General features: G+C 68.1%; 115 protein-coding genes and 1 rRNA gene. 46 read left to right on the top strand and 70 right to left on the bottom strand.

Annotation, left to right across the window (positions count from 1 at the left end):
• Positions 1-21 precede the first annotated feature (21 nt).
• The 3 genes from EVS83_RS07665 to EVS83_RS07655 all read right to left on the bottom strand — a co-directional run bounded on the left by EVS83_RS07665 (position 22) and on the right by EVS83_RS07655 (position 2561).
• On the bottom strand, positions 22-1629 hold the full coding sequence (locus tag EVS83_RS07665; protein WP_133500453.1) for an MFS transporter: 1608 nt from the start codon (positions 1627-1629) through the stop codon (positions 22-24).
• 174 nt (positions 1630-1803) lie between these two features.
• Positions 1804-2229, bottom strand: a complete 426-nt coding sequence (locus EVS83_RS07660; protein ID WP_133500452.1) for a hypothetical protein — start codon at positions 2227-2229, stop codon at positions 1804-1806.
• Positions 2230-2297: 68 nt separating this feature from the next.
• Positions 2298-2561: a hypothetical protein gene (locus EVS83_RS07655; protein ID WP_133500451.1), complete on the bottom strand. Its 264-nt coding sequence runs from the start codon at positions 2559-2561 to the stop codon at positions 2298-2300.
• Between the two features lie 244 nt (positions 2562-2805).
• Between EVS83_RS07655 and EVS83_RS07650 the strand changes: the two genes are divergently transcribed.
• Positions 2806-3447, top strand: coding sequence for a CPBP family intramembrane glutamic endopeptidase (locus EVS83_RS07650; protein WP_166636832.1), 642 nt, complete (start codon positions 2806-2808; stop codon positions 3445-3447).
• Here the strand turns inward: EVS83_RS07650 and EVS83_RS07645 are convergent.
• From EVS83_RS07645 to EVS83_RS07625, 5 genes are all read right to left on the bottom strand, one after another.
• Positions 3444-3815 (bottom strand): response regulator transcription factor, encoded by a 372-nt coding sequence (locus tag EVS83_RS07645; RefSeq protein ID WP_133500449.1) that lies wholly within the window; start codon positions 3813-3815, stop codon positions 3444-3446. The genes EVS83_RS07650 and EVS83_RS07645 overlap by 4 nt on opposite strands.
• 138 nt (positions 3816-3953) lie before the next feature.
• A complete protein-coding gene (locus EVS83_RS15640; protein WP_166636831.1) occupies positions 3954-5132 on the bottom strand; it encodes a GGDEF domain-containing protein in 1179 nt (392 codons plus the stop codon).
• A 155-nt stretch (positions 5133-5287) separates the two neighbouring features.
• Entirely contained in the window at positions 5288-5821 is a 534-nt protein-coding gene (locus tag EVS83_RS15635; RefSeq protein ID WP_208108714.1) for a tetratricopeptide repeat protein, read from the bottom strand.
• Positions 5822-5959: 138 nt separating this feature from the next.
• Positions 5960-6379 (bottom strand): LysM peptidoglycan-binding domain-containing protein, encoded by a 420-nt coding sequence (locus EVS83_RS15875; RefSeq protein WP_208108713.1) that lies wholly within the window; start codon positions 6377-6379, stop codon positions 5960-5962.
• 139 nt (positions 6380-6518) lie between these two features.
• The gene (locus EVS83_RS07625; RefSeq protein ID WP_133500445.1) at positions 6519-6722 is read right to left on the bottom strand and encodes a hypothetical protein; all 204 of its coding nucleotides are present in this window, start codon (positions 6720-6722) and stop codon (positions 6519-6521) included.
• Positions 6723-6793: 71 nt separating this feature from the next.
• On the opposite strand from EVS83_RS07625, the gene EVS83_RS07620 reads away from it, so the two are divergent.
• Together EVS83_RS07620 and EVS83_RS07615 are read left to right on the top strand one after the other, a co-directional pair.
• Positions 6794-7900: a cation diffusion facilitator family transporter gene (locus EVS83_RS07620; RefSeq protein WP_425456076.1), complete on the top strand. Its 1107-nt coding sequence runs from the start codon at positions 6794-6796 to the stop codon at positions 7898-7900.
• Positions 7901-7926: 26 nt separating this feature from the next.
• Positions 7927-8370, top strand: a complete 444-nt coding sequence (locus tag EVS83_RS07615) for an EamA family transporter (RefSeq protein ID WP_133500443.1) — start codon at positions 7927-7929, stop codon at positions 8368-8370.
• A 1-nt stretch (position 8371) separates the two neighbouring features.
• On the opposite strand, the gene EVS83_RS07610 is transcribed toward EVS83_RS07615, so the two are convergent.
• Both EVS83_RS07610 and EVS83_RS15630 read right to left on the bottom strand, forming a co-directional pair.
• Positions 8372-10009, bottom strand: coding sequence for an isovaleryl-CoA dehydrogenase (locus EVS83_RS07610; protein WP_133500442.1), 1638 nt, complete (start codon positions 10007-10009; stop codon positions 8372-8374).
• Between the two features lie 59 nt (positions 10010-10068).
• Entirely contained in the window at positions 10069-10221 is a 153-nt protein-coding gene (locus EVS83_RS15630) for a hypothetical protein (RefSeq protein WP_166636829.1), read from the bottom strand.
• A 159-nt stretch (positions 10222-10380) separates the two neighbouring features.
• Between EVS83_RS15630 and EVS83_RS07605 the strand changes: the two genes are divergently transcribed.
• The 6 genes from EVS83_RS07605 to EVS83_RS07580 all read left to right on the top strand — a co-directional run bounded on the left by EVS83_RS07605 (position 10381) and on the right by EVS83_RS07580 (position 15815).
• Entirely contained in the window at positions 10381-11895 is a 1515-nt protein-coding gene (locus tag EVS83_RS07605) for an MFS transporter (protein WP_133500441.1), read from the top strand.
• Positions 11896-12022: 127 nt separating this feature from the next.
• Positions 12023-12250, top strand: a complete 228-nt coding sequence (locus tag EVS83_RS07600) for a hypothetical protein (RefSeq protein ID WP_133500440.1) — start codon at positions 12023-12025, stop codon at positions 12248-12250.
• A gap of 63 nt (positions 12251-12313) precedes the next feature.
• Complete coding sequence (locus tag EVS83_RS07595; RefSeq protein WP_133500439.1) at positions 12314-12712, top strand: DUF488 domain-containing protein; 399 nt, start codon at positions 12314-12316, stop codon at positions 12710-12712.
• A 69-nt stretch (positions 12713-12781) separates the two neighbouring features.
• Entirely contained in the window at positions 12782-13999 is a 1218-nt protein-coding gene (locus EVS83_RS07590; RefSeq protein WP_133500438.1) for a cation:proton antiporter, read from the top strand.
• An 84-nt stretch (positions 14000-14083) separates the two neighbouring features.
• Positions 14084-15334 carry a threonine synthase gene (locus EVS83_RS07585; RefSeq protein WP_133500437.1) on the top strand — a complete coding sequence of 417 codons (1251 nt, stop codon included), beginning with the start codon at positions 14084-14086 and terminating at the stop codon, positions 15332-15334.
• A 37-nt stretch (positions 15335-15371) separates the two neighbouring features.
• On the top strand, positions 15372-15815 hold the full coding sequence (locus EVS83_RS07580; protein ID WP_133500436.1) for a hypothetical protein: 444 nt from the start codon (positions 15372-15374) through the stop codon (positions 15813-15815).
• A 3-nt stretch (positions 15816-15818) separates the two neighbouring features.
• Here EVS83_RS07580 and EVS83_RS07575 read toward each other — a convergent pair whose 3' ends face one another.
• Both EVS83_RS07575 and EVS83_RS16160 read right to left on the bottom strand, forming a co-directional pair.
• Positions 15819-16145, bottom strand: coding sequence for a hypothetical protein (locus tag EVS83_RS07575; RefSeq protein ID WP_133500435.1), 327 nt, complete (start codon positions 16143-16145; stop codon positions 15819-15821).
• Between the two features lie 104 nt (positions 16146-16249).
• Entirely contained in the window at positions 16250-16558 is a 309-nt protein-coding gene (locus EVS83_RS16160; RefSeq protein ID WP_133500434.1) for a glycine zipper 2TM domain-containing protein, read from the bottom strand.
• A gap of 163 nt (positions 16559-16721) precedes the next feature.
• Between EVS83_RS16160 and EVS83_RS07565 the strand changes: the two genes are divergently transcribed.
• Entirely contained in the window at positions 16722-16961 is a 240-nt protein-coding gene (locus EVS83_RS07565) for a DUF2798 domain-containing protein (protein WP_166636828.1), read from the top strand.
• On the opposite strand, the gene EVS83_RS07560 is transcribed toward EVS83_RS07565, so the two are convergent.
• Genes EVS83_RS07560 through EVS83_RS07545 form a run of 4 tightly spaced genes read right to left on the bottom strand, consistent with a single transcriptional unit; the run spans position 16958 to position 18557 of the window.
• Complete coding sequence (locus tag EVS83_RS07560) at positions 16958-17824, bottom strand: phytanoyl-CoA dioxygenase family protein (RefSeq protein ID WP_208108711.1); 867 nt, start codon at positions 17822-17824, stop codon at positions 16958-16960. The genes EVS83_RS07565 and EVS83_RS07560 overlap by 4 nt on opposite strands.
• Positions 17821-18144, bottom strand: a complete 324-nt coding sequence (locus EVS83_RS07555; protein ID WP_281275106.1) for a thioredoxin family protein — start codon at positions 18142-18144, stop codon at positions 17821-17823. The genes EVS83_RS07560 and EVS83_RS07555 overlap by 4 nt, the downstream gene beginning before the upstream one ends.
• A gap of 3 nt (positions 18145-18147) precedes the next feature.
• Positions 18148-18336, bottom strand: a complete 189-nt coding sequence (locus tag EVS83_RS07550) for a hypothetical protein (protein ID WP_133500432.1) — start codon at positions 18334-18336, stop codon at positions 18148-18150.
• Between the two features lie 11 nt (positions 18337-18347).
• Positions 18348-18557, bottom strand: a complete 210-nt coding sequence (locus tag EVS83_RS07545; protein WP_133500431.1) for a hypothetical protein — start codon at positions 18555-18557, stop codon at positions 18348-18350.
• 178 nt (positions 18558-18735) lie between these two features.
• Between EVS83_RS07545 and EVS83_RS07540 the strand changes: the two genes are divergently transcribed.
• Positions 18736-19233, top strand: coding sequence for a hypothetical protein (locus EVS83_RS07540; protein WP_133500430.1), 498 nt, complete (start codon positions 18736-18738; stop codon positions 19231-19233).
• Here EVS83_RS07540 and EVS83_RS07535 read toward each other — a convergent pair.
• The 3 genes from EVS83_RS07535 to EVS83_RS07525 form a co-directional block, all read right to left on the bottom strand.
• The gene (locus tag EVS83_RS07535) at positions 19176-22112 is read right to left on the bottom strand and encodes a bifunctional diguanylate cyclase/phosphodiesterase (RefSeq protein ID WP_208108710.1); all 2937 of its coding nucleotides are present in this window, start codon (positions 22110-22112) and stop codon (positions 19176-19178) included. The genes EVS83_RS07540 and EVS83_RS07535 overlap by 58 nt on opposite strands.
• Positions 22113-22220: 108 nt before the next feature.
• A complete protein-coding gene (locus tag EVS83_RS07530; protein ID WP_246022816.1) occupies positions 22221-22826 on the bottom strand; it encodes a DNA-3-methyladenine glycosylase in 606 nt (201 codons plus the stop codon).
• A gap of 147 nt (positions 22827-22973) precedes the next feature.
• On the bottom strand, positions 22974-23474 hold the full coding sequence (locus EVS83_RS07525; RefSeq protein ID WP_133500427.1) for a hypothetical protein: 501 nt from the start codon (positions 23472-23474) through the stop codon (positions 22974-22976).
• Between the two features lie 69 nt (positions 23475-23543).
• On the opposite strand from EVS83_RS07525, the gene EVS83_RS07520 reads away from it, so the two are divergent.
• The 3 genes from EVS83_RS07520 (at position 23544) to EVS83_RS07510 (ending at position 25502) form a co-directional block, all read left to right on the top strand.
• Positions 23544-24329, top strand: a complete 786-nt coding sequence (locus EVS83_RS07520; protein WP_425456075.1) for an HAD family hydrolase — start codon at positions 23544-23546, stop codon at positions 24327-24329.
• 71 nt (positions 24330-24400) lie between these two features.
• A complete protein-coding gene (locus EVS83_RS07515; protein ID WP_133500425.1) occupies positions 24401-24853 on the top strand; it encodes a hypothetical protein in 453 nt (150 codons plus the stop codon).
• A gap of 121 nt (positions 24854-24974) precedes the next feature.
• Complete coding sequence (locus EVS83_RS07510; RefSeq protein WP_133500424.1) at positions 24975-25502, top strand: hypothetical protein; 528 nt, start codon at positions 24975-24977, stop codon at positions 25500-25502.
• A 245-nt stretch (positions 25503-25747) separates the two neighbouring features.
• Here EVS83_RS07510 and rpsU read toward each other — a convergent pair whose 3' ends face one another.
• Positions 25748-25963, bottom strand: coding sequence for a 30S ribosomal protein S21 (gene rpsU / locus EVS83_RS07505; protein ID WP_133500423.1), 216 nt, complete (start codon positions 25961-25963; stop codon positions 25748-25750).
• 153 nt (positions 25964-26116) lie between these two features.
• Between rpsU and tsaD the strand changes: the two genes are divergently transcribed.
• Genes tsaD through folK form a run of 3 tightly spaced genes read left to right on the top strand, consistent with a single transcriptional unit; the run spans position 26117 to position 28068 of the window.
• A complete protein-coding gene (gene tsaD / locus EVS83_RS07500; protein WP_133500422.1) occupies positions 26117-27172 on the top strand; it encodes a tRNA (adenosine(37)-N6)-threonylcarbamoyltransferase complex transferase subunit TsaD in 1056 nt (351 codons plus the stop codon).
• 54 nt (positions 27173-27226) lie between these two features.
• Entirely contained in the window at positions 27227-27583 is a 357-nt protein-coding gene (folB, locus tag EVS83_RS07495) for a dihydroneopterin aldolase (protein ID WP_133500421.1), read from the top strand.
• On the top strand, positions 27580-28068 hold the full coding sequence (folK, locus tag EVS83_RS07490; protein WP_133500420.1) for a 2-amino-4-hydroxy-6-hydroxymethyldihydropteridine diphosphokinase: 489 nt from the start codon (positions 27580-27582) through the stop codon (positions 28066-28068). Before folB ends, folK begins: the two co-directional genes overlap by 4 nt.
• A gap of 9 nt (positions 28069-28077) precedes the next feature.
• On the opposite strand, the gene EVS83_RS07485 is transcribed toward folK, so the two are convergent.
• A complete protein-coding gene (locus tag EVS83_RS07485) occupies positions 28078-28476 on the bottom strand; it encodes a hypothetical protein (RefSeq protein WP_133500419.1) in 399 nt (132 codons plus the stop codon).
• 57 nt (positions 28477-28533) lie between these two features.
• Positions 28534-29289, bottom strand: a complete 756-nt coding sequence (locus tag EVS83_RS07480; protein ID WP_133500418.1) for a pteridine reductase — start codon at positions 29287-29289, stop codon at positions 28534-28536.
• A gap of 60 nt (positions 29290-29349) precedes the next feature.
• Here EVS83_RS07480 and EVS83_RS07475 point away from each other — a divergent pair, with 60 nt between their 5' ends.
• From EVS83_RS07475 to EVS83_RS07425, 11 genes are all read left to right on the top strand, one after another.
• Positions 29350-30555: a class I SAM-dependent methyltransferase gene (locus EVS83_RS07475; protein WP_133500417.1), complete on the top strand. Its 1206-nt coding sequence runs from the start codon at positions 29350-29352 to the stop codon at positions 30553-30555.
• A complete protein-coding gene (locus EVS83_RS07470; RefSeq protein WP_133500416.1) occupies positions 30552-30905 on the top strand; it encodes a VanZ family protein in 354 nt (117 codons plus the stop codon). The genes EVS83_RS07475 and EVS83_RS07470 overlap by 4 nt, the downstream gene beginning before the upstream one ends.
• A gap of 51 nt (positions 30906-30956) precedes the next feature.
• Positions 30957-32093 (top strand): lytic murein transglycosylase B, encoded by a 1137-nt coding sequence (gene mltB / locus EVS83_RS07465; RefSeq protein WP_133500415.1) that lies wholly within the window; start codon positions 30957-30959, stop codon positions 32091-32093.
• Complete coding sequence (locus EVS83_RS07460; RefSeq protein ID WP_133500414.1) at positions 32090-33355, top strand: septal ring lytic transglycosylase RlpA family protein; 1266 nt, start codon at positions 32090-32092, stop codon at positions 33353-33355. Before mltB ends, EVS83_RS07460 begins: the two co-directional genes overlap by 4 nt.
• A 132-nt stretch (positions 33356-33487) precedes the next feature.
• A complete protein-coding gene (locus tag EVS83_RS07455; protein WP_133500413.1) occupies positions 33488-34696 on the top strand; it encodes a D-alanyl-D-alanine carboxypeptidase family protein in 1209 nt (402 codons plus the stop codon).
• A 159-nt stretch (positions 34697-34855) separates the two neighbouring features.
• Positions 34856-35794: a CsgG/HfaB family protein gene (locus tag EVS83_RS07450; protein ID WP_246022815.1), complete on the top strand. Its 939-nt coding sequence runs from the start codon at positions 34856-34858 to the stop codon at positions 35792-35794.
• Between the two features lie 97 nt (positions 35795-35891).
• The gene (locus EVS83_RS07445; RefSeq protein ID WP_133500411.1) at positions 35892-36170 is read left to right on the top strand and encodes a DUF493 family protein; all 279 of its coding nucleotides are present in this window, start codon (positions 35892-35894) and stop codon (positions 36168-36170) included.
• Positions 36158-36871 (top strand): lipoyl(octanoyl) transferase LipB, encoded by a 714-nt coding sequence (lipB, locus tag EVS83_RS07440; protein WP_133500410.1) that lies wholly within the window; start codon positions 36158-36160, stop codon positions 36869-36871. The genes EVS83_RS07445 and lipB overlap by 13 nt, the downstream gene beginning before the upstream one ends.
• Positions 36872-36991: 120 nt before the next feature.
• Complete coding sequence (gene lipA / locus EVS83_RS07435) at positions 36992-37993, top strand: lipoyl synthase (RefSeq protein ID WP_133500409.1); 1002 nt, start codon at positions 36992-36994, stop codon at positions 37991-37993.
• Positions 37994-38287: 294 nt separating this feature from the next.
• Positions 38288-40465, top strand: coding sequence for a carboxy terminal-processing peptidase (locus EVS83_RS07430; RefSeq protein WP_133500408.1), 2178 nt, complete (start codon positions 38288-38290; stop codon positions 40463-40465).
• Positions 40466-40529: 64 nt separating this feature from the next.
• Positions 40530-41348 carry a methylated-DNA--[protein]-cysteine S-methyltransferase gene (locus tag EVS83_RS07425; RefSeq protein WP_133500407.1) on the top strand — a complete coding sequence of 273 codons (819 nt, stop codon included), beginning with the start codon at positions 40530-40532 and terminating at the stop codon, positions 41346-41348.
• Between the two features lie 6 nt (positions 41349-41354).
• Here the strand turns inward: EVS83_RS07425 and EVS83_RS07420 are convergent, their stop codons facing one another.
• Positions 41355-41591 (bottom strand): hypothetical protein, encoded by a 237-nt coding sequence (locus EVS83_RS07420; RefSeq protein ID WP_208108709.1) that lies wholly within the window; start codon positions 41589-41591, stop codon positions 41355-41357.
• Positions 41592-41982: 391 nt separating this feature from the next.
• Here EVS83_RS07420 and EVS83_RS07415 point away from each other — a divergent pair, with 391 nt between their 5' ends.
• Positions 41983-43299 carry a tyrosine/phenylalanine carboxypeptidase domain-containing protein gene (locus EVS83_RS07415; protein WP_166636826.1) on the top strand — a complete coding sequence of 439 codons (1317 nt, stop codon included), beginning with the start codon at positions 41983-41985 and terminating at the stop codon, positions 43297-43299.
• A 104-nt stretch (positions 43300-43403) separates the two neighbouring features.
• Positions 43404-44324, top strand: a complete 921-nt coding sequence (gene yedA / locus EVS83_RS07410; protein ID WP_133500404.1) for a drug/metabolite exporter YedA — start codon at positions 43404-43406, stop codon at positions 44322-44324.
• Between the two features lie 21 nt (positions 44325-44345).
• Here the strand turns inward: yedA and EVS83_RS07405 are convergent, their stop codons facing one another.
• From EVS83_RS07405 to EVS83_RS07380, 6 genes are all read right to left on the bottom strand, one after another.
• A complete protein-coding gene (locus EVS83_RS07405) occupies positions 44346-45002 on the bottom strand; it encodes a hypothetical protein (protein WP_133500403.1) in 657 nt (218 codons plus the stop codon).
• A complete protein-coding gene (locus EVS83_RS07400; RefSeq protein ID WP_133500402.1) occupies positions 45002-46336 on the bottom strand; it encodes an ABC transporter permease in 1335 nt (444 codons plus the stop codon). The genes EVS83_RS07405 and EVS83_RS07400 overlap by 1 nt, the downstream gene beginning before the upstream one ends.
• Positions 46337-46348: 12 nt before the next feature.
• Positions 46349-47509: an ABC transporter permease gene (locus EVS83_RS07395; RefSeq protein WP_133500401.1), complete on the bottom strand. Its 1161-nt coding sequence runs from the start codon at positions 47507-47509 to the stop codon at positions 46349-46351.
• A 69-nt stretch (positions 47510-47578) separates the two neighbouring features.
• Positions 47579-48271 carry an ABC transporter ATP-binding protein gene (locus EVS83_RS07390; RefSeq protein WP_133500400.1) on the bottom strand — a complete coding sequence of 231 codons (693 nt, stop codon included), beginning with the start codon at positions 48269-48271 and terminating at the stop codon, positions 47579-47581.
• 26 nt (positions 48272-48297) lie between these two features.
• Complete coding sequence (locus tag EVS83_RS07385) at positions 48298-48852, bottom strand: DUF7010 family protein (protein ID WP_133500399.1); 555 nt, start codon at positions 48850-48852, stop codon at positions 48298-48300.
• Between the two features lie 30 nt (positions 48853-48882).
• On the bottom strand, positions 48883-50151 hold the full coding sequence (locus EVS83_RS07380; protein ID WP_133500398.1) for an efflux RND transporter periplasmic adaptor subunit: 1269 nt from the start codon (positions 50149-50151) through the stop codon (positions 48883-48885).
• 200 nt (positions 50152-50351) lie between these two features.
• Between EVS83_RS07380 and EVS83_RS07375 the strand changes: the two genes are divergently transcribed.
• From EVS83_RS07375 to EVS83_RS07360, 4 genes are read left to right on the top strand one after another with little or no spacing between them, the layout of a single operon-like run.
• Entirely contained in the window at positions 50352-51254 is a 903-nt protein-coding gene (locus tag EVS83_RS07375) for an ABC transporter ATP-binding protein (RefSeq protein WP_133500397.1), read from the top strand.
• On the top strand, positions 51251-52015 hold the full coding sequence (locus EVS83_RS07370) for an ABC transporter permease (RefSeq protein WP_133500396.1): 765 nt from the start codon (positions 51251-51253) through the stop codon (positions 52013-52015). Before EVS83_RS07375 ends, EVS83_RS07370 begins: the two co-directional genes overlap by 4 nt.
• Before the next feature lie 42 nt (positions 52016-52057).
• Positions 52058-53212, top strand: a complete 1155-nt coding sequence (locus tag EVS83_RS07365) for a sensor histidine kinase (protein ID WP_133500395.1) — start codon at positions 52058-52060, stop codon at positions 53210-53212.
• 46 nt (positions 53213-53258) lie between these two features.
• On the top strand, positions 53259-53861 hold the full coding sequence (locus tag EVS83_RS07360) for a response regulator transcription factor (RefSeq protein ID WP_133500394.1): 603 nt from the start codon (positions 53259-53261) through the stop codon (positions 53859-53861).
• A 7-nt stretch (positions 53862-53868) separates the two neighbouring features.
• Here the strand turns inward: EVS83_RS07360 and EVS83_RS07355 are convergent, their stop codons facing one another.
• Genes EVS83_RS07355 through EVS83_RS07345 form a run of 3 tightly spaced genes read right to left on the bottom strand, consistent with a single transcriptional unit; the run spans position 53869 to position 57394 of the window.
• Positions 53869-55242, bottom strand: a complete 1374-nt coding sequence (locus tag EVS83_RS07355) for a leucyl aminopeptidase family protein (protein ID WP_133500393.1) — start codon at positions 55240-55242, stop codon at positions 53869-53871.
• Positions 55239-55955 (bottom strand): HAD family hydrolase, encoded by a 717-nt coding sequence (locus tag EVS83_RS07350; RefSeq protein WP_133500392.1) that lies wholly within the window; start codon positions 55953-55955, stop codon positions 55239-55241. The genes EVS83_RS07355 and EVS83_RS07350 overlap by 4 nt, the downstream gene beginning before the upstream one ends.
• A gap of 35 nt (positions 55956-55990) precedes the next feature.
• Positions 55991-57394, bottom strand: a complete 1404-nt coding sequence (locus EVS83_RS07345) for an ATP-binding protein (protein WP_133500391.1) — start codon at positions 57392-57394, stop codon at positions 55991-55993.
• Between the two features lie 6 nt (positions 57395-57400).
• Here EVS83_RS07345 and EVS83_RS15870 point away from each other — a divergent pair, with 6 nt between their 5' ends.
• On the top strand, positions 57401-57580 hold the full coding sequence (locus EVS83_RS15870) for a hypothetical protein (RefSeq protein WP_208108708.1): 180 nt from the start codon (positions 57401-57403) through the stop codon (positions 57578-57580).
• Positions 57581-57601: 21 nt separating this feature from the next.
• Here the strand turns inward: EVS83_RS15870 and EVS83_RS07340 are convergent, their stop codons facing one another.
• The 18 genes from EVS83_RS07340 to EVS83_RS07255 all read right to left on the bottom strand — a co-directional run bounded on the left by EVS83_RS07340 (position 57602) and on the right by EVS83_RS07255 (position 74168).
• Positions 57602-58285, bottom strand: a complete 684-nt coding sequence (locus tag EVS83_RS07340; protein WP_133500390.1) for a response regulator transcription factor — start codon at positions 58283-58285, stop codon at positions 57602-57604.
• 124 nt (positions 58286-58409) lie between these two features.
• Positions 58410-58733 carry a hypothetical protein gene (locus tag EVS83_RS07335; RefSeq protein WP_133500389.1) on the bottom strand — a complete coding sequence of 108 codons (324 nt, stop codon included), beginning with the start codon at positions 58731-58733 and terminating at the stop codon, positions 58410-58412.
• 110 nt (positions 58734-58843) lie between these two features.
• The gene (locus EVS83_RS07330) at positions 58844-59767 is read right to left on the bottom strand and encodes an arginine deiminase-related protein (protein ID WP_133500388.1); all 924 of its coding nucleotides are present in this window, start codon (positions 59765-59767) and stop codon (positions 58844-58846) included.
• Entirely contained in the window at positions 59764-60798 is a 1035-nt protein-coding gene (dusA, locus tag EVS83_RS07325) for a tRNA dihydrouridine(20/20a) synthase DusA (RefSeq protein WP_133500387.1), read from the bottom strand. The genes EVS83_RS07330 and dusA overlap by 4 nt, the downstream gene beginning before the upstream one ends.
• Before the next feature lie 163 nt (positions 60799-60961).
• Positions 60962-61477, bottom strand: a complete 516-nt coding sequence (locus EVS83_RS07320) for a DUF4189 domain-containing protein (RefSeq protein ID WP_133500386.1) — start codon at positions 61475-61477, stop codon at positions 60962-60964.
• 8 nt (positions 61478-61485) lie between these two features.
• Positions 61486-62562 carry a TrbL/VirB6 family protein gene (locus tag EVS83_RS07315; RefSeq protein ID WP_246022814.1) on the bottom strand — a complete coding sequence of 359 codons (1077 nt, stop codon included), beginning with the start codon at positions 62560-62562 and terminating at the stop codon, positions 61486-61488.
• A gap of 62 nt (positions 62563-62624) precedes the next feature.
• On the bottom strand, positions 62625-63422 hold the full coding sequence (locus tag EVS83_RS07310; RefSeq protein WP_133500384.1) for a hypothetical protein: 798 nt from the start codon (positions 63420-63422) through the stop codon (positions 62625-62627).
• 10 nt (positions 63423-63432) lie between these two features.
• A complete protein-coding gene (locus tag EVS83_RS07305) occupies positions 63433-65952 on the bottom strand; it encodes a VirB4 family type IV secretion/conjugal transfer ATPase (RefSeq protein ID WP_246022813.1) in 2520 nt (839 codons plus the stop codon).
• A 31-nt stretch (positions 65953-65983) separates the two neighbouring features.
• Entirely contained in the window at positions 65984-66298 is a 315-nt protein-coding gene (locus EVS83_RS07300; RefSeq protein WP_133500383.1) for a VirB3 family type IV secretion system protein, read from the bottom strand.
• 11 nt (positions 66299-66309) lie between these two features.
• A complete protein-coding gene (locus tag EVS83_RS07295) occupies positions 66310-66633 on the bottom strand; it encodes a TrbC/VirB2 family protein (protein ID WP_133500382.1) in 324 nt (107 codons plus the stop codon).
• Between the two features lie 43 nt (positions 66634-66676).
• A complete protein-coding gene (locus tag EVS83_RS16245) occupies positions 66677-67432 on the bottom strand; it encodes a lytic transglycosylase domain-containing protein (RefSeq protein WP_166636833.1) in 756 nt (251 codons plus the stop codon).
• A 187-nt stretch (positions 67433-67619) separates the two neighbouring features.
• The gene (gene virB11 / locus EVS83_RS07285) at positions 67620-68654 is read right to left on the bottom strand and encodes a P-type DNA transfer ATPase VirB11 (RefSeq protein WP_133500380.1); all 1035 of its coding nucleotides are present in this window, start codon (positions 68652-68654) and stop codon (positions 67620-67622) included.
• A gap of 10 nt (positions 68655-68664) precedes the next feature.
• Positions 68665-69906 (bottom strand): TrbI/VirB10 family protein, encoded by a 1242-nt coding sequence (locus tag EVS83_RS07280; protein ID WP_246022812.1) that lies wholly within the window; start codon positions 69904-69906, stop codon positions 68665-68667.
• Positions 69903-70661, bottom strand: a complete 759-nt coding sequence (locus EVS83_RS07275) for a TrbG/VirB9 family P-type conjugative transfer protein (RefSeq protein WP_133500379.1) — start codon at positions 70659-70661, stop codon at positions 69903-69905. The genes EVS83_RS07280 and EVS83_RS07275 overlap by 4 nt, the downstream gene beginning before the upstream one ends.
• Positions 70661-71566, bottom strand: coding sequence for a VirB8 family type IV secretion system protein (locus EVS83_RS07270; RefSeq protein WP_133500378.1), 906 nt, complete (start codon positions 71564-71566; stop codon positions 70661-70663). Before EVS83_RS07270 ends, EVS83_RS07275 begins: the two co-directional genes overlap by 1 nt.
• Before the next feature lie 13 nt (positions 71567-71579).
• The gene (locus tag EVS83_RS07265) at positions 71580-72026 is read right to left on the bottom strand and encodes a hypothetical protein (RefSeq protein ID WP_133500377.1); all 447 of its coding nucleotides are present in this window, start codon (positions 72024-72026) and stop codon (positions 71580-71582) included.
• Between the two features lie 220 nt (positions 72027-72246).
• Positions 72247-73959, bottom strand: coding sequence for a type IV secretory system conjugative DNA transfer family protein (locus tag EVS83_RS07260; RefSeq protein WP_133500376.1), 1713 nt, complete (start codon positions 73957-73959; stop codon positions 72247-72249).
• The gene (locus EVS83_RS07255) at positions 73956-74168 is read right to left on the bottom strand and encodes a hypothetical protein (RefSeq protein ID WP_133500375.1); all 213 of its coding nucleotides are present in this window, start codon (positions 74166-74168) and stop codon (positions 73956-73958) included. The genes EVS83_RS07260 and EVS83_RS07255 overlap by 4 nt, the downstream gene beginning before the upstream one ends.
• 140 nt (positions 74169-74308) lie before the next feature.
• On the opposite strand from EVS83_RS07255, the gene EVS83_RS07250 reads away from it, so the two are divergent.
• The 4 genes from EVS83_RS07250 (at position 74309) to dnaG (ending at position 79940) form a co-directional block, all read left to right on the top strand.
• The gene (locus tag EVS83_RS07250) at positions 74309-76444 is read left to right on the top strand and encodes an ATP-binding protein (RefSeq protein WP_133500374.1); all 2136 of its coding nucleotides are present in this window, start codon (positions 74309-74311) and stop codon (positions 76442-76444) included.
• Positions 76445-76471: 27 nt separating this feature from the next.
• Positions 76472-76915, top strand: a complete 444-nt coding sequence (locus EVS83_RS07245) for a GatB/YqeY domain-containing protein (protein WP_133500373.1) — start codon at positions 76472-76474, stop codon at positions 76913-76915.
• A gap of 82 nt (positions 76916-76997) precedes the next feature.
• On the top strand, positions 76998-78020 hold the full coding sequence (locus EVS83_RS07240) for a YihY/virulence factor BrkB family protein (RefSeq protein WP_133500372.1): 1023 nt from the start codon (positions 76998-77000) through the stop codon (positions 78018-78020).
• 180 nt (positions 78021-78200) lie between these two features.
• Positions 78201-79940, top strand: coding sequence for a DNA primase (dnaG, locus tag EVS83_RS07235; protein WP_133500371.1), 1740 nt, complete (start codon positions 78201-78203; stop codon positions 79938-79940).
• Positions 79941-80016: 76 nt separating this feature from the next.
• Here the strand turns inward: dnaG and EVS83_RS07230 are convergent, their stop codons facing one another.
• The 8 genes from EVS83_RS07230 to EVS83_RS07195 form a co-directional block, all read right to left on the bottom strand.
• Positions 80017-81177, bottom strand: a complete 1161-nt coding sequence (locus EVS83_RS07230) for a GGDEF domain-containing protein (RefSeq protein WP_133500370.1) — start codon at positions 81175-81177, stop codon at positions 80017-80019.
• A 35-nt stretch (positions 81178-81212) separates the two neighbouring features.
• The gene (locus tag EVS83_RS07225) at positions 81213-81998 is read right to left on the bottom strand and encodes a DODA-type extradiol aromatic ring-opening family dioxygenase (RefSeq protein WP_133500369.1); all 786 of its coding nucleotides are present in this window, start codon (positions 81996-81998) and stop codon (positions 81213-81215) included.
• A gap of 328 nt (positions 81999-82326) precedes the next feature.
• Positions 82327-83598, bottom strand: a complete 1272-nt coding sequence (locus EVS83_RS07220; RefSeq protein WP_133500368.1) for a Xaa-Pro dipeptidase — start codon at positions 83596-83598, stop codon at positions 82327-82329.
• 77 nt (positions 83599-83675) lie between these two features.
• Positions 83676-84500, bottom strand: a complete 825-nt coding sequence (locus tag EVS83_RS07215) for a calcium-binding protein (RefSeq protein WP_133500367.1) — start codon at positions 84498-84500, stop codon at positions 83676-83678.
• 53 nt (positions 84501-84553) lie between these two features.
• The gene (locus EVS83_RS07210) at positions 84554-85474 is read right to left on the bottom strand and encodes a heme o synthase (protein ID WP_133500366.1); all 921 of its coding nucleotides are present in this window, start codon (positions 85472-85474) and stop codon (positions 84554-84556) included.
• A gap of 22 nt (positions 85475-85496) precedes the next feature.
• Positions 85497-86657 carry a COX15/CtaA family protein gene (locus EVS83_RS07205; protein ID WP_133500365.1) on the bottom strand — a complete coding sequence of 387 codons (1161 nt, stop codon included), beginning with the start codon at positions 86655-86657 and terminating at the stop codon, positions 85497-85499.
• 5 nt (positions 86658-86662) lie between these two features.
• On the bottom strand, positions 86663-87247 hold the full coding sequence (locus EVS83_RS07200) for a hypothetical protein (protein WP_133500364.1): 585 nt from the start codon (positions 87245-87247) through the stop codon (positions 86663-86665).
• A complete protein-coding gene (locus EVS83_RS07195) occupies positions 87244-87960 on the bottom strand; it encodes an SURF1 family protein (RefSeq protein ID WP_133500363.1) in 717 nt (238 codons plus the stop codon). Before EVS83_RS07195 ends, EVS83_RS07200 begins: the two co-directional genes overlap by 4 nt.
• 69 nt (positions 87961-88029) lie before the next feature.
• On the opposite strand from EVS83_RS07195, the gene EVS83_RS07190 reads away from it, so the two are divergent.
• Positions 88030-88260: a twin transmembrane helix small protein gene (locus EVS83_RS07190; protein ID WP_133500456.1), complete on the top strand. Its 231-nt coding sequence runs from the start codon at positions 88030-88032 to the stop codon at positions 88258-88260.
• A gap of 72 nt (positions 88261-88332) precedes the next feature.
• Here EVS83_RS07190 and EVS83_RS07185 read toward each other — a convergent pair whose 3' ends face one another.
• The 5 genes from EVS83_RS07185 to coxB are packed head-to-tail and all read right to left on the bottom strand — an operon-like array spanning position 88333 to position 92560.
• The gene (locus tag EVS83_RS07185; protein ID WP_133500362.1) at positions 88333-89211 is read right to left on the bottom strand and encodes a cytochrome c oxidase subunit 3; all 879 of its coding nucleotides are present in this window, start codon (positions 89209-89211) and stop codon (positions 88333-88335) included.
• Between the two features lie 34 nt (positions 89212-89245).
• Positions 89246-89812, bottom strand: a complete 567-nt coding sequence (locus tag EVS83_RS07180; RefSeq protein ID WP_133500361.1) for a cytochrome c oxidase assembly protein — start codon at positions 89810-89812, stop codon at positions 89246-89248.
• Positions 89809-89943 (bottom strand): hypothetical protein, encoded by a 135-nt coding sequence (locus EVS83_RS16155; protein ID WP_281275105.1) that lies wholly within the window; start codon positions 89941-89943, stop codon positions 89809-89811. Before EVS83_RS16155 ends, EVS83_RS07180 begins: the two co-directional genes overlap by 4 nt.
• A gap of 19 nt (positions 89944-89962) precedes the next feature.
• The gene (gene ctaD / locus EVS83_RS07175; protein WP_133500360.1) at positions 89963-91582 is read right to left on the bottom strand and encodes a cytochrome c oxidase subunit I; all 1620 of its coding nucleotides are present in this window, start codon (positions 91580-91582) and stop codon (positions 89963-89965) included.
• 27 nt (positions 91583-91609) lie between these two features.
• Positions 91610-92560, bottom strand: coding sequence for a cytochrome c oxidase subunit II (gene coxB, locus EVS83_RS07170; RefSeq protein ID WP_133500359.1), 951 nt, complete (start codon positions 92558-92560; stop codon positions 91610-91612).
• Positions 92561-92855: 295 nt separating this feature from the next.
• Between coxB and putA the strand changes: the two genes are divergently transcribed.
• Both putA and EVS83_RS07160 read left to right on the top strand, forming a co-directional pair.
• A complete protein-coding gene (gene putA, locus EVS83_RS07165) occupies positions 92856-96083 on the top strand; it encodes a bifunctional proline dehydrogenase/L-glutamate gamma-semialdehyde dehydrogenase PutA (RefSeq protein WP_133500358.1) in 3228 nt (1075 codons plus the stop codon).
• A gap of 2 nt (positions 96084-96085) precedes the next feature.
• Positions 96086-96280: a hypothetical protein gene (locus EVS83_RS07160; protein WP_208108707.1), complete on the top strand. Its 195-nt coding sequence runs from the start codon at positions 96086-96088 to the stop codon at positions 96278-96280.
• Positions 96281-96349: 69 nt separating this feature from the next.
• Here the strand turns inward: EVS83_RS07160 and EVS83_RS07155 are convergent, their stop codons facing one another.
• Positions 96350-97975, bottom strand: coding sequence for an OmpP1/FadL family transporter (locus tag EVS83_RS07155; protein ID WP_133500357.1), 1626 nt, complete (start codon positions 97973-97975; stop codon positions 96350-96352).
• Between EVS83_RS07155 and EVS83_RS07150 the strand changes: the two genes are divergently transcribed.
• The gene (locus EVS83_RS07150) at positions 97926-98618 is read left to right on the top strand and encodes a rhomboid family intramembrane serine protease (protein WP_133500356.1); all 693 of its coding nucleotides are present in this window, start codon (positions 97926-97928) and stop codon (positions 98616-98618) included. The two genes, EVS83_RS07155 and EVS83_RS07150, sit on opposite strands and share 50 nt — an antisense overlap.
• 83 nt (positions 98619-98701) lie before the next feature.
• Positions 98702-99022: a DUF1820 family protein gene (locus EVS83_RS07145; RefSeq protein ID WP_133500355.1), complete on the top strand. Its 321-nt coding sequence runs from the start codon at positions 98702-98704 to the stop codon at positions 99020-99022.
• Between the two features lie 3 nt (positions 99023-99025).
• Here the strand turns inward: EVS83_RS07145 and EVS83_RS07140 are convergent, their stop codons facing one another.
• The 3 genes from EVS83_RS07140 to gpmI all read right to left on the bottom strand — a co-directional run bounded on the left by EVS83_RS07140 (position 99026) and on the right by gpmI (position 103362).
• Positions 99026-100456 carry a S41 family peptidase gene (locus EVS83_RS07140; protein ID WP_133500354.1) on the bottom strand — a complete coding sequence of 477 codons (1431 nt, stop codon included), beginning with the start codon at positions 100454-100456 and terminating at the stop codon, positions 99026-99028.
• Positions 100457-100557: 101 nt separating this feature from the next.
• Positions 100558-101826, bottom strand: coding sequence for a murein hydrolase activator EnvC family protein (locus EVS83_RS07135; RefSeq protein ID WP_133500353.1), 1269 nt, complete (start codon positions 101824-101826; stop codon positions 100558-100560).
• Positions 101827-101829: 3 nt separating this feature from the next.
• The gene (gpmI, locus tag EVS83_RS07130) at positions 101830-103362 is read right to left on the bottom strand and encodes a 2,3-bisphosphoglycerate-independent phosphoglycerate mutase (RefSeq protein ID WP_246022811.1); all 1533 of its coding nucleotides are present in this window, start codon (positions 103360-103362) and stop codon (positions 101830-101832) included.
• A gap of 144 nt (positions 103363-103506) precedes the next feature.
• Here gpmI and EVS83_RS07125 point away from each other — a divergent pair, with 144 nt between their 5' ends.
• Entirely contained in the window at positions 103507-104181 is a 675-nt protein-coding gene (locus tag EVS83_RS07125) for a DUF4097 family beta strand repeat-containing protein (protein ID WP_133500351.1), read from the top strand.
• A 503-nt stretch (positions 104182-104684) separates the two neighbouring features.
• Here the strand turns inward: EVS83_RS07125 and EVS83_RS07120 are convergent.
• Positions 104685-106100, bottom strand: coding sequence for a M16 family metallopeptidase (locus EVS83_RS07120; protein ID WP_133500350.1), 1416 nt, complete (start codon positions 106098-106100; stop codon positions 104685-104687).
• 11 nt (positions 106101-106111) lie between these two features.
• Positions 106112-107497 (bottom strand): M16 family metallopeptidase, encoded by a 1386-nt coding sequence (locus EVS83_RS07115; RefSeq protein ID WP_133500349.1) that lies wholly within the window; start codon positions 107495-107497, stop codon positions 106112-106114.
• A gap of 127 nt (positions 107498-107624) precedes the next feature.
• Between EVS83_RS07115 and EVS83_RS07110 the strand changes: the two genes are divergently transcribed.
• Entirely contained in the window at positions 107625-108020 is a 396-nt protein-coding gene (locus EVS83_RS07110) for an MAPEG family protein (RefSeq protein WP_208108706.1), read from the top strand.
• A 396-nt stretch (positions 108021-108416) separates the two neighbouring features.
• Here EVS83_RS07110 and rrf read toward each other — a convergent pair.
• Positions 108417-108493, bottom strand: a 5S ribosomal RNA gene (gene rrf, locus EVS83_RS16240); the annotation flags it as partial.

The following is a 108493-nucleotide window of genomic DNA, read 5'->3' as shown; positions in this document are numbered from 1 at the left end:
CGCCGTCGACTCGCGACGCGATCAGGTTTCCAGCGACGTCTGGATATCCTCGAGGCGCACGCCGCGCGTCTCGATGCCGCTGATCAGCAGCATCACCATCGACACCACCATCGGGATCGCGATCAGGAACGCGGACATCGCGAAGTTCTGGAAGAAGCCGTACACGCCCAGCCCCGCACCGATGATGCCGCCGAGCTTCGAACTCGCCGCGACCGCACCCGATCCGGTGCCGCGCAGGTGCACCGGATAGATCTCGGCCGCGTACGGGATCAGCATCGCGATCACGCCGCTCACGCTCACCAGCAGCGCGACGACCACTGCGATCACCACCGCCTGCGAACGCAGGCCGAGCGAACCGATCGCCCCGAGCGCGAGCAGCGACAGCGCAGTGAGGCCGATGAACAGCACGAGCGCGCGATAGCTGCTCCAGCGGTGATACAGCCATACGACGACGGCGATGCCGGGCAACGCATAGACCGCCGACTTCGCGAGCAGCGCGCTCGTCGCCTTCGCGTCGACACCGAGCGCGGTGAGGTTCACCGGCAGCCACAGCAGCACGCCGAAGTTCACCAGCCCCCACGCGATGCCGCAGACGACGAGGCCCGCGGTGATGCGCGCATGGCGACCGTGCATCAGCATGCGGATGCCCGACGCCGCATGCTGTTCGTCGATCACCGGCGGACCGGGATGCGCGGCGTCCTCGCGCTCCAGGCCGTCGCGTGCGGGGCCGACGAATTTGCGCAGCACGGCACGCGCGACGTGCTCGAGGCCCATGCTCGAAAGGAAACGCGGCGACTCGGGAATGAAGCGGTTGAGCAGGATGATGATCGCGCCGGTCGGCAGGCCGAGCAGCCACAGCACGCGCCAGCTGAACATCGGTTCGAGCGTCGCCGCGGCGCCGGCGGCGAGCAGGTAACCCGCCGACGTGCCGATGCCGCCGAGCGCGACCAGCAGCCAGCCGCGATGCGCGGCGGGAATGGTCTCGGCCATCAGCGTGAAGGTGATCGGCAGCAGGCCGCCGGCCGACGCGCCCATCAGGAAGCACATCGCGAGGTTCCAGCCGAACGCCGGCATCGCACCGCAGATCGCGGTGCCGATGAACATCAGGGCGGACAGCAGGATCGCGGCGCGACGGCCCGCGAGATCCGCGATGCGACCCCATACCACCGAACCCACCGTCGTGCCGGTGAGCGCGCACAGCGCGAGCAGGCTCGCGGTCGGCTTGGCGATCTTGTATTCCGCGCTCATGCCGGGGACGACGAAACCGAGTGTCGCCGGCTTCATGACGTCGATCGCGAGCGTCACGGTCAGCACCAGCACGAGCTTCCAGTGCTCGATGTTGAGCGGCACGCCGTCGGCGATGTGGAACTGCGCTGCGGGCGTCCCGTGCGCGCCGCGGCGCATGCCGTCGAAGCGCGGCATCAGTCCGTAGCAGGCGAAGGCGAGGCCGAGCGGAATGGCGGCCATGCCGAACAGCATGTCGGTGGTCATCGGCATGCCGACCATCTGCCAATGCGTGTAGCGGCCCATCATGAACATGGGCATGTGGGCGAAGACGCCGGCGGTGATGAGCGCGCAGCCGAGCCAGAACGCCCAGGCGTGGTGGAAGGAAATGCCGCTGGCTTTCATGTCGACCCCTGAAGGAGCGAGCGAGTGTAGTGCGGCGGTGGCGCAGGCGGGTGGGCGACGCATAACCTCGCAGCGATCAGGGCCGCGCGTTCCGAAAGCGCCCACTCATGCGTAGCGGGGGCGCGAGGTCCTGGAGCCGCGGTCACCTGCCAGCTTCCGCGGATCAATACCGCGTCAGCCCTGCTGCGCCTCGGCCAGAGTCGCGACGGTTTCGACGCGCTGCGCGTTGAACAGGCGCTGCTTGCGCAGCCACGCGATTGCCTCGTCGCGGCAACTGAAGGCGTGCGCGTTCAAGCCCAGCTGCGACGCCACGATCATGCCGATGCGGTCCTCGTCGAGGAACGCGTGGTGGGCGACGAAGGCGAGCGACAGGCCCGGCACGGCGATCGCGGCCCACTCGCGCACGGTGTCGATGCGCTGCATCACGCCGGGGTGGCCGAGGCCGGTGGCCTCGCTCATGTCGACGACGATGCGGCGCCGTCCCGCGAGCTGCACGTCCACCATCGCGTCGCGCACCGCGCCGCGCATGGCGCCGATCGACGCATCGCCGCGTCCGGCCAGCACGGCGATGCCGCCGTCGACCATCGAAATGTCGAGCATGGATCCCTCCCTCGTCGCATCTTACGGACGGACGAGGTCGGCATTGTGACCGTTCGCACGCGGCGCGGTCAGGGCTTGCAGCGGGCCTCGACGATGCGCACCTGCGCGTCGGCCACCGTGGCCGGGCGGCCTTCGCGGTCGACCAGGTCGTAGCCGCGCGGACGGCAGAGGTCGCTCGCGCGCTCGAAGCAGGAGAGGTCGCCGCCGGGCCCGCAGACCACGGCGGTGGTGCGCGGCGCGGGCGCCGCGTTGGTGGACGCCGCGGGCGGCGCGGTCGTCGTGCAACCGGCGAGCGCGGCCAGCAGCACGGGCATCACACGGGTCGGGAACATGGCGGCCTCCGTCGGATGCGGGACATGCGCGAAAGGTACGCCTTGCGTGGCGACGATGCCGGCATGGGTTCGAGGCCGCCGGCGTGACGCGCGGTCATCGATGACGGGCGTTCGCGATGTGCCGGTGTCGCTCGCATCGAACGGCTCGGGCGCGCAAGCGCGTCGGTATCCATCGCACGCCGTGCGCGTATGTCGCACCGCGCCGGTATGCTTCGCACCGCGCGATCCGGGGAGGGGTAGCCGCATGCGGTCCATGTCGCAACGCACCGAATGCGTGCTCGTTCTGCTCATCGCATTCGCGTTGCCGGTGGTGTCGAGCATCGCGTCCTTGGCGGCGCCGCCGACCGCGCCTGCGATTACCGAAGACGGGCTGCGTTCGCTGATCATCTACGAAGCGGTCGTCCTGCTCGCGCTGTTGCCGTTGCTGCGGCTGCGCGGCTGGGAACGCGCGCATCTCGGCGTGGTGTGGAACGGCTGGGACCTGCCCGCCGCGGTGCTGCTCGTCGGTGTGACGCTCGCGGCCTGCAGCATGGTCGACGTTGGCCTGCGCATGTTCGCGCACGCGGCGACGCCCTCACCCGATGCGCTGGTCGCGCGCGGCATTCCACTGGCGACGGTCGCGCTCGCGTCGATGGTGAACCCGCTGTTCGAGGAACTGTTCCTCTGCGGGTATCTCGTCGGCGTGCTCAAGCCCGCGCGCGGCACAGCGTTCGCCGTCAACGCGAGCACGGCCTTGCGCCTGTCGTACCACCTCTACCAGGGCGCGCCGTCGCTCATGATCATTCCCGTCGGCCTGCTGTTCGCGGCGTGGTATGCGCGCACCGGGCGGCTCTGGCCCGTGGTCCTCGCACACGCCACGTTCGATGCAATGGCGCTGGCGCGCTAGGACTCCCGGCCGCCGAGCGCGCGCAGCGCATCGAGCAACGGCTCGATCGGCCCGGTCTTCGACAGCACGCGGCAATTGATGTCCTCGGCGAGGTTGTCGAGGTCGACCTGGTCGCCCACCGCGGTCATCACCAGGATCGGGATGTCCGCGTGCACGGTGGCGCGGATCGTCTTCAGGAAACGCAGGCCGTCCATCACCGGCATGACGAGGTCGAGCACGATCACGTCCGGTCGCAGCCCCGCGCGCAGCAGGTTCAGCGATACCAGCCCGTTCTCCGCGCGGCTGACGCTGAAGCCTTCGAGCTCCAGCAGGTCGGCCAGCCCGTTGCGGGTGGTGGCGTCGTCTTCGACGATCAGGACGTGCGTCATCTCGCAGGCCGGGGACGGGATAACGGCATTAACGGCGGGCCGCGAACCGTCTTGAGGGCGATCGCAACGGGCCGCGCACGCCGCGGACGGCGATGGGACCCCATGCCAGGTCAAGCGTGCATCAAGGCCATCCGTGCCTCAGGCCGGCAGCGCGACGCCCGCATCGATGTGCACGCCGTTGCGGCCGGCCTGCTTGGCGGCGTAGAGCGCGGCGTCCGCGGCTTCCATCAGGCGCTGCGGGCCGTGCGTCGGGGTCGGCACGACGCAGGCGATGCCGACGCTCGCGGTCAGCACGCCGCCCTCGCCCTCCGCATGCGGTATGCGCAGCGCTTCGATCGCCGCGCGCACCTGCTCACCCAGCGTCGCGAGTTCGGCGTCGAGCGGGCGATACCAGACCAGCATGAATTCCTCGCCGCCGTAACGCGCCGCGAGGTCGAGCGGACGTCGCGCCTGCGCGCCCACCGCAGCGGCGACGGCCTGCAGCGCGACGTCGCCTTCCGCGTGACCGTAGCGATCGTTGTATCGCTTGAAGTGGTCGACATCGACCATCGCGATCGCCACGGCGGCACGCTCGCGCAGCGCCTGTCGCCAGATGCGCGCGAGGTGTTCGTCGAGCGCCGCGCGATTCGCGAGCCCGGTGAGGCCGTCGTGCGACGCGCGCTCGTTGAGCAGGCGCTGCACGAGGAACACCGCGCGCGTGGAGTGCTCGAGGAAGTACGCGCCGGTCGCGCCGACGATGTTCGCCGCAAGCATGAACACGATCTGGTACAGCCGCGCCTGCGGATCGATCTGCCACGCGAGTTCGGCGCCGATCAACGCGACGAGCGTCGCCAGGTTCACCGCGAGTGCGCGCCACCAGCCCAGGCTCGCGAGCAGGTAGATGAACATCGCGACGAGCAGGATCCCCTCGTACGGCAGCGGATGCCGCGCGCGCAGGCCGATCGCGATCAGCAGCACGGTGCCGAGGCCCGCCATCGTCGCGGCGAGCGTGATCGGGCCCTGCATGCGCGGCTGCCAGGCGTCGCGATACGTCGCCGCGATCACCCACAGGAACGCCGGCATGATCGCGAACGCGCGGATGGGCGCCGTCCAGTGGTGCACGTCGGGCGGCAGCGTCAGGATGTCGATCGCCACGAACACGCCGTACAGCACGAACGCGAGCCACGCCGACCAGCGCACGCGCGCGAGGTTCACGCGGCTGTGGAAGCGCTGGAACTCGCGCTCGAGCAACGGCTCGAAGCGCAGCGTGCTGAAGCCGCGATCGAGGGCGTGCTGATAGGGCGAAGCGGCGGCGGCAGCCACCGGCAGGGCAGTCATGGACGATCCGACCATCGCCGGACGCGGCGACTCGCAGCGGTTATCGGCCGGCACCGGAGCGTTCTTGATCGACGGATCGCCACGTCGCGCATTCATTTTCGACCGCACATGAAAAAGGCCGGCACGGGGCCGGCCTTCTCCGGGACGACGGCCGCTTACGGCTGCGGCTGCACGCCCATGTACGCGCCGGCCATGCGCATCGACGCCCACGTGCTCTTGGGATCGCGCGCAATGGCCTGGCGGAAGTAGTTCTCCGCGGTCGCGCGGTCGCCGTTGAGCAGGTAGTACGCGCCGATCTCCGACAGTTCCTTCTCGTCGAAATCGCCCATGGCGAGGAACTGGTCGAACAGCGGCTTGGCCTTCGCCCAGTCGTGCGCCTCGGCGTACACGCGTGCGATGCGATAGACATCGCCCGCGTCGTGCTTGCCCGCAAGGATCTGGTCGAAGATCGCCTGCGCGTCGGCCTTCCGGCCGCCGAGATACAGCACGCGGGCCACGCCGATGCGTTCCCAGCTGCCGCCTTCGGTCTGCGACATCGCGGCATCGAGCAACGCCTTCGCGGCAACGTCGGGCGACTTGCCGTCGTACATCGAGCTGTCGGTCTTCGTGACCGCACCCTTCGCGTGCGCGCTTCCCATGGCGAGCACCAGCGCGGCCGCGACGGCCACGCATCCGGTCTTCATCTTCATCCTGTCCCCTGGAATGACGGGGCCGCGGCGCGGCCCTGCGGCCGGCCCCCTCGACCGGCGCCCGGATGCTAGCAGCCGCGCCACGCGCCATGAAACGAGCGCGTGGCGCGGCCTGGGCCGTGCATCAACCGACGTGGATCAGTGCAGCGACTGGTCCGGCACCGTCAGCACCTGACCGGGGTAGATGCGATCGGGGTCGCTGATCGTCGCGCGGTTGGCTTCGTAGAGCTGATGCCAGCGGTTGGCATCGCCGTAGAGATGCTGCGCGATCTTCGACAGTGAATCGCCCGTCTGCACGGTGTAGGTGCGGTGTTGCGCGGTTGGCGTCGGCGCCACCGCGGCCGACGGCGTGGCCGGCGTTGCAGACGGTGTGTTCGCGACGGTGGTCGGTGTCGGCGTCGCCTGCCGCGCCGTGGGCTGCGTCGGCTGCGGCGCGCTCACTACGCGCGGCGTGACCTGCTGCGGCGTGTGCGTCGCCGCCTGCTGCGGCTCGTCGCGATGGAAGATTTTCGAGAACACGCGCGAGATCGGGTTGGAATGGGTGTCGTTGGAACTCATCGGATCACCTCCCGTGGTGAAAGCTCGACCGTCGCATCGCGTGCGTTAGCCGCGCATCGCGGCGGCGTCAAACGCAGGCGACGGTTCATGCGCAGCGCACACCGGCGTCGTGGCGCGACGCCGGTGTGCGCGCGATGCGTCAATGCATGTTGCGGCTGAATCCGGCGCCCTTGCCGTGCATCGCGGTCGGCTGGCCTTCCGCTTTCGCGCCTTCCGACTGATCGGACTGCGGATCGTTGTGCGGACGCTGCGCCTTGCGCTGGGTCTGCGTATCGACCTGCCCCTGGTTGGCGGCGCGGATCATGTGCGGCGTTTCCGACGCGGGCTTCTTCGACGAACTCATGGCCTCTCCTCGTGCGGCCGCGCTGGCGGCGTTGCATGCAGCCTGTCGATTCGCGCGTGAGCGCCGCGCCGATGAACGGGCGCGCAAGCTGTCCCGCGACTGACCGCAGTGCCGCTGCGGTCCGTCCGCACGGTTCGACAGCCGGTTCACGGCCGGGCGTCGAGCATCGGGCCTCTTCGATCGCAGGTGGAACGATGGCGGCGTCCGGCCACAAGGTCGTGCTCGTGGCACTGGCCGGCAATGTCGCGGTGGCGATCACCAAGTTCGTCGCGGCCGGCATCACCGGCAGTTCGGCGATGCTGAGCGAAGGCGTGCATTCGCTGGTCGACTGCACCAACGAGTTGCTGATGCTGTATGGCATGCGCCGCTCGCAGCGCGCGCCAGACGAGGCGCATCCGTTCGGTCACGGCCGCGAGCTGTACTTCTGGGCGTTCATCGTCGCGCTGCTGGTGTTCGCGCTCGGCGCCGGCGTCTCGGTGTACGAGGGCGTGCATCACCTGCGGCATCCCGAACCGATGGTGCGGCCGAGCGTGAACTACCTCGTGCTCGGTGCGTCGATCGTGTTCGAGGGCTGGTCGTGGATCGTCGCGATCCGCCAGTTCCGACGCGACAAGGGCGCGCTCGGCTGGTTCCAGGCGTTCCGCCAGAGCAAGGATCCCACCACGTTCACCGTGCTGTTCGAGGACACCGCCGCGCTCGCCGGCCTGGTCGTCGCACTCGTCGGCGTCGCGCTCGCGCAGCTCACCGGCAATCCGACCTACGACGGCGCGGCGTCGATCGTGATCGGCCTGATCCTCGCCGTGACCGCCGGCCTGCTCGCACGCGAGACCAAGGCACTGCTGGTCGGCGAAAGCGCGGGCCGCCTCGTGCGTGAGGACATCCTGCGCATCGCCGGCGCCGACCCCGACGTGCGCTGCGCGAACGGCGTGATCACGCAGCAGTTCGGCCCCGACACCGTGGTCGCTGCACTGAGCGCCGACTTCCACGATCACCTCGACACGCCGCGCATCGAGCAGTGCATCGGCCGCATCGAGACGGGCGTGCAGGCCGCGCATCCCGAGGTGGTCGCCTTGTTCATCAAGCCGCAGACGGCCGAGACGTGGCGTCGCCGCATCTCGCGGCTTCGCGATGGCGTCGCAGTGACGCGCGCGGACGCCGCGCCACCGCCGCTGCACTAGGCTCGCGCCATCACCGGAGACACGACATGCCGACCACGACCGGATGGCTCACCTGGGCCCTGCTCTCCGCGACGTTCGCCGCGCTCACCGCGATCTTCGCCAAGATCGGCCTGCAGGGCGTCGACTCGGATTTCGCAACGCTGCTGCGCACGGTGGTGATCGTGGCCGTGCTCGCCGCGTTTGTCGGCTTCACCGGCAAGTGGAGCGACCCGCGCGCGCTGTCGCCGCGCACGCTGTTGTTCCTCACGTTGTCGGCGCTGGCGACGGGTGCGTCGTGGGTCTGCTATTTCCGCGCGCTGCAGCTCGGGCACGCCTCGCAGGTGGCGCCGGTCGACAAGCTCAGCGTGGTGCTCGTCGCGCTGTTCGCCGTCGCAGCACTGGGCGAGCGACCGAGCGCACGCGAATGGCTGGCGATCGCGATGATCGCGGGTGGCGCGGTGCTGATGGCGTGGGCGCCGCGCAGCGCGTGAGTCAGGCCGGCAGCACGCGATCGAGCGCGACGCCGACGTCGACGCGCGCGTCGTCCAGCGTGCCGAATGCGAGCCGGTGCGCATCGGCAAGACGGCTGGCGACGAACGCGGCGGCGACCGGCGACCCGGCACGCAACAACACGCTGCCCTGCAGCGCGAGCGCCAGCGCTTCGACGACACGACGTGCCTGCGACTCCGACGGCAACGACTGCTCGAGCTCGTAGAGCAGCGTTTCGACCGCGGCGTCGTACGAGGCATCGCGACCGCGCGCACCGTCGAGCTCAGCGACCAGCGCGTCGCGCGCGGCGGCTTCGCGCGACAACGCGCGCAACACGTCGAGGCACTGGATGTTGCCGCTGCCTTCCCAGATCGAATTGAGCGGCGCCTGCCGGTACAGGCGCGGCAGGATCGTCTCCTCGATGTAGCCGATGCCGCCGAAGCATTCCTGCGCTTCGTTCACGGCGACGGGTGCGCGCTTGCACAGCCAGAACTTGCCGATCGCGGTGGCGATGCGCGCGAACGCGGCTTCGCGCGGGTCACGGGGTGCGGCGTCCACTGCACGCGCAACGCGCATCGACAACGCGACCGCCCCTTCGACCTCCAGCGCGAGATCCGCGAGCACGTTGCGCATCAAAGGCTGCTCGACCAGCCGCGCACCGAACGCGACGCGATGCCGTGCGTGGTGCATCGCCTGCGCGAGCGCCATGCGCATCTCGGCGGCGGCGCCGAGCATGCAGTCGAGCCGCGTGAGCATCACCATTTCGAGGATGGTCGCCACGCCGCGACCTTCATCGCCGATGCGCCATGCATGCGCGCCCGTGAACTCGACTTCCGACGAGGCGTTGCTCCAGTCGCCGAGTTTGTCCTTCAGTCGCATCAGCCGGAACGCATTCTTGTGGCCGTCGTCGAGCCGGCGTGGCATGAGGAAACAGCTCAGCCCGCCCGGCGCCTGCGCGAGCACGAGGAAGCCGTCGGACATCGGCGCGGAGAAGAACCATTTGTGGCCGACGAGTGCGTACGAACCGTCGGCCTGCGGTGTGGCCGTGGTCGCGTTGCTGCGCACGTCGCTGCCGCCCTGCTTCTCGGTCATGCCCATGCCGAGCGTGACGCCGCGCTTGTCGGCGATCGGCACCTCGCGCGCGTCGTAATGCGGCGCGGCGGCCTTGTCCGCCCATTCGCGCAGCGTGGGTTCGCGACGCAGGACCGGCACGGCCGCGTGCGTCATCGTCAGCGGACAGCTGGTGCCGGCGTCGGCCTGGTGATGCAGGTAGCTCAACGCGGCGCGGGCCACGTGCGCACCCGGGCGCGCGTCGTGCCAGGAGAGTCCGGCGACACCGTGCCCGACCGCCACGTCCATCAACGCGTGATAGCTCGGATGGAAGTCGACCCGGTCGATGCGGTGACCTCGCGAGTCGTGCGTGCGCAGGCGCGGGCGATCGCGGTTGGCCTCGAAGCCGTGCGCGTACAGCGTGTCGCCGGCGAGTGCGCCATAGCCCGCGAGATGCGCGTCGAACGCTGCGCCGCCCTCGCGCGCCACCGCCTCCCGCAGCGCGACATCGTCGTGCCACAGGTTGCGCGGCGCGAAGTCGGGCGACTGGTTGGTAACGACGTGGGTTTCGAAGTCGGGCGGAGTCGACATCGCGGCAACCGGCGGGGCGATGCGCCGATGCTAGTCGCTCGCCGCGCGCCCGGCGCGGCTCAGCGGATCACGCAGGCGCCGGTGACCAGCACGATCCCCATCAGCACCACGAGCCGGTAGAAGCGCGTGCGCATGCGCCCGAGCTGGCGGGCGGTGAGGTGGCGCGAGGGGCTGCCATCGGGGCGTCGTGCGGCGATATAGCGCGGCGTCATGGCTCCCAGTAGACCGGTCCAGCGTCGCTTGCGGATGAAGGCCGGTCACGGTTTTCGACGGGGCGTCGACGCGATCGGCGACCGCACGTCGGCAAGCGGCCCATCGCATCGTCACGTTCGGTCTGCTGCCCTGTGGCCCCGCCTGCAGACCGCTCGACGATGCCCGCGCTGTCCGCCACCACCGACACTCAGGAAATCTCCCGCGAGCAACTGCGCGAAGGCGGCCGACGCCTGATGCTCGACGCCGCGTTCGCCACGGTGGTCGGCACGCTCAACAGCGGTGTGGTGCTCGTCGCCTACGCATTGATGCTGGGTGCGTCGTCGACGGTGATCGGCGTGCTCGCGGCAATTCCGTTCCTCACGCAGTTGCTGCAGGCGCCGGCCGTCGCGTTGCTCGAACGCGTGCGATCGCGGCGTCGCGTCGCCATCGCCGGCCTGTTCGTCGCGCGGCTCGCTCTGCCGATGATGGCGATGCTCGGCTATCTGCACGACCACACGCTCGCGCTCGTCCTGCTCGTGATCGGCGAAACCGTGCATTGCGCGCTCAATGCGGTCGCCGGTTGCGCATGGAATTCGTGGATCCGCGACCTGATACCCGACGCCAAGCTCGGCCTGTTCTTCGCGCGACGCACGATCTGGGCGACGCTGCTCGGCATCGCGGGCACGGCCGCGGCCGCGGCGGCGCTGCAGTTTGGCGATCCGACCGGTCGTGGCGGCGGAAGCCCGGTCGCGTTCGCCGCGCTGTACGGCCTCGGCTTCCTGTCGAGCCTGGTCAGCACGTGGCACCTCGCGCGCGTGCCCGAACCTGCGATGCCCACGCCGGTGCCGGGCCGTCGACTTGGACGCATGCTGATCGAGCCGCTGCGCGATCCGGGCTTCCGTGCGCTGATCCGCTTCTTCGCGTCGTGGCAATTCGCGGTGAACCTCGCGGCGCCGTTCTTCAGCGTCTACATGATCCGGCAGCTCGGCCTGTCGGCGGGTTTCGTGCTGCTGATGAGCATCGTCAGCCAGCTGGCGAACATCGTGGTGCTGCGCGGCTGGGGCCGGTTGTCCGACCGCTTCGCGAACAAGACGGTGCTCGGCGTCGCCGCGCCCGCGTTCATCGCCTGCATCGCGGCGATGGCGCTGGCCGGCCAGTTCGATCGACCGTCCTGGACGATCGCCTACCTCACCGTATTGCACGTGCTGATGGGCATGACGTCGGCGGGCGTCGCACTCGCCTCGAGCGCGATCGGGCTCAAGCTTGCGCCGCGCGGACGCTCGACGGCCTACGTCGCTACGAATGCGCTCGTCACCGCGGTCGCCGCGGGGGTCGCGCCGTTGCTCGGCGGTGCATTCGCGACCTTCTTCGAGAAGCGGCAACTGCGGTTCTCCGTCGACTGGCGCTCGCCGACCGGCGCGCTCGACCTCGTCACGCTGTCGATCGGCTGGTGGCAGTTCTTCTTCGTCATCTCGGCCCTGATCGGCCTGTACTCGCTGCATCGCCTGTCGCTGGTGCGCGAGTCCGGCGAGGTGCGTCGACGCGAAATGCTGCAGCACGTGCTCAACGTCGCGCGTCGCGGCGTGCGTAATGCGTCGACCGTCGCCGGCCTGCGGGCAGCCGTCGCGTTCCCGGCCGGTCGCGTCGTGCAGGAGCGCCGGCAACAACGTACGACGCCGCGACGTGCGGCCTGACCAGCGCCGCTTGCATGACGTCAGTGACCATGACTGACGACCTGGTGCGCGATTTCATTGCAACTTTCCCTGCCCGGCGCGCATCCGAATAGTCGTGCCACCCCGGCACGCGTCCGTCTTCACCGCCATGTCCGCCTTCATGCTGTTCGGCACCGCGCTGACGATCGCGCTGGTGCTCGCTCTCTCCCTCCTGGTCGGCGATGCGCTGCATCGCGAACACGTCGACGACGATGCGCGCATGCGTCGCCGCGCGCGTGTCTTCCGTCTCCCCACCGTGATCAGTCGCAACTACGTCGGCATCGAACGCCGTCGCGTGCCGCGCGCCGCGAACGACGACGTCCGCCACGCCGCCTGAGTCCGCTCGCTGGCGCTCCGGAGCGCGACGCGCGAGCATCGCGCGACCGTTCCGGAGCCCCCCATGGCCGTTCGCATCGTTCGTCTCGGCACGCCGCGTCATCCCGGCGAGGGCACGCGCCTCGGCACCGTGCGACGTCCGCCACGTGGCGTTCGCAAGCAGGAGTTCGCCTCGCGCGACTTCTACGACGTCTGGCTGCCGACGCTCGCCCCGCAGCCCGAAACCGTGGCGGCCGGACTGTCGGCGACGACACCACGCGAAATCGCCGCGTTCGCCAAGCGCTATCGCAGCGAAATGGCCAAGGGCGAGGCGCGCCACGTGCTCGACACGCTCGCCGCGCTGTCGCATACGACGGATTTCTCGGTCGGGTGCTACTGCGCGGACCCGTCGCGCTGCCACCGGACGATCCTGCGCGACCTCTTGGCCGAACGCGGTGCGGCGATCGTCGACGAGCCGCTGTAACCCACGCCGCGTCGACCGCGGGCATACTCCGCCCCTCCTTGGGGAAGGACCGCCGCGATGCCGCATGCGATGAGCACCACCGAAGTCTTCCTGATCGCGATGGCGATCATCTTCGCCGTGCCCTACATCATCTGGCGCCTGGGGCGCACCGACTACTTCGCGCCGCTCGTGGTCGTGCAGATCGTCATGGGCATCGTGCTCGGCCCCGGCGTGCTCGGTAAGGCGTACCCGGACTACTACCAGCTGGTGTTCGCGCCCGACGTCGTGAAGTCGCTCAACGGCCTCGCGTGGTGGGCGGTGATGCTGTTCGTGATGATCGCGGGCATCGAACTCGACCTGCGCAAGGCGTGGGAGAAACGTCGCGAGAGCGCGATCACCGCGGGCCTCGCGCTGGCGGTGCCGATGCTGTTCGGTTCCGTCGTCGCACTGGCGATGCTCGGGCTGCCGGGATGGATCGGCGAGAAGGGCCTGCCGTGGCAGTTCGTCGTCGGCGTCGGCATGGCCGGCGCGGTCACCGCATTGCCGATCCTGATCCTGCTGATGGAGAAGCTCGAGATCCTTCGCGCGCCCATCGGGCAGCGGATCCTGCGCTACGCGAGCTTGGACGACGTCGCGATCTGGGGCGTCCTCGCCGTCGTGCTGATGGACTGGCAGCGCATCGGTCGACAGGTCGCGTTCCTCGCGGTGTTCGCCGTCGCCTGTGCGTTGTACCGCCGCCTCATGCCGAAGCTGCCGGCGCGCGATCGCTGGTTCGTCGCATTGATCTGGCTCGCGCTATGCGCATTCGGCGCCGACTGGTCGGGCCTGCACTTCATGGTCGGCGCGTTCCTCGCGGGCGTGGTCATGGACGCCGAGTGGTTCGAGCAGAAGCAGATGGACCAGCTGCGCCACCACGTGCTGATGGTGATGATGCCGGTGTTCTTCCTGAGTACCGGGCTCAAGACCGCGTGGTCGGTTGGCGGCGCGACCGTGTTCCTCGCCGCGGGCGCGCTGCTCGTCGCGTCCGTGACCGGCAAGCTCGTCGGCGTGCGACTCGCCGGACGCATCCTCGGCTGGAAGCGCGGAGAGGCCTCGATGATCGGCTGGCTGCTGCAGACCAAGGCGCTGATCATGATCATCTTCGTCAACGTCCTGCTCGACAAACAGCTCATCACCGCGGCGACGTTCACCGCGCTGCTGCTGATGGCGATCGGCAGCACGATGCTGACGGTGCCGATGGTCGCGCCCAAGCTGCGCCGCCTTGCGGGCGCTGCCGACACCCGCGAGGAGCTCGTTGCCAGCACCTGAGGCATGAGCTCAGAACCTGCGCGCGGTTGAAATCCGCGCGCGGGGCTGCGATACGGACGGTCGACTCCTTCGAGCCTCTGTCCCATGGGTTACATGCGTTGTGTCCGCGGCCTCGCGTCCGGCGTCGAATATTCCGCCGACGTGCCGATGAACCTCGATCCGGTCGACGGCCGACCGGTCGAGATGGTGCTCGACCTCGAGCGTCTCGCCGCCGAGCAACCGCATGCGGCGTGGTACCGACCGCAGCGTCGCGACATGTGGCGCTTCGGCGCGTTGATGGCGCTCGATGCGAACGATCCGCGCGACGCCGCGCACCTCGTCCCGCTCGGCGAAGGCGCAACGCCGCTGCTCGACTACTCGACGCATCCCGTGGCGGCGCGTGCGGGGTTGCAGCTGCGGCTGAAGGACGAAGGCAAGGCGCATCCCGGTTTCGGCGCGAATCCGACGCAGAGCTTCAAGGACCGCGGCATGTCGATGGTCGCCGCGCAGGCGCGTCGGCTCGGGCTGTCGAAGCTCGCGGTGCCGACGCAGGGCAACGCGGGAGACTCACTCGTGCGGTACGCGCTCGAAGGCGGGCTCAGCGTCGTCGTGGCGATGCCCGAGGACACGCCGATGCCGATCCTCGGCAGTGTCGCCGCGGCGGCGAAGCGGTTTCCCGACCGTGTGACGCTGGAACTCGTCGGCCCGACGATCCGCGAGGCGGGCGCGTTCCTCAAGGAGCGCTACATCCCGAATGGGTGGTTCTCCGTTGCGACCTTCCAGGAGCCGGGCTGGCGTATCGAAGGCAAGAAGTCGCTGGGGCTCGAGCTTGCAGAACCCGCTCCGGGTGAGACGCGCTGGTCGCTGCCCGATGCGGTGATCTACCCCACCGGCGGCGGCACCGGCGTCCTCGGCATGTGGAAGGCGTGGGACGAACTCGAAACGCTCGGCCTGATCGATTCGCGTCGCCCGCGCATGCTCTGCGTGCAGAGCAGCGTCACCGCGCCGCTGGTGCGCGCGTTCGATGCCGGCGCGGACGACACCACCGTCGTCGATGCAGGCCACACGCTCGCGACCGGGTTGAACGTGCCCGGCGGCGTGGGTCATTTCCGCGTGCTGCAGATCATCCGTGCGAGCGGCGGCGCGGCGGTTGCCGTCGACGAAGCGGACATCGCGAGCGAACTGGCGTCGACGTGGACGCAGACGCATGACTGGCTTTCGCCCGAGGGTGTCGCCTGCCTTGCGGCGATACCTCAGCTCCTCGACCGCGGGCTGCTGCGTCGCGGCGAGCGCGTCGTCGCGGTCAACACCGGGTCGAGCGAGAAGTACCTGCCGGCGTTGCGGCACTTGCTCTGACATCGCAGCGGTCATACCGCCGGTGCACACTCGCGCCATGACCTGGCACAACCGAATCGCGACGTTCGTGTGGGGCATGGCCGCCGCGTGGAACGGCATGCTCATGGTTATGACGGGCGTCCTGCTGCGCGACGGCGTGCGTTCGCCGTGGACGATCGCCGCGGTGATGGCGCTGTTCTGGGTCGCTGGCGTTGCGTTCGCGGTGTTCGCATCACGGCAGGCCTGCACGCGTACCACGCTGTTCCACGACGGCGGCCTGCATGTGCGCCAGCGCTTTCCATTGCGCGTGGCCGAGCAACGCTTCGACGCACGCGATCGCCCGCAGGCTTCGGTCGTCGAAGGCAGCGACAGCGATGGCGACGCCTATTTCAGTTGCGAGCTTCCACTCGGCCCGCCGTTCCGCATGCCGTATCGCGTCGTCGAAGGCCGCCGCGAACGCTGCGAGGACGCCTGCGCGAGCCTCAACACCGCGCGCCGCTGAACCTCAGTCGCGCCCGCCCGCGCGCAGCTCCTTCGCGTTCCACAGCTCGAACCGGCGCTGCCCGCGCGCAGTGTCAACGAGGAATTCGATGATGCCGTCGGGGATGTGCACGAAGACGTTGGTCACGCGCGACGTCGCGGTCTTGATCGCCTTGAAGAACGCGCGATCGGCAACGGGATCGATGTGCGAGACGGCCAGCACGCGGATCGCGTGCACGTGCTCGTCGACCGCGGCATCGAACGCAGCCGCGTCGAGCCGGCGCGCATCCAGCCGCGCGATCGATTCGGCGTGGTCGACGATGGCGTCGGCGATCTCGGAATAGGCGCTCACACCGGTCTCCGCAAAAACGGGTGCGCAGTGTACGCAGGCGATGTCGATACTGCGGAAACGACGACGGCCGGACCCGAGGGCCCGGCCGTCGTATCGATCAGGGATCAGCGGTCGCAGACGCGCACGACTTCCCGGTAAACGCGGTCCTGGCGGTGACGCTGGATCTTGTGACCCGCGACGCCGCCGGCAACTGCGCCGCCGACCGTCGCGAGATCCTTGCCGGTGCCGCCGCCGACCTGATGGCCGAGCAGGCCACCCAGTGCGGCGCCGACCACGGTGCCGGTCACGCGATGCGGATCCTTCACCGGCTTCTTGTGGTAGACGACCTTGTCGTGGCACGCCGCCTGCGCGGTCGGGGCGATGACCGCGGTCGAGAGCAATGCAGCGATGAGAAGCGAGCGGACGTTCTTCATGACGACCTCGGGGTTCGGGGATGGGCCCACCGTAGTGCGCGCTCCCCCGCTGTTCGCTGACTGGCGGCCGTTGCGAGTCAGGCGGCGGTAATGGATGTCGCAGCGACGCGAGCGTCGTCACGTTCGCGTGCCGCGGCGACGTCATCCGCGCAACAATGGCTGCATGACCGACGCCGCTGTTCTCGAACGCCGCGCAGTCCGTCTGCTTCCCGGCGTTCTCGCGATCGGCATGTCCGCGTTCGTCGCCCTGGTGGTGACCGCGCTCAACACCGGTGTCGACGCGGGTCTCGCGGTGCGCTGGCTACGCGCATGGGGACCGGCCTGCCCCGCGGCCATCGTCGCCGCGTATGCATGGCGCCCGCTTGCCTGGCGCATCGCACTCGCCCTTGCACGCGTCGTCTAGGTGCGCCCCATCCGCAGCCCTTCGATCTGGTGCAACTGGATGATCGGCTCGAGTCGATCGACGAGCCGGCACGCGAGGTGATCGAGCACGCTGGGCGGCAACGTGCGCGCGTAGTCGTGGGTGAGCTGCAGGTCGTGGCGCGCGGCATTGCACGCATCGGGCGCATCGACGCCGAGCACCAGCACCGGGCGGGCACGCGTCGAATGGTTCGCGGTGCCGCGATGCACGGTCAACGCCGATCGCGCGGAGATGTCGCCCATGCGCGGCAGCTTGCGCTCGGCGCGTTCGACATAGCGCGGCCAGTGGTGCTCGGGCGGGAACATGCCGTCGACGAAATCCTCGCCGGCCTCCCACTGCGTGCCGGGTGCGATCTCGAACGGACCCATGTCGGGTTCGACATCGACCAGCGTGAGGTTGAACGCGAGCGAATCGAGGCGTCGCCCGATGCGTGTCGCTTCGGGCGACGGGAAATCGCGATGCCACGGTTGATCCATCGCACCGGGGCCCGGCACGTCGAAGCCGACTTCGACGATGCGCCACTGCGGCCCGAGCACCGCTTCGCTCACGGCGACGATCCACGCATGCGTCGCGAGATCGACGAACCCGCGCAGGCGCTGCGGATGGATCTCGACATACCAGCGCTGCGGTCCACGCGGCACCGCGCCGCCGGGAATCGCGCGCGCTTCGTCGAACAGCAGGTCGACGTCCTCGCGCAGGCGCTGCGCCCAGTCGCGGTCGAACGCGCCCTTGAGTCCGATGATGCCGGGCCCGTACAGGCCGCCCATGATCTGCGCGACGTCGTGATTCGATGTCGCGATCTGCTGCGGCACGGCGTCACTGGACGTTGCGGGCTGCACGTTCACGAGGCGTCGTCGAACAGCGCTTCGACCTCACGCGACGCGCGCGGGCGCACCACGCGCGCATATTCGACGCCGTCGCGCATGAGGACGAACGTCGGCCACAGCTTCACGCGAAACGACCGGCCGAGCGGTTTGCCGCGGCCGTCCTCGATGCGCAGATGCTGGACGTCGTCGTGCAAGCCGAGCACGTGCTCGACCAGCGGCTCGGCCGCGAGGCAGTGCGGGCACCACGGCGCGCCGAATTCCAACAGCACGTCGCCGCGCATGGCGTCGACGGCCGCGCGGGCCGGTTCCTGGGCGACGTAGGCGCGACTCGCCGCCACGCCTCAGTGGTGCCCGCGGCCGAAGCCGGGGTCGCGCGAACGGGTGCGGTCGATCGCGGCCGCGTCGTCTTCGGCCTGCGCTTCAGGCCGGTTCGCGGGCGAGACCTTCTGGCCGTGCCGATCGAGGTCGCGGGCGTCGTCTTTCTTGCCCGATTCCTGCGTCGCGCGGCGGTCGGCGGGGTCGGTGCGCATGGCGTGCCTCCTCAGTTCCGGTTGCTGTCGCTGCCGTCCCGGCGGTCGTCACGACCGGCGTCGCGGGTCGGCGCCTCGTGCGGCTGCACGGACTTGCGCTGGGTCGGGCCGTCCTTGCCGGCGCGCAGCGCATGGGTGCGGCCGCCGAGATCATCGGGACCGGGCGGCGGGTTCTGGCGACCGGCGTCGCGCAGGTGCTTTTCGTGGGTGTTCTTGGTCATGGGGTTCTCCAACCGACGTCAACGATCCTGTCGGCCGGGGCGTTAGACATGGAGCACGGCGTGGTGAGGGGCGCGTAACACCGCCGGTCGGAAACCGCGCCGCCATGCACGCGCTCCGCACAGCCGGGCGGTAGCTTGGCGCGTCTAAATGAGACACACGTCACATTGCCGCCGCCGCTTGTCCCGCCTCGCCCCGATCGCGGGGGCGCTGGTTGTGGCGTGGACGGTCGCCACCGCGGGCACCGTGGTGGCGGACGACACCCGCTGGCGGGCCCGGGGCGACGGCATAGGCGCCCAGGCCGCGTGGCGGGGCGCGGCCGGGGTCGGCGCGACCGTGCAGTGCGAGCAGGGCGATGCCCGGCTGCTGCTACGCATCGACCCCGCGGTACTCCCAGCGGGGCTGGAGAAGATCACGCTGATCGCCGATGGCACCGGCATGGACTATCCGGTCGAGCGCGCAAGCGCCGGCGGCTACGTCTCCAAGATCGCGCTCGACGCCCCGATCCTCGACCGCATGCTGCTCGCCCGCGCCTTCACCCTTCAGGGCGGCGGGCGCTCACTGCAGACCGGCATTCCCGGCGAGGCGCTGGCCCGCGTGGTGCGGGCCTGCCGCGCGCATCACTGGCCGCGAGAGGCGAGGATCGATCCCAGCGACGCCGGCTTCGCGAAGAAGTAGCCCTGGCCGAGTTCGCAACCGAGCGTCATCAGCGCGCGGCGCTGCGCTTCGGTCTCGATGCCTTCGGCCACCACTTCCATGCGTTGCGCGCGCGACAGGGCGAGGATCGCGCGGACCACCGCGGTGCTGCCGCCCTCTTCCTCGATCTGCAGGTCGTTGATGAACGAGCGATCGATCTTCACCGTGTGCAGCTTGAAGCGGTGCAGATAGCTCAGCGACGAATAGCCGGTACCGAAGTCGTCGAGCGCGATCAGCACACCGTTCTCGCGCAGGCGATTGAACACGCGGCCGACCTGTTCCGGATTCTCGAGCAGCGCGCCCTCGGTCACTTCGATGCGCACCTGCGAGGCCGACACACCCTTGTCGTCGATCAGCTGCAGGAAGCGCTCGTCCAGATCCTGCGAACGGAAATGGCGCGGCGAGAAGTTGAGGTTGACGTACTGACCCGGCTTGAGCAGGTCATGGATGCAGTCGAGCGTGCGGTCGAATACCTGCCAGTCGATCGCCTCCATGCTGCCGCTCGCGTCGGCGACGTGCAGGAACGCGCCCGGCGCGAGCACGCCGCGGTCCGGATGGTTCCAGCGCATCAGCGCTTCGTAACCGACGATCGCACCGTCGACCAGGCGCACGATCGGCTGGAAATACGGCTCGAATTCCTGGCGCGTGATCGCGCGACGCAGGTCGCTCTCGACTTCCAGCAACTGCAGCGCCTGCTCGTGCAGCTGTTCGTCGAACACTTCGATGCGATGGCGGCCCGCCGCCTTCGCGCGGTACATCGCGATGTCGGCGTCGCGCAGCAGGTCTTCCGGCGACGTGTAATGCGGGCTGCTGAGCGTGATGCCGACGCTGACGCCGGAGAAAAGCTCCTTGCCCTCGACGCGCACCGGTTCCTTCAGCGCATCGATCACGCGCTGGCCCATGCGCATCGCCGATTCGGGTGAATCGACTTCCATCAGGATCGCGAACTCGTCGCCACCCAGGCGCGCGACCATGTCACGGCCGCCGCGCACGCAATGACTGAACCGACGCGCCACTTCCTTGAGCAGCGCGTCGCCGACGAGATGGCCGACCGAGTCGTTGATGACCTTGAAGCGGTCGAGATCCATGAACAGCACGGCGAAGCGATACGACGGATCGCGTTCGCGGTGCGCGAGCGCGCGCACCAGCTGGTCGCGCAGGTAGGCGCGGTTCGGCAGACCGGTCAGCGAGTCGTGCAGCACTTCATGCTTGAGGCGCTGCTCGATCTGTTCGCGAACTTCGATCTGCTCGGAAAGCTCGACGGTGCGCTCGGCGACGCGACGCTCGAGGTCCGAGTACGCGTTCTTGAGCTCGGCAGCCGCGCGTTGGCGCTCCAGGCCGTTGGCGATCTGGTAGCTGATGAAGGTGAGCAGTTCGCGATCGCGCGCGGTGTAGCCCACGCCCGGCGTATAGCTCTGCACGGCGAGCAGGCCCATGACGCGGTCGCCCAGCACGAGCGGCACGCCCAGCCACGCCACCGATTCCTTGCCGATCACGTTGAGCTCGCCGCAGCGCTGCAGCTCGCGGATGTGCTCGATCGTCTCCGGCTCGGTCATGTCGAGCAGCAACGGCTTGCCGTAACGCATCGCATATTCGGACACGCCGCGGCCGACCGGGCGGCTCTCGGCGCGGTTGCCGTACTGGTCGACGAAATACGGGAAGTGCAGCGTGTTGCCGTCGTCCGACAACAGCGCGATGTAGAAGTTACGCGCGTCGAGGAATTCGCCGACGATGCGATGCACCGCCGCGTGGAACTCGTCGAGGTTGGTCGCAGTGTGCGACAGCTCGGCGATGCGGTAGAGCGTTTCCTGGATGCGTACGCTGCGCTGGCGCTCCTGCACCTCGAGCGTGAGCGCCTGGGTGCGCTCCTCGACGCGGCGTTCGAGTTCTTCCTGCTGCAGCTTGCGATCGAGCGCCGTCAGGATGTGGCTACCGACATAGGCGAGCAGCGCCTGGTCGGCCGGCGTGTAGCGCGGGCGTTCGATGTAGCTCTGCACGACGAGCACGCCGCGCACGCTGTTGCCGACGAGGATGGGCACGCCGAGCCAGTCGTACGCGTCCATGCCGATATCGCGCATGGGCCCGGAGATCTGCGAGCGCATCGCGTCCATCGAGCCCATCAGCGGGTGCTTCTCGCGGATCACGTACCAGGTGAGGCCACGCTCGAGCACTTCCATCGAGATGAACTCGTTGGGCGGGCGCGTGATCGTGTCTTCGGTGTCGACGAGGTAGATGAAGCGGATCGCGTCCTTCTGCTCGTCGTAGAGCGCGATGTAGAAGTTCTCGGCGTACATGAACCGGGCGACGATCGCATGCAGCTCGCGCAGCATGTCGTTGAGGTCCATTTCCGAGCTCGCCATGTCGGCGATCTGGAACAGCGCCGACTGCAGCTGCTCGGAACGCTCGAGCGCACGCATCGATTCGGTGAGGCGGTTCTTCTCGAACACCGCGCGCGCCACGGGCGCGAGCAGCAGGCACTGCTCGCGCACCAGCGCGCGCATGTGGGCCTGGCCGTCCAGCACGACGCCGATGGCGTCGCCCGTGTCCTGCACTTCGATGCAGGCCGCGACGCGGCGTCGTGCCGGGTCGACGGACCAGTCGTCATTGCCGCGCGCGGAGCGGGCGAGCGTGAGGTCGGCATCGTCCAGCGTCGCGGACGGATGCGTGCGCAGGTCGCTGCCGGCATTGCGCCAGACCACCGCCACGTTCTCGAAACCTTCGCCGGTCAGGTACGCGGCGACGCGTTCGGCGAAGTCCGTGATGTCGACCGCATCGAGCAGCCCGCCGAGCGCGCGCCCGATGCGCTGGCGCTCGGCTGCGGGTGCCCGTTCGATCCTCATCGCGTTCAATGCCGTCCCCATGGAATCCATCTCCGGCCGCCTTCTCCGGCCACGCCTGCGGGAGGGCAATCCTCCCTGCCGTCATATCGGCCGACGCGTTCGACGCTTGAACGGACGGTCGTGACGGTTTCAGGTTTTCGAAACGAATGGGCTGCAAGGAACGTACCACCGCCAGGGTGAATCGACGGCGTGACGAATGCCGATTCGGCCGCCGGTTACGGGGCGTTCCGGAGGAAGCGTGCCGTCGTCCACGATTCGCAGTCCGCCGCTGCCCGTGACGAGGTCGACGCCATCCTGCGCGCCGGTGATGCCGAAGGCCTGGCACAGGCGCGCGGGGCCACGGCAGAGGTCGCGATCGCTCCGAGCGCTCGGACGCGCTTCGCGCATCAGCGGCAGGCCATCGAGCGGCTGCAGCGCGCGCAGCAGCACGGCCACGCCCTCGCCCGCTTCGCCGCACACCGGGTTGCAGCACCAGTGCATGCCGTAGGTGAAGTAGACATACAGCCGGCCGGGCGGGCCGAACATGGTGGCGTTACGCGGCGTCTGTCCGCGGTAGCTATGCGCGGCCGGATCCTCGGCGCCGCAGTAGGCCTCGGTCTCGACGATGCGGCCGCGGCGGCCGTCGTCGCGCACCAGCACCTTGTTGAGCAGTTCGACCGCGACGATGCGCGGATCGCGGCGATAGAACGCCCGTGGAAGCGTGCGGCCCCGGCGGCGGGGCGACGATGCGTTCACCGCGCGATGGCCAGCATCGCCGGCCCATCGCGCCTTACGCATCGAATGCCTCCACGCGTCCGTCTTGTCGGCTGCCTGCCGAGCCTGATCATCTCCATCGTGCTGACCGTCGTGGTCAACGTGCTGCTACGCGCCTGCAGCGGCTGATCAGCGCAGCGTGCCGGTCGCGTGCTCGAACGGCAGCGGCTTGGCGCCGGTGGCTTCGATCGCCGGGCCGGCGACGCGCTGCGTCGCGTCGTCGCAGTCGGTGACCAGCAGGATTCGGCCGGCGGCGATTTCGTCGTGGAATTTCTGTCGCACCGGGTCCGGTAGCGCGGAGCCGAACAGTGCGGACGCGAAACCGCCGATGCCCGCACCCGCCAGCGCGGCGATGCCCGCGCCCGCGAGCGTGATGCCCAACGGCGTGAAGACGACCGCGATCAGGCCGAGGAGTAGGCCGGTGCCTGCACCCGCGGCCATGCCCTTGATGGCGCCGGGAATCGCATCGCTGTCGGCTTCCTTGTGCTCGTTCGGGATCGCATCGAGTTCGATGTCCGAACGCGCGACGAGCATCAGGCACTCCTCGCCGATGCCGGCGTGACGCGCGGCGTTCATCGCGGCGCGGGCCATGTCGAGGTCGGTGGTGCTGTAGACGTGGCGGATCTTCATCGCGGCTCCCTGCTCTGCGCGCCCGGCGCGCCGTTCGCCGCAGCGTGGCCCGCAGCCGGTACAGGTCGCGTGAGGGCTGTCTGCGATACTTCGCACATGACGCTCAAGATGATCGGCTTCGACGGCGACGACACGCTGTGGCGGAGCGAAGACTATTTCGCGCAGGCGCAGACGACGTTCGAATCGATCGTCGCGCCCTACGTCGACCTGCGCGGCGATGCGCTGCACCAGCGCCTCTACGCGGTGGAGAAGCGCAACATCGCGGTGTTCGGCTACGGCGTGAAAGGCATGGCGCTTTCGATGATCGAAACCGCCATCGAGATCACCGACGCGCGCATCGCCGCGACCGACATCCATCGCATCGTGCAGCTCGCGCAGTCGATGCTGCAGCATCCGGTCGAACTGCTTCCCGGCATCCGCGAGGCGGTCGAACGCGTGGCGTCGCGGTGGCCCGTCGTGCTCATCACCAAGGGCGACCTGTTCCATCAGGAAGCGAAGGTGCGCGACTCCGGTCTGGCCGATCTCTTCCATCGCATCGAGATCGTCAGCGAGAAGGACGTCGGCACGTATTCGCGGCTGCTCGAGGAATTCGGCATCGACGCGTCGCAGTTCGCGATGGTCGGCAATGCACTGCGTTCGGATATCGCGCCGGTCGTGCGGCTCGGCGGTTACGGCGTGCATATCCCGTATCACCTCACCTGGGTGCACGAGCGCGAGGCGGACGTCGCCGAACCGTCGCGCATGCGCACGCTCGCCCACGCGAACGGCCTGTACGATGTGCTTGACGAGATCGAACGCGGCATGACCGGAACGGGAACGCGACCTGAGCCGGATCCGGCGCATCGCGGAAATTAAATAGGGATTCATTCCGGGGAGCGCATGGTCGATCCCAGGTCCCGCACGGTGCGGGACGAGTGGAGGATTCCATGGCTCTTACCCGTTGGGTCGCACCTGCCGTGCTTGCCGCGACGCTCGGCGTCGCCTCGCTGACGCCCGCGCCTGCGAAGGCGCAGTCGATGAACGACCTCACGCAGGCCATCGTCAACATCGCGGACGTGGTGTTCCAGGGCAACCAGCCGTACTACCGCTACGGCGACTACAGCGCCGACGACCGCCTCGTGATGCGTCGTGACCAGTACGGCCGTCCGGTGTACTACCGCGTGGTCAACAATGGCTACAACGCTTACAACGGCTACAACACCCAGTACCGCACCTCGCCGCCTTACGGCCGCGCCTACGGCTACTACAACCAGTCGCAGGGCCAGCAGCGGATGAAGTGCAACAAGAACGGCAAGTGCAAGGTCGAGTACTACGATGCGCGTTACGACCGTCGCGGCTACGGCTATGACGACCGCCGCTGGCGTGGTCGCGACGACTGAGTCGTTCGCACGATCGAAGTGTCCACGCGCCACGGCCTTCGGGCCGTGGCGTTTTTCGTGCGCGACTGGCAGACCCGCCAGCGCGCGCGCATGATCGGCCCGCGCCATGTCGAGAACCCCGATGAAGAGTCCCGCCGCCCTGCTGCTCGCCTGCCTGCTGCTGCCCGGCATCGCAGGTGCACAGGCCACTCCCGATCGCCACACGGGCGACGCCTGGGTCGACGCGCGCCTCGCCGACATCGACGCCTATGCCGCGACCTACCGGGATGCGTTCGTCGACGAGATGACGCGCTACCACCGCGCTCCGCGCGAGCTCGTGCAGGAGCTGCTCGCCCGCCCCGGCTGGTCGGCCGGCGACGTCTACTTCGCCTGCAGCCTCGCCCAGCAGGCCGGCCGGCCCTGCCGCGACATCGCGGACCTGCGCTCGGCAATGCCTGCACCCGGTTGGGGCGATCTGGGTCGCGACCTGGGCGTCGCCCCGGGCACGCCGGGCTTCCATGCACTCAAGCGCGACGTCGTGGCGACCTACGACCGCTGGGCGCGTCCCGTCCGGGTAGACGCGGAGCTGGCGCCCGATTTTCCGAAACGCCCGCGTGATCCGGCCAAGGCGGCCGCGCCGCCGGTGAAACCCGCGGCGCACGATCACTAGTGGAGTGCCTGCCGCGTTGCCGATGCCCGATCGCTAGCGGCCGGCCGGCTGCTTACCCGTGAGCGCGCGGCTAACGAGCACTCGCTCGACGGTGCTCTCACGGGCGGTGATCTCAACAGCAGGAGCCGGGCCGACCGAGAGATTCGCGCTCTTTCCCGGCACCCGAACGCAGAAAAGCCGGCCACGCGGTGCGTGGTCGGCTTTTCGTGCTGCATCGACGCGCGCCGGCGAACCGGCGTCGCGGATCAGTACATGCGCTGGCGCTTGGTCACGTCGCGCGAGGCACGGCGGGCCTGACGCTTCACGGCCGCAGCGGCCTTGCGCTTGCGCTCCTGCGTCGGCTTTTCGTAGAACTCACGCTTGCGGGTCTCGGCGAGCACGCCGGCCTTCTCGCAGGTGCGCTTGAAACGGCGCAGGGCAAACTCGAAAGGCTCGTTTTCGCGGACTTTGACGCTCGGCATACGGAATCTCGGTGATAGGGACCGCCGGGCACGAGCCAGGCGAGCCGCCTATGATATCGGCCTGCCCCGCGGCGCCGCAAGCCGCCGCTCTCACTTTTTCGTGACGCCGTCCGCCGAGCGGTCGGCCGCGACCGGCATTCCGAGGCCAAGTCGTTGAAAGTTCTGGGAATCGAGACCAGCTGTGACGAAACGGGCGTCGCCGTCTACGACACCGTCGACGGCCTGGGCGCCCATGCCGTCTACAGCCAGATCGCGCTGCATGCGCAGTATGGCGGCGTCGTGCCCGAGCTCGCCAGCCGCGACCATGTCCGCAAGACGCTGCCGCTGATCCGGCAGACGCTCGCCGAAGCGGGGCTCTCGACTGCGGACATCGACGGCGTCGCCTATACCGCCGGCCCGGGCCTCGTCGGCGCATTGCTGGTCGGCGCCGGTGTCGCCCGCGCACTCGCCTGGTCGCTCGACGTGCCCGCCATCGCCGTCCACCACATGGAAGGCCACCTGCTCGCCCCGCTCATGGACGACGCCGAACAGCGTGCCGCCCTGCATGCCGGCCATGCGCCCGAGCCGTTCGTGGCGTTGCTGGTCTCCGGTGGCCACACCCAGCTGGTCGGCGTCGACGGCGTCGGCCGCTATCGCCTGCTCGGCGAGACGCTGGACGACGCCGCGGGCGAAGCCTTCGACAAGACCGCCAAGCTCATGGGGCTGCCCTATCCGGGCGGCCCGCAGCTCGCGGCGATCGCGGAACAGGGTCGGCCCGGCGTGTTCAAGTTCGCGCGGCCGATGACCGACCGCCCCGGTCTCGACTTCAGCTTCAGTGGCCTGAAGACGCAGGTGCTGCTGGCCTGGCGCGATTCCGACCAGACCGACGCCACCCGCGCCGACATCGCCCGTGCGTTCGAGGACGCCGTGGTCGACACGCTCGCGATCAAGTGCGCGCGCGCGCTCGATGCGACCGGCTTCCGACGCCTCGTCGTTTCCGGCGGCGTCGGCGCGAACCGGCGCCTGCGCGAGAAGCTGCACCAGCTCGCGGCGCAGCGCGGAGCGATCGTCGGCTTCCCGCCGCCGGTGCTGTGCACCGACAACGGCGCGATGATCGCGTTCGCCGGCGCGCTTCGCCTGCAGGCCGGCCAGCACGCGGATCTCGGCGTGCACGTGACGCCCCGCTGGGACATGTCGACGCTGCCTGCGGTCGAACTCGCGACGGCGTGAGTGGACATCGCGCGGCGCGTCCGTAGCATCGCCGCACCGCACGGGAACGCCGCCATGGACCACGTCTTCATCGAAGGCCTCGAGATCGAGGCGCTGATCGGCATCTACGACTGGGAGCGCCGCATCCGCCAGCCGTTGCTGTTCGACCTCGAGATGGCCTTCGACAACCGCGTGCCCGCCGCGCACGACGACATCGCGCATACGCTCGACTACAAGGCGATCAGCACGCGCATCCGCGACTACGTATCGCAGTCGGGCTTCGGCCTCGTCGAAACGCTGGCCGAGCGCGTCGCCGAACTGGTGCTCGCGGAGTTCTCCGTGCAACGCGTGCGACTGAAGCTCAGCAAGCCCGGCGCAGTGCGCGGGGCACGCGCGGTTGGCGTGATGATCGAACGATCGCGCAGCAGATGAGCGGGCGTGCGTACCTGAGCCTCGGCAGCAACATCGAGCCGGAGAAGCAGCTGCGCGCCGCAATCGCGTCGTTGCGCGAGCGCTTCGGCGATGTGGTCGTCTCGCCGATCTACCGCACGCCTGCGGTCGGCTTCGACGGACCGGCCTTTCTCAACGCCGCGGCGATCATCGACAGCGACCTCGAACCGCAGGCGCTCAACGACTGGCTGCACGCGCTCGAGGACGCGCACGGTCGCGATCGCAGTGGGCCGCGCTTTTCCGATCGCACGCTCGACATCGACATCGTGCTGTTCGACGACCGCGTGCTCGACGGCGACGGCAACCTGCGCATTCCGCGTCCCGAGCTCAAGCACGCGTTCGTGCTGCGACCGCTCGCCGATATCGCGCCCGACGTCGTCGTCCCCGGCACCGGTCATACGCTCGCGCAACTGTGGAGCGCGCACGCTGAATTCGCGACCTGCGGCGACGTCGTAAACCTCGTCTAACCGCGACGATCAGTCGTCGTTACGGCGTGGCGCATTCGCGAGTTCCGCCTCGATCCACGCCATCGCGTCGTCGACCGCGCCGAAGACGTCGAAATCGAAACTCAACCGGCGGCCGATGATGAAGCCGATGCGTCCGGGGTCGACGAGTTGGGGTGGCATGACCAGCGCCATGACGAAGCCCGGCATCGCCTCGGCGGCCGCGGCCCACTCGAAGACGCTGTCGATGCGCAGTGCGAGCGATGGATTCTCGTTCCCGCTCCAGGCGTGGAAGTCGACGAGCAGGGCACGACGGCCCGCCGCGATCGCGTCGCGGATCGAGGCCGTCACCGCGGCGCGCGCGGCGTGCAGAGGCAGATCGTTGCCCGGGGCGACGTAGGCGAGATCGGGGAGGATCGGCGGGTCGGCCATGGCGGGATCCGGAGCGGGCGCGTCGACTCTAGGCCGGCCGGTCGGCGCGGTCGAGCCTCAGCCGGCGAGCGTGCGTCCGCCGTCGACGGCGAGGACGTGCCCGGTGCAGTAGTGCGCGTCGAACAGCAGCCAGCGCACGGCCTCGGCGATCTCCTCCGGCGTGCCCACGCGCCCGAGCGGCGTGCGCGCGAGCATGGCGTCGCGGGCTGCGGCATCGCCGCCCTCTTCCGGCCACAGGATGGCGCCCGGCGCGACCGCGTTGACGCGCACGCCGGGGCCGAGTTCGAGCGCGAGCGACTTCGTCGCCATCACCAGCGCTGCCTTCGCCATGCAATAGACGCTGTGCTGCGGCAGCGGACGCTCGGCGTAGAGGTCGGCGATGTTGACGATCGCGCCGCGCGAAGCCTGCAGATGCGGCGCGGCCGTCTGCGCGAGGAAGAACGGCGCGCGCGCGTTCGAGGCGAAGAGGACATCCCAGTCGGCAGGCGTGACGCTGCCGAGCGGCGTCTGGCGGAAGGTCGACGCGTTGTTGACCAGGCCGTCGAGCCGACCGAAGCGTCCGATCGTGTGCGCGACGAGCTCTGGCAGGCGATCGAAATCGGCGAGCTCGGCCTGCAGCGGCAGCACCGAGTTCGGCCGCGCGCGCTCGAGTTCGTCGACCAGTGCGAGCGCTTCGTCACGCGAGCCGCGGTAGTGCAACGCGACGTCGCATCCGGCGGCGTGCAGGCACCGCGCGATCGCCGCGCCGATGCGCCGCGCCGCGCCCGTCACCAGCACCACCGGGCGTACATCGCCCTTCGTCGTCGCCTGCATCACCGGCCCTTTCCGCGCACGTCCCGTATCCTGCGCGAGTCTCCCACGTCCTGTGTCCCGATGCCGATCGATCCCGCCGCGCGCGCCGCGTCCGAGCTGCCCCTGCCCGACGAGGCCGCGCGTGCGCACAGCACGACGCTGGCGCGGCATATCGATGCGGAAATCGCGGCGAGCGGCGGAGCGATTCCGTTCTCGCGCTTCATGGAGCTTGCGCTCTACGCGCCGGGCCTCGGCTACTACAGCGCGGGCGCCACGAAATTCGGCGAAGCCGGCGATTTCGTGACTGCGCCGGAACTCGGCCCGGTGTTCGCGGCCTGCGTCGCCGATGCGGTAGCGCCGGTGCTGCAGCAGCTCGGGCCGAGCGCAGTGATGCTGGAACTCGGCGGCGGCACCGGTGCGTTCGCGCAGGTCGCATTGATGCGCCTGATGGAACTCGACGCGTTGCCGTCGCGTTACCTCATCCTCGAGCCCAGCGCGCAGCTACGCGAGCGCCAGCGTGCGCAGCTTTTCGAGCGCCTCCATCCGATGCTGTTCGAGCTCGTCGAATGGGTGGACGGCCCGGTCCCGCACGACTGGAACGGCGTGCTGTTCGCGAACGAAGTGCTGGATGCGTTGCCGACGCCGCGCTTTCGCATCCACGGCAGCGAAGTGATGGAGCAGTACGTCGCGGTCGAGAACGAACGCTTCGTCTCGCAGTGGCGTCCCGCCGATTCGATGCTGCTGCAGGCGGTGCGTCACATCGAACGGCGCATGGGTCGCGCGTTGCCGGACGGCTACACCTCCGAACTGCTGCCGCAACTGCCGTACTGGATCCAGGCGGTGTCGGGCGGCATGAAACGCGGCGCGATGCTGTTCGTCGACTACGGCTACGCACGCAGCGAGTTCTACGCGGCGGACCGGTCCGACGGCACGCTGCGCGCGTTCTACCGCCACCGCATGCACGACGACGCGTTCGCGTGGCCGGGCCTGCAGGACCTCACCGCGTCGGTGGACTTCACCGCGCTCGCCGAAGCCGGTGTCGCCGCGGGCTTCGATTTCGCCGGCTACTGCTCGCAGTCGAGCTTCCTGCTCGGAAACGGGCTCGCTGGCGTGCTGTCGCGCATCGAGCAGATTGAAGACAACGCCGAACGCCTGCGTCGCACGGGCGAGGTGAAGCGCCTGACGCTGCCCGGGGAAATGGGCGAGCGCTTCCAGGCGATGGGCTTTTCGAAGGATGTCGAGTTCGGTGCGGCGTTCCTGGCCGGCGACCTGAGCCATCGCCTGTGACGCGACGCGCGGGTCTCGTCGCGATCTGGATCGCGATGTTCGTCGTCATCACCGTCGGCTCGCTGTTGCCGGCGCACGACCTGCCGCCACCCACATTCGATGGCATGGACAAGCTCGAGCATGCGCTCGGCTATGCGGTGCTCGCCGGTTACGGCGCGTGGCTGTTTCCGACACGTCGACTGCATGTGCTGCTCGGCGTGATCGTGTTCGGCATCGCGATCGAGGTCGCGCAAGGCGCATTCACGGCCTCGCGCTCGGCGGACGTATTCGACGCGATCGCCGATGCGATCGGCGCAGCGGCCGGTCAGCTCGCGGTGCGTCGACGCCAGCGTGCTGAACCGTCGCCATAGAGGCCTTGAAACGTGTGATTCGCGCGAAAATCGCGTGATAACCTCGCGACGATGACGACGATTCGCCGCCCGCTCCTCCGCACGCTCACCGCCGCTCTCGTGCTCACCGCCGCTTCGTGCGCGGTGCCGCCGAAGCCGGCGACTCCGCCACCGTCCGCGACCACGCTGCCTCCGACGCCCGCGCCGCTGCCGCCGCGCGTGCCGTTCGAAGTCGCGCGCGCGAAGTTCGTGCAGGACACTGCACGGCAGTACGGCATCGATCCGGCGTACGTCCAGTCGGTGCTGGCCAACGCGCAGATCCGCGATTCGATCGTCGCCGCGATGTCGAGGCCGGCCGAAGCCAAGCCGTGGCGCGACTACCGGCCGATCTTCATGACGGACTCGCGCATCAACGGCGGCCGCCAGTTCCTCGCCGACAACCGCGCCGATCTCGCCAGCGCGGAAGCGCGCTTCGGCGTGCCGGCCGAGATCATCACCGCGATCATCGGCGTCGAGACCAGCTACGGCGCGAACAAAGGCAGCTATCCGGTGGTGGATGCGCTGTACACGCTCGCGTTCGCGTACCCGCGCACCGGCGATCCGGCCAGGGCCGCGCGCGAGGAGCAGCGTGAGCAGTTCTTCCGCGGCGAGCTCGCGCAGCTGTTCGCGCTCGGAAAGGAAACCGGCATGGACATCACCCAGCTCAAGGGCAGCTATGCCGGCGCGATGGGCTGGGGCCAGTTCATGCCGTCGAGCTACCGCGAGTTCGCGGTGGACGCCGACGGCGACGGGCGTCGCGACCTGTTCGACAGCAAGGCCGACGTGTTCGCGTCGATCGCCAACTATTTCGTGAAGAAGGGCGGCTGGGTGCGCGGTGGGCCGGTGGCGGTACGTGCGACGCACGATCCCGCGGCGCAGACCTTCGAACCCGATGCGCTCGATCCGATCTACACGATCGCCGACCTCAAGGCGCGCGGTTACCAGCCGCTGGCGCCGGTGCCGGCCGGCGCGACCGCCGTACCGCTGCGCTTCGACGGTGCGAACGGTGTCGAATACTGGCTCGGCTTCCGCAATTTCTACGCGATCACCCGCTATAACATCTCCAAGCATTACGCGATGGCGGTGTACCAGCTGGCCGAATCGATCGCCGGCCGCGATATCCCGCCGCTTCCTGCCGCCGCTGCCACGGACACGCCTCCGGCCCCATGAAGAAGATCGTCGTCGCGCTGCTGTGCGCGGGCCTCGCGGCCTGCGCGAGCGCTCCGCGTCCCGCGTCCTCGCCGTCGACCGCGTCGATCGTGAAGCCGCCCTCGCCCGCCGGCCGCGACTGCAGCTGGTACCGGCCGGCCGAAGAAGACGTGAGCAAGCGCGGCGACTACGTCGCCGGCGGCCTGTATCGGCCGGACGAGAAGGACCGCGTGCCCGGCGCGATCCCCGACATCGACTGCATCCCGGAACCGCAGGTCGTGTCGCTGCCGCGCAGCAAGCTCGGCAACAAGCCCGCGTACACCGTGCTCGACAAGGAATACCGCGTGCTCGACGACACGCGCGGCTTCGTCGAGGAAGGCCTGGCGTCGTACTACGGCGAGAAATTCCACGGCCGCCGCACGTCGAACTGGGAGGTGTACGACATGTACGCCTTCAGCGCGGCGCACAAGACGCTGCCGCTGCCGAGCTTCGCGCGCGTCACGAATCTCGCCAACGGCAAGTCGGTGGTGGTCCGCATCAACGATCGCGGCCCGTTCCACGACGGGCGCGTGATGGATCTCAGCCTCGCCGCCGCGGTGAAGCTCGGCATCTATCCTGCCGGGACGGGCCGCGTGCGCGTCGAAGCGCTGCAGCCGGGTGATACGGCGACCGGCACGACGTTCGCGTCGACCACGACCACCACGACGCCGATCGCACCCTCGCTTCCGCCGCCGACGCCCACCGCGCTCGACGTCGCGACCCGCGATTACCGCTATGCGACCGCCGCGAATGCTGGTGCGTCCGACACGCAGCGCTTCGATGCGTGGATGAAGGAGCGCGGCATCCATGTCGCGACCGGCACGCCGACCGTAGTGGCGTCCGCGGATGCGTCGAGCGGCGTTACGCCGCGCGTAAACGCGGCGGTGTCGACGACCGTGACCTCGCCTGCGCCGACGGCCACGGCGCCGCCGGTTATCGCGCCGATGTCGACCGCGACCGCGCCGATCGCACCGACCACCTCCGCACCGACCGCGACGCTCGGCGTCGCCTCGAGCGGCGCCATCACCCTGCAGGTCGCGAGCTTCTCCACCCGCGACAACGCCGACCGCGCGCTGGCCACGCTTCGCGGCGCCGGCATCGCCGACGCGCGTGTGTTCGACGCCGTCGCCAAGGGCCAGCCGATCTGGCGCCTGCGCGTCGGCCCCCTTCCGGCCTCGGCCGAAGCGGAACTCGCCGCGCGCCTGCGCGGTCTAGGCTTCGCCGCGCAACGCGTCCACGACTGACCGCGGCGCGCGGGTTTTCGCCCGCGTCGCCGACGCATTCCCGCGCTTTTGTTTATCTTTCTTCGCTGCCGCGGAGAAAGGTCCGCCCGCAATCCGTTCCATCGCCGCCCGCCGGCCCGGAGTCCCACCTTGATGAAGTCCCCCGCCCGCCTCGCCGGCCTGCTCGCCGCCGGTCTCACCCTGACGCTCGGCCTCGCCGTCGCGCAGACCGGCCCCGTCCCGAACAACCAGCCGCCGCCGGCCATCGACGAGCTGCCGGTTCCGCCGCCGCCGACCGTGCAGGCCAAGGCCTGGATCCTGATCGACTACGCCAGCGGCAACGTGCTCGCGGGCGAGAACTACGACACGCAGGTCGAGCCGGCGAGCATCACCAAGGTGATGACGAGCTACGTCGTCGCCGCCGAACTCAAGGCCGGCAAGGTCAAGCGCGACGATCCGGTCATGATGACCGAGAACGCGTGGCGCAAAGGCGGCGCCGGCACCGAGGGCTCGTACTCCGGCTTCGAGGTCAACAAGACCGCGCCGCTGATCGAGATGGAAAAGGGCATGGTGGTGCAGTCGGGCAACGACGCCGCCATCGCGCTCGCCGAACACATCGCCGGCAGCGAGGACGCATTCGCGTCGCTGATGAACGCCTACGCCAAGCGCATCGGCCTGAAGCAGACGCACTGGATGAATCCGGACGGCCTGCCGGCCGAGGGTCACTACACGACGGCGCACGATCTCGCGCTGCTCGGTCGCGCGCTGATCCACGACTTCCCGGAGTCGTATTCGCTCAACAAGATCAAGGAATACACGGTCGGCCCGATCACGCAGAGCAATCGCAACCGCCTGCTGTGGCGCGACGCGACCGTCGACGGCATCAAGACCGGCCACACGGCCACGGCGGGCTTCTGCCTGATGGCATCCGCGCAGCGCGGCGACCAGCGCCTGATCTCGGTCGTCATGGGCGAGCCGTCGGACGACCAGCGCATCAACGATTCGCAGGCGCTGCTCAACTGGGGCTTCCGCTTCTTCGAGACGCACAAGCTCTACGACGCGAACAAGCCGATCTCGACGCAGCGCGTGTGGAAGGGCGCGGAGAACGAAGTACGCCTGGGCCTGACCGAGCCGATGATGGTCACGCTGCCGCGCGGTCGCTACCAGCAGCTCAAGCCGGTGATGGACGTGCCGAAGCAGATCGTCGGCCCGATCGCGAAGGGCCAGAAGATCGGCACCGTGCGCGTGATGCTCGGCAACAAGGTGCTCGCACAGCGTCCGCTGGTCGCGCTGGACGCGGTCGAGGAAGCCGGCTTCTTCAAGCGCCTCTGGCACGAACTGCTGATGTGGTGGAACTCGTAAGCGTCCGCGCCACCGTCGACACGAAAAGCCCGCCTCGCGCGGGCTTTTTCGTCTTAGCAATTCCTTAGCGCGACTAGCCGATCGACGGTGCGCGTACAGCCGCTATGCTGGCGGCCGGCGCGCCGCGCCGATGACCTCACCGCCAGGATGCTCGATGCCATGACCGTACGGACCACCGCCCTCTTCGCCGCCCTTGCTCTCGCCGCACTGCCCGCCGTCGCGGCCAACGTCGACGAGATGCGCAAGCAGCAGACCGCACAGATCCCGACCTGCGCGCGTCCGCTCGGCACGATCTCGGTGCTGGAGCCGGAGGACGCGACCAACTGGTGGACCGGCCAGCAGCTCGAAGCGCCCAGCAAGCTGATCAAGCTGTTCGTCGCCAAGTCGCGCTGCTTCACGCTGGTCGACCGCGGCGCCGGCATGAACGCGGCGATGCGCGAACGCGACCTCGCCTCGAGCGGTGAGCTGCGCAACCGTTCGAACATCGGCAAGGGCCAGATCAAGGCCGCCGACTACGTGATGGTTCCGGACCTCGTCAACGCGAACAACAACGCCAGCGGCGCGAATATCGGTGGCTTGCTCGGCGGGCTCGTCGGCGGCCGCGCCGGTGCCGCGATCGGCGGGCTGAACTTGAAGAGCAAGACCGCGAACGTCGTGCTGACCGTGACCGACGTGCGCTCATCCGAGCAGGTCGCGATGGCCGAAGGCAACGCCAAGAAGACCGACCTCGGCTGGTCGGGCAACGGCGTGCTGTTCGGCAGTTCCGGCCTCGGCGGCCTCGGCGCCGGCGGCTACGCGAACACGGAAGTCGGCCAGGTGATCACGCTGGCCTACCTCCAGGCCTACAACGACGTGGTGTCGCAGCTCGGCGGCCTGCCGGCCAACGCCAGTGCGGCGAACGCGACGCAGGCCGTCACCGTCGCCAAGCCCGCCCGCCTGTTCAGCGATCCCGCGGGCAAGGGCAAGGTCGTCCGCAGCCTGGATGTCGGCATGATGCTGTACCCGACCGGCGAGAAGCAGGGCGCCATGTGGCAGGTCGAAGACGAATTCGGCAACAAGGGCTGGGTGTCGTCGATGCTGCTGCAGATGTCGCACTGACCCCGATTGCGCTTTCCGCGACGGCCGCCTCCGGGCGGCCGTCGTCGTTTCCGACGCACGCATTGGGTCGCGACGCCCGCGTCCCCATAATCCGCGCATGGACATCCATTCCGACAACCCCGAGCACGGCTTCCAGTTTCCCGGCGAGTTCGAGCTGTCCGCGATGGGTCCGGCCGAGGCCGGGCTCGAGGTCGCGCTGCCGCGCCTGTTGACCGAAGCCGGCGTCGACCTCATCCACGAGGACGTGAGCTGGAAGGCGTCATCGAACGGCAAGTACGTGTCGGTGCGCATCCGCTTCCGCGCGAACAACCGCGACGAGCACGAGCGCGCGCATCGGCTGCTGCGCGACCACCCGGAAGTGAAGTGGACGCTGTGAGCGAGGCCTGCGCGGTCGCCGAGCCCCCGGCAACGTCCGCCGGCGTACCGACGGCCCTCGTCCGCGACCTCGGCCGCCAGCCGTACGAGCCGGTCTGGCGCGCGATGCAGGCCTTCACCGACGCGCGCGACGAGTCGACGCCCGACGAGTTCTGGCTGGTCGAGCACGATCCGGTGTTCACCCTCGGCCAGGCCGGCAACCCCGAGCACGTGCTGATGCCCGGCGACATCCCGGTGATCCACGTCGATCGCGGCGGCCAGGTGACGTACCACGGCCCCGGCCAGATCGTGCTGTATCCGCTGCTGGACCTGCGCCGGCTCAAGGTGGGCGTGAAGGAGTACGTCTGCAAGGTCGAGCAGTCGATGATCGACACGCTGGCCGACTGGAACATCCACGCGGTGCGTCGCGACGGCGCGCCGGGCGTCTACGTCAACGACGCCAAGATCGGCGCGCTCGGCATCCGCGTACGCCACGGCTGCACCTTCCACGGCCTCGCCTTCAATATCGCGATGGACCTGGAGCCGTTCCGCCGCATCAATCCCTGCGGCTATGCGGGCCTGCAGGTGACGAGCATGGCCGACCTCGGCGGGCCGTCGTCGCTGGAGGTCGTCAAAACCCGCCTGATCGAGCATCTCGCCCGCCAGTTCGGCCTGTCGACCGCCACGGCACCCGTACCCGACTTCTCCAGCGCGGCGGCCTGACGCCGCCGCCGTCCCGCCAGCGCTGCTCCACCGTTTCCCGCGCGTTTTGGCGTTCGCCGCCCGGGCGCGGGACAATGCACCTCCGGCCGCGCGCCGGATCGCTCCCCACCGGCCGCTGCCATGTCCGAGTCCCGCACCATTCCCCTTGCCGTCGTCGAGAGCGCGTCCTCGCTGGTCGAGGGCGCCAAGCAGCTGGGCGGCGACAAGATCGGCCGCAGCCCGGTGAAGTTCGAAGACGCCCCGGTGCTGCGCAAGCCGTCGTGGATCCGCGTGCGCATTCCGTCGGGCAACGCGGTGGCGAACCTCAAGGCCAAGCTGCGCGAGAACCGCCTCGTCACCGTGTGCGAGGAAGCGAGCTGCCCGAACATCCACGAGTGCTTCGGCCACGGCACCGCCACCTTCATGATCCTCGGCGAGGTCTGCACGCGCCGCTGCAGCTTCTGCGACGTCGCGCATGGCCGACCCAAGCCGCCGGATCCGAACGAACCGCTCAACCTCGCGCATACCGTGCGCGACATGGGCCTGCGCTACGTCGTGGTGACGAGCGTCGACCGCGACGATCTCCGCGACGGCGGCGCGCAGCATTTCGTCGACTGCATCGCGGCGATCCGCGAGCATTCGCCGCGCACGAAGGTCGAAGTGCTGACGCCTGATTTCCGCGGCAAGGGCCGCATGGATCGCGCGCTCGAGATCCTCGCGACGAATCCGCCGGACGTGTTCAACCACAACATCGAGACGGTTCCGGACCTGTATCCGAACGTGCGTCCGGGCGCGGATTACCAGTGGTCACTGACGCTGCTGCAGCGCTTCAAGGCGCAGCACCCCGATGTCGCGACGAAGTCGGGCGTGATGCTCGGCCTCGGCGAGACGATGGAGCAGGTCGAAAACACCCTGCGCGACCTGCGCGCGCACGACGTCGACATGGTCACGATCGGCCAGTACCTGCAGCCGACGCCGCACCACCACCCGGTGATGAAGTACTGGACGCCGGACGAGTTCAAGCAGCTGGAGGACTTCGGCTACGCGCTGGGCTTCCACCACGTCGCGTCCGGCCCGCTGGTGCGCTCGTCGTACCACGCCGATCGCTCGGCGGCCGAAGCGGGCGTCGTCGAGACGGCCTGACCCGTCCCGCGCGCGACACGCTGCGTCGCGCGTCTCCACGCCGCATTGCCGCCCCGGCGGCGCATAGTCGTGAACGCCCGCCGACCGCCACGGCCGCTGGGTGACGGTGCCCGCAAGTCCGGCTGAACGCGGGGCGACGGGCGCCCGATACGACTTGCGCTGCACCCCCTGTCGCGCTCATATGCGGTCGAAGGCCCGTGCAACTTTCGGCACTGGGCTGCGGTCTCAACCGCATCCACCGTGGTACCCCCGGCGATCCGCCGGACCTGATCGGCGTCCCCACGCCCGGTTCCGATGAAGCTCAAGACCTCTCTGCTCGCCCTCCTCCTCACCGCGCCGGTCGCGCTGCTCGCGCGTCCCGACAGTGCGTCCAACGCGATTCCCAACGCGCCCACGCAGGACCAGGCCACCGCGGCCAAGCTGGTCTACGGGTTGCTGTCGGACAGTCGCTACGCGTACCGCCCGCGCGCGCTCGACGACGCGCTGAGCGCCGACATCTACAAGCGCTATCTCGAAGCGCTGGATCCGAACAAGCAGTTCTTCACGGCGCAGGACGTCGCGAAGTTCGACGCGTACAAGGACAAGCTCGACGACGCGATCAAGAGCGGCGACCTGAGCCCGGCCTACGCGATCTTCGCGGCGTACCGCCAGAACGCCACGGCGCGCGCGCAGTACGCACGCAACCTGCTCAAGCAGAACATCTTCGATTTCAGTGGCAAGGACGAGTTCCAGTATGACCGCAAGGACGTGCCGTGGGCCAACGACTCCGCTGCGCTCGACACGCTGTGGAAGGAGTCGGTGCGCAACGACTGGCTGCGCCTGAAGCTCGCCGGCAAGCAGCCCGATGAAATCCGCAAGACGCTCGACAAGCGCTACGCGAACCTCGCGCAGAGCATCGGCGAATTGAAGGGCGAGGACGTCTTCCAGTCCTTCCTCAACTCGTATGCGAACGCGGTCGATCCACATACGGATTACTTCACCCCGCGCAGCGCCGACAACTTCAACCTGACGATGTCGAACACGCTGGAAGGCATCGGCGCCGTTCTGCAGAAGCAGGACGACGTCGTCGCGATCCGCGAGATCGTCGCGGGCGGTCCGGCGTCGAAGACCGGCAAGGTCAAGCCGGGCGATCGCGTGATGGCGGTCGGCCAGGGCACGAGCGGCCCCATGGAAGACGTGGTCGGCTGGCGCATCGACGATGTCGTCGCGAAGATCCGCGGCACCAAGGGCACCACGGTGCGCCTGGATGTCGTGCCGGCGGAATCGCCGCTCGATTCCAAGCCGATGCGCGTCAACATCGTGCGTGATCGCGTGCGCCTCGAAGACCAGGCTGCGAAGGCCGAGACCATCGACGTGCCGGCCGCGAACGGCAAGCCCGCGCAGAAGATCGGCGTGATCAAGCTGCCGGCGTTCTACCAGGACTTCGACGCACGCCGTCGCGGCGACAAGGATTTCGCCTCCGCCACGCGCGACGTCGCCAAGCTGCTGCAGACACTGCAGCAGCAGCATGTCGATGGCGTCGTGCTCGACCTGCGCAACAACGGCGGCGGCTCGCTCGACGAAGCGATCGAACTCACGGGTCTCTTCATCGACCAGGGCCCGGTCGTGCAGGTGCGCGAATCCGGTGGCCGCGTCACGGTGAACGGCGACGACGACAAGCAGATCGCGTGGGAAGGCCCGCTCGCGGTTCTGATCAATCGCGGTTCGGCGTCGGCGTCGGAGATCTTCGCGGGCGCGATTCAGGATTACGGTCGCGGCCTCGTCATCGGCGAGACCACGTTCGGCAAGGGCACCGTGCAGACGCTGCTCGACCTCGACCGCTGGCCGGCGAACGAACAGGCGCGCTTCGGCCAGGTCAAGCTCACCGTGCAGCAGTTCTTCCGCGTGAGCGGCAGCTCGACGCAGCACAAGGGCGTCGTGCCCGACATCGCGTTCCCGGCGTCGGTCGATGCGACGGAGTTCGGCGAGAGCACGTACGACAACGCGTTGCCGTGGGCGCGCATCGCCGCGGTGCCGCACACCACGTACGGCGACTTCCGTCCGATCCTGCCGACGCTGCTCACGCATCACGAGCAGCGCATCACGACGGATCCCGAGTTCCAGTGGTGGAGCCAGGACGTCGAACAGTTCCGCAAGGAACGCGCGGAGAAGTCGATCTCGCTCAACGAGGCCGAACGCCGCGGCGAACGCGACCAGGAGGAAGCCAAGCGCAAGCTGCGCCAGGCCGAACGCGCCAAGCTCGGTCTCTCGCTGGATCCGCTCGCGGACGACAACGACGACGGCCTGCAGGCGAACGAGCGCGACATCGCGAAGGATGCGCAGCGCGACAAGCTCGCCGACAAGCGTCCGGACCCGCTGCTGCGTGAGGCCGCATCGATCCTCGGCGACGCGGTGAGCCTGCTCAACGCCGATCGCCAGCTGTCGGCCAAGGTGTTGCCGACCGCGCGCAGCCCGGGCCACTGGGCCGACTGACGTCGAGCGGACATCGCAACAAACGGATAGCGGGCGCCTTCGGGCGCCCGTTATCGTTGAGGCCATGGATCGCGCCACCAACAAACTCGACCGCGCCCGCGACCTCCTCGACGCGGGCGAGCCCACGCTGCAGCAGCTGGCCGATGCCGTCGGCTGGAGCCCGGCGCACCTGCAGCGCCGCTTCGCCGCGCGCTTCGGCCTGAGCCCCGCGGACTACCTCGCGCAGCGCAAGCTCGGCCGCCTCAAGCAGGCGTTGCGCGACGGGGTCGATGTCACCACCGCGATCGTCGATGCGGGCTATGGCTCACCGTCCCGCGTGTACGAAGCGGGCGCGGCGCGACTCGGCATGGCGCCGTCGCGCTATCGCCGCGGCGGTGCCGGCGAGGCGGTGCGCTGGAGCGTGATCGACACCGCGCTGGGGCGTGCGCTCGTCGCCGCGACCGAACGCGGCATCTGCGCGATCGAACTCGGCGACGACGAAGCCGCACTGGAAGCGAAGCTGCGCCACGAATTTCCGCACGCAACGCTGGAGCGCGTGGACGACGGCCGCGACGACTATCTCGCGCCGCGCCTGCAGTCGGTCGCGAACGCGCTCGCGGGCCTGGCGTCGGAGGTCGAACTCGATCTCATCGGCACCGCGTTCCAGAAGCGCGTGTGGGATGCGCTGATGCGTATCCCGAAGGGCGAGACGCGCAGCTATGCGGAACTCGCGCAATCACTCGGTGCGCCGCGCGGTGCGCGAGCAGTGGCGCGTGCATGTGCGGGTAATCGGCTCGCGATCGTCGTGCCGTGCCACCGTGTCGTGCGCGGTGATGGCTCGCTCGGCGGTTATCGCTGGGGACTGCCGCTCAAGCAGCGCGTGCTCGAACGCGAGCGGGCGTAGCGCGGTTCAACCGTCGCGAAGAGCGCTGCTGTCGCCGTCGCGACGGTGTTCGGCTAGCGGCGGCAAGAGCGTGGGCACAGCGGGCTCGCCGTCGGCGCGCACATGCTCGGCACCATTGGCCAGGAGCTCCCGGCACTGCTGCAGCGCCGCTTCGGCTTCGCGCAGGAGTTCGATCGCCGAAGCGGCGTCGTCATGGACGAGTTCGCGGCCGATCCGGGCCGCCACGCTCGCGGTGCTGACCATGTTGCGAAGGTCGTGCAGCCAGCACGCATGTGACGGGACCTCGTCGAACGGTCGGATCGCTTCGAACATCATCGACAACAGAACTCCCGGCGGCCTTCAGCCTTCACTACGCGTTGACGCCACCTTAGCGGTCACCCCACCTGCCGCTCAATGGACGCTTGGCGCTGCAGCCGCTCATGAAGCTGAGTCGCGACGTGGCGCAACGTCTGACTCGACGGTTCGTGCATCGCAAGCGACCGCGCGCAGCGCGTGCGCCATAGCGCCGCCCGGTCGCTGCACCAAGAGGCAATAGGCAGGTCCGCGCGATGCGCGCCTAATGCGATGCACGACTGGGCGACGCATGCATCGCACGCGGGGTGCGAACGCGTGCGCGCACGCATGGAGACGCCACGTGGGCACGACATCCGCCGTCCGCACCGACACCGATCCGCGCCTGCAATCGCTGTTCGATGCGGACCGCGCGTTGTGCAAGGTCGCGCGCAACATCAAGGTGCTGCAGGCGATCGGCTGGCCGGCCGAAATGGAGACGACGTTCCTCGACGCGTGGAACGCCGGGCGCCCGCAACTGCCGAAACCGCCGACGGTTCCCGTACCGCTCGACGCCGAACTCGATGCGCTCGACACGATCATGCACGGCCTCGATCGCGGCCATCCGATCGGCAACTGGCTGTTCAAGACCGCGTGGAGCTATCGCGTCGCCGCGCGCATGCTCGAACAGATCGGGCAACCCGGATTCACCCGGTGCTCGGTGCTGCTCTACGGCCGACCCGACGTGCGTTATCGCAGCCAGGACGCAAGCAATGCCGATGGCGCACGCGAGGTGCTGACGATCACGGACGATCTCATCGATCGCCAGTTGTTGCCGCCGGTGGAGTGCGCGATGAACGCGGAGGTGTTCGCGGAGCATCTGCGCGAGCGCATCGGCGAATTCTTTACCCACGATCGGGTCGAGGTCGTGCTCGATGCGACGCTGTCGTCGAAGGCGACCGCGAGCAGCACGAAGATCAAGCTGCGTGCGACCGCTGTGTTCTCCGACGCCGACCTCGACCAGCTGCTCGAGCACGAGGCGTTCATCCACACCGCGACCTCGCTCAACGGCAAGCACCAACCTTATTTCAAGGTGCTGGGCCTTGGCGCACCGCGCACGACGCGCGCGCAGGAAGGCCTCGCCACCTTCGCCGAATGCGTGACCGGCGCGATGGACATCGTGCGCCTGCGTCGCATCGCGTTGCGCGTGGTGATGGTGCAGCGCGCACTCGAAGGCGCGGACTTCATCGAAGTGTTCAAGGGCTTCCTCGATGCCGGCCAAAGCGACGTCGAGAGCTACCGCAGCGCGTCGCGCATCTTCCGCGGCGGCGACGTGCACGGGCGCGTCTGCTTCACCAAGGATGGCGCGTATCTCGAAGGTCTCTTCATCACCCACCTGTTCGTGCGCAAGGCCCTGCAGGAAGGCCGCGCGGAACTGCTGCGCATGCTGGTCGTCGGGCGCGTCACCACCGGCGATGCGATCAACCTCGCGCCCTACCAGCAGGCGGGCCTGATCGGCCGCGCGACCTACGTACCACCCTGGGCGCGCGAACCGCAGCGCATCCTGTCGTTGCTCGAGTTCTCCGCGGCCGCGCAGAAGTTCCGGCTCGATCGCGTCGAGCTCAATCGCTTCGCCGACTACGAGGACGAGGTGATCGAGGAGGCCGGCACCGGCTACTGACGCCGCGCAACACGGTGATCCAACGTTCGGCACGGACGGCGCCGCGTCGCAGGCGATAGGCTGTACGGGTCGGCCGCGCCGCGGCTCTTCCCGGATCCCACCCGATGCACGCCCCTGCCGCGCGCACCGCGTCGCCGCTCGCCGTCGCCGCCGCCCTCGCCTCGCTCTACGTGCTGTGGGGCTCGACCTATCTCGCCATCCGCTTCGCGCTGAAGGGCTATCCGCCGTTCCTGCTCGGCGCGTGCCGCATGTTCATCGCGGGCCTGTTGATGTTCATCGTGCTGCGCCTGCGCGGTACGCCGGGGCCGACCGTGAAGCAATGGCGAACGTTGATCGTGCTGTCGATCTTCATGGTGCTGCTGTCGAACGGCTTCGTGAACCTCGCGGAGACGCAGGTGAGTTCCGGCCTCGCGGCGATCGCGGTCGCCTCGATGCCGCTGTTCGCCGGCCTGTTCGCGATGCTGCGTGGGCGCCATCCGTCGCGCGTGGAATGGATCGGCTTGGTGGTCGGCTTCCTGGGCGTCGTCTGGCTCAACGCCGGTAGCGCGTTGCGCGGATCGACGCTCGGCCTCGTCTGCCTGACGATCGCGCCGATCGCGTGGGCGTGGGGCTCCATCTGGAGCCGCGACCAGGACCTGCCCGAACCCTTCATGGCCGCGAGTGGCCAGATGATCGCGGGCAGCGGCTGGATGCTCGTCGCCGCACTGATCCACGGCGAGCGCTTCGCCGCGGTGCCGAGCACGTCATCGACGTTCGCGATGCTCTACCTCGTCGTCGCCGGTTCGATCTTCGGCTTCACCGCTTACATCTGGCTGCTGCACCACGTGCGCCCGGCGCTCGCGACGAGCTACGCCTACGTCAACCCGCCGCTGGCCGTGGTCTTCGGCGCACTGCTCGGCGGCGAGCACTTCACCATGCAGGACGTCGGCGCAATGGCGGTGATCCTCTCGGGCGTGGTGATCATCACGCTGTCGAAGGCGCGGGCGTCGAAGCCGGCGGCCGCGGAGCAAGAGCCGGCGGCCTGACCGGAGGCGCTGGTCGAGCGATCAGGCGTCGGACGGAATCTGCGGAGGTCCGGAACGCCGCGCCGCCCGTCGTTCGGCTTCGGTCAGTTGCCCATGCACCGCTTGTAGCGGTGCATGCCCGATCCAAGAGGGAAGCCACGGCGCTTGGACGGTGCGGCGGAACGCACGTGCGCGGAGATACAGCTCGTCCGGTTCCTGATCCACGCCCGACAGCGTGATCGGCCGCAGGCGCAAACCGTCCTTCGCCGTCGCATCGCGCACCAGCAGGTTCAGATACCACCGCTCACCAGAACGCGAATACGACGACTGCACCGCGATGCCGACGATGTCGCTCCAAGCGACACGAGAGCGCCGCGTCTCGATGCCCGTCGAATCCATGAGGATCGCGGGACGAGCGGACCGCGAGGCTCGCGCGAACAGATGCCACGCGCCGTAAAGGCCAAGTCCGGCGACGGCGGCGTTGACCGCCATCATGCCGAAGCGATGGTGCGCAACGTCGGAGGGGATCGGGAGCAGGAACAGGCCCCCGATCACGATCAGCGCCAGCGCTTCGACACCCGGCAACCGGTAGCGCGCGACAAGCGGAGCCGGTGGCGACGACTCTGCCTGCCCAGCATGACCCGCAAGCGCGAGCTCATAGTCCTGCGCGATGCGCATCCGCTCGCGAAGCTTCGACATCACTGCGCGCGCAACGCGTCCGTCACTTCCATCCGCGCCGCACGCAGCGCGGGGAACAGGCCGCCGACGAGGCCGATGCCGAGCGCCCACTTCAGGCCGGTCCACAGCAGTTCGGGCGAGACGCGGAACTGGAACACGACCTGGCTGAAGTTATTGCCCAGCGTCGACACCGAGTGGCCGTTGAACAGCAGCCACGCGACCAGCGCGCCGATCACGCCGCCGACGAGCGCGAGCAGCATCGTCTCCAGCATCACGGCGGTGACGACCGGCAGGCCGCGGAAGCCGAGTGCGCGCATCGTCGCGATCTCGCGGGCACGCCCCGACACCGCCGCATACATCGAGTTGAGCGCACCGAAGATCGCGCCCAGCGCCATGATCGCGCCGATCACCTTGCCGAGGATGTTGATCAGCTTGGTGAGGTTCTCGGACTGCTTGGCGTAATAGTCGTGCGTCGTGAGCACGTCGAGCTTGAGGCGGGGGTCGGCGGCGAGCGCCGCCTTGAGGCGCTTGAACCCGCCGGATCCGTCGAGCTTCGCCGTCACCGACTGGAAAGCCTGGCGCTGATACGCAGGGCCGAGCACGTCGACATCCGCCCACAGTTCCGAGTCGTGCGAATCGCCGGACTGGAACGCACCGACCACCGTCCATTCCTGCTGCGCGAGCTTGAGCTTGTTGCCGACCTCGAGCCCGCGGAACTGGCTCTGCGCACCGCGGCCGACCACGACCTCGCGCAGGCCCGGATTGAACTTGCGGCCTTCGACGATCTTGAGCTTGGGACGCACCTGCCACGCTGCCGGACCGACGCCGCGGAACTGCACGTTGGAGTCGGTGCCATCGGCCTTCGACGGCAGGTTCACCACCTGCGACAGCTCGGGCGAAATCAGGCCGCGGCCGTCCGGACCACGCTGGATGCCGTCGAGCGACTGCAGCAGCGGCACCTGGTCGCGCGTGATCACCGAGTTGGTCTCGGCCTGCGAACCGCCGCGCAGGATGATCGCGGTGTCGTTGCCGCCGGTGCTCGCGAGCGTCGCGCGGAAGCCCTCGCCCATCGCGAGCATCGCGACGAGCACGCCGACCACGCCGGCGATACCGACCACGATCACCGACGACGCACCGAGGCGTTGCGGCAGGCCGGCGATGCCGACCTGCGCGGCCGCGAGCGCGAGGCGACCGCTGCGCGTCAAGAACAACCACAGCGCGGCGAGTACGGCGAGGCCGAGCACCATGGGCCACGAGAGGAACATCCACACCACGAGCCCGGCGACGAGCGCGAGGACCACGCCGAAGTTCGCCAGTGCGCGCTTGGCGCGTTCAAGGAATCGATTCTTGCGCATGACGTGTCCTCCTCAGCGCCCGGCCAGGGCGTCGACGATGTTGAGGCGCATGGCGCGCAGGGCGGGCAGCAGGCCGGCGAGGACGCCGAACAGCAGCATCAGCACGAGACCCATCGTCCAGCTCTCCGGCGGCAGGCGATCGGGCAGGGCGATGAAACCGCCGCTGCCGCGACTCACGACCTGCATCGCCGCCGGCGCAAACAGCAGGCCCAGAATCGCGCCGATCGCGACCAGCAGGATCGACTCGAACAGCACGAGCGCGAGCACGGTACGGTCCTGGAAACCGATCGTCTTCAGCACCGCGAGTTCGGGAATGCGCTCGCGCACCGCCTGCGCCATCGTGTTGCCGGTAAGCAGCAGCAGGGTGAAGAACACGGCGCCCATGATCGCGGTGACGATCAGGCCGATGTCGCCGATCTGCTTGGCGAACGACTGGTTGAACGCTTCTTCCGTCTGCGTCTTGGTTTCGTGGTCGGAGTTCGCGCTCAGGGCGTCGATCGACTTGGCGACGCGGTTCGACACGCCCGCATTCTCGACCTGCACGATGTACCAGCCCACGCGGCCCTTGACGTAGTCGTTGGCCTCGTCGAAGTAGTTCCAGTGGAAGAACATCACCTGTTCCTGGCCCTTCCGCTTGACGTCGTCGATGCGGAAGATGCCGTCGAGCTTGAACGACCAGTCATTGCTGCCCTTGGTCGGGAAGATGGTCGCCTGCATGGGAATGGTGTCGCCCACCTTCCAGCCGAACTTCTTCGCGAGGGCTTCGCCGACGATCGCGCCCTGGCGATCGGCGTCCCACGCCTTGCGTTGCGCGGGCGAGAGCTTGAACTCGGGATAGAGGTCCAGATAGCCCGGCCCGACCGAGAAGTTCGGGAAGAAGTTCTTCGGATCCTGGTAGATACCGCCGAACCATGCGGCGTACGACGACTTGCGCACGCCCGGGATCGACGCGATCTGCGGATCGAGCCGGTACGGCAGCATCTGCGTGATCGACAGACGCGAGGCCACGACCATGCGATTCGCGCCGGTCACGTCGCCGCCCGAATTGAAGGCGACACGCACCGAATCAAGCATGCCGAACAGGAAGAACGCGACGAACACCGACAGCAACGTGAGCAGCGTGCGCGTGCGGCTTCTAAACAGCGAAGCCCAGATGAGATGCAGGTATTTCATGACCGCCTCTTCGATTCGTCGAAAGGCTCCGCGGTGCGGAGGCGGCGGCGCGGATGCGCCGCGACGGGATCAGTGCGCGTAGGCCGGCTCGGCGACGAGCACGCCCTTGTCCAGGTGCACGGTGCGACGCGCGTGGTCCGCGGCCTTCGGATCGTGCGTCACCATCACGATGGTCTTGCCGTGGTCGCGATTGAGCGTCTGCAGCAGCGCGAGGATTTCTTCGGCGGACTGGCGATCGAGGTCGCCGGTCGGTTCGTCGCAGATCAGCAGCGTCGGGTCGGAGACGATCGCCCGGGCGATCGCGACACGCTGCTGCTGGCCGCCGGAGAGCTCGTTCGGCTTGTGCTTGGCGCGATCGGCGAGGCCGACGAGTTGCAGGGCGATCGCCGCGTTGCGCGCACGCTGCGATGCGTTGAGCTTGGTCAGCAGCAGCGGCAATTCGACGTTCTTCTGCGCGGTGAGCGTCGGCATCAGGTTGTAGAACTGGAACACGAAGCCGACGTTGTCGCTGCGCCAGTTGGCGAGCTGGCCGGCGCGCAGCGTGTCGATGCGGCGACCGCCGATCTCGACTTCGCCGCCGGTGGGCGTGTCGAGCCCGCCGATGAGGTTGAGCAGCGTCGACTTGCCCGAACCCGACGGGCCCATGAGCGCGACGAAGTCGCCCTCGGGAATCTCCAGGTCGATGCCGTGGAGCACTTCGACGCGTTCGGCGCCGCGCTGGTAGGTCTTGCGCAGGCCTCGGATGCTGACGAGCGACGACATGGCGATCTCCTGCTGGAATGCGTGGATCAGGCGGTGACGAGGCGCGCGGCGCGTTGTTCGCGCAGCGCGATGGCAATGGCGAAGCCGGCTTCGATCGCGCCGCCGGTGAACGCGGCGATCGACGGCGTCATGAACACGCGGCCGAGCGCGAAGCCCGCCGCGGCGAGCGCGAGGCCGCACGGCCAGTACAGGCGTTCGCCGTAGAGCGTGTCGAACGTGAGGTAGCGGCCGCCGATGACGAGCAGCATCGCCGGGAAGAACCATTCGACGTGCAGGCGCGACGCGGCGTATGCGAGTGGCAGGCTGAAGACGAGCCAGAACGTCGTCGCGCCAGCGAGCATGCCGAGCGGATTGCCCTTCGCGTGTGCACCACTGCGGCCGACGAGCTTCGACAGCAGCACCGACGCCGGGAAGATGAAGAGGCCCGCGATCAAGAGTGTCCACACCGCGGTATCCGCCAAGCCGCGCAGCGCGACGCAGCCTGCCGCGAACCACGCGATGGACGAGGCCACCATGCCGGTCGCGCCGCCGTAGTACGCCCGGCGCATGTCGGCCTGGGCCTGTTGCAGATCCAACGTCATGACACCACTCCCTGTGACCGTTGCGATGGGTTATTCGGACGCGCCGTCCGCGTTGTCCTTGGCGATGCGCACGCGCGCACCGTCGGTGAGCGTGTCGCCGGGCTCGAGCACGACGCGATCGCCGCCGCTGAGTCCCGTCAATACTTCGCGGTCGTCGCCGAGCGTGCGACCGACCTTGAGTTCGCGCCGCTTCACGGTCGCTTTCGTGTCGTCGCCTTCGACGGCGAACGCGACCTGCTTGCCGTCGCGATCGACGATCGCGGCCGACGGCACCAGCACGGCCGGCACGCGGTTCTGCGCGGCCGGCTGCTCGCGTTCGAGGAAGCTCACGCGCACGCCCATATCCGGGACGATGCGCGCATCCTTCTGCTTGAGCGCGATGCGCACCTTCACCGTCGCCTTGCTGCGATCGGCGGTCGGAATGATCGCGATCACTTCCGATGGAATCTTCCAGTCCGGATACGCGTTGAGCACGGACTCGACCGGCATGCCCGGCTTGACGCGACCGATGTAGGCCTCGCCGACGTCGACTTCGACCTCCAGCGAATCCATGTCGACGATCGTGCCGATGCCGGTACGCGTGAAGCCGCCGCCCGCGGACAGCGGCGACACGATTTCGCCCGGCTGCGCGGCCTTGGCAATGACGACGCCCGCGAACGGTGCGCGCACGACAGTGTTGTCGACACCGTTCTCGGCGATCCGCAGGTTCGCACTCGACACCTGCGTGCCGCGCTGCGCACTCGCGAGCTGCGCGCGCAGGGCATCGCGCTGCGCGATCGCCTGGTCGTACTGCGCCTTCGACACGAGCTGCTGGCCGACCAGCGACGAGAGCCGGCGCACGTTCGCCTCGGCTTCGCGCAGCTGTGCCTGCACGTTCGCGATCTGCGTGCGCGACGCCTCGACCTGCGCGCCCGCGAGTGCGCGGGTGGCGTCGGCGTCGACCGGATCGAGCGTCGCCATGACGTAACCCGCGGGCACGTGCTGGCCTTCCTCGATGCGCACTTCGCGCACCTTGCCGGTGATCTTCGCCGACACCGTCGCCATGCGACGCGCCACGACATAACCCGTCGCGTCGAGCACCGATGTGTTGCCGCCGTTCGCACCGATCGCGGTGACTTCGGCGACGTGCACTTCCGGCCCCGCGTTTCCGCGCGTCAATGCGAACGCGATCCCGCCGCCGACGAGCACCACGCCGGCGATCGCGAGGCCGATCCACCGCCCGCGCCGGCTCGGCGACGGCGGCGGCGCGGCGTTGCGGTCGATGCGGAGTTCCTTGAGCAGGTCAGCGGACGTGTTCATCGCGTTCCATTACGACAGAGGGATGTCGCCCGCATGACCGGCTCCGGCCGGCATGCCCCAAGGGCGACGATGGGGCGCAGGTTACGGCGGGGGCGGGGCCGCGTCACCTGACGGTTGTCACGTGGAATTCCTGACACCCGCGACTGCCGCGATCGCGGGACGCGGCGCATCGTGGCGCCACCTTCCACCGGAGATGCGTCATGGGTTCCACGGTCACGCTCTCGCCGCTCGCCCGCCTGGCCGGCGTCCGCAAGCGCTACGGCAACGTCCTTGCGCTCGACGGCCTCGACCTCGAGGTCCGCGGCGGCGAGCTGCTCGCCCTGCTCGGCCCGAACGGCGCCGGCAAGTCCACTTCCATCGCCCTGATGCTCGGGCTGACCTCCGCCGACGACGGCCGCGTGCTGCTGTTCGATCGCGACCCGCACGAGGTCGAGGCGCGCCGGCAGGTCGGCGTGATGCTGCAGTCGGCCGGCATCCCCGACACCCTCAAGGTGCGCGAACTGATCGAAGTGACGCGCAGTTATTACGCGAACCCGCGCAGCATCGCCGACTGCGTGGCGCTGGCCGGTCTCGACGGGTTGCTCGAGCGTCGCTACGGGCGGCTCTCCGGCGGCCAGCAGCGTCGCGTGCAGTTCGCGATGGCGATCTGCGGGCGTCCGAAGCTGCTGTTCCTCGACGAGCCGACGACCGGTTTGGACATCGACGCGCGGCAGAAGCTGTGGGCGGCGATCCGCGAATTGGTCGCCGACGGCACCGGCGTGGTGCTGACCACGCATTACCTCGAGGAAGCCGAAGCACTCGCCGATCGCGTCGTCGTGATCAATGGCGGGCGCGTGGTCGCCCAGGGCAGCGTGGCGCAGATCCGCTCGCGCGTTTCGCAGCGTCGCGTGCGCTGCGTGTCGTCGCTCGACACCGCGGCCATCGCCGCATGGCCCGACGTGCTTGCCGCCACGCACGACGGCGAACGCCTCGAGATCGTCGCGGACGCGGTCGAAGCCGTCGTCTACCGGCTTCTCACCGAGGATCCCACGCTGTCGGACCTCGAAGTCACCCGCGCCGGCCTGGCCGATGCATTCGTCGAAATCACCAAGGAGGCCGCATGAACACCGTCGCCCTGCCCGCGCGCCCGAACGCGCTGCGCGCCTACTGGCTGGAAGGCCGCAACGAATTCCTGCGCCTGCTGCGTTCGCCGTCCTTCGCGGTGCCGACGCTCGTCTTCCCGCCGATGTTCTACGTGCTGTTCGCGGTGCTGCTCAACCACAAGGGCGGCCCGGACGTCGCCACCTACCTGCTCGCGACCTACGGCGTGTTCGGCGTGATGGCGCCCGGCCTCTTCGGCTTCGGCGTCGCCATCGCGATGGATCGCGAGCGCGGCTTCCTGACGCTCAAGCGCGCCCAACCGGTGCCGGCCGGCGCGGTCCTGCTGTCGCGCATGGCGATGGCGATGCTGTTCGCCACGGCGATCTCGCTGCTGCTGCTCACCATCGGCCTGACCGTCGCCGGCGTATCGCTCACCGCATCGCAGGCGGTGTCGCTGGTGCTGGTCGACCTGCTCGGCGTGCTTCCGTTCTGCGCGATCGGGCTGTTCATCGGCAGCGTGGTGTCGGGCCAGGGCGCGCCGGCGGTGGTCAACATGACCTACCTGCCGATGGCGTTCCTCGCCGGCCTGTGGATGCCGCTGTCGATGCTGCCCGGCTTCATCGCGAAGATCGCACCGCTGTGGCCGGCGTATCACCTGTCGCAGATCGCGCTGGCGACGGTGGGCGCGAAGTCGGATGGCGCAGTCGGCCTGCATGCGCTCGTGCTCGCCCTCTACGCGACGGTGTTCTTCGTTGCCGCGCGTCGCCGGCTGGCGCGCGGCTGAGGCACAAGGCGGCATCATGGGCGCACTCACGGGGCGGGCGGCATGAACACGAAACGCGACGACGGCGGCAGGTCGATCATCCAGGTCACGCAGATCGGCACGGGTTGGCAATCGTGGCTCAACCTGGTGTGGTCGATGTGGATCTTCCTGGTCCCGCTGACCGAAGCGCCCGGCGCGTTCCCGCACTGGCTCTGGCCGACGCTCGGCAGCTACGCGATCTTCCTCGGCCTGTTCGCGTACATCCACTACGGTGACTGCCGGCGCACCTTGCCGGTGTCGCTGGCCATCGCGGCGCTCGGTTTCGCGCTGACACCATGGAATCCCGGTGGGCAGGGCTACATCATCTACGCCTGCGCCTACCTTCCCTTCGCGTTCCGTCCGCGTGCGGCGATCATCGCGATGGTGGTGCTGGTCGCGACGTATTCGGCGTACTGGATCGCGTTGCACCTGCCGTGGATCTACGTGCTGAACGCGGTCGTCGTCGGCCTCGTCGTCGGCCTGATGAACGTGCATTACATCCGCCGCAAACAGGCGGACAGCGCCCTCAAGCTCAGCCACGACGAAGTGCGCCGCCTCGCAGCGCTCGCCGAACGCGAACGCATCGGCCGCGACCTGCACGATCTGCTCGGTCATACGCTGTCGCTGGTGGCGCTCAAGTCCGAACTCGCGAGCAAGCTCGTCGATCGCGATCCGGCGTCCGCGCGTCGTGAACTCGACGAGGTTTCGCGCGTTGCGCGCGAAGCGCTGACGCAGGTGCGTAGCGCGGTCACGGGTATTCGCGCGGCCGGACTCGGCGCAGAACTGGCCTCTGCGCGCCTGTTGCTCGAGTCCGACGCCATCGAACTTCAGTACGCGCTCGCACCCGTCACGCTGTCGCCGGAGATCGAAACCGTGCTCGCGCTGACCGTGCGCGAAGCGGTGACCAACATCCAGCGCCATGCGCGCGCACGGCACGCCGAAGTCACGCTGTCATCGACGCCGCGCGAGGTGAAGCTGTGCATCGCCGACGACGGCCGCGGCGGTGCGATCACGCCGGGCAACGGACTCTCCGGCATGCGCGAACGCGTCGAAGCGCTGGGCGGCAAGCTGCGGATCGAATCCTCGTCGGCCGGCACGCGCCTCGAAGCCTGCGTTCCGCTGCCCAAGCCTGCGGCCACGTTGCCCGAACCGGATATCGACGACGCGCGCGCTGCGTGAATCCGGTCTGCTACCGTTCGCGCATGCCGAAGCCGCTGCACGCCCGATGATCCGCGTCCTCCTCGCCGAGGATCAGGCGATGGTGCGCGGCGCGCTGACCGCGCTGCTCGCGCTCGAATCCGACATCGAAGTGGTCGCTGCGGCACCGGATGGCGTCACCGCGTGGCGCGAAGTCGAACGGCTCAAGCCGGACGTCCTCGTCACCGACATCGAGATGCCGGGCCTCACCGGCCTCGAACTCGCGCAGCGCATCCGTCGCCACGAACTGCCCGTGCGCATCGTCATCGCGACGACGTTCGCGCGCGCCGGCTTCCTGCGTCGCGCACTCGATGCAGGGGTCGGCGGCTACGTGCTGAAGGACGCACCGGCCGAACAGCTCGCCGAAGCGATTCGCCAGGTGCATCGGGGCGGCCGCGCGATCGATCCGCAACTCGCCGTCGATGCATGGTCCGAAGCCGACCCGCTCAACGACCGCGAACGACAGGTGCTACGCCTCGCCGGCGAAGGCCTCACTGCCAACGACATTGCCGCGCAGCTGCACCTGTCGTCCGGCACCGTCCGAAACTACCTGTCCGAAGCGATCGGCAAACTCAACGCCGCGAACCGCGTCGAGGCGTATCGCCTGGCGCGGCAGAAGGGGTGGTTGTAGCGCGACGTTACGCCGTGAAGCTCCGCAACATCGCATACACGGCGCGCAGACCCTGCGCTTCGCCGCCGGCGGGCTTGCCGGGGCGGTCCACATCGTTCCACGCATACGTGTCCATGTGCAGCCACGGCTGCTGCGCGGGCACGAAGCGTTCGAGGTACAGCGCGGCGGTGACGCTGCCGGCCATGCGCGACGGGCCGCTGTTCGCGAAATCCGCGACCGTGCTCGCCAGGTAACGCCAGTACGGCCGCCACAGCGGCATGCGCCACAGCGGATCGCGCGTTTCGTTGCTCGCCTGCAGCAGCGATGCGGCGCGTGCTTCGTCGTTCGCGTAGAGCGCGGGGAGATCGGGGCCGAGGGCAACGCGTGCGGCACCGGTCAATGTTGCGAAGTCGATCAGCAGCACGGGCTTGTCCTCGGCGGCGTGCGTGAGCGCGTCGCTGAGGATGATGCGTCCTTCCGCATCGGTGTTGTCGACTTCGACGTGCACACCGAGGCGCGTTGCGATGACTTCGCCGGGTCGCAACGCATCGGGGCCGATCGCATTCTCGACGGCCGGCACCAGCAACGAGATGCGCAGCGGCAGGCGGCGCGCCATCACGAGCTCGGCCAGCGCGATCGCATGCGCCGCGCCGCCCATGTCCTTCTTCATGTTGCGCATGCCGTCGCCGGTCTTGATGTTCAGACCGCCGGTGTCGAAGCAGACGCCCTTGCCGACGATGGCGACGTGCGGATGCGCCACATCACCCCAGTCGAGGCGGATCAGGCGCGGCGCACGGTGCGAGGCGCGACCGACCGCGTGGATCGCGGGGAAATTCTGGCCGATGAGATCGTCGCCGCTCACTACACGAATGCGCGCGCCGTGCGCTTCGGCGATTTCGCAGACGGTGCGTTCGAGCTCATCCGGCCCCATGTGCTGCGTCGGCGTATTGACGAGATCGCGCACGCGGAAGCACGCGGCGAGCACGTCACGCACCTCATCGGACATCGCATCGACGACGAGATTCGCCGGCGCGCGCGGCGGCGCGCGATAGCGCCCGAAGTGATAGCTGCCGAAACCCCAGCCGAGCAGCAGCGCGTCGCGCTCGGCGGCGTCGAGTGCGGTGGCGACCGACCAGTCGCACAGCGGCAGCGCGCGAGGCGCGTGCGCATACGAGAACGGATCGAACGCATCGCCGATCGCGATCAGCGCGGAGGACGCGGCACCGTCGTTACCGGGCAGGACCAGCGCGGTGCCCGGCGTCGCGTCGAAGGCCTGCATGTCGACCCACGCCTGCGCGGCGGCCGGCAGCGCATCGCGCCACTGCGGCGTGCGCGCGCGGTCGACGATTCGCAGCGGGAGTGCGGCCTCGGACGAGGCGACGAAACCGGTCGGCAGGTTCATGCGGCGTGGTGTTCCGTTGCGAGGTGCGCGTCCAGCCAGTCGGCCAGCGCGGCGAGATCGGGAAAGTGCAGGTCCGGCTGGAGGTCGCGCCGCGGCCAGTGTTCGCCACGACGATCGATCCAGCAGGTGCGAAGGCCGGCGCGTGCGGCGCCCACGACGTCGAGCTCGATGTCGTCGCCGACGTGCAGCACGTCGTGCGGTGCGACGCCGAGGCGTTCGCAGGCTTCGAGATAGATGCTCGGGGTCGGCTTGGCCGCGCCGTGTTCGCGCGCGCCGAGCTGGAAGCGGAACAGCGGCATCAGGCCGATGCGCGTGAGGCAGGCATTGCCGTTACTCACGGACGCGAGCGGCACGTGCGCGGCCATGCGCTCCAGCGCGTCGACGGTATCGGGATAGTGTTCGACTTCGCAGCGTGCGGCGAAGTAGGCCTCGAACGCGTCATGCACCAGCGCGGGATCTTCGCCCGCTTCGACGAACATGCGCTCGAGCATCCACTGCCGCTGTGCGGTCATGTCGTGCGCCATGTCCGGGCGCTCGGCGTCGACCTGCAACCGCAGGCGCTGGCGTACGTGCAGCGGCCATTGCGATGCGACATGCGGCACGTTCGCGGCCAGCCATGCATCCAATGCCGCTTCGGCGCGGTCGATCGCAGGCGCGATCGGCCACAGCGTGTCGTCGAGGTCGAGGGTGATGGCGCGGATGCGGAACGTCATCCGCCGATTCTAACGGTGCGGCGCGGAGGCGCCCGTCAGAGCCCGGGCGGCAGTCTTACTTCGAAGCGCGCACCGCCCAGTTCCTCGGACTTCCGCACCTCGAGTTCGCCGCGATAGGCCCGCACGAGGTCCTGCACGATTGCCAGGCCGATGCCGTGCCCCTGCACGCGCTCGTCGCCGCGTACTCCGCGTTGCAGCACGAGCGCGACGTTCTCCGGCGGGATGCCCGGGCCGTCGTCGTCGACGGCGATGAGCAGGCCAGGACGACGGTTCTGCTCGCAGGCGATCGGCGTGATCGTCAGCAGCACGCGCGACTTCGCCCACTTGAACGCATTCTCCAGCAGGTTGCCGAGCAGTTCCTGCAGATCGCCCGGTTCGCCGTAGAACTGCATGCCTTCCGCGAGTTCGAATTCGCAGAGCACGCCCTTGGCCGCGTAGACCTTTTCGAGACTGGTGACGATCTGCTCGGCGTGCGGCTCCAGCGGAATCGGCGCGGCGAACAGCGCGTGACCGCGACTTGCCGCGCGCGCGAGCTGGTAGGACACGATGTCGGTCATGCGCTGCACCTGCGAGCGCACTTCGCCGCGCATGCCTTCGACGTCGATCTGCGGATCGTCCAGGCGCGAATGCAGCACGGCGAGCGGCGTCTTTAGCGAATGCGCGAGATCGGCCAGCGTGTTGCGCTGGCGATCGAGGTTTTCGCGTTCGCTTTCGATGAAGGCGTTGATCGAATCGGTGAGCGGTTCGAGTTCGCGCGGATGGCGCTCGCCCATGCGCGACGCCTGTCCGCGCTGCACGCGCTTGAGTTCGTCGATGACGCGCCGCATCGGCAACAAGCTCCAGCGCAGGATCACGCCCTGCAGAAGGAGCAACAACAGGCCCGCGCCGCCGAGGTAGCGCCACAACGCGGCGCGGAAGATCTCCACCTGCTCGCGCAGGGCGTCGGTGCCTTCGTAGATGTAGATCGTGTACGGAAATTCGGCGGCACGATTGGAGTCGTCGCTCGACCAGACAAGGCCGAGCCCGTAGCGATAGACCTCGCCGGTGCGACCATCGATCTCGCGCATCGGCAGCGGGCCTTCGAACCGTCGCGCGCCCTGTGTAAGCAGGGGCGCGGGCGGCAGGCCGGGGCCCTGCGCCGACTCGGAATCCCAATGCCCGTTGGGAAACACGACTTCGGCATACAGGCCACTACCTGGGCGCGAGAAGCGCGCATCCGGCATGTCGGACAGCATCACGAACGTGCCATCACGCGCGAACTCGCCGTTGCGGGTCAGCGACAACGCATAGCTTCCGAGTCGCTCACGAAGATTGTCGCGCGCAGTCTTGAGGAACGCGCGATCGAGCGCGTAGCCGGCCAACGCGAGGAACGCGACCAGGAACAGGCTCGCCGCCAGCAACTGGCGTGTCTGCAACGAGCGGGGCTGTCCGATCCTCATCTCGCGATGATGCGCGAACGTCGTTCAACCGGCCACTGCCATGCGAAACGCATACAGCGCGAATTGCGACAGGCGAAGGCGATGTGGATAGAGGTGGATGCGCGACGTTTCAGCATCGGGGATCGACGGTGGCGCAGCATGTGCGGCGACACCGTCGTGGTCGAGCCCGGCGCGTTGCACCGGTGACGTCGCGTAGGTGCGGCGTCGTTACTCGCCGCTGCGCGGAATGGCGAAGCGATAGCCGCGACCGCGTACCGTTTCGATCGGCTTGAGCGTGCCGTCCGGATCGAGCTTCTTGCGAAGTCGCCCGATGAAGACTTCGAGCACGTTGGAGTCGCGATCGAAATCCTGCTGATAGATGTGTTCGGTGAGGTCGGCCTTCGAGACCAGCTCGCCCGCATGCATCATCAGGTACTCGAGGACCTTGTACTCGTAGCTGGTCAGGTCGACGTTGCTGCCGTTGACGGTGACCGTCTGCGCGGCGAGGTCCAGCACCACCGGACCGCATTCGAGCTGCGGCTTGCTCCAGCCCGCGGCGCGGCGGACGAGCGCGTTGATGCGCGCGAGCAGTTCCTCGACGTGGAACGGCTTGACCAGGTAGTCGTCGGCGCCCTGCTTCAGGCCCTCGACCTTGTCCTGCCAGCTCGAGCGGGCGGTCAGGATCAGGACGGGAAACTTCTTCCCTTCCATGCGCAGCGCCCGGATGAGCTCCATGCCGGACATCTTGGGGAGGCCGAGGTCGATGATGCCGACGTCGAACGGCACTTCGCGGCCCATGTAGAGGCCTTCCTCGCCGTCCTGGGCCGCGTCGACCGCGAAGCCTTCGCGCCGCAGCCGGGCGGCGAGGGTCTCGCGGAGGGGGGCTTCGTCTTCGACCAGCAGGATTCGCATATCCAAGCTCCTGGAAGGGGTCCCGGCGCGGCAGGCCGCCCGGCTGTTCAGGTAGCTTAGTCGTTACAGCCGTCGTTGCCGTGTGTACGGTGCCGGCCGTTCAGGAAGCGGCCGTGGCCCGGTCTCACTGACGCGGCGGACGGCTCTGCGGGTGCGGGTCCTCGGTAATGACCCGGACACGGCCGGTCTGGTCGAGGACCTTGATGCGGTTGATGTCGCGGCCGTCGAACGGCACGCGCTCGGCGCTGAGGATCTCGCCCCCGGTCGCACGTTCGACGCGGCGGACGGAGTCGGCCAGCGAACGGTCTTCCGGCTGGCTCTCGTGAGCACGACCGATCGGCATCACGCCCGGCGGCGGACCCATGCCGCGACCGCCCGGCGGGCCCGCGAGGGCGGTGCCGGAGGCAAGGACGAGCGCGGCAATGAGAATGGAGCGGCTATAGGGCATGACGCGACTCGGACGGCGGATGCGGGCACCGGGGTGCGGGCAAATGATCGAAGCGATGCAGTGAATCCGCTCTGAACTTTTCAGGCGATGCCGCGCTGCTGTTCAGTTGATCAGAATATCTCGGCGACGCAACAACGCAACGAGCCGCCGCCCGCTTCGATCGCATCGAGCTCCACGCTGTGGATCGAGAACCCGGCATCCGCGAACGCTGCACGCGTCGACGGACGCAGCGATGCATCCGCACGAGCACTCATCCACGCGCGTTGTGGATCGAGTGCGATGCAGTTGCCGGCGAACGCCGCAGCCTCCTCGTCGCTCAGCGATATCGCGTGCGGTGCATAGAGCGACGCGATCGTTTCGGCATCCGCGACATCGGCGAATCCGCGCGGTGCATACACCGCGGCGCGTCCCGCCAACACCGCCAGCACGACGTTGGTGTGGTACTCGCCCGGCGCGAGGTCGAACATGAAGGTCGCACGCAGGCCGAACGCTTCGTGCATGCGGCGCGCGCCGTCTTCGTCGCAACGCTCGGAAAGCCCCGCGAACCCGATGCCGCGTGCGCGATCGATCACGAGCGCACCCGTCAGTTCGCACGCATGCGGCTGCGCGGAAAGATCGATCGTTGCGCAACCGAGCGCATCGACGAAGAAGCCGCGAATGTCCGCACGCTCCGCTTCGCGCTGGCGAATGGGATGGCGCATGCGGCCGATGATCAGCCGTGGGGTGTCATCGACGCGGGCCGTCGCGAAGACGTTGTTCGGAAACGTCGCGTCCGGTGTCGAAGGATCGCCAGGAAACGCGACCACCGGCACCGAGACCGACAGCGCCGACTGCAGCGCGCGATGCTGCGCGAGGGCACGATCGGCGTCGAAACCCGAAGCGTCCGCCATGTAGCGATTGTCGCTGGCCGACTGCTCGGCGCGTGCGAAGCCTTCCGGCGTGACGAGAAACGCGGCGCGTGCCGTCGCCGGGCCGGCATCCGGCGCGCAACGCGATGCTGCCTCGAGAAAACGCGTGCGATCCCGCGTGATCATGCCGACCGCCGCAGTCCGTCGGGCTGCGTGCAGGCCAATGCCGCTTCCACCAGATCGAGCCCCGCACCGGGACGATGCGCGCCTTCGCTCAGCACTTGGCGGAACGCGCGGCCGCCGCGCTCGCCCAGGAACAGGCCGAGCAGATGGCGCGTCATGTGCTTGAGCGGCACGCCGCGATCGAGCTGTCGCTGCATGTACGGCATGTAGTCCCGAAGCAGCGCTTCGCGCATACGCACGTCGGCGCCCGTCAGGCGCGCGTCGACGCGATGCAGGACGTACGGATCGTGATACGCCGCCCGCCCGAGCATCACGGCGTCCGCGTGCTCGAGATGCGCGAGGCTGTCGTCGACACCGGTAATCCCACCATTGACGACGACCTGCAGCTCCGGTCGCAAGGACTTCAGGCGATACGCCCAGTCGTAACGCAACGGCGGAACCTCGCGGTTCTCCTTCGGCGAAAGCCCCTTCAGCCACGCGTTGCGCGAGTGAACGATGAACGTCTCGCAGCCCGCCGCCGCGACGGTGTCGATGAACGCGAGAAAGACGTCGAAGTCGTTGTCGTCGTCGACGCCGAGGCGACACTTCACCGTCACCGGCACATCCGGCCGCGCGCTGTCTCGGACCGCGGCGCGCATGGCGGCCACGCAGTCGGCGACCAGCGCCGGCTCACGCATCAGGCAGGCACCGAAACGCCCGGCCTGCACGCGATCGGACGGGCATCCGCAATTCAGGTTGACCTCGTCGAAGCCCCACTCGGCGGAGATCTGCGACGCCTCGGCCAGAAGCTCGGGCTCACTACCGCCAAGCTGCAACGCGACCGGGTGTTCGGTCGGGTCCATCGCGAGCAACTTGCTGCGATCCCCGTGGATCACGGCGTTCGCATGCACCATCTCCGTGTACAGCAACGCCGACGGCGCCAGCACACGATGGAACGCCCGACAGTGGGTGTCGGTCCAGTCCATCATGGGGGCGACGGAGAGGGGGGGCGGAGCCGTCTTCAGACGGCTCCATTGAGCGCGCGAGCGTTGCATGTCGGCCCACTGAACTAGGCGCGCAATTGTAGGCGACCGGTCCCGCGAATTCCCAAGCGCTCGGCGGCCAAGCGAAATTCATCAACATCAACTGAGCGCGCGTGCACCTATCCGAGTGCCGTAACGCCTAGGAGCAGGGCCTCAGCAGGCGGCGCCCCAAAGGTCAACGAATCCTTTGCGGCGTCGCGCATGATTGATAAACGAGCTCGCACGCCGAGGTAGTACCCCCGCAGTCCCGCAGGGCGATACGCGCGATGTCTTCGACCTCATGGCCCGTCTGTGTGACGGGCATTCCCCGCTTCGACGGCCAAGCTACGACTACGCACGTATTTACAAATACGGTCTGCTGCTGACAGTTCCGGCTGCCGTTCTTTTCACATCTCTGTTGAGCGATCCGGGCTGCGTTGACGCCGCTGAAGCCTTCGGTCGTCGCGCCGATGGATCCGGTATCCGGATCAACGTATACCGCTCCCCACTTATTGATCCAGCCGCCCGAAGAATCCGACGGGCTTTCATTTGCTGCGTCACCCGCCGGCTCACGGGTGCAGCGCGGATCGTTCCAGCCGGCGCCGGCAGGGCAGCTGTAGTAATAGCCACCGATTTCGTATTGAGCACCGGCATCACCGGCGGCGAGCGCTAGCAGCAACAGGCCGAACATCTTGAAGATTCGTTTTGTCATCGCGGATTCTACTTCCGTCTGATTTCATCCGAGGTAACGTTCGGCACGCCGTAGGCAGTTGCGGGCAGATGGGCCTGTCCGCGGGTCGTCGACGGTGGCGTGCGTTCCGAATACCCGGACGGTATGTAACCCGGCTGCCCTGGGAACCTTCCCGTCGGATCCATTCGACTACCGCGGCCGCCAAACACCGATGCCGGCGTGAATTGCCCCAAGGTACCTTGGAAGAAGGAAGCAGCCATGGGCGGCGCACTAATGATCAGCGTGGTAAGAATCAATCCTAGGCCTCCCTGCTGCATCGCCTGACTGGTCATGCCGTCGCTGAAATTCGAACCAGTGATCACTCCGATCAGTGCGGCACCCCAGAACGAACTCGCCACGCGGACGACCATCTCCAGGGCGATCGACACCATCGCGCTGAGCACCGCCATCGAGAACATCGTGCCGAGCCCGTAGTAGAGCCATCGTCCGAACAACGGTTTGGTCTGGTCGAACAACAGGCACAGGATAAACAGCGGGCCGAAGCCGATGAACAGCGCCATCGCGACTTCGTTCAGCAATAGCATGGTGCCGCCCACGATTGCCGGACCGCCGGTCCCGAACCCCGCCATGTAGAGCGCACGGGTCTTTTGCGCGTCGAGCGTCTGGTCGCCCGCGACGTCCAGTACGTCAATGCTCGACAGCGCCACCTGCATCCACGCCAGGTTCTTGTCGATCGCTTCTTCGGGTGACGACGACGAGCCGGTCACGACATGATTGATTTCGTTCTTCACGCCCTCGGTTAGCATTTTGTCGAGGTCTGTTCCGAACATGGCCATCGAGGTGGCGATGCTGAGGATGAGCGTCGCCTTCAGCGAATTCATGACCAGCGACATCATCGATTCGCGCGACTGACCCGTGGCGATGCGAAAGCCCTGAATCAGGATCCACAGTGTGAGCAGGGTCAGCGCGATCATGCCGACCCAGCTCATGGCCCGATGCATCAGGTCGATGCCGAACGTGTGGATCTCGTCGCGCAGGTAACTGAGGATCAACCGGTAGAAGACAAAGTCTCCGACCGAATCCACGCGCGGCGCCAGCCAACTCATTCCCATCATGTTCCGTCTTCCGCTTTCCGTGCGATCACCGGGCGCTCGCCGGCTCTGTTCGATTACTTCGCCTTGAGCGCAGCTTCGAGCGTCGCAGTCTTCACGAGGCCGCCCAACGGGCTGTTCGGCTTCCCAAGCAGCGCTTGCCGGGCGAGATTCTTTTGCATTTCCGTCAGGTTAGCGATCAGCTGGTCGCAGGCCTTGACCTGCTTGTCGAGCGCGTCGCCGCTAATAGTCTGCTGGTTCTGCAGACGCTCGGACGCTTCAGCGACCGCCTGCAGCGTGCCCTGATCATTGTTCTCCTTACGTCGCGCTTCGATCTCCTTGAGATCCTGCTCAAGGCTCGGAGCGACTTCCTTGTAATAGCGAACGGTCAGGTTGTACTTCTGGTTCTCGAGCATCTGGATCTGCGCACAGATTTTTTTCTGGCTCGACACAATGTCGCTGGTGAAGTCCGGCGCCAATGTGCTTGTCAGGCTGGACAGGCTGAAACTGAAGCCGCCGGTTCCACCGCACTTTTCCATAACGCCTGCGTCCAGCGGCACTTCCGCAAACGCCAACGTGTTTCGGAGCATCGGATTGCGCACCTGCCCCATGAATTTTGCGATCTGCTGCTGGTAGTGATCCCACGTCGCCTTCCAGCGCACCGCCTGTTCGCCGTAGGCGACGTAGTCCTGCATCTGCTGCGTCAACGTGTTGATCTGGTTCATGAGGTGCGCCAGCAGCGAGGGGCCGGCTTCCGCCGTCACAAGCTGTGCCTCGGCACGCGGCAGATGCGTTATCCCGACAAGCCCGACGGCCGCGGACAGCAATGCGATACGCGCGGTACGGGCGATATGCCTGTTCTTCCGTGAATCCATAACAATTCTCCTAGGCGGTTGCGGCGGTAGAGCGGCGTGCAGGGGATGTACCTCCAGCGGACGGGCGCGCCTTACCCGACCCCTTTCGACATTCGTAGAACGTGGTCAGCCACTGCTCCGGCGTCAGCCGGTCGACGGACACACCGTGGCGTGCCGCCTCGTGGGCGAGGACTTCGTGCATGACCTCGATGTTGTCGGTCGATGCGGAAATGACGGCGAGCGCGTCGTCCATGCCACGCAGGTTGAGCTGACAGACGCTGGAGGCGTGGCCCTGCTTGACCAGGAAGCAGCGCGAGCGTTCGTCGAGGCTGACGACGACCTGGTATTCCGCTTCGGTCAACTTCAGCCCGTCGATGTAGTCCTCGCGGCTGGCGTTCGGGTTCGGCAGGAGCACCATCGTGGCGGTCTGCTCGATGAGCGCGGCGGCGATGTCGCTCGCGAGCGCGTCCTCGGGGCTTTGCGTGGCAAAGATGCCGAGGCCGTTCTGCTTACGGATGGTCTTCTGCTTGTTCTTCGCAAATTCCTTCAGGCCGCCCTTGCCGTCGAGGATCTTCCAGAACTCGTCCATCACGTAGATGAGCGGGCGGCCGTCGATCAATGACTCGAGCCGGTGCAGCAGGTAGTTGATGACGGGAACGCGGACTTCCGGGTTGTCGATGATGTCGGTGTAGTCGAAGCCGATGATCGGCGCCTTCTCGAGGTCGATCGTGTCCTCGGGGTTGTCGAACACCCATCCCAGCGAATTGCCGGCCGTCCACTTGCGCATGCGCGCGAAGAGGCCGTCGTCGCCCATGTTGGGCAGGCTCTTCTGGAAATTGGTCATCGTGCGCAGGCGCACCGGGGTGTCGAGGATGTTCTCGACCGCGCGGAAGATGTCCTCTTCTTCGCGTGAGGTGTAGAGCGTCTTGCCGGCGAGCACCTTCACGAGGTCCGCGAGGAACTGGACGTTCGCCTCACTGCGTTCGCACTGAAACGGGTTGAACCCTGTTGGTCGCCCGTTCTCCAGCGCGAGGTAGTTGCCGCCACAGGCCCGCACGAAGATCTCGGCGCCGCGATCCTTGTCGAAGAAGAAGATCGTCGGCGAGGGCTCCAGCTTCTGCACCTGGCTCAGCAGGAAATTGATCAGCGCGGTCTTGCCGGTGCCGGACTTGCCGATGACCATCGTATTGCCGATCGCTTTTTCACCGAGCGAGTTCTCGCCCGGATGCGTGGCGTGGAAGTTGAAGTAGTACGGCTGGCCGTTGGTCGTCTGCAGCGTCGTGACGCAGTCGCCCCAGGGATTGTTTTCCTTCTTGCCCGACGCGAAGTTGTGCAGCGGCGCGAGGCCGAGGAAGTTCAGCGAACTGACGTTCGCGAGGCGCGTACGGTACTTCCAGTTCGCGGGCAGCTGCGAATAGAAGGAAGCGACGACCGCAAGATCCTCCTTCGTCGAGACGAAACCGGCGTTCGACAGCTCTGCCCGGCCGGTCGCGATGTTCTGCGACAGCTTTTCCTGCGAATCGGCGTACAGCGCCATGGTGAAGTGGTATTCGCCCAGCACGAAGTTGCCGGAGGCGAGCTGGTCCATCGCCTGGTCGAGCTCGATGATCTGGCTGACGGCCTTGTCGCCGGACGAGATCATCATGCCCTTGGTGCGGTCCAGCACCTTCAGCGCGTCCTGTCGGCCCATCGGGCTGAAGGAGTGCGTGATGACGTATTCGAAGTCGAGGTACTTCAGGCGGTTGAGGATGCCGGGGTACGTCGCGTCGGTGTATTCCTTGATGTTGAGCAAGGCGCCGAAGTGGTTGGTGCCGGTCGGCGTCGTGATGACGAAGTCGCCCGTCTTGCCCGAGAACATGTGCCGGCTGACCGGCAGGTAGGTGTTTACCGGAGCGTCGAGCACCGGGACCGGCTCGTCGATGCGGTTGAGCAGGTAGCCGAAGAATTCGAGCGTCTCGGAGAACACGACGCCGTTGTCGGCTTCGTACATGCCGAGTCGATACGGCGCGTAGTCCTTGAGCACCGCTTCGAGGTTACCGGCAAGCTCCAGCAGCTTGGCGATCGCCTCGTCCTGCTGCGCCTGCAGTTGCCGCACGTCCGCGGACTTCTCGACGAACTTCTTACCGCTCACGACCGGGCGGTAGATCATGGTCAGGTACAGCTCGTTGGCCATGATCTTCTGCGACGACAGCGACTCGAAGTAGCCGTCGGAGAGTTCCTGGTTGAAGCGCTGGCGGAACGTGCTCCGCTGCTTGATGCGCCGGCGGCGACGCACGTCGTGCACCCAGAACGCGACGTTCACGAAGTCCGGTGCGCGCAGCGTCTGGAGCATGCGGTTGAACGTGTTGTGCCGATGTTCGAGCTCCCACTCCTCGCGCCCCACGAACGGCAGGCCTTCCAGATGCCACGTCATGAGGAAGTCGCCGCCGGTGGTTTTCACCACCGTCGGCGAGACGTGCGTGGACAGCGGAAGGAAGTCGCTGATCGAGGTGTCGGGCGTGAACGTGGTCATCGTGTTCGTCAACCGGAAGAACGCCGGCGGCGCGGGCATGCCGCGTCGCCGTAAAGATCGCGAGCCGGGTTCAGCGCGCCGGAGGCTGGCGGCGCGGGTCGCGATAGAGGTTCGGCGTCAGCACCCACACGCCCTCGTGCACGTCGAGGTTGCGGATCTTCATGCGCGTCTGCAGGCGCAGCCCGAGCAGGCGGAAGATCATCTCGTCGCGTCGCGCCATCTGCCGCATCACGAAGATGACGACCGGCAGCAGCACGAGGACGAACATGTTGGTGTAGAACGACAGCAGGATCACACTGCCGGCGCCGATGAAGAACGGCACGTACGGCACGCCCATGAACATGGGCGGCCGCGTGCAACCGCGAAACAGCACGTTCTTCTGCATGACTGGGCCGATCAGGTCCCGCCGATCAGCATCTTCGCGACCTGCGCGGCGGCGCCGATCAGGAAGCCGCCGATGAGGATCGGCGCGACGTCGGCGATGCGCTTGTGCGCGAACGCGATCTGGTAGCCGGCGAAGATCACCGCAATGGTGACGACCGAGATCGACGCGAGGTTGAGCAGGCCGTTGAGGTTGGTGAAGAACTTGCTGACGGTGCTGCCGGTTTCGGTGAAATCACCGCCGCCGCCGGTGGCCTGCGCAAGTGCCAGGGTCGGCGCGAACGCCACGCCGGCGACCGCGGAGGAGACGGTGGACTTCAGGGACTTGATCGACTTCATTTCGCTTTCCTTGTCGTTGCAGTCGGCGAGGTCGCCGGGCGGGTTAGAACACGAACGCCGCGTCGCGCGGCGGTATTGCGGGTGTCGGGGTGGACGTCGGTGCTGTTGTGGTGGCGTCAGGTACATGCGGCGGCGCGCCGTCGGGTCGCAGCACCACGACGCCGTCGGGCCTTGTGTCGGCCGCCGCATTCGCCGGTAAGGGCTGTGCGTTTTGGGTCGGGGCGACGGCCGCTGGTGCCGCGGCCACCGCAGGCGACGCGATCGGTTCGATGCGCGACGGCGCTGCACCGGACGCGCGCCATGGAGTCGGTCTTGCAGCGCGTCTGGGGCCAGGGCTTCCGTAGACGGGAATCGCACCGGGATAGCGCGTCGCCGCGCCATCGCGCATCGACGCATAGATCTTCTGCACGTAACCCTGGCGAAACCCGGTCACGAAATTGCCGGAGTAGTAGCAACTGAAGGACTTGCCCCAGTCGTGACCCGAGCGGTCGTGGCAATCGGCGAGGATGCGCGAGCCCGCGCGCAGGTTCGCGCACGCCTGGAACGCCTGCTCGTACGAGCCGATGCCGTACCGCGCCAGGTTGTAGCGATTCACCTGCGCGAGCCCGAGCGAGAAATTGAAGCCGCGGCTTTCGAGCATGCGCGCGGTCGCAACGGCTTCGGGCAGGTTGGCCGGCTGGCGTGCGAGGCGGCCGCCCACGACGCCGATCGCGTAGGGGTTGAACGAGGATTCGACGTGCACGACGTGATGCATCACGTCGGCAGGGACTGCCAGATCCGGGCAGCCCATCAGCTCCATGCCAGGCAACACCGCCGTTCCCCCGTCGGTTGCATGCGACGCACGGCGGGATCGACGGGTCGAGTCCTTTCGTGCGCGGCGTCCTTGCGCGACCGCATCCTGCTTTGGACACGGCGTTGAAGGCATTGACTCATGCGCTCGCGCGCATTGTCAACGCGGGTTCCTGCAGGGGCACGACCGTAGCGCATCAGCCTGCCAACGCCCGCTGCGGGTCGAAATCGATGCCGGTGATGTAGCGTCGTCCGGCGTGCGCCTTGATGTGCACGACGATGTCGATCGTCATCATCAGGAGGCGCTTGATGACCGCGAATTCGAGCCCCGAACCTTCGTTCGACGCCTTGACCATGAGCGCGAGCTGGTCCCAGGTCTGCGCCGTGCTGCCGGCATGACAGCTCGTGATCGAACCGGGATGGCCGGAGGCGCAGTTGCGGATGAAGTAGAACGACTCGTCGCCGCGCAACTCGGCCAGGATGATGCGATCCGGCTTCATGCGCAGGCAGGCTTCCATGCAGCTCTTGGCCGTGACGTTGCTGGTGCTCTGCCCGCCCTTCGAATAGAGCAGATGAACGACGTTGGGCTGCTGGATGAAGAGTTCGCGTGCGTCCTCGATGGTGACCAGGCGCTCTTCGTCCGGGATGTGGTTGACCAGCGACTTCATGAACGTGGTCTTGCCGCTGCCCGTCGCGCCGGCCACGACGACGTTCTTCTTGTACTGCACGGCCTTGCGGAAGAACTCGGCGTAGTCGCGCGTTGCACGTAAGGCGAGCAGTTCGCGATCGTGATCGCTCACGCCTGCGCCGTCCTCGAGGATCTGTTCGAAGAACCCGTCGTTCTTGTATTCCGCCAGCGTCTTGGTCTGGCGGGACGGCAGGCGGATGGTGATCGACACCTTGCCGGCGTCGCAGGCGGGCGGAATCACGAACTGCGCACGCTGGCCGGTCGGGAACGTCAGCGACACGACCGGATCGGTGTCGGTGATGCGCTGGCCCGTATTGCTCTCGTTGACCACCGCCGTGCAGAACTGGCGCGCCCGCTCGAACGTCAGCGCCGGCACCTCGTGGCGCTGCCATCCGCCGCGCGACTCGATCCAGAGTTCGCCCGGACGGTTGATGCAGATCTCGGTGACGTCCGGCGACGCCATGTGGCCGAGGATGCCCAGCACCTCGTATTGGTACGACAGGAAGTCGTCCGAGACCTGCGCGAGTGGCGCGTTGAGTTCCATCGCGGTCGGCTCAGCGGCCGACGACCTCCGTGAAGTCGACGTCCTTCGCCACATACACGCTGACGAGCGTGCCCTGGTTGATGGTGACGGTCGGGCCGTGCGCCATTGCCTCTTCGGCCGCCTGGTTCGCGAGGCGGTCGATCGTGTTCGCGGTGTTGCTCTCGAACGGCGACTGCACCACCACCCCGTTGCTGATCGACGACGTCGCCGGGCCGTGCTTGGCGGCTTCGTACTTGAAGACGTCGCTGAGCAGGCTGACCATCAGGGCGGCGCTGATCCGCGAACCCCAGTGCGAGTCCACCTGGCCCGGGTAGCCCGCGCTTCCGAGCGGATCGACACCCGGGCTGACCATGTTCACGTCGTAGCCGTTCGGCGTGGTGATGCGGTCCCACACCACTTCGATGCGATTGCCCTTGGCGCGCGCGTTGTACGTGCCGTAGATCTTGGAGCCACGATCGAGCAGGAGCGTGCGACCGTTGATGGAGTACACGGGCTCGGTGAGGATGCACGAGGTGAAGCCGTCGGCTTCGCTGATGATCCGAGTCTCCAGCACGCAGCGCAGCAGCGTGCCGCGCACGAGCAGCGCGTCGGGATGACGCAGCGCACGTGCGCTGGTCGCCTTGTGCGCGAAGTCATCGGCGGCTGCATCGGCCTCGGCGCCGGGAGCGCGCACGCCCAGTGCTGCCTGCGTCATGGCGAGCGCACGCGAGTACGCGTCCTGCGGGCCGCCCTGTGCCGCCGTTCCGCCCGTGGCCGGGTCGACACCCATTCGGCGCTCCATCAACGTCGGTACATGGCGCACCTGCGTGGGCGCGTCGTAGCCGGGTGCGGGCGGCGGCATCGTGTTGGCGTAGGACTGCGGCGGCAGCGGCGGCACGTCCTGCACCGCGGGTTGCACCGGGATCGGCTCGGCATTGCTCGCGGCGGAGAGCGATTGCTGTTGCGGCAGCGGCGGTGGCGTCGCGTCGGCCAACGTCGGGATGCTCACCTGCTCCTCGCTCGGCTTGGTCGCGTCCTTCGACTTCGCGCTGCCGCGGAACACCATCACCGCCATCAGCATGAGCAGCAGGATGATGCCGCCGAGGAACAGCAGCGCCTTGCGGTTGACGCGCTGCTGCTCGGCGTTGCGCAGCGTCGGTGCGCCGGCATCGAGGTCCGGGCCCGGTGCGGCGTGCGCGCCGAGATAGGGATTGGCGTCCGCCATCGCGACCGCCGGTTCCTGTTCGTACGGATTGCTGACGGCGTGGCTCACGAGTGCGGATTCCTGCGGATGCCGACGACGTCCTTGCCGTGGCGGATCACGAGATAGCGGTAGGTGCCGTGCACGATGATCGTGTTGCCCTCGACCGTCGTATTGACGATGAACTCCTCGCCGTTCTCGCCCTCGCTGCCGAACACAGCGGGGAACGAGCCGGTCGGGAACGGCGTGGTGTCGCCGAGCTTGATGTAGGTGAAACGTCCGTCGTCGTAGACGCTCGCGGGAACCAGCGCGCGCAGCTTGGTGCGCGTCCGGTAGTCGTAGTCGAAGTGGTAGGCGCGCGACGGATCGAGCGCCACATCGACTTCCGGCGGCTTGACCGCCGGCGTGTTATGGAACTTCGCATCGTTGGGATAGCGGAAGCGCACGGTGTACTGCACCCCGGCGTTGCGCGCCTGGTCCAGCGCCTTCCAGTCGGTCGCGACCACGCGCAGCTCGAGGATGTACGAATGGGTTTCGGTGCGGATCAGCAGGTTGGTGTCGACGTCGACGTTCTTCGGCTTCACGTAGAAGACGTTGTCGCGCCGGCTGATGTCCCAGCCGCTCGAGAAGCCCGTGCTGTAGTCGACGACGGTTTCGCTGGGCGACAGCTCGATCTGCGTGGCGATACCGAGCGCGGTGCGCACCGGGTAGATGCGATTGTCGGCGTAGTCGTATTCCTGGATCGCTTCCGCGCGCGCGCGCAGCGGCGATGCGGCCGCGGCGACGATCAGCACAGCGCCCAGGACGGTGGAGAACGATCGGCGCATCACGGACGGGCTCCGGAGGTCGGCTGCATGGAAGCGTTCGGCGTTGCGGGCGCGGCGGCTGCGGCGGCCGGGTCCTGTGGCGCAGCGGCATCGGTCGACACGCTGGCCGCAGTGGAGGCGGTGGCCGGCTCGCCCATTTCCGGCATCTGGAACGCGGGAATCTCGGGTTCGACCGGCGGCGACTCGGCGTAGTCGTTGTCGACGCGATACGTCGTCACCTGGAAGCCCAGCGGGTTCTCGACGCGGTACTTCTCGTCCATCGCCAGGTTCGCCTTGTAGGTGAACGTGAGCGTGGCGATCTTGCTGTCGAGCGGTGCGGTGCGACCGGTCGACTTGTCGTAGAGCGTGCGCTGGAAGCGCACGGTCGCACCGTTGGGCTTGCCGTTCGCGTCGTTGATGAGCGTGATGCTGAGGATCTTGACGCGGATCGCCGCCTTGTCGCCGTAGGTGTTGTACGGGCGGTTCGGATTGTCCTTGCCGTGCAGCGACGTATAGCCGGCAGCGACGGATGGCGCGGACATCGTGTAGACCGTCGTCCAGTCGCGCAGGCGCATCAGCGCGATGTCGTAGGACTCGCGCGCCATCACGAAGTGGGCGACGTTGCTCTTGTTGACGGCTTCGCTGAGCGTGATGTCCTGCTGGCCCCAATTGCCATCGAGGCGCGCGACGGTCGACGTACCGGTGTAGGCGTCGGCCATCACCAGGTACGGCACCTTTTCCTTCAGCGGCAGGAAGTAGAAGTAGCCGCCAGCGAGGATCAACGAGATCGCGCAGGAGGTGCCGGCCACCCACCAAGCGCGGCGCTCGCTGCGGATCGCGCGGTCGGCGAGGCTGACTTCGTAGTTCACGGCGCGGCCGATCGCGTGTTCGACGCGCAGGCTGTCCGATGCGGTGCGGGTGCTCATGGTCGGCCTCCGGTCAGGGTGTCGAGGCGGCGGAGGCTGCGGAGGCGCCGGCGGTGGACGGTGCGGCGCGACGCACGACGATGCGATCGCCTTCGACATCAATCGCCACCTGCTGCGCGGCGTAGACCGATGACAGCTGCGCGACCGCGCCGTGCAGGTCGTCGCCATGGACATCGGCGACCGCGCGATACAGCGTGAAGTCGCTGTCGTTCCGGTAATCGAGCGTCATGTGGCTGTCGCGCGCCCAACGCTCGAGCAGGCCCTTGAGCGTGCGGTCGACCGGCGTCGCGTAATACGTGTACGCCGGATGCAACGGCAACGCCATCGACTGGTCGGCGTAGTGATTGACGGGACGCCAGCGCCCCGCAACGGGCGGCGGCGGACGCGTGGCGCAGGCCGCGAGCGACAGCATCGCGACGAGGACGACAGCAAAACGAATGGATTGCGAAAGCGGATTCACGGCTCACCGGTACGCGTGAACGCATCGCCCGTGCACAAGGCACGCAAGGCGATGTCGGGCGAATGGAAACGGCGAGGTGCGCGTGGGGGCGGCGTCCTGCCGGCTTGAACGAGTCCTGGTCGATATCCCCTGTACGACAGCTCCATGTCGGGCGCGTGACGCGCCACGTTTCATCCCTGATCCGGCAGAAACCGGTACGAAGGCCTTGCGCCTTCTGTGACTACGGTAACGAAACTGCTTCGCGGGCGTCAACAGCACGTGAAGTCATGATGCTGAGCGTGGGCACGGCGACCTTCGGCAACAGACGCGCCGTGTAGCGCTTGTCCGTGTAGTAGCGGATCTTCTCGCACAGCACCGGATGCGGGATGCCTTCGTACATGACGACCTCGCGATCCGGACCGAGCGCCTTCAACTCCTGCGGCAGCATCAACGCGCGACGTTCCACCGATTCGCTGCGCGAAACATCGCGGCCGCGCGTGACGTTCTGGCGCCGCACCGTCGTGTAGCCGAGCATCTCGGAGTAGTCGTTCGCGTCCTGCTGTTCGCGCGGCGCGTAGAGGATCTGCAGCGCGTGGTTCGTCACCAGCGTACGTGCGGTCTCGCGACCGTAGGTGGCGTCGAGCTGCGCCATGCTCTGGATGATCGGCAGCAGGCGCAGGTTGTAGCCGGCCATGTAGGCGACCGCCGTTGCGATGATGTCGACCTTGCCGATGGACGTGAACTCGTCCATCAGCAGCAGGCACTGGTGTTTGAGTGCGGGATTGTTCTGCGGCAGCTCGCGCGTGTTGAGATTGATGAGCTGGCTGAAGAACAGGTTGAGGATGAGACGGCTCTCGGCGAGCTTGTTCGGCTGCACGCCGATATAGACCGTCATGCGCTTCTTGCGCAGGTCGGTGAGCAGGAAATCGTTCGCGCTGGTCGCCGCGTCCAGCACCGGATTGACCCACGGGTTCAGTGGTTCTTTGAAGGTGCCGAGAATGGAGGCGAAGGTTTCGTCCGCCTGCGACAGCAGCGTCGCGAACGCCATGCGCGCGGGTTCGGACAGGAAACGCTGCTGCGACAGCGAGCCGAGATACGCACGCAGGTTTTCGCCGGTGCCCGACGAAAGCCGGTAGACCGCGCCCAGCGTCGGCACGGTCGCGCCGGGAAAACCGCAGGTGCGTTCGTGGTCGTACTTGTCGAACAGGTACAACGCGAACGCGAGGAAGGCGTTGCGGCCCTGGCTGACCCAGAACTTCTGCTCGTCGGCGCCGTCCGGATAGAGCATGGCCGCGATCGCCATGACGTCGGAGACGCGGAACGCGGGATCGTCGGACACGTAGCCGAGCGGATTCCAGCGATGGCTGCGGCGATCCTCGGCGAACGGATTGAACAGGAACACCTCGTGACCCTGCGACGCGCGCCAGCCCGACGTCAGGTCGAAGTTCTCCTGCTTGATGTCGAGCACGACGACCGAATCCTGGTACTCGAGCAGGTTCGGAATGACGATGCCGACGCCTTTGCCCGAACGCGTGGGCGCAGCGAGGATCGCGAACTGCTGGCCCGGCAAACGCACGAGTCGACCGTCGTAACGCCCGATCACCAGGCTGGTCGGGCCGTCCTCGAACAGGCGGTTCTTCGCGAGGTCGCCGCCACGTGCGAAGCGTGCGTCGCCGTGCAGCGATTTCGCCGGCTGGCGCATGACGAGGGCGAGCGCGCCGATGTAGGCGAGCGTCGGCGCGCCGAAGCCCACCCACCCCGCCGCACGAATCTTCGCCGCATACGGCTGCACCTGCGGCAGATCGAGCGTGCGGATGTAGTCGACGTACACGTACCAGTGCGGCAGCGCGCCGTGCAGGCCGAGGACCATCGCGTTCACGTGGCTGGACAACCACAGCCCGACGACGGGCACGAGTGCGAAGCCGACGAGCGCGGCGAGGGTGCGGCGGCTCATGCGCGGCTCCCGCGGATGAGCGTGCGCGGCGCGACGTCGCGTTCGGTCATGCGGCGATCGACCCAGTCGCACGCGGCTTCGAGCGTGACGGCTTCGTGCAGCCACGCGCCGGCGGTGTCGAGAACGACGTAGGGGCGGTCCGTGTCGACCTGCGTGTGGGCGACGACCCGGTACGGGCCACGGACATAGAGCGCGGGACTGGCGTGCATGCGGACCTCCCTTCCGCCGTTCGCGTCCCATCCTGGACGCCGGTTGCCGTCGTGCGGCCGCGCTAGCGTAGCAGCCCCGACCGCAGGCGCGCACCGCGTAGGATGCGGAGCCTCCACCGCCGCCGGTGCATGCTGTGCCCATGTCGTCGATGCCGTTTCCCGATTCGTCCGGCCCGTTGCAGGCGGCCTGCGATGCTGCGTCCGTCGCCCTGTTCGTTGTCGACGTGCAGCGCCAGTGCGTCTACATGAACGCGTCGGCGGAAGCGCTCACGGGCTGGACGCTCGACGAGATCCGCGGGCGGTCGCTGCACGAGGTGCTGCATCACACGCGCCCCGACGGACAGCCGTTCCCGGCCGCGGACTGCATGCTCGAACGCGCCACGCACGCACAGGTGCAGACGCAGGGCGAGGAGATGTTCGTTCACCGCGACGGGCGCTTCTATCCGGTCGCCTACACCGCGAGCCCGATCCGCCAGGGCGGCGAGATCGTCGGCACGGTGATCGAAGTGCGCGACATCACGCGCGAGAAGCGTCGCGAGGAAGAGGAGATCGCGTTCCGGCAGTTGTCCGAGCGGATGCTGCACGAGTTCGACCTCGCGACCATCGTGCAGGCCGTGACCGACACCGCGACGCGGCTGACCGGCGCGCAGTTCGGCGCGTTCTTCTACAACGTGACCGACGATGCCGGCGATGCGTACATGCTGTACACGCTGTCCGGCGTGCCCGCGGAGAAGTTCTCGAACTTCCCGCACCCGCGCGCGACGCCCCTGTTCGCGCCGACGTTCAACGGCGACGGCACGATCTGCATCGAGGACGTGCGCGCCGATCCGCGCTACGGGCAATGGGCGCCGCATCACGGCATGCCGCGCGGGCACCTGCCGGTGTCGAGTTATCTCGCGGTGCCGGTGAAATCCGATACGGGCGAAGTGCTGGGCGGGCTGTTCTTCGGGCACGAGGAAAAGTCGTGCTTCACCGGCTCGCATATCCGCATGATCGAATCGATCGCCGCGCTGGCGTCGGTGGGCATGAGCCGCGTGCAGCTGTTCGTTGCTGCGCAGGCGGACGCGCGCGAGAAGGAACGCCTCTACCGGGACGCCGTGCGCGCCGGCCGCATGAAGGACCAGTTCCTCGCCACGATTTCGCACGAGCTGCGCACGCCGCTGACGTCCATCCTCGGCTGGAGCGAGATGCTCGCGTCGGGCCGGTTGTCGCCCGAGATGGTGCAGCGCGCGGTGCAGACCATCGATCGCAATGCGCGCGCGCAGGCGCAGATCGTCGAGGACCTGCTCGACATCTCGCGCATCATCAGCGGCAAGCTCAACCTGTCGATCCGCGAGATCGATGCGGCGCAGCCGGTCGAGGCCGCGGTCGATGCGGTGCGCCCCGCGGCGCTCGCGCGCGGCGTGCATCTGGAATTGCACGCCAACGACGCCGGCACGATGCGCGCCGACCCCGACCGCCTGCAGCAGGTGGTGTGGAACCTCGTCGCCAACGCGGTGAAGTTCACCGAACGCGATGGGCGCGTGGACGTGTCGGTCGAGCGCGGCGACGGCTTCGTCGAGATCCGCGTTCGCGATACCGGACGGGGCATCGATGCAGCCTTCCTGCCGCACGTGTTCGAACGTTTCAGCCAGGTCGATGCGTCGTCGACGCGCGAGCACGGTGGTCTCGGGCTGGGCCTGTCGATCGTGCGGCATCTCGTCGAGATGCACGGCGGCACGGTGCGCGCGGAAAGCGCGGGCACGGGTCGCGGCGCGACGTTCGTCGTGCGTCTGCCGGTGGCGGTGTCCGACGCCGCATCGACGGGGGATCGCCGCCACGGCACGCCGACCGTGCCGCCGCCGCCACTCGCGGACGACGCCCTGCGCGACTGCCACGTACTGCTCGTCGAGGACGACGCCGACACACGCACGATGCTGGCGTCGGTGCTCGAAGCGCATGGCGCGACGGTGGACGGTTGCGCGTCGGCGCAGGCGGCGCTGGAGGCGGTGCGTCGCCATCATCCCGACCTCGTGATCAGCGACATCGGCATGCCCGGCATGGACGGCTACGACTTCGTGCGCGCGCTGCGCGACTGGGAAACCTCGGAGGAGCTCGACGCCGTGCCGGCGGTGGCGCTCACCGCCTACGCGCGGCTCGAGGACCGCACGCGCGCGCTGGCCAGCGGCTTCCAGGTGCACGTGGCCAAGCCGGTGCAGCCGTCGGAGCTGGTGGCGGTCGCGCAGACGCTGCGTCGCTGGCGCGCACCGGCTGCGGCCGGTCACGCAGTACCCTAGTGCGCCACATTTTCCCGGAGCCCCGCCATGAGCCTGAAGCAGCGACTCACTGACGACATGAAGGCCGCCATGAAGGGCGGCGACAAGAGCACGCTCGCGGTGATCCGCCTGATCAACGCCGCGATCAAGCAGAAGGAAGTCGACGAGCGCGTGGAGCTCGACGATGCCGCCGTCGTCGCCGTGCTCGACAAGATGGTCAAGCAGCGCCGCGACTCGGTGACGCAGTACACCGCGGCCAACCGCGAGGACCTCGAGCAGGCCGAGCGCGACGAGATCGTGGTGATCGAGCGCTACCTGCCGACCAAGATGGGCGAGGCCGAGATCAATGCGGCGATCGAAGCCGCCGTCGCCGAGACCGGCGCCACGGGCGCGGCCGACATGGGCAAGCTCATGGGCGTGCTCAAGCCCAAGCTCGCCGGCCAGGCCGACATGGGCCTGGTGTCCAAGCTGGTGAAGGCCCGCCTGGGCTGACCCGCGCCGGCCCGGCGCTCGCCGGGCCGCGCTGCCGGCAGCCGCGACCGTGCGTCCACGGCGGCTGCGGCAGCCTCCGGGCATGGCCCGCTCCCGCCCCACCCCCGATCACCCCGCCGCGAAGATCGCGGCGCATCGGGTCGTCGCCAAGCCGGCGAGCGATGCGCCGGAGGCCGAAGCGCCCCCGGTCGCCGCGCAGCTCGACCCGACCGAGAAAGCGTCGATCACCCAAGCCGATGGCGCGCCGCCGCCGGCGGACGTCAAGAAGGTCGTGCGCAAGGCCAGCATCGGCACATTGCCGATGGCGCTGCTGCGGCGCTTCCTGGATTCCGACGTCATCACCCAGGCCGCCGCGCTCGCGTTCTACGCCGCGCTGGCGATGGCCCCGCTGATGCTGCTCCTGCTGTGGCTGACCGCCTCGAATGCCAAGGCGGAGCAGGCGGTGATCCTGCAGGTCGGCCTGCTGGTGGGACCCCAGGCGCAGGACGTCGCGCGCACCGTGCTCGCGCAGGCCGCGTCCACGCCCGATACGGGCTCGATCGCCGGTTGGTGGAGCATCGCGCTGTTGCTGGTCGGCGCCAGCGCGGTGTTCGCGCAGCTGCAGGACGCGCTCAACCGCATCTTCCGCACCGACGCCACCGCCCTGCCCGGCTTGTGGAACTGGCTGCAGAAGCGCCTGCTCTCGTTCGGCCTCGTGCTCGCGGTGGTGTTCCTGCTGGTGATCTCGATGACGGTGACCACCGTGCTCGACGTCACCATCGGCCGCTACGCGCAGGGCGAGACCGTGGTGGCGACCCTCGCGGCCTTGCTCGTGTACGCATTCACCTTTGCGCTGATGTACCACTTCCTGCCGGACCGCCGCGTCCGCTGGCAGCTCGCGCTGGCGGGCGGCGCGTTTACCTCGGTGCTGTTCCTCGCCGGGCGCGCCGGCATCGCCTGGTACCTCGCGCGGCAGAGCACTGCGTCGGCGTATGGCGCGATGGGCGCGCTGGTGCTGACGATGCTCTGGGTCTACTACGCCGCCATGATCCTGTTCGCCGGCGCGGTGGTGACCGCGACCATCGACGAACGCCTCGGCCCGCCGCCCGCGCCGAAGACCGCCTGATCGCCCGTCGCAGGATCTGACGCGCCGGCCTGCGACGCTCGTCGCCACGAGCGCCGGCACGCACCGGGCACCCCGGTCATACTTGCTGCCGCATCCCTCGACCCCGCATGCGGCGGTCGACATGGACGGAGGATGCTTCCGCCCCGCCACGCGCCGGCAACACGCGCACCACGACTCCGCATGGCCCGCATCCCCGACGCCTTCATCGACGATCTCCTCGCCCGCACCGACATCGTCGAGGTGGTGGGTTCGCGCGTGCCGCTCAAGCGCCAGGGCAAGGAATTCTCGGCGCGTTGCCCGTTCCACGACGAACGTTCGCCGAGCTTCACGGTGTCGCCGGTCAAGCAGTTCTATCACTGCTTCGGGTGCGGCGCGCACGGCACCGCGATCAGTTTCGTCATGCAGTACGACCGCCTGGAGTTCTTCGACGCCGTCGAGGAACTCGCCAAGCACGTCGGCATGGAAGTGCCGAAGGAAACCACGCAGCGCAGCGCGGATCCGCAGCTGCAGGCGCTGTACACGATGGTCGAATCGGCAACGACGTTCTTCCGCCAGCAGCTCAAGACGAATGCGAAGGCGCGCGAGTACTTCGATCGACGCGGCGTCAGCGAAGCGATCCGCGAACAGTTCCAGCTCGGCTATGCGCCGGATGGTTTCGAGGCGCTGAAGAACGCGCTCGGCACCGACGCCGCGCGCCTCGGCCTGCTCGAACGCGCGGGCCTGTTCTCGAAGAACGATTCCGGCCGCGTCTACGACAAGTTCCGCGATCGCGTGATGTTTCCGATCCACGATCGCCGCGGTCGGCCGATCGCGTTCGGCGGCCGCGTCATCGAGAAGGATGCAAGCCCGAAGTACCTCAACTCGCCGGAGACGCGCCTGTTCCACAAGGGCCGCGAGCTGTACGGCCTGTGGCAGGTGCGCGGCGCGAACTCGAAGATCGAGCGGCTGATCGTCGTCGAGGGCTACATGGACGTCATCGCGCTGTTCCAGCACGGCGTGACGCAGGCCGTCGCGACGCTCGGCACCGCGACCACCTCCGATCATGCGGAACTTCTGTTCCGCAATGCGCCCGACGTCTACTTCTGCTTCGACGGCGACCGCGCGGGCCGCGGCGCGGCGTGGAAGGCGGTGGAATCCGTGCTGCCGCGCATGAAGGACGGCCGCCAGGCGTTCTTCCTGTTCCTGCCGGAAGGCGAAGACCCCGACACCATCGTGCGCAACGAAGGCCGCGACGGATTCGAAGCGCGCCTGCAGTCGGCGACGCCGCTGTCGCAGTTCCTGTTCGACACGCTCGCGCACGACGTCAACCTGTCGACGCTCGAAGGCAAGGGCCGGCTCGCCGAACGCGCGAAGCCGATGCTCGCGCAGATTCCCGACGGCGCGTTCGCCGACCTGATGCGGCAGCGACTGACCGAACTCACGGGCGTCGGCGCGCGAGCCGCGTCGCCCGATACGCACGTGCCGGCACAGCGTGCGCACACGGCGTCGCGCCATGCGCCGCCGCCGAAGCGCAGCCTCGTGCGCGGCGCGATCCTCACGCTGCTGCACAAGCCGTCCTTGGCGCTGGAAATTTCGGCGAGCCCGACGTTCGCGTCGCTGCGCCAGCCCGGCGTGCCGTTGCTCGTGGAGCTGATCGGCCTGGTGCATGCACGGCCCGACATCGGCGCCGCCGCGTTGGTCGAGCATTTCGTCGGTCGCGACGAACACGATCCGCTGCAGAAGCTCGCCGTGCAGACGCTGCCGGGCGACGAATCCGAGCTGCGCCGCGTGCTGCTCGACGCCGTCGACCAACTGGAGCGGCAGACGGCGCAGCAGCGTGTCGCCGAACTGCAGGCGCGGGTTGCGGAAGCCGGCACGATGTCCGTGCTGAGCGATAGCGAGAAAGCCGAGCTGCGCGCGAACGCGACGCCACGCGCGTAGCGGCGTCACCGCGACGGCCTGACCGTTACGAAGCGGCGCACCTCGCGCCTGCGCACGCCCAAAGGTTCGCGATGCCTCAGGTCACTCGACCCATGGGCGTCGTGTCATCACGCGCGGCCGCCACGCGATTACGCCCGTCGCGTTTCGCGCCATAGAGCGCGGCGTCCGCGCGGGCGAGCAGGTTCGCGCTGCTCTCGCCGGCGCGAAACTCGGCGACACCGGCGGAAAAGGTCACGCGCAGGGCACCCGCCGACGTGTTGAACGGCGTGGCTTCGATCGTTTCGCGGATGCGCTCTAGGCAGCGCATCGCACCGGCAACCGGCGTGTGCGGCAGGAGCAGCAGGAATTCCTCGCCGCCGTAGCGTCCGAACGATTCGTCGACGTCTTCGCGCGCGAGCACGTCCAGGTCGCGCGCGCACTGCTGCACCAGCGCACAGAAGCCCCCGAGGATCTCGTCGCCGACCTGGTGACCGTGCACGTCGTTGAATTGCTTGAAGCGGTCGATGTCGAGGATCGCGACGCTGAAGGTCGCGCCGACGCGTGACGTGCGCTGACGCTCGCGTTCGAGCGCGCGCATCAGGTGCCGGCGGTTGTGCGCGCCGGTGAGTTCGTCGCGTTCGGACAACTCCTTCACCTGCGCGAGCGCGTCCTTCAGCGCGTCCTTGCGTTCGGCGAGCTTCTGTCGAAGCGCCGCGAAATAGCCGCCGATGAACGAGATCCAGCCGGTGATCATCATCAGCGCGACGAGATGCAAGACCTCGAGGCGGAACATCGGCGTATTGAGACCACGGCCGTGGAACTCGTAGACCATCAGGCCGGCATAGCTCGCCACCGCGAGCACGGCGAGGCGCAGGAACTGCCGCGTGTTGAGGCCGAAGATGCCGAAGAAGAACATCGCGACGTACAGCATCAGCATCACGCCGCGCGCTTCGGGTCGCATGAAGTGAACGGTGACGACGGCGAGCGCGAGCGCCATCACGATCTGCGGCACCAGCAGCGTCGGATCGGCGAAGCGCTGGCTGAAGCCGGTGCGGATCGCGATGAAGAACGCGCCGTTCACCGCGACGGCGGCGGCCACGAGTGCGAACAGGCCGCGGTAGTCGAACAGCGTCCAGCCCCAGTGCACGGCGAGCAGGCCCGGCGCCAGGAACATCAGGTAACTGGCCAGCCCCATGAGCTGGCGCGAAAGGCGCAGGCGGGTGGTGCGGTCGCGGGTCAGCAGCCGGTCGAAAGCCATGGAGCGACCTTACCGCCGCCGCCGGGGTCGCGGCGTCACGCCGCGCGGTCGAGCCCCCATCCGCACGACCCCATCGACAGCGTCGCGTAGGTCATGCCGCCATCGATCCATCGGGGTGCGTCGTCGCCCGCCGCACCGAGTGCGAACGGTAGCGGCAGGAAGTGCTCCTCGGTGGGATGCGCGCGCGCGGCATGCGGCGCGAGTCGGCGGTAGTCGACGATCGCATCGGTGTCGCCGCGTTCGACCGCCGCACGCACCCAATCCTCAAACTGCTGCGCGTATTCGGGATCGCGCACGTCGCCGCGCAGCTCGTAGAGGTTGTGCGTGAGGCTGCCGGAGCCGACCAGCATCACGCCGCGCGCGCGCAACGGCGCCAGCGCGCGGCCGAGCCTGAAAGCGAACGCCGCGTCGGCGTCCTGCGGCAACGACACCTGCAACACGGGAATATCGGCCTGCGGACGCAGATGCATCATCGGCACCCACGCGCCATGGTCGCGGCCGTGCACATCGTCGCGGGTTGCATCGAGGCCGGCGTCGCGCAGCGCCGCGATCACCTCGTCGGCGACATCGGGCGCACCCGGGGCGTCGTAACGCAGACGGTACAGCGGCTCGGGAAATCCGCCGAAGTCGTGCACGGTCGACGGCTGCGTCGCCGCCATCACGCGCAGGCCGCGCGTCTGCCAGTGCGGCGACACCACGACGATCGCGCGCACGCCCTCGAGCGTGCGGCCGATCGCCTCGAGCTGCGGCCCGAGGCGGCCGGGCTCGACCGCGAACATCGGCGAACCGTGGGAGACGAACAGCGCGGGTGCGGTGGCCATGGCATGCATCGAACGAGCGGACATGCATGCAATGTAGGCGCGCGGGTGTGGATGCCCGAGCGTTGCCACCGCAATCGATCGTCCTGCTTTCGGGACAGTCGATCGGTCGTGCGTTCAGGCGGTTGCGTCAGCTCGCTTCCGTCGCGACGTCCAGCATTGCCGGGCGCGGCCGCAATAAGCTCAGCCGCTGGCCGGGCCGCTCGACGAGAGCGTGAAGCATCGCGCTGTACAGCAATGCTTGCGATACCCGATCACCGCGAAGCGTGCGATGCCCTGCACGTCCGCCGGCAGCCAACGATCGACAGCGTCCGTGCGTCCGGCGTCTGGATCAGTGGGCGTTCTTCACCACGTCGCCGCCCTTCATCACGAAAGGCACGTTCTGCAACACGGTGACGTCCTGCGCGGGATCGCCCGACACCCCGATCAGGTCGGCGAACCGCCCCGCCTCGACCACGCCGACATTCTTGTTCGCCAGCGCTTCCGATGCATTGAGCGTCGCCGCCTGGATGGCCTGCACCGGCGTCATGCCGTAACGCACCATCACCAGGAACTGCTTGGCGTTGTCGCCATGCGGATACACGCCGGCGTCGGTGCCGAAGATCATGTGCGCGCCAGCCTTGAACGCCTTGCGGAAGTTCTCGCGCTGGATGTCGCCGATCTCGCGATCCTTGCGCAGGTTGTCCTCGAGCACGCCGTTCTTCTTGCCTTCGGCCTGCGTGTAGTCGGTGTTATAGATGTCCATCGACAGCCAGCTGCCGTGCTGCTTGGCGAGCTTGATGCCTTCGTCGTCGATCAGCGACGCGTGTTCGATGGTGTCGACGCCCGCGCGGATCGCGTCCTTGATGCCGGGCGCACCGTGCGCATGGGCCGCGACCTTCAGCGACGCCATGTGCGCCTCGTCGACGATCGCCTTCATCTCGTCGAGCGTGAGCTGCTGCGCACCCGGCTCGTCGCCGTGCGAGAACACGCCGCCGGTCGCGCAGATCTTGATCACCTGCGCGCCGTACTTCTTCAGCGTGCGCACGACCTTGCGGCCTTCCTCCGGGCTGTCGACGTTGTACGGACCCTTCTGGTCCATCGACGGCGGGAAGAACGTGGAATCGCAATGGCCGCCCGTCGCACCGACCGCGTACGTCGCGGTGACGACGCGCGGGCCGATGACCTTGTGCTCGTCGATCGCCTGGCGCAGGCCGACGTCGTTCCACGCATCGCTGCCGACGTTGCGCACCGTGGTGAAGCCGGCCATCAGCGTCTTCTGCGCATTCGCGACCTGGACGACGGACCAGAAGCGGTCGCCGAACTGCAGGCCTGTGTAGCCGCTGTAGGTCGGATCGTTGTCGAGGTGAACGTGCATGTCGATCAGGCCCGGCAGCAGCGTCATGCCCGGCAGGTCGACGCGCTTGGCGTCCGCGGGCACCGCATCACCCGCATGCCCGACCGACACGATGCGCTCGCCCTGCACCACCACCTGCGGATGCTCGACATAGCGCCCCGTGCGCACGTCGAGCAGACGATCCGCGGTGACGACCGTCGCCTGCTGCGCATGCGCGGCGAGCGGAAGAAGCGTGGCGAGGAGGGAAACGAGAGCGCGGCGCCGCATGTCGGACCTCGGGTCGAAAGGAGCGCCGAGTATGGCAGCGGGTGTTCGCGCGGCACCGTGCCGTGTGGCACGGTCGATCAATGCGTTGGGACGGTCACCAGGCGGCCCACGCTCATGCGCGGCAGCTCGACGGCGCCTGTGTATTCGCGTTCGTGGTGGGCGCTCGCAGGCGGCGCAGGCATTGCGCGGCAGACGTCGTGCATACAGCCCCAACCGACGCCCGATGCGGCACCGATTGCGATCGAGGCCGGCTGCAGATCGGCCAGCTTCATGCCCGCGGTCGTGATGGCTACGGGCGCCCGCATGTACGACGGGATGCGCAGGAACGCATGGAAGTTGCCGGTGAGCATGACGATGCGACGCGCAGTGTTCGCGGTGTATGCCGCGCGGATGCGCTCGGCCATCACGCCGTCGCGCCCGCTCGATTCGGATGGCGTGTCGCCGGTGCTCACGTCGTAGGCCAGCAGCGCGACGTCGCGCCCCGCGTGCTTGAGGCGGCGCACGCGCTCGATCAGATCGAGCATGCCGAGGCTACGGCGGCCGTCGTGCTGGTCGGTGCTGCGTTGCCACCACGCACGTGCGAGCAGGACGTCGCGCGCACGGTGGGCATCGGTCGCGGCGAGCGCCGCATCGAGCGACGCCTGTTCCTCGTTCGGCATCTCCAGCGCGAGCAGGACAGGCTCGTGCGCGGCGAGGCGTTCGACGACGTCGCCGACCAGCAGCGGGATCTCGCGCGTCCCGTGGACATCGGCGAGCAGGACGAGTCGATGGCCCTGTGCCTGCTGAACGGCTGCGTCGGCAGCACGGGCGATGGCACGGTCCGGCGCGGTGGCCGACGCGGCGAACGCGAAGGTCAGAACGACCGACGCGATGAGTGCACGGATGAGGCGACGAGGTTGCATGCGATCGATCCATCGAAGCGATGGCGTCGACATGCGGCCGAGCGCCGCAGCCTTCAACCCACCTGCTTGAACACCATCGACGACGTCGGCTCGAGCCACGGCAGCAGCCAGTGGTCGACGAGCAGAAACGCGAACAGCGCCATCAGGTACACGATGGAATAGTTGAACACCTTCATCGCGTACAGCTCGTCCGGCGGGTTCATCAGGCGCCAGGCGTGCATGAGGAACACGACGCCGAGGACTAGCGCGCCGCCGAGGTAGAACAGGCCGCTCATGCCGGCGGCCCACGGCAGCACGGTCACGACGACCAGCAGCACCGTGTAGATCAGGATCTGCCAGCGCGTGTATTCGACGCCGTGCGTGACGGGCAGCATCGGCACCAGCGCACGCGCGTAGTCGTCGCGACGGAAGATCGCGAGCGCCCAGAAGTGCGGGGGCGTCCACACGAAGATGATGAGCACGAGCAGCAGCGAATGTGCCCAGTCCCAGTCGCCGCGCATGCCGGTGACCGCGGCCCAACCGAGCAACGGCGGCGCCGCGCCGGCGATGCCGCCGATGACGATGTTCTGCGGCGTCGCCCGCTTGAGGAATACGGTGTAGATCACCGCATAGCCGATCAGCGAGGCGAATGTCAGCACCGCGGTGATCGTGTTGACGAAAACGACCAGCAACACCATCGACAGCGCCGCCAGGATCAGCGCGAACACGAGCGCACGCGCGTGCGTGATCTGGCCGACGACGATCGGGCGCCACGACGTGCGCGCCATCTTCGCATCGATACGCGAATCGAGGAGCTGATTGATCGCCGCCGCGGACGATGCCGCCAGCCAGATGCCGAGGAAACCGATCACCGATTCGCGCAGCGGCGGCAGGCCGGGCACGGCGAGGAACATGCCCACCAGCGCGGTGAACACGATCAGCGCGACCACGCGCGGCTTGGTGAGCGCGAAGTACTGGCGCAGGGTCGCGGTCATCGGCGGCTCCGGTCGTGCATCGTCACACCCGCGGGGCGCGGATGCGCGCAAGCAACGTCACCAGCGTGGCGAGCAGCAACACGGCGCCGGCGTTGTGTGCGACGGCCACGTGCAACGGCAGGCCGAGCTTCACGTTCGCGATGCCGAGCGCGACCTGCGCGAGCGTGAGCAGCGCGAGCAACGTGCCCCAGCCGCGCATGCCAGCGATGCGCAGGAAGCGCACGGCCAACCACAGCAGGTAGAGGAAGACGATGCCAGCCATCATGCGATGCGCCATCTGGATGGCGATGCGCGATGCGCCGTCGAGCACGCCACCTTCGTAGTCGACACCGACGCCACGCCACAGCACGAAGCCTTCGTGGAAGTTGGTCGGCGGCCACCACTGGCCGACGCATTTCGGAAAATCGTTCCCGCAGGCGAGCGCGGCGTAGTTGGAACTCGTCCAGCCGCCGAGCGCGATCTGCAGGCCGAGCAGCACGAGCCCGATCGCGAGCAGGCGCTGCAGGCGCGTTGCCTCTGCGAGTCGGATGGGAAGGTCCGTCGCGCGCCACGCCATCCACAGCAGCAGCGCGAACGTGGTGAGGCCGCCGAGCAGATGGCCCATCACCACGATCGGCTTGAGCAGCCATGTCACCGTCCACATGCCGAGCAGCGCCTGGAAGACGATCGTCATCAACGCGAGCGCGGACACGCGCGAAAGATCGCTGTTGTCCCAGCGGATCGCCGCCGCCAGCAGGATCAGCTCGCCGGCGATCGCGAGCGCCGCGGCGACGCCGTACTGCGCGTGCATGTACAGCGGAATCGAAATGCCGACGAGCACGCCCGCGGCGAGCACCTGCGCGATGCCCTTGGGCCGACGGCGCGCAGCGATCAGCGCGAGCACGAACACGAGCGCGCCGAGCGACGCCGCGAGATGGCGATGCAGTTGCTCGCGCCAGGCCTTGTCCGGCTCGGCGACGCGGATCGCGTTGGCCGCATGTTGCGCGACGTCGGCGGCGTGCGTCGGCCATGCGGCGCGGCCGTAGCAGGTCGGCCAGTCGGGGCAGCTGAGGCCGGCGTTCGACAGGCGCACGAACGCGCCGAAGACGATCACGCACAGCGCCAGCGTCGTCGCCAGCCACGCGATGCGATGGAAGTGACGATACGTCGGACGAACCGAATCGGAACGCGGAGTCGAGCCCATGGGCGTCACTGCAGCTTCAGGAGGCGGGTGAGGTCCTCGCGCAGGCCCGCGAGGTCGGTGTCGGGTGCGTAGCGCAGCACGACGAATCCGTTCGGATCGACGACGTATACCGGCAGCCCGCCGCCCGCGTCCACCCGCGGGAGCCGCGCGCGCGCCGGATCGGCCGCGATCACGCGCAGGGTGGTCGGCGCCGGCAGACCCTGCGGCCAGGCGCAGGTCGCGGTGCCGCACCACCAGAGGATGTCGACGCGCTGCGCGTCCTTGCCGAGCACTTCCCAGACGACGCCGATGTCGTGCGCGCGACGGCGGCACGTGTCGTCGCATTCGGTCGGTGCCGGCACGACGATGCGCCAGATGCGGTTGATCGGCGCCCACGCGTAGGGGCGACCGTCGAGGTCGCGCAGATGCGCGTCGCGCAGGTCGCCGTAGGGATCGAGGAGCTCGCCCTTCTGCTTCGTCGCCGCCGGATGGATGTCGGCGAAGCGCAGCAGCCCGGCGATCAGCATCGATCCGAAGAACAGCAGGAGGATCGCGATCAGGGTGATGCGATTGCGACGACGTTGCGGATCGGTCGGGGCGTGGTCGCTCATCGGCGGCTCCGGCGGAAAGTGAGGACGACGGCGATCACCAGCACGGTGAGCGCGAGCCCGAACCACTGCACGGCGTAGCCGCGATGACGGTCGGGCGGAAGCGTGTTGACGAGCAGTTCGAGATCACGCGTGTAGCCGATCGGCAGCGTCGGATCGAGGCGCAGCACACGCGGTGCGAGCGCGGGCAGCTTCAATTCCTTTGCGACGACGGCGGGCTCGAGGCGCACGACCAGCCACGCATCGCCCTGCCGCGCCATCGGCGCGCCCATGCGCAGGCCCGCGGACGGCGGCGGCACCAGCAGGCCGCGCACGCTCATGTCGCCCTGCGGCAATGCGATCTTCGGCAGCACGCGATCGTTGCCCATCGGCAACCAACCGAGGTCGACCAGCAGCGGCGCACCCGCGTCCGGCTGGAACGCAGCGTAGGCGTGCACGCCGACGCGCCCCTCGCGTTGCTGGTTGTCGAGCATGAAGGGCGGCGCGTCCAGGAAACGGCCGCGGCCCTGCGCCCAGTCGTAGGCGGTCGCGCGCGCCGCGTCGTTCGCGGTCGACAACGGCATCGCCTCGCGCTTGCCGAGCACCTGCCCGACCTGCGCCAGCAGATGCTCCTTTTCGACCGCGCGATGCTGCTGCCACAGGCCGAGGCGGGCGAACCCGGCACTGGCGAGCAGCGCGAGCGTCCAACCGATCACGAGGGTCGCGCGGCGGCTCACGACAGCACGATGTCCTGGCGCGATAATGCGCGGCGACGCATCCGCGTCCGCAACCCGATGGAGTCGCGCGTGAGCCATTCGCTGAAAACGCTGATCGTCATTGCGTTCCTGATCGCGATCATCTGGAACCTCGGCGCGGGCCTGTACTACATGCTGGTCGACAAGGGCGGCAGCAAGCGCACCGTCAACGCGTTGACCCGCCGCATCGTGCTCTCGGTCGTGTTGTTCCTGGGTGTCGCCTTCGCCGCCTACATGGGCTGGATCGACCTGCACGGCGTCGGATCCAACCCCTCGCCCTGACGCCTGCCGCGGTGCCCCAGACGCAACGGGCCGGCAAGCGCCGGCCCGTCGTCGCATCCTGCGTTGGCGCGCTTAGAGCACGTAGACGAACAGGAAGAGGCCGAGCCACACCACGTCGACGAAGTGCCAGTACCAGGCCACCGCTTCGAACGCGAAGTGGTTGTCGCGATCGAAGTGGCCCTTGGCGCAACGCAGCCAGATGATCGCCAGCATGATGGTGCCGAGCGTGACGTGCAGGCCGTGGAAGCCGGTCAGCATGAAGAACGTCGAGCCGTAGATACCCGAACCCAGCGTCAGGTTGAGCTTGGTGTAGGCCTCGGCGTACTCGTGCGCCTGGAACGTGAGGAACAGGCAGCCCAGCAGCACGGTCAGGCCCAGCCAGAACAGCAGCGACTTGCGGTGGCCTGCCTTGAGCGCGTGGTGCGCGGCGGTCACCGTGCTGCCCGACGACAGCAGGATCAGTGTGTTGATCAGCGGCAGGCCCCACGCCGGGATCGTGCGGAACGGACCGCCCACCGAACCCGGGCCGTTGTTCGGCCAGCCGGCGCTGAAGTTGTCCCACAGCAGCGCGTGCGTGGCCGCACCGTCACCCTCGCCGCCCCACCACGGCAGCGCGTACTGGCGGGTGTAGAACAGCGCGCCGAAGAACGCGGCGAAGAACATCACTTCCGAGAAGATGAACCACACCATGCCCATGCGGAACGAGACGTCCACCTGGCGGTTGTAGTTGCCGCCGATCGATTCGCGGATGACGTCGCCGAACCACATGAAGAGCACGGCGAGCACCATCGCGACGCCGACGAGAAACACCAGGCGGCCCCAGCTCACCTCGTTGAGCCAGCTGGCGAAGCCGATCATCGTGACGAACAGCGCGATCGAGCCGAGGAACGGCCAGCGACTGCTGTGCGGCACGAAGTAGACGTTGCGATCGGTCGGATGGGCGTGGGCCATGTCGGCGTTCCGTAGGTCGTGATTCAAGGTTCCGTCACGGTGCCGCGCCGACGTCGGCGGGCGCGGGGCCCAGGCGTGCGGTCAACGTATCGTTGCGGAAGAAGGTATAGGACAACGTGAGCGTCGAGATGTCCGGCGGCAGCGCCGGGTCGACGATGAAACGCACCGGCATCTCGCGCGACTCGCCGGCGGCGAGCGTCTGCGCGGTGAAGCAGAAGCACTCGGTCTTGACGAAGTACTTCGACGCACGCGACGGCGCCACCGAAGGCGCGGCGCTGCCAACGATCGGGCGCGGCGCATCGTTCTTCGCGAAGTACGTCGTCTCGTAAGGCTTGCCGACCTGCACGCGCATCGACTGCGCGTTCGGATGGAACTGCCAGTCGAGCTTGGAGTTGACGCTGCCGTCGAACTCGACCGTCACCCAGCGCGCGCCCACGGCACCCGCTCCGCCTTCGCGTTGCGGGCCCTGCGCGAGCTTGATGCCGAACACGTTCTCGCAGGCGATGCGATACAGCGGCACCAAGCTGAAGGTGAAGCCGAACGCCAGCAGCGACACCGCCACCAGCTTGCCCCAGCCGGAATTGCGCGTTGCGGCGTTCATCGGGTCAGCGCGGTGAACGCGATGAAACCGAAGAACACGGCGACCGCGACCAGCCCGAACCACAGCGCCGTGCGACGCGCCCGCGCAATGCGGACGTCGTCGTTCGGTGCTGGCGTGTTGGGGCCGGTCATGCGCGTGCGCTCGCGACGATCAGTGCGTGATGTCGCCGTGGGCGAGGTCGCCGTCGCGGATCACCGGCGGGACGGTGAAGGTGTGGTGCGGCGCCGGGCTCGGCACGGTCCACTCCAGGCCCTTCGCGCCTTCCCACACGCGCGCCGTCGCCAGCTCGCCGTACTTCTTCGAGTGCCAGAGGACGAAGAGCATGATGAACGGCGTGGCGAACATGCCGAACGCGCCGATCGAGCTCACCAGGTTCCAGTCCGCGAACACGACGTTGTAGTCCGGGATACGGCGCGGCATGCCGGCCAGGCCCAGGAAGTGCTGCGGGAAGAACAGCAGGTTGACGAACAGGACCGTCCACCAGAAGTGGAAGCTCGCCAGCGCCTGGCTGTACATGCGACCCGTCCACTTCGGCCACCAGTAGTAGACCGCCGCGATGATCGAGAACAGCGCGCCGGTCACCAGCACGTAGTGGAAGTGCGCGACCACGAAGTAGGTGTCGTGGTACTGGAAGTCCGCCGGCACGATCGCGAGCATCAGGCCCGAGAAGCCGCCGATGGTGAAGAGGATGACGAACGCGATCGCCCACTTCATCGGCGCTTCGAACGACAGCGCACCGCGCCACATCGTGGTGACCCAGTTGAACACCTTCACGCCGGTCGGGATCGCGATCAGCATCGTCGCGAACATGAAGTAGATCTCGCCACCGAGCGGCATGCCGACGGTGAACATGTGGTGCGCCCACACGATGAAGGAGAGGAACGCGATCGACGCGGTCGCGTACACCATGGCCTGGTAGCCGAACAGCGGCTTGCGGCTGAAGGTCGGGATGATCTCCGACACGATGCCGAACGCCGGCAGGATCATGATGTAGACCTCGGGGTGACCGAAGAACCAGAAGATGTGCTGGAACATCACCGGGTCACCGCCGCCAGCCACGTTGAAGAAGCTGGTGTGGAAGAACTTGTCGGTCAGCAGCATCGTCACCGCGCCGGCGAGCACCGGCATCACGGCGATCAGCAGGAACGCGGTGATCAGCCACGTCCAGCAGAAGATCGGCATCTTCAGCAGGTCGACGCCCGGGGCGCGCATGTTGAGGATGGTCGCGATGATGTTGATCGCACCCATGATCGAGCTGATGCCCATCAGGTGCACCGAGAAGATCAGGAACGCGACGTTGTAGCCGCCCTGCAGCGACAGCGGCGGATACATCGTCCAGCCGCCGGCGGGCGCGCCGCCCGGCAGGAAGAACGTCATCAGCAGCAGCGTGAACGCGAACGGCATGATCCAGAAGGACCAGTTGTTCATTCGCGGCAGCGCCATGTCGGGCGCGCCGACCTGCAGCGGGATCATCCAGTTGCCGAGGCCGACGAAGGCCGGCATGACGCCACCGAAGATCATCACCAGCGCGTGCATCGTGGTGAACGAGTTGAACAGCATCGGATCGAAGTACTGCAGACCCGGCTTGGCGAGTTCGAGACGGATCAGCACCGACAGGAACGCGCCGACGATGAACATCAGGAACGAGAACACCAAGTACAGCGTTCCGATGTCCTTGTGGTTCGTCGAGAAGAACCAGCGCTCGATGAAGCCCTGCTGGTGGCCGTGCTCATCGGTGTGATGGTCGGCGGCGGGATGCGTGACAGCCATGGGACTACCTCTGCGAAATCGGTGCGATCAGCCCGCGACCGGAGCGGTCGGGGCGTCGGTGTTCGGGGCGCCGGCGGTGGCCGGCTGCGCGTCGGCCGCCGGCGCGGCGGGCGCTGCAGCCGGAACGGCCGGGGCCGGGGCGGCGGCCGGCTTCGGCTGCTGCGCGGCGATCCACTGCTGGAACTCGGCCTTCGGCACGGCACGGACGACGATCGGCATGAAGCCGTGGTCCTTGCCGCAGAGCTCGGCGCACTGGCCGCGGTAGATGCCCGGCTGGTCGACCTTTGCCCAGGCTTCGTTGATCTCGCCCGGAATCGCGTCCTGCTTCCAGCCCAGCGACGGCACCCACCAGGCGTGGATCACGTCGTCGGCGGTGACGACGAAACGGATCTTGGTGCCGACCGGCACGACCAGCTCGCGGTCGACCTCGAGCAGGTAGTTCGGGTGGGACGCCATCGTCGGCACGTTGCCGCTCTGGCGCATCGCGTCGCTGTCGCGCTTCAGGCGGCTCGTCATCGAGACGCCCTGGCCGAGGTAGTCGTACTTCCACATCCACTGGTAGCCAGTGACCTTGATGGTCATCTCGGACTTGCGGACGTCGTACATGTTGACCAGCTTGTGCGTGGCCGGGAACGCCATGCCGACCAGGATCACGATCGGGATGACGGTCCAGAGGACCTCGAGCTTGGTGCTGTGCGTGAAGTCGACGTCCGGCACCGCGCCCTTGGACTTGCGGAACTTGAACATCGCCACGCCCATGGCGCCGAACACCAGGATGCCGATCGCGACGCAGATCCACAGCGCCAGCATGTGCGCGCTATAGGCGTTGTGCGAGATCTGCGTGACGCCCTCGCGCATGTTCAGCTGCCAGCGGTGCGGCGCCGACGGTTCGGGCAGGGCTTCCTGCGCAAAGGCGAGGACCGGCAGGGCGAGGGCGGTCAGCCCCGCAGCCCACTGCTTGATACGACCGGCTTTCATCAGATCGAGCCCCAAAGATCGGCAAATTAGCGTGGATTCGGATTTCCGTCGGCTGCCGTCCCGCGTCGCGCGCGCCGGCGCGATCGACGGAAGGGAGGGGAGCCGCTCGCGGACCAGGGTGGCCCGCGTTTCTGGCCAGGCCAGAGCATGGCGGAAACCGCGAAATGTTAGCTCTGCGCGCCACACCCGGCAAGTTAAAACGGTCGCAAACACCGCGTCCGACGCGTGTTCGACCGCGACCGGCCCGGACGCGATCGCTAAACTACGCGTCTTCCGTCGCTGTAGTTGGGATTCGATGTCGACTCCGTCCCCCCTCGTGCCCGGCACCGAGCCGAGACACGTCCTGATCGCGCCCGAACTGCCCCCGCCGCCGGCCGGCCCCCGCGCTGCCATCACCGCCGGTTGGGTCCGCGACGAGGCCGCCCACGTCCGCCGCCTGCTCGAGCTGGCCCGCCTACCGGAGGCCGACCGCGCCGCCGTGAAGGCGACCGCCGCCGACCTCGTCACCCGGGTCCGCCGCCGCGCGCACGACCAGGGCGCGATCGAGGCCTTCATGCGGCAGTACGACCTCGGCTCCGAGGAAGGCGTGCTGCTGATGTGCGTGGCCGAGGCGCTGCTGCGCATCCCCGACGCGGAGACCGCCGACAAGCTCATCCGCGACAAGCTCGGCGACGCCGACTGGAAGCGCCACATGGGCCAGTCGCCGTCGGTACTGGTCAACGCGTCGACTTGGGGCCTGATGCTGACCGGCCACCTCGTCGACCTCGCCGACGAGACCAAGCGCGACGTGCACGGCGCCTTCAAGCGCTTGGTCGGCCGCGTCGGCGAGCCGGTGATCCGCCTCGCGGTGCGCCAGGCCATGCGCATCATGGGCCACCAGTTCGTGATGGGCCGGACCATCGACGAAGCGCTCGCGCGCTCGCGCAAGGGCGACAACGCGGCCTACCGCTATTCGTTCGACATGCTCGGCGAAGCAGCGCTGACGCAGGCCGATGCCGACCGCTATCTCGATGCCTACCGCATGGCGATCCATGCGATTGGCAAGCATTCGCGCGGCGAAGGTACGGTCGATCCGTCGAACGCGACCGCGGTATTCGGCGCGCCGTCGATCTCGGTGAAGCTCTCCGCGCTGCATCCGCGTTACGAGCACGCCAAGCGTGCGCGCGTGCATGCGGAGCTGACGCCGCGCGTACTCGAACTCGCGCAGCTCGCGAAGTCGTACGCGATCGGTTTCACCGTCGACGCCGAAGAAGCCGACCGCCTCGAACTCTCGCTCGACGTCATCGCCGGCGCGTATTCCGATGCGTCGCTCGCGGGCTGGGAAGGCTTCGGCCTCGCGATCCAGGCGTACTCCAAGCGCTGCCCGGAAGTGATCGATTTCATCGCGGACCTCGCGCGTCGCACCGGCCGCCGCATTCCGGTGCGCCTGGTCAAGGGCGCGTACTGGGACGCGGAGGTCAAGCGCGCGCAGGTCGACGGCATGCCGGGCTATCCGGTATTCACGCGCAAGCCGAACACCGACGTCAGCTATCTCGCGAACGCGCGCAAGATGCTGGATTCGTCGGATGTGATCTATCCGATGTTCGCGACGCACAACGCGCAGACCATCGCGCACGTGCATCGCATGGCCGCCGGTCGCGCGTTCGAGTTCCAGAAGCTGCACGGCATGGGCGACGATCTGTACGCGGAAGTCATTCCCGCCGACCGCTTGAACGTGCCGTGCCGCGTGTACGCGCCGGTCGGTTCGCACGAGGACCTGCTGCCGTACCTCGTGCGCCGCCTACTCGAGAATGGCGCGAACTCGAGCTTCGTCAACCGCATCACCGACGAATCCGTCGCGATCGACGACCTGATCCGCGATCCGATCGAGGTCGTGTCGCAGTTCGAATCGATCCCGCATCCCCGCATCCCGCTGCCGGTCGACCTGTACCGCAGCTACGGCAATTCCAGGAGCAATTCGATGGGCGTGAATCTCGCCAACGACGACGCGCTGCGCGCGCTCGCCGAGCAGGTCAATGCGGCGGCGTCGCAGCCGTGGTTCGCCGAGCCGCTGGTCGCCGGTGCGAAGGCGTCGGGTGAACGCATTGCGGTGACGAATCCGTCGGATCGCCGCGAAGTCGTCGGCCACTGGATCGCCGCGGACGCGCAGCTCGTCGACCGCGCGCTCGCGAACGCGACGGCCGCGCACGACGCATGGAACACCACGCCAGCCGCGAGCCGCGCCGCCATTCTCGAACACGCCGCGAACCTGCTCGAGCAGCGCATGCCGGCGTACATCGCGATGTGCAGCAAGGAAGCTGGCAAGACGATTCCGGACGGCGTCGCCGAGGTGCGCGAGGCGGTCGACTTCCTGCGTTATTACGCCGAGCAGGCCCGCACGCTGTTCAAGCCCGAGCCGCTGCCGGGCCCGACCGGCGAATCGAACACCCTGCAGCTGTCCGGCCGCGGCACGTTCGTCTGCATCTCGCCATGGAACTTCCCGCTGGCGATCTTCATGGGCCAGGTGTGCGCGGCGCTGGCTGCGGGCAACTGCGTGATCGCGAAGCCCGCCGAGCAGACCAACCTCGTTGGCTATGCGGCGGTGAAGCTGCTGCACGAAGCCGGCGTGCCGGAAGCGGTGCTGCAGTTCCTGCCGGGCGACGGCGCGACCGTCGGCGCGGCGTTGACGCGCGACGACCGCATCGCCGGCGTCGCGTTCACCGGTTCGACCGAAACCGCGCGCGCGATCAACCGCGCCCTCGCCGCACGCGAGAATGCGCCGATCGGCATCCTCATCGCCGAAACCGGTGGGCAGAACGCACTGATCGCCGATTCGTCGTCGCTGCCGGAGCAAGTGGTGAAGGACGCGATCGGTTCGGCGTTCACGTCCGCAGGCCAGCGCTGCTCCGCGGCGCGCGTGCTGTTCGTGCAGGACGACATCGCCGACAAGGTCACCAAGATGCTGGCCGGCGCGATGGCGGAACTCGTGGTCGGCGATCCGGGCCTGCTGTCGACCGACGTCGGCCCCGTCATCGACGAAGACGCGCTGCGCGTGCTGAAGGAACATGCGGCGCGCATGGACAAGGAAGCGGTCGCGAAGATCGCGGAAGTCGCGCTCGGCGAGAACGCCTCGCACGGCAGCTTCTTCGCGCCGCGTGCGTACGAGCTGCGTTCGCTCGACCAGCTGCATCGCGAAGTATTCGGTCCGGTGCTGCACGTGATCCGCTGGAAGGCCGACCAGCTCGATGCGGTGATCGATGCGATCAACGCGACGGGCTATGGCCTGACGCTCGGCGTGCATTCGCGCATCGACGCAACCATCGAGAAGATTTCGTCGCGCATCAAGGTCGGCAACTGCTACGTCAACCGCAACCAGATCGGTGCGGTGGTCGGCGTGCAGCCGTTCGGTGGGCAGAACCTGTCGGGCACGGGCCCGAAGGCCGGCGGCCCGCACTACCTGCCGCGCTTCGCGACGGAGAAGACGATCACCGTCAACACGACGGCGGCGGGTGGCAACGCGTCGCTGCTGACCCTCGGCGACTGATCGTGGCGAACGACGCGAACGTGCGCGATGGCGACCGCGTTGACGTGGTGAACGGCACGCACGCCGGCAAGTCCGGCGTCGCGCGCGACCTCAACACGAGCAAGACCGGGCACGTCACCATCACCGTCGTGCAGGATGACGGCGCGCGCTTCAAGACGTTGGCGCGCAATGTCCGCGTGGTCGACACGAAGCACTGAACGCACGACCGAAATGCCCATAAAAAAAGCCCCGCCGAAGCGGGGCTTTTTCGTACACGGTGCAGCCGATCAGAAGCGGTACTGCGCGGCGACGCCGAACAGGTTCGCGTTTGCGCTGAACTTGCCGGTCAGCGTCGACTGGCTCGAGGAGTGGATGTTGTTGATGGTCGGGTCGTCGACGTTGATGCGCATGTAGGCGGCGTCGACGCTGAACGCGTCGCTGACGTTCCACGTTGCACCGATCGTGAAGATCTTGCGATCCTTGTCCGGCAGGCGCGGCGTGCGGTACGTGTCGTTGGTCGGCGACTCGTCCTTCGCGATGCCGGCACGCAGCGTCCACTGCGGGCTCAGATCCCATTCGCCGCCGAGCGAGTAGAAGTTCGTGTCCTTCCACTGGAACGGCTCGTTGCCGAGCACGCCCCCGCCGCTGCGAAAGATCTGCACCGCCTTTAGCGAGTGCCAGTCGGTTGCCTGGTAGTCGGCCATCAGGCGGAACTGCGGGGTGAAGTCGTATTCCACCGAAACCGTAGTAACGCTCGGTGTGGTGAGCGGGGCCGTGATCGAGCCGTCGCGGAACACCGTCCCGATCGACGGAGCGCCCGGCGCCGCACTGCTCGGGCTTGCGGCGACGTTGCCGGGAATCGTGAACTCGGCCGTACCGCTCAGGTCATGGTCAATTTCCGAGCGATGGGCAACGCCAATGCTCAGTGCATCGGTCGGCCGCCATTGCAGACCCACACGCCAGCCGATCGAGGTGTCGTCGCCGCTGACCTCGACGGAGCCGTCGTTCTGCTGCGGATGGAACGGGAATACGGGGCTCGCGCAGTTCGCCGGGTTGCCCGAACCTGCGCACAACTGAGTGCCGAAATCGATCGCGTTCGACAGCGTGACATCGGCGCGCTGAAGGATCAGGCCGCCGCCGATCGAGAAGCGGTCGGTAACGGCGATGGCAGCGGACAGGTTGAGATCAACCGTCTTCACGTCCGACTTGATCGCGTTGTAGCGGCCAACCCAGTTCGGGTCGTATTCGGTCTTGAGGCCGAACGGCGCGTCGACGCTGACGCCGACGGTGACCTTGTCCAGCGCGCCCGACAGCGGGAACACCGCGGCCAGGGCCGGAACGACGGTCGGGTCGCCCGGGTCGCCACCGTTGCTGCCGTTGAGCGGCGTACCGATCGCCGTCTTGCCGCTGCCGGTGAACTCGGCATCGAGGTTGATGTCGGTCAGGTCGACCTGCACCGCGTTGCGGCTGAAGTTGGCCATCGCGGCGGGGTTGTTCGAGACGACCGAGGCGTCGTTCTTCGCCACGGCGGTGCCGGAGTTGGCGCGGCCGAGGTTCTTGACGCTGTTCTCGCGGATCTGGAAGCCGGAGGCGTGGACGTTGCCCATCGCCAGCGCGCCGGCGACGCCGAGCGCGAGCGCCGTGAAGCGCATGAAGCCGTTCTGCATGTCTCTCTCCGAAGGAAATGTTCTGCTTGCTGTGCCGGTCGTGCCGGCTTCTCTGAGCTGGCCCGCGCCCGGCGACCATGCGGGGCCGAATATAGCCTTTAACCCCCGCCTAACAATAGGCCGGCCGCCACCGCTGGGCGGCGGCCCCGGCCGTGCCGCATGATGCCCGGGCCCGACCGGAGCCCTCCCCCGACCCGTGTTCGTCGCCATTCCGCCTCGCCAGAAGCCGTCGCTGCCGTGGGCCATGCCCACGCTGTTCGTCGCGCTGTGGGGCTGTTTCGTGGTCACCACCCTGCTGCCGGACGCCGAGCGCCAGCAGCTGGTCATGCAGTGGGGCGCGCTCTCGGGGGACCTGCGCTCGTGGCCGGCGGTCGTCGAAGCCGTGCGGGACGGCCACCTTGCCCGCTTGGTGACCGCCCTGTTCCTCCACGCCGACTGGGCGCACGTCGTCGGCAACCTCTTGTTTCTGCTGATCTTCGGCGTGCCGGCCGAGCGCGCGATGGGGCCGTGGCGGTTCCTGACGCTGTTCCTCGTCGGCGGCGCGGTGGCCAACCTTGCGACGGTGCTGGTCATCGGCACACCCGACCGCCTGATCATCGGCGCCAGCGGTGCAGTGTCGGCGCTGATCGGCGCCTACCTCGCGCTGTTCCCGACCGCCCGCCTCGGGTTGGTCGTCCCGCTGGGCCTGTTCCTGCAGTTCGTGCGCATGCCCGCCGCCGTGCTGATCGGGCTGTGGGCCGGTCTGCAGCTGGTCTACACCTTCGTGGGTCCGGCGTTCGGTGCGGTGGCGTGGTCGGCGCACCTCGCGGGTTTCGCGTTCGGGGGCGCGTTCGCGCTGCTGTCGCGCAACGCGATCAAACGGCGGATGAAGCGCGCGCCCGGCGTCTGACCGGACTCACGCGCCGCGGCGCATGCTGTTGAACCGCGGCGATCGCGCCCCACATCGCTGCCACCGCCGAACCGATCCCTGCCATGCCCAAGCCGCTCTACAAGGTGACCTTCCTCAACGCCGGCAAGGTGTACGAGCTGTACGCCCGCCACGTCGCCAGCGGCGCGATCTGGGGCTTCACCGAAGTCGGCGAGCTGGTGTTCGACGTCAACGAGGGCGTCGTCGTCGATCCGACCGAGGAACGCCTGCGCGACGAGTTCGGCGCGACGCGCATGCTGCACCTGCCGATGCATTCGATCGTGCGCATCGAGGAAGTCGAGAAGAAGTCGCAGTCGTCCATCCGCGACGCGGCGACCGGGGAACGCGTGGTGACACCGTTCCCCATGCCCAGCAAGCCGCGCTGACGCTTACTTCTTTTTCGGTGCCGGTTTCGCGGGCTTCGCATCCGCGACCGGCACGCCCGCCATGCGCTTGAGCTCGGCCAGCGCCTGCGTCACGTAGGTCTCGCCGTCGAGCACGTCGCCCGCGGTGTCGTTGTCGTCGGCGTCACCACGCAGGTGGCCTGGCAGGCTCGCTTCCGAGATCAGCAGGCGCGTGTCGTCGGCCGAACGCGGCGCGGCGAGCGGGACATCCGGCACGATGCCCAGCGCCTGGATCGACTTGCCGCTCGGCGTGAAATAACGCGCGGTGGTGAGCTTCACCGAATCGCCGTTGTCGAGCGGAAGCACGGTCTGCACCGAGCCCTTGCCGAAGGTGCGGCTGCCGACGATGCGCGCGCGGCCGTTGTCCTTGAGCGCACCCGCGAGCACTTCCGACGCACTCGCCGAACCGCCGTCGACCAGCACCACCAGCGGCGCGCCGTTGAGGCGATCGCCGGGCGTGGCGGAGAACTGCGCGTCGCTGATCGAGATGCGGCCGCGCGTCGACACGATGCCGCCCTTGTCGAGCACGTCGTCGGCGATCTGCACGGCGGAGGTGAGCAGGCCGCCCGGATTGCTGCGCAGGTCGAGCACGAGGCCACGCAGCGCGCCGCCTTCGGTGAGCTTGGCGAGCGCCTTCTCGAAATCGGCGGCGGTGTCGGCCTGGAACGCGGCGACGCGCACGTAGCCGAAGCCCGGCTCGAGCGTGCGCGAACGCACCGACGTGACGTGGATGGTTTCGCGCACCACCGTGATCTCGAGCGGCTTCTTCGCGTTCTTGCGTACCACGGTGAGCACGACCTTGCTGCCCGCGGGCCCGCGCAGCGGCGCGCTGGTGTCGCCTTCGTCGGGGCGGAACGGCTTGCCGTCCATCGCGACGATGATGTCGCCCGACTTCAGCCCGGCCTTCGCCGCCGGCGTGTCGTCGATGGCCGACACGACCTTGAGCGTGCCGTCCTTCTGGCGCTGCAGTTCGACACCGATGCCTTCGTACGCGCCGCGCGCGTTCTGATCGAAATCCTCGGCGTCGCTCTTGTCGAAATAGGTGCTGTGCGGATCGAGGTCGAGCAGCAGGCCATGGATCGCCGCCTTCATGAGCTTGTCGTCCGTGACGGGCTCGACGTACGCCTGCTTCACCGCGTTGTAGACGGTGACGAAGCGGCGGATGTCGTCGAGCGGCACCTTGCTCGCGTCGTCCTCGGCCTTGGCGTCCGCGGCGGCCTTCGCTGCGGTCGACGCCGGCGTGCTCGCCGGCGCCTTCGGGTCGGCCGCGGGTGCGGGCGTGGCCGGCGCTTCCTTGGGCGGCGGCGCTTCCTTGGGCGGCGGCGCTGCATCCTTCGGCGGCGCGGCCGGCGCGGGCGCCTGTTGCGCCGCGACGGGCAGTGCGGCGAGAAGTGCGAGGGCGAGCAGGCGGCGCATGGCGACTCCGGAACGGGGACGACGGTCGGACCGTCGAGGAAGCGTCGAGTTCAGCACGTTAACCGGCCGCTCGGAAAGCGGCGTGCACGCGGCGTTGCGCTTCAGCGTCGCAGCCACACGCCGGGGTCGACCGGCTGGCCGTTACGGCGCAGCTCGAAATACAGCGACGGCCGCCCCTGCCCGCCCGACGTGCCGACCGTCGCGACGCTGTCGCCGCGATGCACGGCCGAGCCGGCGTCCTTGAGCAGCGCGTCGTTGTGCGCGTACAGGCTCATGTAGCCGTTGCCGTGGTCGATGATCAGCAACTGGCCGTAGCCGGTCATCCAGTCGGCGTAGACGACGGTGCCGTCGGCGACTGCACGCACGGCCGTGCCGGAATTCGCGGCGATCAGCAGGCCGTCGCTGCGACGCCCGTCCGGCATCGTGCCGCCGTACCCCGCGAGCAGCGCGCCCGACAGCGGCCAACCCAGGCCACCGACCTGCGGCGCCGGTGCGCTCGCCACCTGCATCGGTGGACGCACGACGTGCTTCGGCGGTGCGGGTCGGCCTTCGGCCTTCGCGATGCGCGCGGCTTCGGCGTCGGCTTTCGCCGCGGCCGCAGCTTCGCGTGCACGCTTCTCGGCGAGGCGACGCTGTTCCTCTCGCGCCTTCGCCGCCGCGATGCGCAGCTTCTGCAGCAGCGATTCGAGCGCCTTCGCGTCGCGGCCCAGCGCCTGCTCGCGTGCGGCGCGATCCTTGTACTTCGCGTCGAGCTGCGCGACGAGCGCGGCGCGCTGCTCGCGATCCTGCTGCAGCTTCTTCAGCTGTTCGACCTGCGCCTGCTGCGCGGCGGTGAGTTCGCCCGTGCGTTGCGCGATTTCCGCTTCGACGCGATCGAGCTCGGCCAGCTGCGCGGTGAGCTCGCGGATGCGCTTGGCCCGCGCCTTCTCGAGATACCCGTGATACGTGAGCAACCGCTGCGCATCCTCGACGCGGTCGCGCGCAAGCAGCGACTTCAGCGGGCCCGCCGTGCCCTGACGATCCGCCGCGCGCAGCAGCGTCGCAAGGTCCTCGCGCGCGCCGCCGAGCGTGGTGCGCAATTGCGCCTGCTGCGCGCGCAGCCGGGCAAGGCGGGACTTCTCATCTTCGATGCGCGTCTGCGTGTCCTGCAGCACGCGCCCGCTCTTGCCGACCTGCTCGTCCGCCTGCCGCAACTGCTGGCTCGCGCTGCCGCGCTGTGTTTCCAGCTGGCGACGCTCCGTCGCGACACCCTGAAGCTCACGCTTGATCGCCTGCAGCTTCTTCTCGGTGCCGCGCGTGTCCTGCGCCGCACCCGGCAACGCGGGCGCGAGCAGCAGCAGCAGGGCGAACAACGCGGCGCGCAGGCGCATCCGTCAGCCCTGCAGCAGGCTCGCGCCCGTCATCTCGGCGGGCTTGTCGACGCCGAGCAGGTCGAGGATGGTCGGCGCGACGTCGCGCAACGCACCGCCGGATCGCAGCGTCGCCGCGCGCGGCCCGCAATACACGAACGGCACCGGGCCGACGGTGTGCGCCGTGTGCGGCTGGCCGGTGCTTTCGTCGCGCATCATCTCGAGGTTGCCGTGGTCGGCGGTGATCAGCAAGGCGCCGTGCATGTCGGCGACCGCTGCACGAATCGCGCCAAGCGCGGTGTCGACCGCTTCCGCCGCCTTGATCGCCGCGCTCATCACACCGGTGTGGCCAACCATGTCGGGATTGGCGATGTTGCAGATCGCGACATCGATGCTGCCCGAGCGGATCGCCGCGCAGAGTTTTTCGGTGACTTCCGGGCAGCTCATCTCGGGCTGCAGGTCGTAGGTCGCGACCTTCGGGCTCGGCACGAGGATGCGCGTCTCACCTGGATATTCGTCCTCGCGTCCCCCGCTGAAGAAGAACGTGACGTGCGCGTACTTCTCGGTCTCGGCGATGCGCAACTGCTTCAAGCCGCGATCGGCCAGCACTTCGCCGAGCGTGTTGCGCAGCTCGTCGGGGCCGAACGCCACCGGCGCCGGCAGCCGGGCGTCGTATTCGGTGAGGCAGACGAAGCGCGACAGCCGCGGGCGACGCGCATCGAAGCCGTCGAACGTCGGCAGCACGAACGCGGACGTCAGCTGGCGCGCGCGATCGGCACGGAAGTTCATGAACACCACGGCGTCGCCGTCGTGCATGCCGGTGTAGCCGTCGAGCACCGTCGGCGCGACGAACTCGTCGGTCTCGCCGCGCGCGTAGGCGGCTTCGAGCGCGGCGATCGCATCGGTCGCGCCGTGTGCGGCGCGTGCGTCGACCATCGCATCCCACGCACGCTGCACCCGATCCCAGCGCTTGTCGCGATCCATGGCGAAGTAACGGCCGCCGATCGTCGCGATGCGCGCGTTGCCGAGGCGATCGCACACCGCCTGCAGTGCGCGCAGGCTCGGCTCGGCCGACTTCGGCGGCGTATCGCGGCCGTCGAGGAATGCATGCACGGCAACCTTCGCGACACCCAGGCGATGCGCCATCTCCAGCATCGCGAAGATGTGCTGCTCATGGCTGTGCACGCCACCCGGCGAGAGCAGGCCCATGACGTGCAGCGTCGCGTTCGCCGCCTTCGCGCCTTCGCAGGCCGCACGCAGTTCCGCGTTGTCGAAGAACGTGCCGTCCTCGATCGCGGCGTCGATGCGCGTCAGGTCCTGGTAGACGATGCGGCCGGCGCCGAGGTTCATGTGGCCGACTTCGGAATTGCCCATCTGCCCGTCCGGCAGGCCGACATGGCGGCCTTCGGTATGGATCAGCGTGTTCGGGCAGTCGCGCACCAGCGCGTCCCAGTTGGGCAGCTGCGCCTGCGCGAGCGCGTTGTCGGCGGGATCCTCGCGATGGCCCCAGCCATCGAGGATGAGGAGGACGACGGGCTTCACAACTGCGTTCGACACGGCGCGGACCTGTGACTTCGGGCAGGTGCCCGGCGGGAGCGGACGCGCGATTGTACCGGCGGCCCTGCGACGACCCGCCGCACGGCGCTTAAACCCTGCGGCGTCCGGCCGCATCCAAAGCCGTACAGACCACGAGGAAACGCCATGCGCACCCGTTTGATGATCCTGCCGCTCGCCCTCGGCCTCGCGCTGTCGGCTTCCGCCTACGCCGACGACCGCACCAGCATCGACAAGGTCAACGGCAGCATCCATGCCGAAGCGGGCCGCGCCTTCGGCAGCCTGGAAACCGTCAACGGCAGCATCGAGATCGACGCCAACGTGCAGGCCGGCTCCGCGGAGACGGTGAACGGCGGCATCCGCATCGGCGATGGCGCGCAGGTGGGCGAGCTCACCACTGTCAACGGCGGCATCCACATCGGCTCGAAGCTGCGCATCGGCGGCGACGTCACCACGGTGAATGGCGGCATCCTGATCGACTCCGGCAGCACGGTCAGCGGCGGCATCGAGACGGTGAACGGTGCGATCGGGCTGATCAGCACGGACGTGTCGCGCGGCGTCCGCACGGTCAACGGCGACATCACGGTCGGCGTCGGCAGCCACGTGCATGGCGGCATCCACGTCGAAAAGCCGCAGATGCAGATGATCAGCTTCCACAAGCGCGATCCGCGCATCGTCATCGGCCCGAATGCGCAGGTCGATGGGGCGCTGGTGTTCGAGCGTCCGGTGACGCTGTACGTGCACGACAGCGCGAAGATCGGCGCGGTGACGGGGGCGACGGTGCGTCGGTTCAGCGGGGCGACGCCGCCGGCTGCGCCGTAATCGCGTGTAGGTCGAATTTCTTGTCGTGACGGGGCCGCCTTTGGGCGGCTTCGTTGTTTTCGGATGAGCGTTCTTTGGTGGCGACGCGCTGTCGTAAAGCTTTTTCGGCTTTGCGGAGAAGCGTTTCGGCCGCTAAAGCGGCCGAGTTACTTTCTTTGCTGGTGCAAAGAAAGGTAACCAAAGAAAGCACCTTCCTCGACGGATCTACAGCCCGCAACATGCGGGTTCCTCGCGATCGCCACACTCGCCATCCATGGCTCGGGTGGCGACGGCCGACATCGTGTCGGCCGCCCCTCCGGGGTCTTCACGATTGATATCGCGCGTCGCCCAGTTTTGGCGAGCGGTTGCGATGCACGCTCTGTGTGGAACATCGGTGCACCGGGTTTAAGGGTGTACCGCCGACCAACGACACACGTTTCGCTGGCTGAGCGCTGGAAGTCGAGTTCTCGATCGCAAAAAAGAAAGGCCGCCTCTCGGCGGCCTTTCTTGCAGATCACTTGATCTTACTTCGCCCGCACTTCGAAACTGCCGTAGGACTTCAGCTGCTCCGCGACCGCCTTCGGATCGCCGACGACGATGATCGACTGGTCCTTCGGATCGAAGTACTTCTTGCTGACCGCCTGCACCTGGGCGGCATCGACCGCGCGGATCTTCGGCACGTACTGGCCGAGGAACTCGGCCGGCAGTCCGACCAGCCAGTTGCCTGCGAGCGTGCCGGCGACGGCGCCCTGCAACTGGTTGTTGAGCAGGTAACCGCCCGCGACGTAGCGCTTGGTGTCTTCCAGTTCCTGCGCGGGAACCGGTTCGTCGCCCATGCGCTTGAACTCCGCCTCGAACTCCTTGATCGCGGCGCCGGTGACTTCGTTGCGGACGTCGGCCGACGCGCTGATGCGCCCGCCTTCGCGCAACGCGCTGGAACCGCCGCGCGCACCGTAGGTGTAACCCTTGTCCTCGCGCAGGTTCTGCATCAGGCGCGAGCTGAAACCGCCGCCGAGCACGGTGCCGGCGAGCTGCAGCGGGACGTAATCCGCGTCGGTGGCGGCAATGCCGGGGCGGCCGAGACGGATCGCCGACTGCACGCTGCCGTCGCGTTGCACGAGCACGTACTTCGGTGTGGCGGTGCGCGGTGCGTCCGGCGTCTCCGCGGGCGCGGCGCCATTGGCCTTCCAGTCGCCGAACGCGGCTTCGACGGCACGCATCGCCTCCGCGCCGTCGATCGGACCGGCGATGACGAGCAGCGCGCGATCCGGACGGAAACGCTGCGCATGCGCATCGCGAAGCAACTGCGGCGTCACCGACATGATCGACGCTTCGGTGGGCTGCGTGCGCGCATACGGATGGTCGCCGTAGATGGCGGGCGCCAGCGCACGTTCGGCCTTGAACGCAGGCTGCGCTTCCGACGCCTTCAGGCTCTGCAGCGCGTTCGCCTGCGCGAGGCGCACTTCGTTGTCCGGAAAGGTCGGCGTGCGCGCGACTTCGCCGAGCAGTGCGAGCATTTCACTCGTATGCGATGCGAGCGCGTTCGCCGACACCATCATGCCGTCGTTCGACGCACCGGCACCGATGCTGCCGCCGAGGCCCTGCGCTGCTTCGGCGATCGCCTTGGAGTCGTGCTTCGCGCTGCCTTCGTTGAGCAGGCCGGCGAGCACGTTCGCGAAGCCCGGATGCTGCGCATCGTCGGCAGCAAGGCCCGCACCGCGAATGGCCAGTACCGCATCGACGCGCGGCAGACCGGTGCGCGGCACGATCCAGACTTCGAGGCCGTTCGGCAGCGTCGTCTTCCGGATGGCCGGAACCGGCAGCGGGCGATCCGGCGCGTACGGCGGAAGATCGGCCGGCAACACGGCCTTCGGGCCGGCGACCGCAGCGCCGGCGATCGCCAGCGAGACGGCGGCGGCGAGCAGAGAAATCGTCTTCATGCGTCGTCTCCTTACTTGCCGGCGGCCGGTGCGGCCGGCGCGGCCTTCGCCATCGCGGTCGGCACGCGATCGATGACGGTGCGATTGGTGCGCGCGAGATACGTCTTCGCGGCGCGCTGCAGATCGGCGCTGGTGACGCCTTCGATCCACGTCGGGATCTTGTTCACGACGTTCGCGTCGCCCCAGAGCGTCTGCAACTTGGCGACGGTATCGGCGCGATTGATGAACGCTTCGAGGCCGTTGTACCAATCGGCGAGCATGTGCGTCTTGACGCGCTGGAGTTCGGCGTCGCTGACGCCGTCCTTCGCGACCTTCGCGATTTCCTCGTCCATCGCGGCCAGCACGGCATCGGCGTTCGTCGTCGGCTTGTACAGCGCGAACACGGTGAACAGCGTCGGGCCGTCGTATTCCCACGGGCTCGTCAGGCCGTACAGCGACTCGACGTTCAGCGCGAGCTCGCGACCCTTGACGATGCCCTGGTAGAAGCGCGACGCGTCGCCGCCGGCGAGCACGTCGCCGAGCACCGCCATCGCCGCCTGGTCCTTGCTGCCGCGCTCCGGCATCTTCCATGCCGCCGCGACCGCCGGCACCTGCGCGAGCGCGTCGGTCTGCTGGACGCGCTTTTCCTTCGTGTTGAGACTTTCCTTGACGTCCGGACGCTTCGGGGTCGTGCGCGCGGGGATGCCGCCGAAATACTTCTGCGCGAGCGCGAACGCCTGGTCGGGCGTCACGTCACCGGCGATACCGAGCACCGCGTTATTCGGGCCGTAGAAGTCGCGATGGAAGCTCGAAACGTCCGTCAGGCTCGCACCTTCGAGATCTTTGAAGCTGCCGTAGCCGTCGTGGTTGTTTTCCCACTTGCTGAATGCCTGCTGCCCCATGTCGATCCAGTAGAACCCGCCGTACGGCTGGTTCTTCACGTTGACGCGGATCTCTTCCTTCACGACGTCCTGCTGGTTCTTCAGCGTCGCGGGATTGAAGTCGAGCGTCTTCATGCGATCGGCTTCGAGCCACAGGATGGGCTCCAGCGCTGATGCCGGCGCCATCTCGATGTAATTGGTGAAGTCGGGACGCGTCGAGCCGTTGTTGCGACCGCCGCCGCCGGTGATCACCTTGTCGAACACGCCTTCCTTCGCATTCGGCGTGCCTTCGAACATCAGGTGCTCGAAGAGGTGCGCGAAGCCCGTGCGGTCCTTCGGCTCGAGGCGCATGCCGACGTGATAGACCATCGACACGCCGACGGTCGGCGAGCTGTGATCTTCGGACACGACGACGGTCAGGCCGTTGTCGAGCTTCTTGACCGCCACCGGCACCTGCCAGCGATCGGGCGTCGCGGCATGCGCGGACGCAGTGATGAGCAACCCGCCGAGCAGCGCGGGCAGGAGACGACGTCGCATCGGAATTCCCCTTCCGTTTGGAAGCCGTCAGCCTAACGGTAAAACGGCCGGGTTCCGGCCGCCGGAAGTCATGGCCGCCGTCCGGTGCGTGCGCTAGGCTCGCCGAAACTGACTGGGGAGTCCGCCGATGCCGATCTCGATCGCCTACTGGTGCGTGCTGATCGCAGCCGCGCTTCCGTACGTATGGACCGTCGTCGCCAAGTCCCGTGGCGAGCGCTACGACAACCGCGACCCGCGTGCATGGCTGGCGCGCCAGACCGATCCGCGCGTGTCGCGCGCGAACGCGGCGCAGATGAATGCGTTCGAGGCGTTCCCGGCATTCGCTGCGGGTGTGATCCTCGCCCATCTGGCCGGAGTTCCGGACGCGCGCGTGTCGCTGCTCGCCGTCGTATTCATCGTCGCCAGAATCCTGCACGGCGCGTTCTACGTCGCCGGCGTTCCGCTGGCACGGAGCGGCAGCTGGTTCATTGGCATCGCGTGCGTCTTCGCGCTGCTCGCTCAGGCAGCAATGTCGGTCGCCTGACGTTTTGGGCAGCCAGTCGCAGCGTCGCCGCTAACGGTCTTGTAGACGATGCCCCAGACACGGCCCCCGGTTAGTCGCCGGAGCGATTTCGTGGTGGAACGACGAGACCGCCTCCAAGCTGCGAGACAAGTAGCTTGGAATTGTCGCCGCCCGTTACTGACGCTGCATAGCGGATGTCTACCGACGCAGCTGTCAGCGGACAACTGAAACACGAGGGGGCTGGCGCTGCTCGGGCTGATTACCTGGACCGTGTTAGCTTGGACATTCAGCGATTAGCTTTGGGAGGAGATGGCCGCCGCGCGTGATCACTTCTCCAGAGCACGTCGAACTACTTTCCAAATCCCCCAAAGACAAACCCCCGGCAGCGTGAGCTGTCGGGGGTTTGCGGGATAAAGACCCTGGCGATGACCTACTCTCGCATGGGCAATGCCACACTACCATCGGCGCGGGTGCGTTTCACTTCCGAGTTCGGA

Origin of the sequence: Cognatilysobacter terrigena, from assembly GCF_004361065.1 — a bacterium.
In the GTDB taxonomy this organism is placed as follows: domain Bacteria; phylum Pseudomonadota; class Gammaproteobacteria; order Xanthomonadales; family Xanthomonadaceae; genus Cognatilysobacter; species Cognatilysobacter terrigena.
The sequence above is the reverse complement of the archived record's forward strand: the minus strand, read 5'-3'. Positions and strand labels throughout refer to the sequence as shown.

What these genes read in the sequence shown, in the direction of transcription:
- EVS83_RS07665 (WP_133500453.1), bottom strand. Translation starts at nt 1,629, where the DNA reads ATGAAAGCCAGCGGCATTTCCTTCCACCACGCCTGGGCGTTCTGGCTC.
- EVS83_RS07660 (WP_133500452.1), bottom strand. Translation starts at nt 2,229, where the DNA reads ATGCTCGACATTTCGATGGTCGACGGCGGCATCGCCGTGCTGGCCGGA.
- EVS83_RS07655 (WP_133500451.1), bottom strand. Translation starts at nt 2,561, where the DNA reads ATGTTCCCGACCCGTGTGATGCCCGTGCTGCTGGCCGCGCTCGCCGGT.
- EVS83_RS07650 (WP_166636832.1), top strand. Translation starts at nt 2,806, where the DNA reads ATGCGGTCCATGTCGCAACGCACCGAATGCGTGCTCGTTCTGCTCATC.
- EVS83_RS07645 (WP_133500449.1), bottom strand. Translation starts at nt 3,815, where the DNA reads ATGACGCACGTCCTGATCGTCGAAGACGACGCCACCACCCGCAACGGG.
- EVS83_RS15640 (WP_166636831.1), bottom strand. Translation starts at nt 5,132, where the DNA reads ATGACTGCCCTGCCGGTGGCTGCCGCCGCCGCTTCGCCCTATCAGCAC.
- EVS83_RS15635 (WP_208108714.1), bottom strand. Translation starts at nt 5,821, where the DNA reads ATGAAGATGAAGACCGGATGCGTGGCCGTCGCGGCCGCGCTGGTGCTC.
- EVS83_RS15875 (WP_208108713.1), bottom strand. Translation starts at nt 6,379, where the DNA reads ATGAGTTCCAACGACACCCATTCCAACCCGATCTCGCGCGTGTTCTCG.
- EVS83_RS07625 (WP_133500445.1), bottom strand. Translation starts at nt 6,722, where the DNA reads ATGAGTTCGTCGAAGAAGCCCGCGTCGGAAACGCCGCACATGATCCGC.
- EVS83_RS07620 (WP_425456076.1), top strand. Translation starts at nt 6,794, where the DNA reads ATGAACGGGCGCGCAAGCTGTCCCGCGACTGACCGCAGTGCCGCTGCG.
- EVS83_RS07615 (WP_133500443.1), top strand. Translation starts at nt 7,927, where the DNA reads ATGCCGACCACGACCGGATGGCTCACCTGGGCCCTGCTCTCCGCGACG.
- EVS83_RS07610 (WP_133500442.1), bottom strand. Translation starts at nt 10,009, where the DNA reads ATGTCGACTCCGCCCGACTTCGAAACCCACGTCGTTACCAACCAGTCG.
- EVS83_RS15630 (WP_166636829.1), bottom strand. Translation starts at nt 10,221, where the DNA reads ATGACGCCGCGCTATATCGCCGCACGACGCCCCGATGGCAGCCCCTCG.
- EVS83_RS07605 (WP_133500441.1), top strand. Translation starts at nt 10,381, where the DNA reads ATGCCCGCGCTGTCCGCCACCACCGACACTCAGGAAATCTCCCGCGAG.
- EVS83_RS07600 (WP_133500440.1), top strand. Translation starts at nt 12,023, where the DNA reads ATGTCCGCCTTCATGCTGTTCGGCACCGCGCTGACGATCGCGCTGGTG.
- EVS83_RS07595 (WP_133500439.1), top strand. Translation starts at nt 12,314, where the DNA reads ATGGCCGTTCGCATCGTTCGTCTCGGCACGCCGCGTCATCCCGGCGAG.
- EVS83_RS07590 (WP_133500438.1), top strand. Translation starts at nt 12,782, where the DNA reads ATGAGCACCACCGAAGTCTTCCTGATCGCGATGGCGATCATCTTCGCC.
- EVS83_RS07585 (WP_133500437.1), top strand. Translation starts at nt 14,084, where the DNA reads ATGGGTTACATGCGTTGTGTCCGCGGCCTCGCGTCCGGCGTCGAATAT.
- EVS83_RS07580 (WP_133500436.1), top strand. Translation starts at nt 15,372, where the DNA reads ATGACCTGGCACAACCGAATCGCGACGTTCGTGTGGGGCATGGCCGCC.
- EVS83_RS16160 (WP_133500434.1), bottom strand. Translation starts at nt 16,558, where the DNA reads ATGAAGAACGTCCGCTCGCTTCTCATCGCTGCATTGCTCTCGACCGCG.
- EVS83_RS07565 (WP_166636828.1), top strand. Translation starts at nt 16,722, where the DNA reads ATGACCGACGCCGCTGTTCTCGAACGCCGCGCAGTCCGTCTGCTTCCC.
- EVS83_RS07550 (WP_133500432.1), bottom strand. Translation starts at nt 18,336, where the DNA reads ATGCGCACCGACCCCGCCGACCGCCGCGCGACGCAGGAATCGGGCAAG.
- EVS83_RS07545 (WP_133500431.1), bottom strand. Translation starts at nt 18,557, where the DNA reads ATGACCAAGAACACCCACGAAAAGCACCTGCGCGACGCCGGTCGCCAG.
- EVS83_RS07535 (WP_208108710.1), bottom strand. Translation starts at nt 22,112, where the DNA reads ATGGGGACGGCATTGAACGCGATGAGGATCGAACGGGCACCCGCAGCC.
- EVS83_RS07525 (WP_133500427.1), bottom strand. Translation starts at nt 23,474, where the DNA reads ATGAAGATCCGCCACGTCTACAGCACCACCGACCTCGACATGGCCCGC.
- EVS83_RS07515 (WP_133500425.1), top strand. Translation starts at nt 24,401, where the DNA reads ATGGCTCTTACCCGTTGGGTCGCACCTGCCGTGCTTGCCGCGACGCTC.
- EVS83_RS07510 (WP_133500424.1), top strand. Translation starts at nt 24,975, where the DNA reads ATGAAGAGTCCCGCCGCCCTGCTGCTCGCCTGCCTGCTGCTGCCCGGC.
- rpsU (WP_133500423.1), bottom strand. Translation starts at nt 25,963, where the DNA reads ATGCCGAGCGTCAAAGTCCGCGAAAACGAGCCTTTCGAGTTTGCCCTG.
- folB (WP_133500421.1), top strand. Translation starts at nt 27,227, where the DNA reads ATGGACCACGTCTTCATCGAAGGCCTCGAGATCGAGGCGCTGATCGGC.
- folK (WP_133500420.1), top strand. Translation starts at nt 27,580, where the DNA reads ATGAGCGGGCGTGCGTACCTGAGCCTCGGCAGCAACATCGAGCCGGAG.
- EVS83_RS07485 (WP_133500419.1), bottom strand. Translation starts at nt 28,476, where the DNA reads ATGGCCGACCCGCCGATCCTCCCCGATCTCGCCTACGTCGCCCCGGGC.
- EVS83_RS07480 (WP_133500418.1), bottom strand. Translation starts at nt 29,289, where the DNA reads ATGCAGGCGACGACGAAGGGCGATGTACGCCCGGTGGTGCTGGTGACG.
- EVS83_RS07475 (WP_133500417.1), top strand. Translation starts at nt 29,350, where the DNA reads ATGCCGATCGATCCCGCCGCGCGCGCCGCGTCCGAGCTGCCCCTGCCC.
- mltB (WP_133500415.1), top strand. Translation starts at nt 30,957, where the DNA reads ATGACGACGATTCGCCGCCCGCTCCTCCGCACGCTCACCGCCGCTCTC.
- EVS83_RS07460 (WP_133500414.1), top strand. Translation starts at nt 32,090, where the DNA reads ATGAAGAAGATCGTCGTCGCGCTGCTGTGCGCGGGCCTCGCGGCCTGC.
- EVS83_RS07455 (WP_133500413.1), top strand. Translation starts at nt 33,488, where the DNA reads ATGAAGTCCCCCGCCCGCCTCGCCGGCCTGCTCGCCGCCGGTCTCACC.
- EVS83_RS07450 (WP_246022815.1), top strand. Translation starts at nt 34,856, where the DNA reads ATGACCGTACGGACCACCGCCCTCTTCGCCGCCCTTGCTCTCGCCGCA.
- EVS83_RS07445 (WP_133500411.1), top strand. Translation starts at nt 35,892, where the DNA reads ATGGACATCCATTCCGACAACCCCGAGCACGGCTTCCAGTTTCCCGGC.
- lipA (WP_133500409.1), top strand. Translation starts at nt 36,992, where the DNA reads ATGTCCGAGTCCCGCACCATTCCCCTTGCCGTCGTCGAGAGCGCGTCC.
- EVS83_RS07430 (WP_133500408.1), top strand. Translation starts at nt 38,288, where the DNA reads ATGAAGCTCAAGACCTCTCTGCTCGCCCTCCTCCTCACCGCGCCGGTC.
- EVS83_RS07425 (WP_133500407.1), top strand. Translation starts at nt 40,530, where the DNA reads ATGGATCGCGCCACCAACAAACTCGACCGCGCCCGCGACCTCCTCGAC.
- EVS83_RS07420 (WP_208108709.1), bottom strand. Translation starts at nt 41,591, where the DNA reads ATGGTCAGCACCGCGAGCGTGGCGGCCCGGATCGGCCGCGAACTCGTC.
- yedA (WP_133500404.1), top strand. Translation starts at nt 43,404, where the DNA reads ATGCACGCCCCTGCCGCGCGCACCGCGTCGCCGCTCGCCGTCGCCGCC.
- EVS83_RS07405 (WP_133500403.1), bottom strand. Translation starts at nt 45,002, where the DNA reads ATGTCGAAGCTTCGCGAGCGGATGCGCATCGCGCAGGACTATGAGCTC.
- EVS83_RS07400 (WP_133500402.1), bottom strand. Translation starts at nt 46,336, where the DNA reads ATGCGCAAGAATCGATTCCTTGAACGCGCCAAGCGCGCACTGGCGAAC.
- EVS83_RS07395 (WP_133500401.1), bottom strand. Translation starts at nt 47,509, where the DNA reads ATGAAATACCTGCATCTCATCTGGGCTTCGCTGTTTAGAAGCCGCACG.
- EVS83_RS07390 (WP_133500400.1), bottom strand. Translation starts at nt 48,271, where the DNA reads ATGTCGTCGCTCGTCAGCATCCGAGGCCTGCGCAAGACCTACCAGCGC.
- EVS83_RS07385 (WP_133500399.1), bottom strand. Translation starts at nt 48,852, where the DNA reads ATGACGTTGGATCTGCAACAGGCCCAGGCCGACATGCGCCGGGCGTAC.
- EVS83_RS07380 (WP_133500398.1), bottom strand. Translation starts at nt 50,151, where the DNA reads ATGAACACGTCCGCTGACCTGCTCAAGGAACTCCGCATCGACCGCAAC.
- EVS83_RS07375 (WP_133500397.1), top strand. Translation starts at nt 50,352, where the DNA reads ATGGGTTCCACGGTCACGCTCTCGCCGCTCGCCCGCCTGGCCGGCGTC.
- EVS83_RS07370 (WP_133500396.1), top strand. Translation starts at nt 51,251, where the DNA reads ATGAACACCGTCGCCCTGCCCGCGCGCCCGAACGCGCTGCGCGCCTAC.
- EVS83_RS07365 (WP_133500395.1), top strand. Translation starts at nt 52,058, where the DNA reads ATGAACACGAAACGCGACGACGGCGGCAGGTCGATCATCCAGGTCACG.
- EVS83_RS07360 (WP_133500394.1), top strand. Translation starts at nt 53,259, where the DNA reads ATGATCCGCGTCCTCCTCGCCGAGGATCAGGCGATGGTGCGCGGCGCG.
- EVS83_RS07355 (WP_133500393.1), bottom strand. Translation starts at nt 55,242, where the DNA reads ATGAACCTGCCGACCGGTTTCGTCGCCTCGTCCGAGGCCGCACTCCCG.
- EVS83_RS07350 (WP_133500392.1), bottom strand. Translation starts at nt 55,955, where the DNA reads ATGACGTTCCGCATCCGCGCCATCACCCTCGACCTCGACGACACGCTG.
- EVS83_RS07345 (WP_133500391.1), bottom strand. Translation starts at nt 57,394, where the DNA reads ATGAGGATCGGACAGCCCCGCTCGTTGCAGACACGCCAGTTGCTGGCG.
- EVS83_RS15870 (WP_208108708.1), top strand. Translation starts at nt 57,401, where the DNA reads ATGATGCGCGAACGTCGTTCAACCGGCCACTGCCATGCGAAACGCATA.
- EVS83_RS07340 (WP_133500390.1), bottom strand. Translation starts at nt 58,285, where the DNA reads ATGCGAATCCTGCTGGTCGAAGACGAAGCCCCCCTCCGCGAGACCCTC.
- EVS83_RS07335 (WP_133500389.1), bottom strand. Translation starts at nt 58,733, where the DNA reads ATGCCCTATAGCCGCTCCATTCTCATTGCCGCGCTCGTCCTTGCCTCC.
- EVS83_RS07330 (WP_133500388.1), bottom strand. Translation starts at nt 59,767, where the DNA reads ATGATCACGCGGGATCGCACGCGTTTTCTCGAGGCAGCATCGCGTTGC.
- dusA (WP_133500387.1), bottom strand. Translation starts at nt 60,798, where the DNA reads ATGCAACGCTCGCGCGCTCAATGGAGCCGTCTGAAGACGGCTCCGCCC.
- EVS83_RS07320 (WP_133500386.1), bottom strand. Translation starts at nt 61,477, where the DNA reads ATGACAAAACGAATCTTCAAGATGTTCGGCCTGTTGCTGCTAGCGCTC.
- EVS83_RS07315 (WP_246022814.1), bottom strand. Translation starts at nt 62,562, where the DNA reads ATGAGTTGGCTGGCGCCGCGCGTGGATTCGGTCGGAGACTTTGTCTTC.
- EVS83_RS07310 (WP_133500384.1), bottom strand. Translation starts at nt 63,422, where the DNA reads ATGGATTCACGGAAGAACAGGCATATCGCCCGTACCGCGCGTATCGCA.
- EVS83_RS07305 (WP_246022813.1), bottom strand. Translation starts at nt 65,952, where the DNA reads ATGCCCGCGCCGCCGGCGTTCTTCCGGTTGACGAACACGATGACCACG.
- EVS83_RS07300 (WP_133500383.1), bottom strand. Translation starts at nt 66,298, where the DNA reads ATGCAGAAGAACGTGCTGTTTCGCGGTTGCACGCGGCCGCCCATGTTC.
- EVS83_RS07295 (WP_133500382.1), bottom strand. Translation starts at nt 66,633, where the DNA reads ATGAAGTCGATCAAGTCCCTGAAGTCCACCGTCTCCTCCGCGGTCGCC.
- EVS83_RS16245 (WP_166636833.1), bottom strand. Translation starts at nt 67,432, where the DNA reads ATGGAGCTGATGGGCTGCCCGGATCTGGCAGTCCCTGCCGACGTGATG.
- virB11 (WP_133500380.1), bottom strand. Translation starts at nt 68,654, where the DNA reads ATGGAACTCAACGCGCCACTCGCGCAGGTCTCGGACGACTTCCTGTCG.
- EVS83_RS07275 (WP_133500379.1), bottom strand. Translation starts at nt 70,661, where the DNA reads ATGCGCCGATCGTTCTCCACCGTCCTGGGCGCTGTGCTGATCGTCGCC.
- EVS83_RS07270 (WP_133500378.1), bottom strand. Translation starts at nt 71,566, where the DNA reads ATGAGCACCCGCACCGCATCGGACAGCCTGCGCGTCGAACACGCGATC.
- EVS83_RS07260 (WP_133500376.1), bottom strand. Translation starts at nt 73,959, where the DNA reads ATGAGCCGCCGCACCCTCGCCGCGCTCGTCGGCTTCGCACTCGTGCCC.
- EVS83_RS07255 (WP_133500375.1), bottom strand. Translation starts at nt 74,168, where the DNA reads ATGCACGCCAGTCCCGCGCTCTATGTCCGTGGCCCGTACCGGGTCGTC.
- EVS83_RS07250 (WP_133500374.1), top strand. Translation starts at nt 74,309, where the DNA reads ATGTCGTCGATGCCGTTTCCCGATTCGTCCGGCCCGTTGCAGGCGGCC.
- EVS83_RS07245 (WP_133500373.1), top strand. Translation starts at nt 76,472, where the DNA reads ATGAGCCTGAAGCAGCGACTCACTGACGACATGAAGGCCGCCATGAAG.
- EVS83_RS07240 (WP_133500372.1), top strand. Translation starts at nt 76,998, where the DNA reads ATGGCCCGCTCCCGCCCCACCCCCGATCACCCCGCCGCGAAGATCGCG.
- dnaG (WP_133500371.1), top strand. Translation starts at nt 78,201, where the DNA reads ATGGCCCGCATCCCCGACGCCTTCATCGACGATCTCCTCGCCCGCACC.
- EVS83_RS07230 (WP_133500370.1), bottom strand. Translation starts at nt 81,177, where the DNA reads ATGGCTTTCGACCGGCTGCTGACCCGCGACCGCACCACCCGCCTGCGC.
- EVS83_RS07225 (WP_133500369.1), bottom strand. Translation starts at nt 81,998, where the DNA reads ATGGCCACCGCACCCGCGCTGTTCGTCTCCCACGGTTCGCCGATGTTC.
- EVS83_RS07220 (WP_133500368.1), bottom strand. Translation starts at nt 83,598, where the DNA reads ATGCGGCGCCGCGCTCTCGTTTCCCTCCTCGCCACGCTTCTTCCGCTC.
- EVS83_RS07215 (WP_133500367.1), bottom strand. Translation starts at nt 84,500, where the DNA reads ATGCAACCTCGTCGCCTCATCCGTGCACTCATCGCGTCGGTCGTTCTG.
- EVS83_RS07210 (WP_133500366.1), bottom strand. Translation starts at nt 85,474, where the DNA reads ATGACCGCGACCCTGCGCCAGTACTTCGCGCTCACCAAGCCGCGCGTG.
- EVS83_RS07205 (WP_133500365.1), bottom strand. Translation starts at nt 86,657, where the DNA reads ATGGGCTCGACTCCGCGTTCCGATTCGGTTCGTCCGACGTATCGTCAC.
- EVS83_RS07200 (WP_133500364.1), bottom strand. Translation starts at nt 87,247, where the DNA reads ATGAGCGACCACGCCCCGACCGATCCGCAACGTCGTCGCAATCGCATC.
- EVS83_RS07185 (WP_133500362.1), bottom strand. Translation starts at nt 89,211, where the DNA reads ATGGCCCACGCCCATCCGACCGATCGCAACGTCTACTTCGTGCCGCAC.
- EVS83_RS07180 (WP_133500361.1), bottom strand. Translation starts at nt 89,812, where the DNA reads ATGAACGCCGCAACGCGCAATTCCGGCTGGGGCAAGCTGGTGGCGGTG.
- EVS83_RS16155 (WP_281275105.1), bottom strand. Translation starts at nt 89,943, where the DNA reads ATGACCGGCCCCAACACGCCAGCACCGAACGACGACGTCCGCATTGCG.
- ctaD (WP_133500360.1), bottom strand. Translation starts at nt 91,582, where the DNA reads ATGGCTGTCACGCATCCCGCCGCCGACCATCACACCGATGAGCACGGC.
- coxB (WP_133500359.1), bottom strand. Translation starts at nt 92,560, where the DNA reads ATGAAAGCCGGTCGTATCAAGCAGTGGGCTGCGGGGCTGACCGCCCTC.
- putA (WP_133500358.1), top strand. Translation starts at nt 92,856, where the DNA reads ATGTCGACTCCGTCCCCCCTCGTGCCCGGCACCGAGCCGAGACACGTC.
- EVS83_RS07155 (WP_133500357.1), bottom strand. Translation starts at nt 97,975, where the DNA reads ATGGCCCACGGCAGCGACGGCTTCTGGCGAGGCGGAATGGCGACGAAC.
- EVS83_RS07145 (WP_133500355.1), top strand. Translation starts at nt 98,702, where the DNA reads ATGCCCAAGCCGCTCTACAAGGTGACCTTCCTCAACGCCGGCAAGGTG.
- EVS83_RS07140 (WP_133500354.1), bottom strand. Translation starts at nt 100,456, where the DNA reads ATGCGCCGCCTGCTCGCCCTCGCACTTCTCGCCGCACTGCCCGTCGCG.
- EVS83_RS07135 (WP_133500353.1), bottom strand. Translation starts at nt 101,826, where the DNA reads ATGCGCCTGCGCGCCGCGTTGTTCGCCCTGCTGCTGCTGCTCGCGCCC.
- EVS83_RS07125 (WP_133500351.1), top strand. Translation starts at nt 103,507, where the DNA reads ATGCGCACCCGTTTGATGATCCTGCCGCTCGCCCTCGGCCTCGCGCTG.
- EVS83_RS07120 (WP_133500350.1), bottom strand. Translation starts at nt 106,100, where the DNA reads ATGAAGACGATTTCTCTGCTCGCCGCCGCCGTCTCGCTGGCGATCGCC.
- EVS83_RS07115 (WP_133500349.1), bottom strand. Translation starts at nt 107,497, where the DNA reads ATGCGACGTCGTCTCCTGCCCGCGCTGCTCGGCGGGTTGCTCATCACT.
- EVS83_RS07110 (WP_208108706.1), top strand. Translation starts at nt 107,625, where the DNA reads ATGCCGATCTCGATCGCCTACTGGTGCGTGCTGATCGCAGCCGCGCTT.